Here is a 109,420-nt window from a genome sequence, read left to right as displayed (position 1 = left end):
TGAATTCACTCCTCTAAAAATATTTCTATCTGCCATCAGGCAAAAATAATAAATTGCGACCTAAACGCCTATACCTATAACTATAAGTAAAATAATCAGCTATGCTTTCTCTAATGTTAAAGGAAGTTAGATAAGTATCACTTAAAATCGGTTGATAAAGAGCCATCTTTATTTTTTTCTAAATTCCGTTTCAAGGATATTAATTTTTGTCTTGGCCCTATTAAATGCGTCAGTACCTAAAAATAATCGTATAGGCGGATTTTGACTTTCAGCAACTTTTATAATCATGCTGGCTGCCCCATTTGGGTCTCCAAATTGTTAACCATTGAAACCTGCATTTTTACTATGAGATGTTCTTATAGCGGAGTATTCTTCAATTGTATTAGCCGCATAAATAATAGATTCTTCATTTAAAAAGAAGTACGAGAAACTCCTGGCGCAATTGCAGTAACATGAATTCCAAATTCTTTAACATCTTCTGCGGCAACCTCTGAAAGACCCATTACAGCAAATCTGGTAGCAACATAAACGGACCAACCTGTGGAAACAGCAACCAACCAAAGGCAAGTGTATACCCATTTTGTACCCAGGTAAGCTCCGTAGTGGAGAAATTGAGTTCATGCTGAATCTTTGGGAACGCAGTTATGACGATAGAAATATCCAGTACAATCATCAGGTAACTCCCCAGGATGATGATGAGTATTGGCATACGTTTTAAAGAAGATGCATCCATATTGGCCGCTTTAATAAAAAAAGAGTGAAATTTAAATACCTATTTTTACGAATTTAGATGTGGCTAGAGTGGCGTGAAACCAATTTCCATTTTTTATTTTGTAGCACATACACTTCAGAATACATGACATTGTAAGTGACTTCGGTTGCATCTTTTGTTATAGTAAAAAGGCCTTTCCCAATTACAATAGCTGTTTTACCGAAGATTCTCGCAGATGCTTCTTTTATTTCAATGCTATTAAAAACGGGGGTTCCATTTTTTACATCGTCTAGATATTCTTTTTTAGATTTAATTGCCCCACTAGCTTGAATAATAGCCACATTATTGTCAAAAAGATTGGCCAAGGAATCAACCTTTGCTTCTACTTGCCAACGAAATTTTTCTTTTGATAAAGACAGAATTTCTGATTCTGCTTTTGATTGACCAAACACATTAGCCACAATAAAAAGAGTAAGGAGTGTGAAAATTTTTTTCATTTTGAAAGTATTTTAATTAAAGTTCAAAGATAATTATGCCGCAAAGCACAGAATAACGATAATCAAACAATACCTTACAAAAATCAAAGATTCCTGAATTTTAATGGACTTAACTGTAAATGTTTTTTAAAAAAGTTATTGAAATTAGTGACTTCTGTGAATCCTAATGCATAAGCAATCTCTGACACATTCCAATTACTGTGTTTTAATAAAATTTTAGATTCTTGCAAAACTCGTTCGGCAATAATTTGAGAGGTTGTTTTTTGAGTAGTTTCTTTTACTGCCTTATTCAAATGATTGACATGAATATTTAACTGGTTTGCAAAATCGGAAGCCGTTCTAAAATGGACTTTTTGATTGGTATCATCAATAGGAAATTGACGTTCTAAAAGTTCTAAAAATAAGGTAGAAATTCTTTGAGAAGCATTCAATTGTTGATTTTCAATATTGGCAGAAGGATCCATTTTCATGGCAAAATGCAATAATTCAAAAACAAGATTTCGTAATACATCGTATTTGTAAACATATTCTGAATTGATTTCTTCAAACATACGTTTATAAATGACCGCGATTTTTTCTACCTGTTCATCAGTCAATTCAAAAATATGTGTGCCGTTAGGTTGAAAAACCGAGTATTGATTCAGGTTCCCATATTGATGAAAAAAATGTTGATTGAAAATACAGAAAGAACCCTCGCTAATGTTATCAAGATGTTCCCACTTATAAGGTATCTGCGGATTAGAAAAAGATAATGCCTGTTTTTTAACTTCCACCACCTTGTCTGCATAGTGTACTTTGCTATTACCCTTCACCAACATGATTTTATAAAAATCACGGCGTTTATAGGGGACAGGTTGCGCTTTTTCGCCAACAAAAGGTTCTAAATTAAAAACATTGAAATGCCCAATTTCATTTTTAAAATTTTCGGGCATCCAATCGAATTTTGTCTTATAAAAATCTTCTATTGACTCTGTTTTTTCCATAAATAAGATAGCAATTTTAAATAAAGGTAATGCCTAATTACAGCCTGGTCAAATTTTTAACAAAAAATTGCAGGATTATTTAAAAAGCATAGGTTAGTGTTGCATTCCAAACGAAGTCTTTACTCGCCGCTATATTGGTATCAATCACTTTATTGAAGAATACTGAAACTGAGATTGGATTGTCAACTTTTGATACTGTAAACATAGTACTCGTATAAAAACCATCAGCATCATTCATTCGAAGGTAGTACACTTGCGGACTTATCTTCATTCGTAAACTATTAGATACTTCAATATTTGAGATACCAGTATTCACTGTAACAAAATGCGTGTTTTTAATAGTCCCTAAATCAAAACCATGAGAATATAAATAATACATCCCCAAGGTTAAGTCTTTAGAAATGTGGTAGGTAGGAACAACCTCTGTAGCCACATATCTTTGACTTACAATATAATCACTTGTAACACCATCTTTAGTTAAAGGGATTGTTTTAAATGCAAATGCAGGATGAGCTCCTATATTCAATGAAAATTTATCGCTTTTATATGCTTTATATCGCCCCCAAAAAATAAATGCCCATGGCTTTCCTTCTAATGAAAATCGCAATTCAGGCTCAAAAGTTAGTCTGCTTGTTCCAACCGACAGATTAACTATTGCCGCGGGTTTCCCTAAGGTAAATGTAGGTATAATAGAAATACCATTATTTGTGACACTAATAGCACCTTTAAACTTTAAATCATTCTTTGGACTATCTAATTGTTGAGAAAAGAGAACGGATGTTTTTATTAATACCAATGTTAATAAAAGACCTCTAAATACTGTTTTTTTAATATGGATCACTTGAAATCATGTTTTAATATTTTACAATAATTTTATATGCAAAGGAAATTTTTTTATGATTTTATTTATAATGAATTTCAAATCAATACTTATGAATTTCAAAGAATTGTTCTATTGCCTTTAAAATAAGTTTAATATACAAATAAATTCTTGTAATTGCTATAGAGATACAATTGTAATAATTACTTTGATTCTACACGTTCACTACATTCGCTCTATTATCATTTCTAGATTCAAAATCTGGCATATAGGCATAAAAAAGCCCGACATTGCTGTCAGGCTTTTAAAGCTTCCCCTATTGAACAAAGTTGAAAATTTTACTCAATTGTCGATATTTAACTGTCAGTAAAATAATAAGTTAATCTTCCTGAAAAATTACAGGAGGTCTTTTTCTCTTTCTCTGATTTAGGTGATTCTTCCACCATATTAGTTTCATCAAATTTTGTTTGATAATTTGTATAATCTTTCTTTTGATAATGCTCTTGTGGTCATAAAATATATTTTTTGTGAATAAAAGATATGCACACAAAACTATTTACAGAATCAACATAGGAAAGAACCTATATAAAAGACTATTTTGATTATAATCAATAAGAAATTGAATTTCTATTAAAGTGACTTTAAATAATCGACACTTTTTTTCAATGCTATTTCAGGTGATTGTACCATATCTTGTTCAACGAAGAAATGCTCAACGCCATTTTGTTTTGCGGCAGCAAGTATTGTAGGCAAATCTAGTACACCTTCACCACATGAAGTCATGTATGGGAAAAGGCTAATCCATTGTGATGCATCGCCGCCATCTCCTGCGAATCTTTTTGCTTCTTTCATGTCCTTTATATGTACCATTTTATATCGGCCTTTGTGTTTTTTGAATAATTCAACGGGATCTGCTCCACCAGCTATTGTCCAATAAAGATCCATTTCAAAATAAACCAAGCTAGGATCTGTTTGATCAAAAATGATGTCTAATGGCATAGTACCATTCACTATATTTAAACCATAGCCATGATTGTGATACGCAAAACAAATACCTTCTTTTTTCGCTGCAGCACCAATAGCATTGAATTTTTCTGCTACTTTTTTATAATCGTCCAAGGTTTTTCTTTCAGCATCAGGAATGGATGGAAGCACTACATATTTTGCACCGATTAAATTAGCGGCTTCCGCCAATGGACCCATATTGTTTGATAATGTATCCAAATCAGTATGCATTGCAGGAATACTAATGCCATTTGATTTTGCTGCTTTTAAAAAATCAGAAGCTGTTTTATTAAAGAAGCCACTTCCTTTGAATCCTAGTTGAGGTGTAACAGCATTCCACGAAGCTTTTGCTTTTTCAGTACTGAATTCATAGGGGCCAAAACATTCCACTTCTTTGTATCCCATTTTTGCCAGCATTGCAAAAGCAGCCTCAAAGTCATTCTCTAACATTTGTGGTATAGAGAATAAACCCAAACCCACTTTATTGACTAATGGAGTTCTGGCAAACAGTTCATTTGCATTTACTAAAGATGCTACAGAAAATAGGGCAGTGCTTTGAAGGAATTGACGACGTTTCATGGTAAATAATTTATGCCTCTAAGTTATTCAATTATTTGGAAATAAAAACCACTTAGCCAATTTTAAACTAAGTGGTAATGATATTCCAATTTGCAACCTTCAATAAGGGGTGGTGGTTTTAATAGAAAAGCGGAACCGTTTTTTCGAAATTTCAAGAAATTGAAAAACAAGTAATCACTAATTTTTAGACATAAAAAAAGCCCGACATTACTGGAGGGCACTGAAAAAGCATCTCTTTCTAGTAATTAGACATTTTAAGGCGATTAAGGAAAATTCGAGTTTTGCTTAAGTACTTCATTTTCAGGATAAAAAAAAGAGTAGAAAATCTTATTTTTCTACTCTTTTAATGAAATCTAATTCTTTAAGGACTTTTTCAGTGCCCTCCATTACTGTCAGGCTTTTTATCACTTGCTCTTCCTTAATTGACGGAAACGTAGCTTTAATGCGCTTAGGTGTTAGTCGTCCAAAAATTAAATAATTACTTTTTCGAAAAATTATCGGATTTAAGAATCAATCATTTCTTCGTTACTTTCAAATCCTTAAAATATCCTATTGTTCCAATTTCAACCCAAAGTGCAATACTACCTTTTTTAGAAGTCCCCAGCATTTTAGTAACGATAAATGAAGGCGATTTTTGGTTATTGATATATAAAACTGCCTTTTCATCCTGAAAATCAATACGTACATCAATCCATTCGTTTAATCCTATGTCGGCATAGGTCTCATACAAACCGTTCGCTTCTTTTCTAAGTCGGCTAAACGTATAGTCCGGATAGGAGAAATACTGAACGGTATGGTTGCGTCTTAATTGATCATCGGCTCTCCCATTACTCGGTCTAAGGTAGATGGCTTCGAAATTTCTATTCTCTTGATCCACACGATAGGCCAATCCTAAAAATCCCCGCGCAGCAGGAAAAGGTGAATTTTCCATGATTCGGCTTAACATTTTAACTTCAATCGTCCCGTTCTCCATGTCAACATTCGTTAATTTGACATAGGTAGGCCCATCTACTGAGGCCTCAATATTTTTCTCGTCAAAAGGCGAAGCAATTAAGTCACGCTCTACTTTTAAGACTTGAGCGCCGTCCATATTGACGATTTCTGCTTTGGTATTTACGGCTTCAAATTCCCGCTGATTCCAGGTGAATTTTTGAGCAAATGCACTCGTCATATTTAAAACAAGGAGGGAGGATAAAATTATTTTTTTCATGTTTAAATTATTTTATTTTTCGTCTATAAACGGAGCTATACTAGCCCAAGCAGCATTAAAATTCACAATAAAAGCAGGGTGACCAGCATTAGGGATAATCGCTAATTGGTGATTACGAATTAACAATGCGGCATTTAAAACATTTTGTACGGAGTTCCCCTCATCTCGGTCGCCAGCCATCAATAAAACCGGGCATTGAATAGAACCTAATAATGCTGCCCCTACGGTAAGTTGGTTGTAGCAATTGGAAACCTGTTTAAACACTTCTTCTAACCGATTCGGTTCTGGCATTAAGGCGCGTTGTTGTGCCCAAAATTCCGTATCCATTTCCATAGCTTGATTGAAGTTGAAATTAAAATCCCTTAATCCCGGATATAAAACACCCGCGCCTATCACGATCATTTTTTTAACTTTATCAGGATACATGGAGCCAAATTTATAGGCGGTAAATCCTCCATCACTAAATCCGAGAATCATTACTTTTTCTTTGGTTGCCTCATGGATTACTGCTAGGACATCATTGGCTCTTTGTTCTAATGTCAATGGTTCGACTCCGATTTCAGATTTCCCATGCCCACGAGTTGAAATCGCAATCACTTGGAAATCATTAGCAAGACTATCTATAATTCTTGCCATTTCTGTCGTTGAACCAAACAGTCCACCATGCAATACTACAATGGGTTGCCCTTTACCATATACTTCATAATAAATTTTGGCATCTTTTGATTGTACATAGTGCCCCGCCTGTGGATTATTTCCATAGGGAATGTTATTAATTACATTCGGAGGTTGCATAAAATGACGTAACGGTTTTTGACCAAACGCACTACAACAAAAAACTACATATACTATAAAAACTACTACTCCTTTTTTCATTTACTTTGCATTATAAAATAATCCAGCACCAATAGGAAGTACCTAATGTTCCTGGCTTCAATTGTAAATAATAACGGCTGGTTTGAATCCTTTCATTTACATAATTTGTCAGCAAGTGAGATTGTCCTTTTTAGATTGTCGGGACTGCTCCAATTTGCTGAAGCAATGCAAGAAAATCAGGTTGTCCATATTCTTCAACAATTTTTCCAGATGATAAACGGTAGAAATTCATAGCTTGAACTTTAATCGGCTTTCCTGTTGGTGGAATACCATTGAAAGAACCTTGATGTGTTCCAATCATAATAAAACGAGCAGCAACTTTATCATTTTCGACTATCATATCTTCCAATAACCATTGAATATCCGGGAAGCCACTTCTCATCATTCCAATGATTGCAAGATAGCCAGCAGGGCCTCTCATTGGTTCAGCCTGCCCAGGAACGAAGAATACCGCGTTCGGACTGATAAGTTCTTCTGAAAGTTTTTCACTAGCAGTATTAATGAACTCTACAAAGCTGTTCATTACGAGTTTATTTGTTTCTATTGTTGTTGTCATATTCTCCAGTTTCTATTGTTTCTTCTTGATCTTCAAATCTTTAAAATAACCTATCGTTCCAATATCCACCCATAAAGCTATAGCTCCTTTAGTGACATTCCCTTTCATTTTATAATTGCATATATTAAAATAATTTTTCAGCCGGAGGTATAGCACCCACTAATCTCAAATAAACGGTTGTTTGCGCTCGATGATGGGTTTGATGTTCAAAACACTTGTTTAACACTTGCGCTCTGCTCATATCAAATTGTCCGAACAGTTTAATAGACTCTGAAAGTTTTGCATTGGGATATTTTTTAATGGCATTGATGGCAAAATCATAGGCAGCCATTACTTTGCCGGTAACACTTGCTTTGTTTTCATCACCTGATTTTTCTGAATCCTCAAAACCTACTGGCGGTTTCTCATCGGTAGCAGAACCCACGAAACCATATATCGCATCACTCAAGTGTAAAACTTGACCTGAAAAAGAGCGCATTTCTTTTGTTGGTTTAAATGAATATCCACTTTCCGGCATTGCATCCAAATATTCTTTAGTATACGCTTTAGCTCTTTCCCAGTCCTTAACGATATCATCTGTTGCTGTTTGTGCATTCAAATTACCCATAGATAAAATTAATGTCAGAAGTAATAAAATCTTTTTCATGTTTCTTGTTTTTATAGTTTTTTACAAATTTACAACCATTAGTGTATATTTGTAACCAACAAATTAAATACTGGTAACCAATAGGTAACCACAAATTGTATGAGATATATTGAAAACCCTTATGATTGTCCCGTAACAAGAGCCATGTCAATTTTTGGCGGAAAATGGAAGCCTATAATATTAAATTGTATTGGTGAAAGTTCTTTGCGGTTCGGAAAACTAAACCAATTAATGCCTGCTATTTCAAACAAGGTGCTCTCTAATGAATTAAAAGAATTAGAAACGCTAGGATTAATTGAAAGAAAAGAGTTTAAAGAAAGCCTCCAAAGAGTAGAATATACTTTATCCGATTCGGGGAAAAGTTTGATGCCTGTTTTACATGAAATTGCAAGCTGGGGTAATTCAAATGAAGCAAAAAAGATTGTTAAGGAAATGGCTAAGTAGAAAACCCCATCCATAATTGCGTGAAACAAATTTTTTAAAATTTCAATCCCTGAAAAATCAGGAATCACTAATTTTTAGGCATAAAAAAAGCCCGACATTACTGTCAGGCTTTTAAAGCTTCCCCTATTGAATAAAGTTGAGAATTTTACTTAATTGTAGATTATTTAACTGTCAGTAAAAGAGTAAGTCAAATTTACTACAAAATTACCAGAGGTTATAATTTTGTTTATCGATTAGGATTATTTTAATATTATAAAATATAAACTACTCCAATTATAACCCCTTCTTTGCCTCAAGAGCAATAGGAACTGTATTTAGAAGTTCGAGAGATTTAACCATTTCCTTTGTAGTGCTCTTATATTTTTTAAAATGAGGTATTTCTCTATGAGCAGTGTAAGCATCCTCATTAGCATAAATCTCAAAAGTTGTAATGCTGGTAGGATTAGCTTTATCAGCCACGGCATATAAAGACAGAACTCCTGGCTCTACACGAACATAAGTCTCAATTTCCTCTTTCAATGCAACTTTATAGCTTTCCAGCTAAGCTGAATCAATTTGGAGTTTTACAATTCGTATAACTAATTTTTTATCTTGGGCAACCGCATTGCCACTAAAAACAGTTGTCAGCATAGTATAGTAAGAATTTGAAATAATACATTGTGCTTTATCATTGTTCCTGTTGTTTGGGAATAGATTGTTTTCATTCCTCGAAAAGATAGAAGGGCAGAAAGCCAGTTTTTTTTCATTTCCATTTTTTTTATATTTCAACAAAAGTTTTGCAACATGTTATTTTGATTATTCAGATCTAACTATTATATTCTTCATTTGAAAAGCCACTGCCTATTTAACTGGCAAATAATTCTTGTTGAAAGAATATATTAAACTCACATTCATGACGAAATCCTTGCTGGTTAAATCCGTTTTAATTGTTTTATTGATGAAGGATTGTAATGAAATGGGATATTTTTTATTTGCCAAGGTAAAACCTGAAGAAAAGTATACTCCGTCTTTACCGTCAATATTTAAATAATAAACTTGTGGATTGAACTTTAAAAAATAATCTTCTGTAAGTTTAATATTTGAAAAATTACTGTTCAAAGTTATGAAATGGGTATTATTGCTGGAGCTTTCCTTCATCCCTTTAGAATACAAATAATAAACTCCTACACTTACGTTTTTTCTGAGGATATAATTGGGAGAAATTTCAGTAGCAAAATATCGCTGACTAGTAATTATCTCCTTGTCAACTCCATTGACTGTATTGGTAATTGTCTTGAATATAAGAGCAGGATGCGCTCCTATATTTAAATTAAATCGATCAGTCTTTAGCAACTTGTACCTCCCCCAAAGAACGATAGACCATGGTTTTCCTTCCAAAGAAAATCGAAACTGTGGTTCAAATGTAAATTTTTTACCCATTGCCAATTCAATTATACCTGCAGGTTTCCCCAAGGAAAATGTAGGTATTATCGAAATACCATTATTCGTTATTGTGGCTGATGCGCTAAATTGACTAGGGGATTTTGTAGTATCGGCATTTTGAGCAAAGTTGTAATGGCTACTTAGAACGCATAAGGTAACCGTAACCCATAAACATAAGCATCTTCTTTTATTCAATACAGTCATATTTTTTGTTTTCTTATTAAAGAACAAAGTTAGATTGATTATTATGCTTGATGTTTAATAAAATCAAACCTTCCTTGTTCGAGTCGCTTGTAAAAAACCGCAAATCCGTCACCATCCCAATAAAGCAGTTTGATGTGGGTTTTAGATTTATTATTATTATTTCTTAACGCTGTATTTTTCAGTTCTGGCATCTCTGATTAGCCCTTTCCAGTTTAATCCGAAACCAAAATCATACCCATTTCCGTTAGTATCTACATAAGGAATCATGTCGTGAGGAACATCTTCCATTTGTTTTTCAACGGTAGACATGTTCAATGGCATTTGTAAAGGCAATAATCCAGAAGGCTCCGTTTTTCCAGAAACAATATCCATTAGAGCTTCTACTTGTACACCAAATTCACCCACTATTGCATCAACTTCTTTTTCAAATTCACCAAAAACCATTGGATTTGAAATGTTTATTGAAACAATTACCGGTTTCCCATTCATCGCTTTTTTAGTTTCAAGAATCGTATTTAAATCCGGATAGGAATTTGATTTAGACATTTTATTCAAATACGAGCGGTTTGTAATCGTTGGGTCAATCACAGGATCTCCAGCGGCTATACTTTGCGATCTGGCATCAACTGCCGTATAATCTTTTAATTGCAAACTGATCGGAACATATCCATTTCCACCGGCTTCCCTATCGGCTCTGCTGTATCCGCCGCTTATCGGACTTTTGATAAAGACGATGGCAAAATCAGCTTTAGCAGGATCATCCGTTACGGTATAATATTTTTTAATCAATTCTAAATTAATGGGATATTCAGTTTTTTCAGGAACCGGTTGACCAAAAAAGTTGATTCCTGCGGGAGTAACTCTTTTCGGGATATAGACGGTCTTTCCTTTTGCGATTGGCAAGGTGTTGTTTTGATTTTTAATCATCACAATAGACTTTAATTGTGTATCATAGCCTGCCTTCATAAATTCAGGTTGACCCACAATTGCTTTGGTCTCATCAGCATCTAAATAAGAATTTTCAAATAATCCCACTCTAAAAATATTCAAAAGTAAACGAACCGCTGATTGCTCAAAACGCTTACGCATAAAAGTTTCTCCATGTTCTTTAATTCCCATTTGGTACGCTTCAAGCACAGGCTTAATGTCATTATTTCCGCCAAATTGATCCACCCCGGCCATCATAACTTTATAATGTCTTTCGGCAACACTTAATTTTTCAACACCCCATGATTTACCTGCAAAGACATCAGGTGTAGCTCCTTCATTTGCTGTAATCAACCAGTCCGTACAAACCACGCCGTCATAACCGTATTTATTTCTTAATAAATCAGTAATGATATATTTACTAAATCCGTTTCCAACATTCTCACCGTATTTTTTATCCTGACCATACGAAATCGTATAATACGGCATAACTGCCGATGCTTTTTTAGTTTTTCCGTTCAACTTAAAAGCTCCTTCTATAAAGGTTTTTAAATGGGTGTCAAAGTTATTACCTGGATACACTGCAAATTTTCCATACGCAAAATGACCATCACGACCTCCTTCTTCCGGACCACCACTTGGCCAATGTTTTACCATTGCGTTGACACTTTGATTTCCCCATCCATCATAAACCTCAATTGATTTGGGTGATGTTTGAAATCCATCTACATAGGCTCTTGCCATGTCTGTCGCTAATTTTGGGTCTTCGCCAAAAGTACCCACAAAACGATTCCATCTTGGTTCTGTCGCTAAATCAATTTGTGGAGATAAGGCTGTAGTAATTCCCAGGGCTCTGTATTCCTTGGCAGCAATGGATCCAAATTTTTCCGTAATAGCGGGGTCAAAGGTGGCCGCCAATCCCAATTCCTCAGGCCATTGTGATATAGAGCCGCCTGATCCTGCATTGTATTCAGAATCTTTATTGGCTCCATTTCTTGGGTCAGAACTGTTATTGGATGGAATTCCCATTCCAATCCCTTCCACTAATGCTTGTATGTTGTTATTCCATTCTGCCGCAATTATCGGGCTTTGAACCGAAGTCATTAGCACATGGCGCAAATTATCGTTGGTTAAAAATGCAATTTGTTGATCGGATAAATCCGAAGGTTTTGCGCCACTTTTAGAAAATGGTTTTTCATTATACGTTCCGGTAAACATTCCTGCTTCCTGCGCTGGAATAGCTTGATGCCTGCTATATAACATCAATCCGGCCATTTGCTCCACCGTCATTTTGGCGGCAAGATCTCTGGCACGTTCTGCTACCGGTTTTCTCCAATCTTCATAAATATCTAACGTGCCATTTTTGTTCAAGTCTTTAAAAGCTAAACTGTTTACTTGTATGATTTTAACTCCTGATTTGGGTGAATACCCTAATGTTTGGCCTCCTTTATTTTGTACAATAGTGTAAGAACCTTTGGGGGTTTCCGTCCATTTTTTCTGGGCATAGGTTTGCGTTCCAGCAAGTAAAATTAACGCAGGTAATACTATTCTTCTTTTCATATTTTGGTTGTTGTATTTGGTATGTAAACAGGTAAATTTTCTTCGTTATGCAACGAAAACGTTTTCAAATATATAAAATAATGCGTCACAACAACACAATGAAATTAAAAAACATTTTCTAAGATACTAAAAATACGCATTTTACTTCGTGTAACCCTTTAGTTTTTTTCCAAAACCAAAATCCAAAAAATCCTAACCTTGCTGTCTAATTTTACAAAACACAGACTATTTCAATTGTAATTTCTTCTTTGCCTCGAGGGCAATAGGATCTGTGTTTAGGAGTTCCAGGGATTTAATCATTCCCATTGTAGTATTTTTATATCTCTTAAAATGAGTGGTTTGTATATGGGTATTGTAAGCGTCATCATTGGCATATATCTCAAATACGGTGATGCTGGCAGGGTTAGCTTTATCAGATACCGCATATAGTGAAAGGACTCCAGGCTCTACACGAACCGAAGTTTCCATTTCCTCTTTCAATATACTTTTATAGCTTTCCAGTTGGGCTACATCAATTTCGAGTTTTGCAATACGTACGACCAGATTCTTATTTTGAGCAAATGCACTGCCGCTTAAAAGGGTTGTCATCATTATCATTGCTATAATTTGATATAATACTTTTTTATTTTTCATTTTTTTTGATAGTAGAGTTTAAGTCTTCAGAAAAAAGACTAATAGTCTTTCTTTTTCACCCATTTTTTCATACTGGCTATTTTTTTATAAATTTTCGATTACTAATACTAAGCATCCGCGTGCTTCACTTTACTTCTTGATCTTTTTAAGTGTAAATGCTTCTCCAGGAACAAGCACATAAATGCGTTGTGGATTAACCACCAGTTTTTTTAATTTTTCAGGATCACCATTGAACGGTGCAAAATCAGGTGAATCCACTGATCCCCAATGATTAAGCAGTAGTGGCGTGTTTGGATACGCATTTGCAATTTTAACGGCACCTTCTAAAGTGAAATGCCACTCGCTATCTGAAAAATCAAACAAAATAGCATCTGGCGTAGGGAATTCAAGGTGTTCTTTCATCAATCGAGAATCGCCTGGAGCCCAAATAGTGCCATCAGGTGTTTCAATCCAAAACCCACATGCATCTTCATTTTTAAAGACACGTTTACTCATGCCCGGATAAGCATTTTGGTATGCATGATCAGCGGGAGTCAGTTTAATCTTTAGATGCCCTACTTTAAACTGATCTCCAATAGTGTGACCAAATGATTTGAAACCTTCATTTTTCATCAGTGAATCAACATATATTGTAGAATGATATTCTTTTGTTACACGCAATAGGTCGCGATTGGTAGGAATACTATAATGGTCATTATCGGCATGCGTAACCAATACAGCATCTAATCGAAGGACATCTTTTGGCGCTATGGGAAAATCTATTAAAAGTGGCATATCAAAACCTTCCAGCAGCGGATCAACCATCAAAATAGTACCGCGGCTATTGATAAAAAAGCCAGCCATACCCAGCCATCTTAGTGTGGTTTTATCAGATACTTCAAAAGCCTCTGCACCAAAATTTTGTGTTTTCCCCGGTCGAGCCTGATATTTCTTCTCTTTCTTTTCTGTTGCCGTACTTTGCTTACCGTTTGTAGGCGATTGTGCCTGGACAATTAGTATTGAAACTAAAAAAGTCGCTACTGTAAAAATCCAATTTTTTGCTTTCATAATTCTTCTTGTTAATTAGTAATTACTTGATATGCAAATTTCTTTCTATTTTGTATGATAAAATTATATAAATCACTGTATATCTTACCATTATTACTGATTAAAGATAAAAATAAAAAAGTAAAAAATATTTATATTAATTTTGAATGAATTGAATTTAAAAGTCATGAAAGAAATAGTAAAATTGGAAAGTATCGCACAATTTAATTCTGAGCGAGGACAAAAGACCTTACACCCCAAGGTAAGTGTTCTGGACCAATCACTGTCAAAACCCATAACAGCAACCCGTTTCGTTTCGGAACTTTATATCATTTTTTTTAAGGACTTGAAATGTGAGGAACTCAAATATGGGCGCACCCATTATGATTACCAAGAAGAAACATTGCTTTTCATTGCACCAGGTCAGGTTTTGGGATTTGAAAAGGATATTAAAATTATACAGCCAAATGGATGGGCATTAGCATTTCATCCTGATCTAATACGGGGAACTTCACTTGCTAAACGCATCAAAGACTATGATTTTTTCTCCTATGATGTAAATGAAGCGTTGCATGTCTCTGAAAGAGAGAAACAAATTGTTTTGGAATGTTTTAACAAAATAAAACATGAATTAGAATATCCAATTGACAAACACAGTAAATCTATAATTGTGAGCAATATTGAATTATTCTTAAATTATTGTGTTCGCTTTTATGACCGGCAGTTCATAACCAGAGAAAACATTAATAAAGATGCCTTAGTGAGGTTCGAAACCTTGTTGAACGACTATTTCCAATCGGGTAAACCACAAACGCTAGGATTACCTTCGGTACGGCATTTTGCTGAAGAACTTCACTTGTCAGTAAACTATTTTGGAGATTTGGTGAAGAAAGAAACCGGAAAACCAGCTCAGGAATACATACAGGAAAAAGTGATAGATCTTGCCAAAGAAAAACTTTTTGATATCAATAAATCAATTAGCGAGATTGCTTATGAAATAGGTTTCAAATACCCACAACATTTTACTAGATTATTTACACAACGGGTGGGTTATTCCCCTTACAAATACAGAACGATGAATTAAAAGCTACAATAGATCTATAGCATCAAAAAACACTCGAACTGGTGTTTTTAAATAATAAAAGTACTGTTTTAAAGCATGCTACAAACAAAAATTCTATTATTACAAAAAGTGGTAACAAAAAGGAGTATTTGAAAACCGGTATTCCGTTAAACTGGTTTTTTAGTTATTTTTACATCATTCTAATCAACCAAAAATGAATAAATTTTCAGCTTTACTTATCGCATTGATATTGCCCATTTTTCTTTTTGGTCAAGTTAAAAACGATTCGTTATTAAAAGAATTGGATAATACCGTCAATGAATATGAGTTGTATTTAAATCGAAAAGAGGCCGATATAAATAAACTTAAAGGGCTTTTACACTATACGTCTACCGACTTGCAAAAATTCGAAATTTATGGAAAATTGTATGTTCAATATAAAGCGTACCAGTCGGATTCAGCATTAATTTACGCTAGAAAGAGTTTGTTAATTTCCCAAAAATTAAAAAATACAGACAAAGTAAACGAAGCAAAATTAAACGTTGCCTCCATAATGGGAACTTTAGGAATGTATAAGGAATCCCTTGATATATTGGAAACAATAAACATCAATTTGACGCCAAATCTAAAGGGAACCTATTATTGGACGAACCGGATTATCTATGGTTATTTGAATGATTATGGCACTTCCAGTCAAGAAAAAAAGGAATATGATGCGTTGACGAAAAAATACAGAGATTCGGCAATGCTTTATTTTTCGCCAAAATCCATACAATTCGGTATTGCCAAATCAGACCAATTTTTGGAGCATGGGCATCCGGATCAAGCGATAGAATTGCTGCAGGTATTCTTTTCAAAAACAGCAAAACAAGATCCGGATAGAGCCGTTATCGCCTATATTATTTCGGAAGGGTACCGATTGAAAAAAGACAAAGAACAGGAAGAAAAGTGGTTGATTGTCTCTGCAATATCCGATTTGCAATTGGTAAAAAAAGAAAATATTTCTTTGCGTAAATTGGCTTTCATTTTATATGAACAAGGCGATATAGACCGGGCTTATAAATACACCAAAAGATCATTAGAAGACGCTCTTTTTTGTAATGCCAAATTGAGAACCTACGAAATATCAAAAATGCTGCCCATTATAAATGAGGCTTATGAAAATAAAAATGAAACCAACAGAACGCAGCTAATCATTTTTCTAATTTGTGCCAGTATCTTATCCTTGTTCTTATTAGTGGTTTTGGTACTGCTTTTTAAACAAATGAAAAAATTAGCAAATGCCCAAAAAGAAATAAGTTTAGCCAATACAAAACTTTCGGTATTGAACAAAGAATTAAATGAAATCAATGAAAGGTTGAATCAAACCAATGCAACACTTGCCGAAGCGAGTTTGTTGAAAGAAATTTATATTGGCCGCTACATGGATCAATGTTCGGATTATATTGCAAAATTAGAAGAATATAGACGAAAATTGAATGTAATGGCTACCGCAGGAAAAATGAATGAACTCGTAAAAGCAGTGAAGTCAAATACTCCTATTGAGAAGGAATTAAAAGAATTTTATACCAATTTTGACCAAACTTTTTTACAACTATTCCCCAGTTTTATTGATGAGTTTTCGAAATTGTTAGTAGACAAAGAAGAGCTTCATTTGAAACAAGGCGAACTTTTAAACACGGAGTTAAGAATCTTTGCATTAATTCGTTTGGGAATCAAAGACAGTACAAAAATAGCAGAATTTTTAAGGTATTCGGTATCGACGATTTACAATTACAGGTCGCAAATAAAAAATAAATCGTTAGGACCGAGGGAAGAATTTGAATCCAAAGTCCTATTGATTGGATCATCAGGTAAAAACTAAAACCATTTACTTCACCATTACTTGTTGAAAAGCATTCTTTATTGCCTTTTTATTTTATAATTCTGCCACTTTTTTTGAGGATAAATTAACTTTAAAATATTGATTTACAATTAATTATAAAAAATATAATTTACTTTTTTTCTACCTGTAAAATTTTAAGCAGGGAAAGAATCTACTTTTACTATATCGAAATTTTTGAAATATAAGGCAATACTCAAACGTGTTTAATAAATCGATTTCGTTCAAAAAACCATTAACTAAAAAATTTAAAATGAAAGTAGCATTATCAAAGGGAATGGCCATTGCATTATTTTGCTTTGGATTAGTATCAACAAACCCATCTGTAGCGCAAGAAAAAAAACCTACAGTTGACCGTAAATGGTGGAAAGAAGCCGTTGTATATCAAATTTATCCAAGAAGTTTCAAAGACACTGATGGAGATGGAGTAGGAGATTTGAAAGGGATTATTCAAAAATTAGATTACATCAAAAGTTTAGGAATAGATGTGGTTTGGTTGAATCCAATTTACGGTTCACCAAATGCGGATAACGGATACGATATTTCGGATTATCAATCTATTATGAAAGAATTTGGAACCATGGAAGATTTTGATGCATTATTGAAAGGAATGCATGAAAGAGGCATAAAATTAGTAATGGATTTAGTTGTCAATCACAGTAGCGATGAGCACAAATGGTTCCAAGAAAGCAGAAAATCCCGTGACAATCCCTACAGAGATTATTACCATTGGTGGCCAGCCGAAAAAGGAAAACCAGCTTTCCGCCCAGGTGCTTTTGAAGCAGATGGAAGTGGTTGGAGACATGATAAACAAACGGATTCTTATTATTTACATTACTTCAGCTATAAGCAACCTGATTTGAATTGGGAAAACCCAAAATTGCGTCAGGAAATTTATAGCATGATGAATTGGTGGTTCCAAAAAGGGATTGATGGATTCCGTATGGACGTGATTCCATTTATCGCAAAAGACACTACTTTTCCGGTGATCACTCAAGCCGATTTAGATAAAAATTACCAAGGACGTTGGGATGTTTTTATGGCCAGCGGACCTCATTTGCATGATTATTTGAAAGAAATGAATAAAGAAGTTTTGAGTAAATATGATGTAATGGCATTGGCAGAAGGTGCCGGAATGACGCTAAAATCAGCTCACGATTTTGTGGATGCCGATAGAAAAGAACTGGATATGGGATATCATTTTGAAGGCACCAACTTAGGATACATTCCGGGTTATTTCAAAAAAATGAATCCAAAATGGAGTTTAGTTGATTTCAAAAAAATCTATTCTGACTGGGATGCGGTTTACGACCAAAAAGGATGGGGAACCATTTATTTAGGGAACCACGATCAACCTAGAATGACTTCTCGTTGGGGAAATGACGCACCAGAATTCAGCGCTGTTTCATCAAAAATGTTGACTACTTTTTTACTTTCGATGAAAGGAACGCCCTATTATTATAATGGAGATGAAATAGGAATGGTGAATGCCAAATTCAATAAAATTGAAGATTATAGAGACATCGAAACGATTGCAGAATATGAAAAAGTAAAAATTGCCGGGGGTGATTTGAAACAATTCATCGAAGATCAAAAAACAGGTGGAGCCAGAGATAACGGGCGTACTCCTTTTCAGTGGGATAGTTCTAAAAATGGAGGTTTTTCAACAGCGGAACCTTGGTTAAAAGTAAATGACAATCACACTACTTTGAACGCAGCGGCTCAAGAAAAAGATCCAAATTCTGTATTGAATTATTTTAGAAAAATGACTAAACTTCGCAAATCGAATCCCGTTTTAGTTTATGGGAAATACACTCTTTTAGACAAAGAGAATCCAAATGTATATGCTTACACCAGAGAATTGGATGGTAAAAAAGTGTTGGTGTTATTAAATTTTTCTGCAAAAAATGCAGTAGCAAATACTGGAATTAATTTAAAAAACGCAAAAGTGTTGATTAATAATTATGCAACGGTATCAAAAAAAGCAACACTAAGACCTTATGAGGCCCTTGTTTTAGAGTTGAAATAAGCAACTATAATTTTACTAATAATTTACTATATTGTCTAAGTTTTACATTTAAAAAAAGGACGATATAGTAAATTGTTTTTTTAATAAAATAAAAAACTTCCTTTAAGTTAAGAGGAAGTAAATCCAAAACTTTGCTCAAATCTTGCGCATAAAAAAGGTTTCAAGAAATAAATCTTGAAACCCTATTTTAGTAGTGTTCTCACTTGAATTGGCAACAGCTCAACTTCTATACATCTATAGCATCATAAACAACTACTTTTTCCCATAAATGAGAACAGTTCTTTATAAAAGCCTGATGAAGTGGGTGGTCCTGGTATATTTTTTGCCCGGCTTCATCATCAAAAAACATGAGTTCTGAAACACTCCAAGAGGTGTCTACTACTTCACGCTTTTCCGTCGAAGCTAAAACGCCCACATGAATTTGGCGAATAGTTGGAATTGCCGCTAAGGTTTTCAAACCGGAAATCAATTGCTGTTTATCAGCTTCTGATTGGGGGTTTTTTAACCAAAAAAATACATGGTGCAACAAGGGTTTTTTCTTTGGACGCATTGCAAAGCCCATAATACCTGCAACTCCAAATAAAGCTGCAGAACCAATAAATCTTCTACGTATCATCAATTTTTTAATAGGTAAATATCGAAATTTAAAAAATAAAAAAAGACAAAATAACTCCTTTTATTTGTTGGAACAGCTTCGCTAAGAACAATTAATCCCTAAATGGAAGTTTTCCTTTAGGTATTTATAAAATCTTGTCTATAAAAAAAGGTTCCAAGATGCTATCTTGAAACCTTTTCGGGAGTTACTCCACTTCTTATTGTCTTATTTCATTGCAGGCATGCCTCCTTGGTTGTTTTGCTCTCCTTCTTTAAGGTCATCATTAGTAACCCCCTTCTTTTTAGCGCCAGTGAAATTCATTGAACCAAAATTATAACTGAATGTAATTCCAAAGGAACGGATTGGAAATTTAAAGGCACTGGTTTGACTGAATCCCTGTCCACTTGAATTCTGTTTAAATTCCAAATCCTTTTTGAATGGTGAAACCATGTTAACTCCCAATGATGCCGTTTTGTTCCAAAACTGTTTTTTGACTCCAAATACCATTAAATTAAAAGCGGGACTGGTGCCTTGCAGTGTTTTCTTGGAAGAATTTTGGATTACAAAAGCTTCAGCTGAAATGTCGTTTTTTAATTGAAGTGTCCCACTCACGAAAGCAGAATATTGAATTGATGTGCCATTCGTGGATTGTTCCAGGTTGTATACCCCGGTTGGATCTGGTTTGTAAGTAAAGGCATTAAAGTTTCCACGTAAGGTTAGTATCTTAAACGGATTTACGGAACCGAAGAAACTCATTCCAAAAGATTTATTGTTACCAATGTTTTGATAATTGGTGATCGTTCCTGTCTCGCCTGATAAAGGTGTTGCAATACCTTCAATCAGGTCTGATGTATATTTATAATACGCCGAAATATTCAGGCTGCGCTTTTGTGAAAATGTTGAATACCCAAACTCTACGGTTTGTGATACTTCGGGATCTAGGGTTGGATTTCCTTGTGTTTGTGCTTGGATATTTGATTTATTAATAAATGGGTTGAGGTAGGTAAAGCTTGGTCTTGAAATACGTTTGCTGTACGTCAATTTTAAAGAAGATGATTCTGACAATGCTTTCTGTAGTGTAAAGCTTGGAATAAATGTCCCATAGTCAATTTTGAATGGGCTTAAGTTTGTTTGCAGCGCATTCGTAGGATCACCTTTGATGGCTGTGTTTTCAAAACGAGCACCGGCCATTACAGTAAAACCTTTGGGTAAAGTTACCGTTCCTACAGTATAAAGGGATGCAACATCCTGATCATAATTGTATAAATTAGAACTAACAGGATCGAAAACAAATGCATTTTGTGCATCAGGAACATAATTTTGAAAATCACTCGAAATCTTTCTAATGATTGTTTTACCTCCAGCTTCCAGTTTGAATTTTTCGGTTACCGGCAAGGTATAATCCAATTGGAGCGTGTATTCATTATTGGTTCCGTCATTATTTGCTTTTTGATTGGTATAAAAACTGGAATACTTATTTTGATAATCTGTATTGACTATACTATGGCTCCATTGCGAGGAAAATGTAAGTTCGTGTCCCGCCTTTGCAAATTTATGGCTGTAGTTAAGATTCCAGTCAAATCCGCCAAAAGAATTTTTTGAACTGCTTTGTCCGGTATAAATGCTACTGTTTGCGTTATTCAGATAATCAGTAAACGTATTGTCACTCCTGCCAGTTCGCTCAAATCCTCCGTCATTATATCGGAAGGTTGTGCTTAAACTGTTGAAAGTATTAAAATCATATCCAGCTGTTACAGCTGCTACTACGCCACTACGTTGCACTTCGTTAGTACCTTTACTCGTTTGTAAACTGTTGGCGGTACTGTTGTTTAAAATTTGATTCGATTCGGAAGCTGACTCTTGTGGCCAGCCATTGTTGAATCCAACATTTGCCGAAAGGCTGAAACGGTTTTTATTATAATTAATGTTGGCATTAAAGTTATTTTGTCTCGTGCCAGTACCACCACTTACGGAGCCGCTTACTCCGGAAACATTTTTCTGTTTAGTGATAATGTTTATTATTCCTGCAGATCCTTCGGCATCGTATTTTGCAGATGGTGAAGTAACCACTTCGATGTTTTTGATTTGGTCGGCAGGTATTGTTTTCAACACATCCGAAAGGTTGGCGGAAGTTGCCCCCGACGGTTTTCCATTGATAAGCACACGCACATTTCCATCTCCACGGATGGATACTTTCCCGTCAATATCTACATTTACCATAGGAACTTTCTGCAATACGTCCGTGGCATTACCACCGCCGGCCGTCAAGTCTTTTTCCACGTTGTAAACAATTTTATCAATTTTGTTCGTCACTTGTTGCGTTTTGCCTACTACAACAACTTCTTTCAACGTATTTGTTTCAGGACTTAGAATCACTTTCCCGATCTCAAGATCCAATTTTGCATCCGTTGTGATTACTGATTTAATAGTTTTGTCATTGTAGCCAATAAACGAAATGGTAGCGGTATATGTCCCGGCTTGAATTTCATTCAATTTGAAATTTCCGGTAGCATCGGTCAAAACGCCTGTCAAGGGTTTAGTGGAGTTAATTTTGTAAAGGCTTACCGAAGCATAATCTACCGGTGCCTTAGTTATCGAATCGATTACGGTACCAGAAATTTTTCCTTTTAAGTTATTCGTTCCGGTAAAAGTTTGCGATTTTACGGATAAAACAGCAAACAGCAATAGGGTAAGGAGGACAATTTTTTTCATTTTAAGATATTTTAAGTTCTGAATCCATTAGAATTATTTAAAAAAATTCGTTTGGATTACGGTACAAAGCAACATCTTAACAGGAACATATACCAACACATTCGACAGAGAGGTCGAGAACGTCGACGGAAGTTTAAAAATTCAAAATTTTAAGCCCAGTCTTTGAAAAATTTCATAAAATTATCTTTGTATTGATCGGTGACAGCAATGGTGATTTTGTCGATCTGAACGGAATTTTTTGTAGCTGATTTTATTTTATCCAGAGATACAATATAAGACCTGTGAATTCGCATGAATTTATTTTCAGGAAGCTTTTCTTCAAGCGATTTCATACTTGTCAGCGACAATAGTGGCTTGTCTTCGCTGAGCCGGAATACTTTTACATAATCTTTCATGCTTTCTATATAAATGATATCATCGACTGCGATTCTAACGAGCTGATATTCAAATTTCAGATAAATGTAAGCTACTTCAGTTTCGGGAATTGGCGGATTAAATTTTTGTACTTCCTGTTCCGGGTTTCGGATGAGCTCGAAATAACCCAGTGCCTTTGCAACCGATTTACTGAAATCAACAAAACTAAAAGGTTTAAGGAGGTAATCAAGTGCATCTACCTTGTAGCTATCAAGCGCATACTGATCAAAAGCCGTTGTAAATATGATTCTTAAATTCCCTTTTACACGGTATTGTTCTACAATCTTAGCCAGTTCAATTCCATTTATGTCGGGCATTCGAATATCAAGAAAAATTAGGTCAATATCCTGTTCATGGATTGCTTTTAATGCTTCGATGGCATTCGAAAACTGTCCCACTAATGATAAGGATGGCGTTTGTTCGATATAAGAAACTATAATCTGTAGTGCCAGCGGTTCATCATCAACCGCGATACATTTTAATATCATGAGATTTGTAATTTTAAGATTACCGTGTATTCCATTTGAAGGGTATCTTCATTAGTGACTAATTCGTACTTGCCGGGATAAATCAAATCGAGTCTTCGGCGGGTATTGATTAAACCAATTCCGTTGCCTTCTTCTTTACTTATGGTTTGATTTTCAAATATAGAATTGCGGACTTCAATTTGTAGCAATTTTTCAGACTGCTCAATTCCGATATAAATATAGCTTGGATAAATACCGCTGATGCCGTGTTTATAGGCATTTTCGATAAAAGGTAAAAACAACATTGGTGCTACGGTTACATCCTTGATATTTGTCGGCTTTTCAAATATTACCTGCACTTTATCCGTTATTCTCAGTTCCATAAGTTTAAGATAATCGGCAACAAAACCTATTTCTTTACTTAGCGTTGTCAGATTGTTTTTGGTATCATAAAGAACATAGCGCATCATGTGCGACAAGGTATATATGGCTTCCCGTGCCGGTTGATTTTCTGTTCCTGCCAAGGCATAAATACTGTTCAGGATATTAAAAAAAAAGTGAGGGTTGATTTGCGATTTAAGGAATGATAATTCCGAAGTGATTTTTTCTTTTTCAAGATTTTGACGCACTTGGGTTTCCGCTTGCAGTTTTTTGGCAACACTTATGACAGTGCTGGCTCCCACCATTAATAAGGTTATTATGATTTCGCTTAAATTTGAAATCAAAGCACTATGCATATTGTCTTTTTTTGAAATTTTAAAATGTTTTCTTAGTATCGCATCAAGGTCTAAGAGTGTATTGAAAGCATTGCTAATGTATAGAACGGATAGTAGTAGAACGCATATCGCAATAATGAAAAAACCGTTCTTGCCTTGAAATAAAAGGGTAGGAACAATTATTTTATAGGTGAGATAGAACACTGCAATCCATAAAACATACATGAGACTTTGCTTTATCCAAAATTCCATAGGAAAGCTAAAATTCATATACAGTGGCATACTTTGGACTATAAGCAGTCCAAAAAAGAGTAAAGCTTTTGAAAAAATCGAAATATCTTTAACTGAAAATGGTTTCATCAGGTACAAATTAAAAATAAATGTACGGAATAAAAGAAGTCCTAAAATGAAAATCGACAGTTTCCTATAGAATGTCGATAGATAGCCCTAGTTCATCTGAGAAAAATTAAATGCATCTTATTAATTCGCTGATTGAGATGAATGTGTAAAAAATTATTTATAAGCTTTAGCAGGGAATTCTATTCGTTTTTAATCAGGTCAACGAATTTTTGGGAAATATAAGAACAGTTGCAAATTTTTAGGCATAAAAAAGCCCGACATTGCGGTCAGGCTTCAAAGTTCCTTCTCTAAGATAAGAACCTATATAAATTAAAGGGACTTTAAATAATCGATACTTTTTTTCAATGCTATTTCAGGGGATTGTACCATATCTTGTTCAACGAAGAAATGCTCAACACCATTTTGTTTTGCAGTAGTAAGTATTTTAGGCAAATCTAACACACCTTCACCACATGAAGTCATGTATGGAAAAAGGCTAATCCATTGTGATGAATCACCACCATCTCCTGCGAATCTTTTTACTTCTTTCATGTCTTTTATATGCACCATTTTATACCTGTCTTTGTGCTTTTTGAATAATTCAACGGGATCTGCTCCACCGGCTATTGTCCAATAAAGATCCATTTCAAAATAAACCAGGCTAGGGTCAGTTTGGTCAAAAATAATATCTAATGGCATAACGCCATTCACATTGTTTAAACCATAACCATGATTGTGATATGCAAAACGAATTCCTTCTTTCTTGGCTTCAGCACCAATCGAGTTGAATTTTTCTGCTACTCGTTTATAATCGTCCAAGGTTTTTCTTTCAGCATCCGGAATGGAAGGAAGTACCACATATTTTGCACCAATTAAATGAGCCGCTTCAGCTAATGAGCCCATTTTGGTTGATAATGTATCCAAATCGGTATGCATGGAAGGAATACTAATGCCATTTGATTTTGCGGCTTTAAAAAAATCAGCAGCTGTTTTGTTAAAGAAGCCACTTCCTTTGAATCCTAGTTGGAGTGTAACAGCATTCCATGAAGCTTTTGCTTTTTCAGTACTGAATTCATAAGGTCCAAAACATTCCACTTCTTTGTATCCCATTTTGGCTAACATAGCAAAAGCACCATCAAAGTCATTCTCTAACATTTTTGGTATAGAAAATAAACCCAAGCCCACTTTATTGATTAATGGAGTTTTGGCAAACAGTTCATTTGCGTTTACTAAAGATGCTACAGAAAATAGGGCTGTGCTTTGAAGAAATTGACGACGTTTCATAGTAAATAATTTAGAACCTCTAATTTATTCAATTATTTGGTAATAAAAATTATTTTATATAAAAGTGATGCCTTTTTTTCGAAATTTAAAAATCAGGAAGCGCTAATTTTTGGACATAAAAAAAGCCCGACATTGTGAAATAGATAAAAAAGCAACCCTTCTTAGACATAGAACCAAGGAGTATGACTAGCAGTAAAATCAATACTTTACGTTATTTTACTTTTTTTATGTTGCCGAATTGTATGCCTATTGTATTAATTTAATGTATTGTATACAAGGATAATAATGAATCACCCCCATAATTTATTAAATGCAGATTGTTTTCACCAAATTGTAAAATAATCATTTTGATAAACTGTATATTTGAATTCAGTAATTATTAAACTTTTTTTCTATTAATGGAGTTACAATTAGAAAGTCTTAAATATCAGGATATAGCCGTTCAATCTGTTGTGAAAATTTTTGAAGGGACAGAAAAAAACACATTCGATAACTCTTGTAAAGAGGGTATTCGTTCTAATAACAATACTCTTTCTTTGCATGAAGTTGAGAGTAATATTAAAAACATTCTTTTAGAAAACGGAATATCGGAAGAAGTAGCTAACCTTTCAAACGATAAAGATATTTGCGTTGAAATGGAAACAGGAACTGGTAAAACCCTTGTTTACGTAAAGACTATTTATGAATTATTTAAACATCACGGATTTACCAAATTTATCATTTTAGTGCCGTCGGTTGCCATTCGACAAAACATTATTGGTACATTCAAATCATTCAATAAGCAACTAGAAAGTATTTATGGGTTCAAACCTAATGCTTTTGAATATGACAGTAAGAAACTTCAAAAGGTTACCCAATTTATTGAAGACCAACATCCACAAGTGATGATTATGACTTTGGCTTCTTTCAATTCCGAAGACAAAATTTTGAATCAAGCACAAAGAGAAGATTTATTCAATAACAAACCCTTCATTGAAGCCATTGCCTATACCAATCCTATCATTATTATGGACGAGCCACAGGAAGGAATGGATACGGAAAATTCTATAAGACAAATTGCAAAACTGAATCCATTATATAAAATCAGGTATTCCGCAACTCACAAAGTGATGAAAAACTTGTTGTACAGATTAACGCCTTATGACAGCTATAAAGATGGTTTGGTAAAGAAGATAGAAGTCTTAACAGTTACTGAAAAGAATGATGAAGCAACACTTAAAATTGAGTTGGCGGAGATTCAATTTGGTAAAGGAGACCCAAAAGTCAAATTGAAAGCGTGGCATTTGAATAAATCGACCAATAAAATTGATTTTAAAGTAACTGGCTGGCTCAATCAAAATGATAATTTAGGAGACAAAACCAACAACCCAAGTTATTTGAATTATACTATTGCCAATATTAATAAGAGTTTAAAAACGGGTTTGACTACAGTAACATTTTCAAATGGTACTGAAATACTGGAAAAACAAATTTCAGGGGGTTTAGCCAATATTTGGGCTTTGCAAATAGAGTGGTTGATTCATCGACATTTTACGAAATCTCAAAAATTAGAATCGAAAGGGATTAAATGTTTGTCTCTTATTTTTATTGACAGAGTTTCAAATTATATGGGGGAAACCCCAATTATAAAAAACCTGTTTATAGAAAAATATAAAGGGATTTATCCTGAATATAATCAGGGAAAAGTTCCGTCAAATGAGCATATTCAAAGTATTCAAGGATATTATTTTGCGCAAAAAGCAAGTGGAGAATTTGCCGACAATGAAGGGGGCGTTAAAGAACAAAGCAAAATTTATGAATTGATTCTAAAAGGGAAAGAGGAATTACTTACACTCTCAAATCCCGTTCAATTTGTATTTTCCCATTCTGCTCTTGGTGTTGGTTGGGATAATCCGAATGTTTTTAATATTGCCACATTAAATAATTCGTATTCCGAAATTAAAAAACGTCAAGAAATTGGGCGTGGATTGCGTATTTGTGTCAATCAAGAAGGACAAAGAATTTATGATGCTTTGGATGTTGATGATAATGAACGTATCAATCAACTTACGGTTATTCCTAATGAAACTTACGAAACCTTTGTTACCCAATACCAAGAAGAAATCAAATCGGTTTTTGGTACGACAAATGCGGGTGCAGGAATGACTCATACACACAAAGGCGATGCTATGGACGCGGTTAAATTTAAAAGAAACAGTTCCGCAGAAATGGACAAAGCTTTTAGAGAATATTGGACAGCACTGGCAAAGAAAACAGAATACACAATCGCTTTTGATGAAGAAAATTTAATTACATCAGCCAGTGAATTTATTTCCAAAATAACAATTCCAGACTTTGTAATTGAAGCATCAAGCCATTTAATTCATAGTATTACCGAAGAGGGAAGAACCGAAACTTTTGGGGGAACTGATAAAGTAAAGCAAAAGTCCTATTTTACCCCTTTGGATTTGATTGAAGAGTTGAGCGAGAATACGGGTTTGAGTTATACCACGCTGTTTAGTATTGTAACGAGATTGACCAACTTAAATGAAATGGTAAAAAATCCACCTCGATTTATTCACGAAGCTTCAACAATAATTCGCAATGTAGAATTAGATGAAATGATTCGTGGATTGGATTATAATTTAACAGGAGAAAGTTATCCTTTTGATTTTGATGATTTTGTAAAGAATATGCCTACTACTCGTTTTGTTGAAACCCCAAATAAAGGTGTTTTTGACAAAATGATAATTGATAGCGATGTCGAACGCAATTTTTCATTAGGAGCAGATGCAGCTGCCGAAGTGATTTGTTTCCTTAAACTACCCAGTTGGTATAAAATAAGTACGCCAATAGGGAATTATGAGCCTGATTTTGGACTCGTAATGAAACGTAAAAACTTGAAAAACGGGAATGAAAAGGAATTCTATTTTGTAATAGAAACCAAAGGAACAAATGATATAAATGATAAAAAAGCATTGACCGAAAGCGAGATTTATAAAATACGATGCGCTATGAAGCACTTTGAAAAGCTTGGATTAGAGGTGCATTATAAAGCTCCAGTCAAAGAATTCACTTATTTTAAAACCGAAGCGGATAAAATTATAAACGCAATAATGTAATTGATTATCACTTTCCTGATGTCAGGAAAGTGATAATTATAGATAAAGAAATATAAGATGTCCGATATTTTCGGACATCTTAAAAATATAATAGTTATGGAAAAAGAAACAAGCATAAAACTATTCGAATCAAAACAAGTTCGTTCTGTTTGGAATGATGAAGAAGAAAAATGGTATTTCTCTATTGTTGATGTCATTGGAGTACTTTCGGAGAGTGAAAACCCTAACAATTACTGGAAAGTATTAAAAAACCGTCTTAAAAAAGAGGGAAGTCAGTTGGTTACAGATTGTAACCAACTGAAAATGCAATCTTCTGATGGTAAATTTTACAAAACCGATGTGGCTGATACTGAACAGCTTTTTCGTTTAATTCAATCTGTTCCTTCTCCAAAAGCGGAGCCTTTTAAACTTTGGTTGGCTAAAATGGGGCGTGAAAGAATGGATGAAATAGTAGATCCGGAAATTGGATTTGACCGTTTGATGGAAACCTATCTCAAAAAAGGATATTCTAAAGAATGGGTAAATCAACGTTTAAAAAGTATTGAAGTTCGCAAAGAACTAACAGACGAATGGGACAAGAGAGGTGTCAAAAAAGGGCAAGAATATGCCATACTTACGGATGAGATTACTAAAGCTTGGACAGGTATTTCGACCAAGCAGTACAAGGAATTAAAAGACCTTAAAAAAGAAAATCTTCGTGACCACATGACTAATCTTGAATTAGTGTTAAATATGTTAGCTGAGGCAACCACTACGGAAATTTCGAAAAAGAAAGAACCTAAAACGTTCAAAGAAAGTAAAGTAATTGCCAAACAAGGTGGAACAATTGCAGGAAATACAAGAAAACAAATTGAAGCCAAGATTGGAGACAAAATTGTAACCAGTAAAAACGCAAAAAGTTTAGAAAACAAGAAAAATAAAGAAATAGAATAATGGAAACTATCAACGATTATATGCCATTAAGTACCGATTGGAACAACGAGCGTTTACAGATTTTAAAACAACAATTTCCTGATTGGTTTACCAGTGAGGGAAGTCTCAATATTGAAGAAGTAAAAAAAGCGGTTAATCCTGATAGTGTATCCGAAACGGAACGCTATGAATTTCGTTGGTTTGGCAAAAGCCAAGCCAAGCGCAATGCTTTTACGGCAAGTAATGCTACATTGGTTTATGACGAGCATAGAAGCGTAAACCCAACGGAAAGCGAAAATATAATCATTGAAGGGGAAAATCTCGAAGTATTAAAACTATTGAGTGGCAGTTACCGTGAAAAAATAAAATGTATCTACATAGATCCACCCTACAACACAGGGAAGGATTTTGTGTATAGCGACAATTTTACCCAGGATAAAAAAGCCTATTGGCAGGATGCGGAAGTATTGGAAAATGGAGTGAAAATTGATACCAATGCCGAAACCGATGGACGCTATCACTCCAACTGGCTCAATATGATGTATAGCCGATTGCTTATTGCAAGACAGTTACTCAAAGAAGATGGGGTTATTTTTATCTCTATTGATGATAATGAGGTGCATCATTTGCGAAAATTATGTGATGAAGTTTTTGGGGAGGAGAATTTTGTAGCAAATTTTATATGGAAATCTAGGCAAAACAAAGATAATAGAACTATTACAGGAGCATCAATTGACCATGAATATATTATTTGTTACTCAAGAAATAACGAAAGTAAAGCTTTAAAAGGTAGTGAACGAAAAGTTGAACAATATACTAATCCTGATTTAGACCCAAGGGGTGACTGGGCAAGTGGAAATATGGTTGGGATTTTGCCAGAAAATCTTAGACCAAATTGTCATTATGATTTGACAAACCCTAATACTGGAATTAATTATGGGAAGCCTAAAATGGGTTGGAGATATGATATGAAAACTATGAGTAGGCTTATTGAAGAAGATAGGATTTTGTGGCCAAATTCTATTGAAGGAAGACCTAGAAGAAAAGTGTTTCTTGATGAATTATCTGATAGTTTTACTGGGTTTTCTTCGATTATTGGTAAAAATATTTTCACAAGAGATGGGACAAAGGAGGTTGATGATTTGTTTAATTATAAAGCATTTGATTTTCCAAAACCTCCGTCTCTAATTGAAGAATTGATTAGTCAAGTTACCGAAGAAGATGATGTTGTTTTAGATTTTTTTGGTGGTTCAGGCTCAACAGGACAAGCTGTGTTTGAATTAAATAAAGATAATGATAATCGCAAATTTATATTAATTCAAATTCCTGAAGTAATAGATAGTAAAAGTGAAGCATACAAAGCCGGTTACAAAAAGATAAGTGATATCACGATAGAACGTAATAAAAGAGTTATTGCCAAAATCATTACAGAAAAGGAAAGTCAACAACCTGATTTGTTTGCAGGAGATAAAAAGGAAGATAAATTAAAAGGATTGGGTTTTAAAGTTTTCAAACTGCAAAAATCTAATTTTCCAAGAGTTGATTTTGCACCAAATCCAGAATTTAATGAAACGGAAAACATAGAATTACTTAAAAAGTATATCGCTGAAAAAGAAAGTCAATTGGTAAATGCCTTCAATAAAGAAGAGCTGTTAACGGAGATTTTATTGAAAAATAATTTTACGCTTAATTATACCGTAACGGCACAAGAACAGTTTAAGAAAAATGAAATTTTACTTGCAACAGATGACAACAAGGAAACTTTGATTTGTCTTGATGTGAGTATAGAACCCGAGACGGTTGACTATTTTAAAGTTAATACAGGGCAAAAGTTCATTTGCTTGGAACGTGCGCTAGATACAACCAAGAAATACAATTTGAAGCATTATTTAGGCGATAAATTTAATGCGTTTTAAGGATGGAAAACACCGAAGCTAAAGAAGGTTTAGAAAAAATAGACAATGCTGAAGTTACTGTAGATTTACAGGTTACAAGTAATGCTAAAAACGAAGTAATTGATAAATGGAACTATCTATTAATCAATGGCAAGTACAAAACAGTTGAAGTACAAAATCCTAATTTCGAGAAAGGAGTTCTAAATTCTATTAAAGATTTAAGGCCTTTTAATAAGAAAGGAGAAGATGAAAAACCAATTACTCCAACTGTTCAGGATGCACTTAATCTTAAAAGAGATATTTATACTTCATTCTTTAGAAAGCCTTTCAAAAACTTCCTGATTCTTACAGGAGCAGGAGCTTCTATGGATGTAAAAGGTCCTTCGATGAAGGAATTATGGGACATAGCTAATAAAAAATATCTAATAACGGATTTACTTGATGGTAATACTGAAGAAAATGGATTTGAGATTATTTGCGGAAAAGTTAAACATAATTATACGGACACAAATTTAGAAACCCTGCTATCTAAAATTGAAGGAACTATTCATTTTAATGATGACATAGAAATTGAATTAGATAAAAAGAAAGTTAAATTATCCGATATAAAAAAGGAATTATTTGATATTATAAAAAACAAATGTTCGATTCCATGTCCCGAAGAGGCAGAAAAATTTCCTCATAAAGTTCTTTTAGAAAAATTATTACAGAGAAAAGTAACAAGTCCAAGAATTAAAGTCTTTACTTTAAATTACGACCTACTTTTTGAGTATGCATCTGAAAAAATTAATGCAATTATGATTGATGGATTTTCTTTTACTTTTCCTAGAACTTTTAGTGGTCGATACTTTGATTATGATATTGTACAAAGAGAAAATAGTAAAGTACAAGAGGAAGATAATTTTATTCAAAGAGTTTTTCATTTACACAAATTGCACGGTTCTGTAAATTGGGAAAGAAATGGAGACAAAACCATAATAAAAGAAAATGCAGTAAAACCTCTAATGGTTTATCCAAGAGAGGCTAAGTATGAAGATTCTTATGACCAACCATTCTTTGAAATGATGGCTCGCTTTCAACGTAATTTAAGAATTAACAATGATACGTTGTTATTGTGCATTGGATATAGTTTTAATGACAAACATATTAATTCTGCTATTGAAGAAGCTTTAAATCAAAACCCAAGTTTTCGTTTAGCGATTATAGATCCTGGATTTGATAATAAAAATATTGCAACATCTTTACAAGAAATTAAAAGATTAGCGCTCCAAACTGAGCGAATATTACTGGTCTCTGAAACATTTTCTGATTTTGCAGATTACTTTCCAGAAATCGGAACTTATGAAAATAATGATTTACCAACTATAAACCTGAGAAATGAGCGAACTAAAGATTAACCCATTTAGACATGAGTATTTTCTTGGTTACATCAATCAAGTATTTCCTCAATATGTAAAAGTTCATTTTCCTTCCTCAATATTACTAAATGGCTTTACTCATTTTGGAGAAGAATTTAATGGTGGATTAGTGGGTAGTTTTGTTATTATAGAAGGAGATAAAAATGGTTTTTTGGGTAGAATAACTGAACTATCTCTTCCTGAATCAGAAAGACTTTCCTTAAACGAAAAAGCTTTTCAAACAAGCGATTTTCATCCCACTGGTAAAATTGAAATTCTCTTGTCATTCGACCTTTACGAACCATTGAAAGTAAAGAAGGGCTTAACTTCTTATCCTAATATTGGTGCTAAAGTATTTGTTAGTTCTGGTGAACTTGTTCAAGAATATATGTCAAGATTTGGTGCGAAAGATGGTGAGAGTTCTATACCTATTAAATTGGGTCATCTAGTATCAAGTCCTTCAACTGTAGTTAAAGTAAATTTGCAATCTGTTTTTGGTCGTCATTGTGCTGTTGTAGGTACAACTGGAGGAGGGAAAAGTTATACTGTAAGCAAATTAATTGAATGCCTTATAGAAACTGGAAATAACGCAATTTTAATCGATGCGACTGGGGAATATAACGGTACTTATGACGGTCTAGAAACAATTGAAATTGGTGATGGAACGCACGTATTTCATTATTCTCAATTAACAATTGATGATTTATTTTATTTATTTAGACCATCAACAAAAGTTCAAGCTCCAAAACTAATGGAGGCCATACGTTCATTAAAGATTGTATCCTTAAACAAAGGAGTTAGTCTATTTAAAAAAGTTTCAACACCAAATACACTAAATGTTCAGACAAAAATAGAGAGCGATTTATTGAAAAAATCAGGTTCAGATAAAAGACCATATGAAGAATTTTACTTTAGAAATATTTCTAAAATTGAGAATGAGTTTTCAAATTTTAATATTGAAAAATTGACATATCAAATAACTGAAGAATGTGTTTGGGATACTGGAGCTAGAACAATTAGTGGCGTCCGAACAACTATACATGAAGAATGGGGAGGTAGAAACGACGGAGATGTTTCTCATTGTATAAGTTTAATTTCTAGAATTAATAATATTATTAATAACGCTACTTATCAAAATATTTTTGGTTTCAAAAAGGATCTAGACGAAAAAGATTTAACCAAAACTATTGATGATTTTATATTAAGTGAGAAAAAGATACTTAGATTGAATTTTGGAAATATCCCATTTGATTTTCAGGTTAGAGAAATTCTTGCAAATTCTATTGGTAAGTATCTGTTAAGCAAAGCCAGACAAGGGCAATTTAATCCTCAAAAAGATTCTATAAATAAGCCATTAGTTGTTTTAATTGATGAGGCTCATCAATTCTTAAATAAAACTGTTAAAGATGAGTATTTTGAAGTAAAGCCTCTTGATGCTTTTGATTCAATTGCTAAAGAATGTAGAAAACACGGTCTGTTTCTTTGTATCGCAACTCAAATGCCAAGGGATATTCCCCAAGGAACATTAAGTCAAATGGGAACTTTCATAGTGCATAGGTTAATTAATCATAATGATAAGGAAGCAATAGCTAATGCTTGTAGTTCAGCTAATAAAAACACATTAGAGTTTTTACCCATTTTAGGAGAAGGAGAAGCCATATTAACAGGTGTAGATTTTCCAATGCCAATTATTATGAAGTTTGACAAGCCCATTAATGAACCTAATTCTCAAACTCCTAGTTTAAACAAAAGAGTATAAAATATATAGATTATGCAATCCTACTTCGGACATATATTTCTACCAAAAGAAAATGACTTTAAAGAAATTGAGTAAATAAAAAAAGACTGCCCTCTCTTGAATCGCCATGAAGCACTGATTTCGCTAAAGCCTTAAAACAAAAAAGACCTTACATTGCTGTAAAGTCTTTTTAAAAAGCTCCCTCTCTTGGGCTCGAACCAAGGTGTGTGACAAGCAGTAAAACCAAGACTTTACGTTGTTTTACTTTTTTATGTTACCGAATTGTATGCCTTTTTTATTATTCCTATTTAAAGACTCTTACAAGATACACTAATAATAGTTATTCTTTTTGATGCTGGGTTACTTCTGTTATCATAGATATGTCTAATAGATTTACTAGGCAAACCCATAGTGCCATTTCCTGTATTTGTAGCATTTGATAATTTCCATTTATAAGAAACGGTATAATTATTAGATGAATCATTTGAAGCAAGTGTAGCTACGTATCCATTTAATGAAATTGTTATTATCTCAGCGCAAAATTTATCTTTTACAACGGTTGCTATAGAACTGTTTATTCTACTATTGGCTAAATAAATCAAATCCATTTTTACAAACATATTGTTTCCACTATTACCAACGGTTCCTATAAATTCTTCTACAGCTTTTACTTCCTTCTTTAATTGTACTAATTTTTTTTCTTCATACTCTGAGTTTTGATCATCATCAATTGTTTTTTGAATTTCATCAGACAAATAATATGCTTTTCTTTTCAGATCTTCACATTTATTTTTATCCATAATATTCGTTTTAAACTCATATACAATTTGAGTAAGTTGAGAATCATAGTCATTTGAATTTTTATTTTCTTTTGAAAATGAGAGCATTAAAAATGCTGAAATAAGTATATATAATTTCATTTTTTTTTATTTAATTAGTTTATTTTTTTTATGCCATAGCAGTATAGTAGTGCTTATTAAAAGCAGATTAAGATCTTATTCTGATTCTGAAAAACTTAAGAAATAATCTGAATTATCTATAATTGCTATATGGTATATTGTCTCAGTTGATTCGCTATCTTCATCTTTGCGATTTTTAATTGTAATCATAAATGTTGTGGTAGCTCCTTGATATGTTTTTTTGATTTCGCCATCAAAAACGCCACTGTCGATTAATTTACAACCAAATGATTTAATTCTCGTTAAATAGGAATTATATTTTGAAGTATTGAATATTTGTAAATTTATCCTTCTTACATCAGTAGAATCCGAACGGTAATAGTGGAAGAATGATTCTGCATCGTCGCTATATTCCTCTTTTTTATAGGCGAAGGCAACACCACTTGGACTCTCATTATCTCCCTCTTCACTTGATAAAAATGTCCAGCCTTTTAGCGAGAGATATTCTTCTACATTAGCAATGTCATTTTTCTAAGACTTATCAGTTCCTCTAAGCTGAGATTTTGAGAATAGTTTGTTAATGAAAAACAAAAGAGTAAAAAGATAAATATTCTTTTCATGTGGTGTGATTTTAATTAGGGACTGTTATTTTATTTTCTTTAGAACCTCTAATAAATCTGGAATTTTGCTGACTTGAGTTTCTGTCCAGAAATAATAGTTCAACTGTCCTTCTTTTTCATAATTATTCAAGCTAATGGAGATTTTCTTTTCTTTTTCATCAACCAGATATGAAAAGGTCATTTCTTTCGCTTTAAAAATGTACTCCGTTGATTTCTTTTTAAATTTCAAGTCTAAATTAGGTATTACATTGGTTTCAATAAAACTTATAAACTCATCTATTTCGTCTAATCCTACCCAAGCTGTCTTAAAAACTTCTGGTTTTTTAATATACATGTCTAATTGCAAAGCGTTTTCTTTTTCCTTCGTTTTCAAGTTAATCACTTCAATAGGATAAAACTTTACATACTCACCAATACCTGAGTTGAATTCTGCGATGGTACTCCAGTCTTTGCTGATTTGGGTGAATTGTGCCTTGTCTATGAATTTTCTTGTAGAAGATTCTTCATTTTGTGCAAAACAAAAGACAGAAATAAGTAGTAATAACAGTGTGTTGATTTTTTTCATAATAGTTTGATTTTGGTTTTAAACGATTAAAATAATACTTACAAATATATTTGAAGGAATTAGTATTACTTTACGGTTTCCCGTAAAGCGTAATTATAACAATACAAGTTATTAATTGAATACTACAATTGTAAAGGAACAAGTAAATTACTTTGATTGCAATACCCAGTTTTAGTGATATTAAATAAAAAAAGACGGTTTTTACACCGCCTTTAATTTTAGGAATATTTCCAAATAAATCCGCCGCTTTGATCTCTTTCTTTACGACAACATCTAGAGATGCAGGTTTTGCTTAATCCTGATTTTCTACTAGCCTCTGCTACGGAAATGTATTGAGCTAATAAATTACCATTTAGATTATATTGTAAAACCTCTTTTTTTCTATTATCAGAGTCTGGAATAAATTTTTCTTTATATTCATAACTCCATAAGTATCCTTTTAAAGTATGGTTTACATTCCAACAAGCTTTGCTTATAGACTTTTTTGTTGCATTTACTGATGTTGCTGCGGAAGTTAAATCTTTAAATGAATTAATTGGAGTGCCATCTAAATTATATTGATAAACTGTTTTTCTGAATCCTCCGCCGTGATCGGAATTGTAACCATCCTCAACAGCATTGTTCTCCAAAATATATTTAATTTCCTTGGCTGCTAATTCATCATTATTACAAGCGGTATCAATAGCTTCCCAAGTGAAAGCTTCGGGACCATAAGTCCCGATTGCTTCTTGAAAATAACTGCCAACTTTTTTATTAGCTTTTTGTATGTGGTCTTCTTTACGTTCCTCAATACTTTTGGTAGTTGCACCAATATAAACCTCGTCAGTAATTGTGTTTACTGCTTTGTAGATTATACTATATTTCATTTTGAATGGTATTGGAGTTTAAAATAAAAGTATATTTTCCGCCTGAAGAATTTGTTGAAAAATCAACTCCTTTTTTACTGGCATATATACTTAGCCATTTGTTGATTTTGTGTGGAGATGTTTCTTCCATTTCAGGATATAAAACCTTGAAATCGCTTTCAAATTGTCTTTTGTCTATTGACGTGTCATTTTGCACATAGGCATCGGCATAGGTTACAAACTGCTCATTCAATCCATCTAAGAATTTGTTGTTGGCTAAATTAATGTGTGGTACTTTGTATAACCCGTATTGCAAATATGATTGGCAACAACTCATCATAAAATGGTAAAATTTACTCCATTCATCTTCGTCCCATTGAGAACCAAAAAATCGATTTCCAAATTCCATTTCAGGAGTGAAATTTTGATTATAATAATTATTAACTTCAAATTCATGTCTACGTCTTTCATCAGAAGGACCTCCAGGACCTGAAACGTAGTAATTTGCGGTGATTAATAATTTAGGGGAGTTTTTGGAATCAATATGGAAAGCTTTTTCTCGTTTACGCTCCACTTCAATATCAGATGTAATCATTGGAAAGAAGTTTTCGAAACTATAATCCCGTTTTAAATCGTCATAGACTATCAGATCTGTGGTTAGCTCTACTCTTTGATTTTTAAACCAACTACCCTGTTTTATATCCTTTGCATCAAAAATTACTACTTCTCGACATTCTTTCAATGCCGTTGACAAAAGTGTTTTTCCAGTACCGCCGTGAGCTTGGTTATTTTGTCCCATTTTCTCATCGTAAAGGATAATTGCTTTAGGTTCCCCAACTTCTTTGTTACGATGCAATAAATACCCTAAAATGCTTTTTAAGGCTAATAACCTTTCGGTGTTTTTTCCTGTGATATTCTCACAGAATATCTCAAACTGTCCCTTCTCCGAAGGGTAAGTAAATGATTTTTGTTTAATTCTATCTTCCCAAATCGGATTTTCTAGAATTGAATAATCACAATAGAATATTCCATCTTTATTTATTTCGCAATAACAATTTTTAAAATAAAATCTCGAACTTTTCATATCGTCTCGATCATTTATGTTTTCAATTGAGGGAAGCAAATCCATTTTTTTAGATGTAATATAACTTCCAACCCCCTTAACGAATACTTCTAAAACCTCAAGTTTTTTATTTTCTAAAAGGTAGTTTTTAACTTCATTTGCCATTTGCCCTTCAGTTGCTAGACTTAACCTATTGTTAGTCATTTTAGCTAAGACATAGTTGTTTTCTTCGATTTCGACCCTAACATAGCCTCTTGAAGCTAGGAAGTCTAATAATCCCACTTGTAGTATCTTTGGAGCTTCGTTTTCTGTCCAAAAGATTTCTTTTTTTTCTTCTTTTTTATTCATATTTGTTTTTTAAACCTGCTCTTCTTAAAATAGTGGAGAAGAACTCGCCACAGTTGTTTGGAGTACATTTGCTCTAACAACGGTGTAAAGGTAAAAGCAACAAAAAGTTTTAACAGGGGCAATTATTTTGTACCAACTGTAAATCAATGAGTTATTGTTTTAATGTGTAGAGATCTTCGTCAGATAATAGGTTTTTAAGACTTTCAGCAGCAGTAGTTATTGATTTGTCTCCATTTTTAAAACTGGCTAACAGTTTATTTGCCAATTTAATTTCTTTGTAAGAATCATCATTTTCACTATAATATTCAAATGAATTTTCGATAAGTTTTCCTAATTCATTATCATACTTACTTTCGGTTAATCCCTTTTGTTTTAATAAAAAAAACAGACAAATAATTTCTGATCTAGATAATCTTAGTTTAATTTTATTAGAATGATTAATAACGTTATTCCATATTTCGTGACTGTAAATAAATTCAATTATTTTCTCATTTTCATTCAGAAGAAGCACCTTTAAATCTTCTTTTACAAATTCAGTTTTAGAAAGAATTAAATTTAGTTCCTTTAACACTTTTAGTTTTTCGTCCAAATATAATTTACATTCTGATGATTTATATTTAAATGATTTTTCTATTTCTAAATTAATATTTCTAATTTCTTGGTCAGCTATAAATGGAATTTTTTTGGGTAAAAAATCTTTGTAGAAATAAATAGTATGATATGTCTGATCCTCATAACTGGTCATTCGTTTATATATTATTTCAAAATCCGTTTGCTTTATACTTGACAATAATAATTCTGGTGTTAGACTTGGTGATCTTTCATCGTAATTTAAAAATCTGTTTTTTAGATCTAAAAAAGTATCTTCATTCTTAAAATCTAGTATGGAAGGGATAAAAATCATAGAAAAAAGTTGACGTCAACTTTGACAAGTTATTTATTAAAAAAAGGGTAACGCAATCTAATGATTTTAAGCTACCCATTTTAACTTAGCTAAATACTTTTTCAGTGGTTTTTTGTTAAAGCAGAACCGTCTCAAAAGTTTGATTATACAAAATACAGCATAACTGCTTGTTTAACTATACCAGTATCTCAAAATGATAATAGTAATACGCTTTAGTGTCAATTATAAACACCGTTTTCAACTCAATTGTGACTTTAATTTCATCTACAAACACAAATTGTCCTGTTTTGAGTGTACCGATGTCTTGTAAAACCTGTACTTCAAATGGACAATACAGTTTTATTAAGGTGTTTTTCCACGTAATAACATAGATTTCTTTTGGAGAACTGTATTTTAACAGCTCTGCCAGCTCTTTTTTTGTCATTTTTTAATGTAATTAACTCTATTTTTTAGACGTTATTTGGTGTAATAAATGCTACTAAAAGCTATGATATATTAATGGAGGAAGTAGTTCGGAATTTGATTTTCAATGGAATTCAGGAGGTTTTGTATAAACCCATATGCATTGACGTTCCGTTCTAAATTACTGTCGATATAATTTGACTTACAACTTTCAGTTGCCAAATTGTAAATGTTCCAGAAGTTGATAGTCCCATCTTTAGATTTAGAAAAATGAGCATCAGTATGGTAATCCCTTATGATAATATTCAACTGGGTATCATTTATCGCTAATGGAAATAACGTCTGTTTTTCTTCTTTACTTAAGTAAGGAAACAATTTCATCTTGCCAATCAAATGAGCAAACTGGATTTCTGTTAATGAATATTGAAACATTTTTTCCAAATTTATTAAATGCTCCTTCTTTTTATAGTTGTTAATCAGCTCGAAAATCTTGGCTTTTAATTCCAAAATAGAACTGACACGTAGATCTTCTTTGAGTCCATCAGTACTTATACAAAGATTAGTGCATACGGTATTTTGAAAGCCTACGAAAATTTTGAAACGTTCAAGCGATTTTTTACTGAAAAGGTTTTCTTGGTTGTAACTTCTCACTCCTCCAATGGTTAAATTGAGTCTGTTTCCATTGATAATTTCACTAATTTCAGGTATTTCAATTACAAAAGCCATACGTTCGTAATACAATGTCTTTTCGTGCTCTAACAATTCTTTTGCAGGCTTTGCAACAGCAGAAGGAATTCTACCTTTAATTTGATGACTTACCCTTATTTCAGGCTTTAAAACACCTTTATAGTCTAAAATTTCTTCGACAACTTCTTTAGTACTTTTGATAAATTCAAAATGGCTAATAGTTGATTCGTTGTCTTTAGCAAATACAGGAATAATGCATTCCGATTTGAGATGCTCTAAATCTACTTGTACAGTATTTGCTTCAATAAAGTTTCTTTTTGGAAATACTATGATTTCTTCCTCATCTATTACTTGATGGATTGGATTATTTAATACTAAATTCATTTTCTTGTGGATTAGGTTGTTGAATAATTTGTTCGTTTGAGATAATCTGATTGTTAAGACCTTCTAATGCTTCTTTACGTGCTACGATTATTGGATATAGTTCCTTACTTAAATGCGGATATTGAGCATAAATTATTTTTAAACTCTCGTCGGTTGTACAGGAATTGATTTCGTTTTTAATTTCATCTATAGAAATGCCGTCATTGCTCCATTCTATTAAACGTTTCCCAGTACTAGAGTTGATGATAAATTCTGGTTTTCCAGAAAATAATCCAGTTCTGTCTTTAGATGATTGCACAAGATGATTATCATTCAGGAATTCAAAGTTTACTGTAAGTTCATACTCGAATCCTTCTCTTGTAATCTCTTTCATTCCTAGTTTACTCACTTTGGTTTTACCATCAGAACCTTTATCGATGCTATAATCTACCTTTCTTCTGCTGGTAGTAATGATGTGGCATTTAGATAGAATAATGGCATCTATAAAAGCGTTATGTCTAGGAGTAACTTTAGCCCAGTCTTGGAATCTTCCGCCTAATTGTTCGTGTATTTCTAAACATCCTCCTTTTGATTGCCATTCGTGGCTGATACTGTCAATGATTATTACAGAAATGTCTGCTTCTTCACATACTTGGATGGCTTTAATATAGCGTTCAGGCATAAAAGGTTCCCCTAATGACAATACATTGAAATTTCCCAAATGAGAGTAAAGACTTGCGGAGTTGTTCTCTGTATCTATCAATGCAATCTTCTTCCAGTCGTTGGTCATTCCATACGCCATTAATAAGGCTGAATAGGTTTTACCAAACCCACTAGGACCAGATAATCCAATTCTTAATTTTACTTGATGTCTTTGAGCAATTTGTAATTTCATAATTTTTTATTATTAAGTATTAATTAAAAAGTTATATGACATACATTTTTAAAATAAAAAAAGGAACCCCATTGCTGAAGTTCCTTAATTATGTTGTCTAGTTTTGAGCTGTTTTAGTACACCTCTTCTGGTTTAACAACGTTATCATTAATGATAGCGTCTTCATCGGATAAATATTCATAACGATGAGTCATTTCTACAATTTCTCCTGTTGTACGATCAGTATAGTCGTAAGGGTCAACTTCTACTTTTCTAATCTGTCCAGGAAGTTGAGTGCCAATTAATGACTTACACGTAATTTCGTTAAATGTACACGCAAGATTTGTGGTTTTTGCAGTAAGATAAGTTCTTCCACTTTCTTTACTTTTAATAGCTTCAACTCCACCTTGAACAACAAGTGAATAAAATTTTTCTCCATTTTCTTTTTGGAATGCCTTGTAATCTACAATTGTAACCATAGTTTTAATAATTTATAGGATTAAACAAATGAATTAAAATCAGCAATAATTTGGATACAGTATTTTTAAATATCCAAATATCACTGGGCGGGTATATCCCAAAATTTGAATCAAGTGGGGCTGACCTATCTGTTAGTTCATTTATTCGATCCAAAAAAAAATTAAAAAAATTAAAAAAATTTGGAAATTATTTGTTGAACATTTTGCCTTAATAAGGCGGTAAAGTACTTTATCTTATAGTGAAGTTGATTTGCGGGTTAACAAAACATATAACTCCTAAAATCCAAGCTGTAATTCTTGCATTTAGGACAGTAGTTATTTACTTGATTCAATTTCAAATCAAAATTTTGAAAAATATATTTTCCTTCATTGTCTCCTTTGAGTTGTTCATCTGTGTAAAAAATGTAATCTGGATTATCTTTTTCTAACTTGTAATTTACACTTTCCAATTCTTCAGTAGTTTTGTCATACGCTGGTACGGGATTAAAAGTTTGAAAATCGAATCTCCCTCCTCCATATCTAAAACTTGTCTCGTAATTGCAAATTCTACAGTTCGCTTTTAGTATCTCTGCCATAGTATTGATTATTTTCTGAATTTTTAGTTCTATTAAATTTAAATTTGATTTGAGGAATTAGAATTTTTATAAGCTATTTATTTGCAATATTCTAAAAAGTAAATTTTACCAAATCACTATTTTATCGAAGTGCGGAAAGAGCCGTAAATAGTATCGTACAGACTACTATATTTCCTAATAAATTCATCAAATAATGTTTGACTATTTTATAGCTTATTAAAATATATTGTTTTTAGGAAATTATTTTTAACGTTGAAAACATATATTCAACTTCTTTTTGCATTTTCTCAAGCTTTACCCAGTGATAGGATTCGTAATTAGGGTGTAATATTAATAAATTCATTGAGCTTATTTTATAATTGTATTTTGTTTCTAAGATATGTCTGTAAATATTTTGCTGCAAAGCATATCGATAGTAACTGTCGTCCGTAAGGTGGCTTAATTCCCCAAATGCAAATTTGGTATAGAAATGTTCAGGGTCGGAAATTTTAGGTTTACCATCAGGATGTACTACTTTTTCGCTTCTTTTCCAATCAAAAACATAGAATGTCCCATCTTCTTTTTTGTATAGCATATCTATTGTTCCTGCAATCATATAATCTTCATCAAATATTCTCCATTCCGTTCGTTCTGGATTCATACTTGAAAAACGCTCTTTAAAATCCAAAAAATGACTGAACTCTTTTGTGTTTGAATTGTAGGTTTGATTTTTATAATAATTCTCTATTTGAAGATGTAAATGGGTTCCTAATTCGGCGGCTTCAATCCCTTTCTTTTTCCAAATAGAAATTATTTCGTCTGTGGGTAAACCATAGAGTTCGTGTTTTGGGTTTAAATTAGTTGCAGCTTTTAAAGCATCAAATTCAGGAAAGAATTTATCTATTAGTTGACTTACAGAGATGGTGTCGGGATTATTGTCTATGTAATACCTGTGATTTAAGGAGTCAAAAACAATTCTTTTGTCTCTTATATGCGATTGATTTCCGTTTAAAGGTTTGTTGTCATTTTTATCAAAAGCACTCAAATCGGTTTCAATAATTTTTGATTCAATAATTTTATCAAATTCGGAATTTGTAATTAAAAAGTCAATTTGTGAGGATGATTTTAGATTAAAATTTTCTATTTTTAAATACTTTTCTCTATACTTTTCTAATGACCATTTTTTTGCTTGGAGGGTATCCCATTGATTTTGTGACGAAATACTTGTTTTGAAATCCAATTCTTTATTTGAATAGTTTTCATCTATAGCTTTTATAACGTTTGCAATAAAAACACAACATTGTTTCGCTTCTTCAAATATCTGTTTTTCTGTAAATCGAATTACAATATAACCTCGGTTTGTAAAAAATAAATCTCTGTAAACATCTCGATTTATTTCGTGAGTAGGTATTCTTGAAATCCCATCATAAGGCTCGTCAATTTCGACATTTATAAAAATATTTTTGTTCTCTTTTTCATTAATTAACAAAAAATCAGGTTCGTAGGCATTGTTTCCGCTCTTGTGGGTAATGTGACGATTATTGTGTATTTTAAAATCTGATTTAAAATATTTGTTTAAGACTTCGAAAAAAGTGTTTTCAGTAATGCCTAATTTGTTTGAACGACCTAACCTTGGAAATTTAATGTATGAATTTTCCGTTGGCATTTTGACCATTGGATAACTGTACGGCTCATTTTGATTGAAAATAATTGAAGGTTTAAAGCCTATTTTTTTTAAATTTTTTTTATTTGAATCTAAATCGATTAAAGGATCTAGGATATCTCCTTGTAAAAGAGATTCTGGAATTGACTCCCTATTTGATGAATTGTCTTCAACTGTGGGAGCTCTATATGCATCGGGAGTTAATGTAATTGCAGTCTCTTTTGTTATTACAGGAGGAATAATTGTTTCTACTATTTCATTATTATCTCTTTTCCTAAATATAGCAAAAATGGAAATTATTATAATTAAAAACAAAATTCCCAATCCTATATTTCTATAACTTCCCCATTCCTCTTCCCATCTTGCATCTCTATATTTTTTTAAGGAACCTTCAATATCATTTTTATCAATATCTGCATCCCAATTAATATCTTTATCATATTTAGATTCTCCATAATCAGTATTAACACCTAATACACCTGATGTATTTCTACCAAACATTGTAGATGTTGAGTCTGGTTTAATTTGAGTATTTTTATTTTTAGCATCTCGATCTTTAAAATAATCATCGTATGTTTTTCTTCCGTTTGGCATATTAGGATTAGTAACAGGTGTTCTTATTGGGATATTTTGTTTTTGTGCATTAGTTAGCGAATTTGATTTGTTAAAATTTTGTTTAGAAATATTACTTTTTGCATTGCTTAATATTTCAAATTCTTTAACTAATACATCTCTATTTTCGGTTAGATTCAATGCAATAATTTCATCATTTATAGTAAAAGAAATCAGTTTTATTGAATTTGATTTGAGTTCGTTTATTTCTCTTTCTGTTAAATAGTACATAGATAGTGCTACTTCTCTACCATTCATAGTAACTAATCTATTGTAAGCTGGTTTTAAAGAAATCCCGTTTTTGCCAGTTGTTTGAATCAATAAATTTCCGTTTAATTCTTCAGCAACTGTATTCTTAAACAACACTGAAATTGCTACAAAATACTTGTTATTGTCTGGATTTTTATATAATGACAGTCCTGCTTCGTAGTTGTAAGCTCTGACTACTGGAATAGGATTAAAATATTTAAGGGTAATTCCGTCTGGTCTTTTTATGGTTTTAACTTCATATTGAGCTAACGCAGTAAAGCTTGAAACTATCAAGCAAATTAGTATTGATAGTTTTTTCATATTTAATATAGATTTGGTTGGAATGATTCTTTTCTGATTTTTTAGTTTTATTAAATTAAAATTTTTAAAGTACAAAACCATCTTTAAATTTAGCCTAATCCCGCAATATTGGCAAACGGCGGTTAGTTGCTGGTATTTAGCTTTATTCATCATTTTCTTTAAAAAACACTTTCGATAAAAATTTACCTAATAATACACCAACAATTACAATTATCGGATAAGCTCCATCTCCAAGTATGCTAATCACTGGCTGGCAAATTAGTATTGATACAGCCATACATACAATTATTAAAATACATCCTAAAGCATTCTTACTATTATTATTTTCACTCATTAGTTTCTATTATAAAATTAATTTAGACTGAAATATTCTTTCCACATTGTTATACAGTATCATTGAGTATTCACAATTCGCTAAATTTTTAAATGTTTTGTAAGCCGATAGAAATTGATTAAAATATTGTGTTTTAAATTTATCAGTATCAAACTTTACAATTTGATTAAAATTTAATTGGGCTAAAAGGGAATCAATAAATTTTTTCTGATTAGATGTAAAATTCATATTAGTTTCCTGTTATTTTTTAATATTATCTCTAACGGTTTGATCACAATAGGTTTTGGGATTAAAAATTCGAGTTTTCGCATCAACCACTAATTTTCAAATATAAGACCATAGTTAAATTCAGCTAAGTGCACCAATGTATGGTAACAGTTTCATAAATAGCCTTTTCATTATATAGATTCTGATTTCTAATCAGTACAAAATATATTACGACCTTTTAAAGTAAAGTAAAATTTACCTGAATCTATTCCTGAATTTGCCGCTGATTCAAAGATGTATAATAAATCACCTCCTTTTTTATCAAAGCATACTTTATAATTAAATTGCGGCACTTTATTATACTCATTTATGCCGTACAATTCTAAATAAAAAGTAGGTAACCACATTTCATAATAAAAACCACTATTATCAAAATCTGTAAGTTGTCTTTTTGAGGGGACTTTAATTGAAGTGTTATAATATGAATCGGTCCGGAATAAGGTATTATTATAAAAGGTGAATGCAAATTTCTCTTCACCACAATTTTTGGAAATATAACTTTTTGTGTAATCTGTTTTAAAATTTTGAGCACTTAATGAATAAATGCTTAGTGATAAAGCAAGTATGTTGATGATGATTTTCATATAATTATTTTTAAGGTTTATTTTATTTAGTATGAAGCGCTTGTGTAATCCCATTGTTTTAAATAACTATTGTACGTATAATAGCCTCTCATTTTACCAAAAGAATCATAAACCTCATATCGTTTTAAATATTCATTCCATTTTTTTGTTAACTGTTGTTGACCAGATTGATTGTATGTTTCGTTTTGATTTAAGTAAGAGTTATTCTTTTCATATCCTTGTTGTCTGCCAGAGGAATCGTAAGTTTCTGTTCTGTTTAAATATTGATTGTTTGTTTCATATTTAATAAGTTTGCCATAAGAATCATAATATTCTGTTCTGTTTAGATAAGTGTTTTCTTTAGCATATGCAACCATTTTCCCAGATGAATCATAAAATTCAGTTCGCTCTAAATAGCTATTGTATTTTTGAGTCAAATTTTGGCTAAAACTTGCAATTGTTGCCAATAAAAATGTTAGGGTAAAAATTATTTTTTTCATTTTATATAGATTTTGTTTTGCTTACTCTATTCAGTTTTCAGCGACTCTGTTTTTATGTTTTTTTGATTAGTTAAAACATTGATATAATCAAAAAGGAATACAAGTAACTCCCAAAACCGTAATTTTTTTTTGTGTTTGATTACTTCTATTGTTGTAAATGCTTCTCAATGTTTTTTCAGGGAGTCCCATTGTTCCATTGCCTTTTGAAGTTCCATTATTGTTTTTCCAATTATATTTTACTGTATAATTGATAGAAGTACTGTTTTTAGCCATATAAACAACGTAACTCCCTATTGTTACAGATATAAAATCTACACAAAATTTTCCTTGATTAACATAGGTAACGGATCCAAATACCATTTGATTTGCTATTTCAAATTCCTTAAAAGATGGAAACATAGCACTTGCACAACTTCCAACACCTCCAATATAAGATTGTAAAGCATCAGCTTTAGTTTTTAGCTCTCTTAGTTGGCTAATTTCATAGGAAGTGTACTTATTTGTTTCCTTTAATTCTTCTTCAATTTCATCAGAAATAGAACCTGCATTGTTCATTAATTTTTTACACTTATATTCGTCCATTATATCTTCTCTGAAATCTTTAACAATGTAATTTAGCTCATTTTCAAAGTCAGATGGCGATTTTTTAATTTCGTCTAATGGAATAAATAGAAACAAGAGGAAGAATAATTTCATAATAATTTAGTTAAATGGCTGATTAACTGTATTTTTTAATTTTGATATTCAATTGTATATTGTACCTTTTCAACATTAAAATATAGACCATTAATGTTTTTATCGTTTTTTTCCAATAAAATATACTCGTAAATTTCATCAATTGTCTCCGGATTTTTAGTGGCTTTTAGGTCCAATAAATTAATTAAGAACCACTCAAATTGTACATTATTAATGTAATAAGCCGTTTCTTTTGTTAATCCATCACCAGAATTCCTGACCACATTATGCATTATATCTAATTGATTAAAACAAATATTAATCTCATTTTGTCTTTTTAGTAAATCGAGGTTGTTTATTTTCCCCCATATATGATTAACATCAAATGGACTTTTTTCTAATATTTGATTTCTAAACTCTAATTGTTTTAAAATATTTTTAGAGTCTAATTTATCTTCATTTTTTTCATACTTTGCTATACTATCTGTCAATGACTTATACCGAAAATTTTTAAAATTATCTTGAAAAGCAAAACCATAATATAAGTGTTCACATTGTTTTAATGTCATTGATTTATCACCTTTTCTATATCTTTCCAATAAGGAAGTGTAATAATATTCAGAATTTTCATCTTTAATATTTTTTTCAATAAGTTCATAGTCGGGTTTCTGTTGAGAGAAAACAACTGTTGTGAAAAGAATAAAAAAAGCCTGTGCATATTGTTTTATCATATCGTTTTAAATATTTATTTTTTAAAAGTTTTTCAAATATAAGCAAATTTGCCTACTGTATAATTGGTTTATTCTACGAATTTTATTTCGTGAATAATCAAGATAAAAAAAGCATATTAATTACTTTTGGAGCTAATCTTCGTCAACTCCGTTTAGCAAAAGGGTTCACCCAAGAAAAACTTGCAAATGAACTCGGTGTTGAGATTTCTCAAATTAGTAGAATTGAAAGAGGCGTGATTAACACCTCTATTACAACCCTTTATTCAATTTCTAAAGTTTTAAATGTTGATATTTCTGAATTCTTTGTTTTTGATGCAAACTAATATTCTGAATTCTAGCCAAATTTAATTTATTGAATTTGATTTGTTTTACGGTTTACCGTAATCAAATATCTTTTATTTACAATCGTTTAAAATATTTTAATTCGTCATCATTGTATTGATTTACCACTACCAATTCATCTTTTGTCAGGGAAACAATTTTTTCAGAACCAGTTAATAGATCATATGCTTGTAAATACAGTTTCTTTAAGACGATTTTTATGTTGCTTTATTAGTGTTCAATTTAAATTTTTAATAATATTTACAAATTTTTTTGCTTTTCTGATTTTCAGAAGAAAAGCATTTTGAATAACTATTCTGAACAAACACCTTCAAATATTCCTGCCATTACAGAACCTGGAACTACTTTATTACCATAATTTTGACTCGTATCATTTTTAATTACATTTCCATTTCTATCATAAGAAATAGTTTGTTTCACATCGAATTCGTATTCTGAACAGTTTATAGACATAAACTGCAAAATCTCTTTACCTCCAGTTTTAATATATTTACCTTTTTTATTTTTTACAGTTTTCTCCGGTTCGATTTTTTTTATCCAAACTTCTTTGGAATTATAGTTTACTTTTTCAATATAAAAGTAATACTCTGATTCTTTATTATCTGAAACTGTACATAAGTATGTGAAATTATCATTTGATTGTGAAAATGAAAAAGTGGTCATAAAAAAAAACATTATTAAAAATAATTTTTTCATAAGTATTTCGATTTGTTTTGGTTACATTTTTTGGTTTTAGTTTAACTGTTACGTCCCGTTTTTTTTTTAGTTTCTAAGCTCCAATTTTATTTATTCAAAAGTAGGCAAATTTGCCTATTAACAAAATAACTTATTCAACGAATTTTATTTCGTGGATAATCTAGACAGAAATACTATTTTAATAAGCTTTGGAAAAAATCTCCGTTTAGCTAGATTAGCAAAGGGTTTTACTCAAGAACAGCTTGCAAATGAACTAGGTGTCGAAATTTCCCAAATCAGCAGAATTGAAAGAGGCGTTATTAATACTTCTGTTACAACCTTGTATGCTATTTCCAAAACCTTAAAAATCGATATTTCTCAATTATTCCTTTTTGACACTCCTTAAATTTTAAATTCAAAACAAACCTATACTACTTTCACGAGTGTCCATTGCTAACAAAGGAACGCGTATTACTTCCCATACACAATACCCACTTTTAGTGATTTGTTGGCAAAGCAATTTTTTTTCAAAATCATTTCATTACGGGTTTCCTCATTCTATAAAATAAAACACAGTTATCTTTTATGATAACCACATTAAACAAATATAGAACAAATTTTGACTTATCATAAATGATAATTTAGATTTGGGAAATTCTTTACAAATAAAGGTTGGTAAACGTATTCAGGAAATCAGGATTGAGAAAAATTTGTCTCAACAAGATTTGGCTGCCAAGTGCAACTTTGAGAAGAGTAATATGTCCAGATTAGAAGCAGGAAGAGCCAATGCAACGCTTTCGACCTTAGAAATAGTTTCCAAAGCTTTAGAAGTTGATGTAATAGAACTTTTTAAATAATCGACAATCTTCTAATAGAAATATCCTGACCAACAACAACTTTTGTTAAATCAGGATGTTATTCTATTTCAATTTGACAATAAGATTTTTTATTGCCTCACTCACTTTCTTCTGCACTACCTTCCCATAACTTTCCTGTGTAATAACCATGTTAGAATGACCCAGTAGTTCTGATACAATTTCCATTGGGACATCATTGTAAAGTAAGACAGTAGATGCAAACGTTTTCCTAGCAATGTGGTGCGTCAATCTTTTTTCAATTCCAGTTATAGCTGAAATTTCCTTGAGATAAGAGTTGAATTTTTGATTGCTTATTGGTGGGAATATGTGGTTACTATCGGTTGAGTATTTCTCAATGATTTCTTGTGCTTTTGGAAGAATTGGAATAGAGATTTGGCGTTGTGTTTTTTCACGTTTCATCTGAATCCAATTAATCCCGTCGAAACCTATTTGGATGTTCTGTTTCTCAAGATTAGCCATTTCATAATACGCCAAACCTGTGTAACAACAGAAAATGAATAGGTCTTGAATGGTGCTTAATCTTTTTTGTTGCAATACGGCTTCTTCAAGGGTTTTGAGTTCTTCTGTGCTAAGGAATATAACGGTTTTACGGACTGTTTTGGATTTGTGAAGTATAAATGGATCTCTATCTAAATAGCCTTCTGAAATGGCTTGTTTAATAGGTGCTCTAAGCCTTTGAATGGTTTTGTTGATGGTGATTTGCTCTTGTTTCTTCTCGGTCTTTAAATAGTAGTCAAAATCGTCAAGAAACTGTAGGCTCAATTCTTCTAGAGGAAAATCTGTTTTTTTAAATTTCCATTTGAGGAATGCTTCCAAATGGTTTCCCACGTAAACAAATTTATCATAGGTGTTGTCTTTAATTTCTAATCCTACGAGTTTTTTAATTTTGGAAAGATACTGTTTGTAATAGGAGAGGACATATTCCTTCTTTTTGATTTCTACGCCAATGTATTTATTATAGATGTTATCAAGAGTACAATCTGCACCTTGTAGTTGAAAAACTAATGCGATGTTGTTTATCTTGATTTGAATTTGCTCTATTTGAGCATTAATAAATTTGTAGTTGGCATCTTGAGTGTTGACTTTTTGAAGTTTATTCTCCCAGTAGTTTGGGTTTACAAAAAGTCCTGTAGTGAATTGTTTGCGTTCTTTGTTAAGAGTGATTCTACAATTAAGAGGGCATAATCCTTTTTGATTAGTCTTGTTTGCGCTAATTACAAACAGAATTGTGATTTTTTCTTGGTGCATGTTTCCAATTGATTTTGAGTTAAACAATTGGCATAACAATTCGGAATTTTAAAATGGGTACCTCGAGATTTTAGATGGGTACCGCAATGGGTACCTTTTTTTATCAAAAAACCTGTCAAAGTTGTCAAATGAGAAAATTTCCATTTTATAATAAAACATCGTGAAGTCCCGCTTTCACTATCGCTTTAAAACAAAAAAGACCTTACATCACTGTAAAGTCTTTTTAAAAAGCTCCCTCTCTTGGGCTCGAACCAAGGACCCTCTGATTAACAGTCAGATGCTCTAACCAACTGAGCTAAGAAGGAAACTGTATATTTTTATTCTGGTAAGGAATGAACGTTTTTGTGTGCTTATTAGTGAAGTGTGTTTCACTTGTAAAGCGGTGCAAAGATAGGGCTTAATTTGATTTCTGCAAGCAAAAATAAAACTTTTTTCAATTTTTTTTACTTCCCAAGAATTGCCTTGTAAATGTCGTTTCCATTAGCAAATAGTAACAGTGTTATAAGTAATACGAAACCAACCATTTGTGCATTCTCCAGGAATTTATCACTTGGTTTTTTACCGCTTACAATTTCATATAATAAAAACATTACATGGCCACCATCAAGTGCCGGAATAGGCAATAAGTTCATTACGCCAAGCATAATTGATAACAAAGCGGTGATCGTCCAGAAAACTTCCCAGCTCCAAGTATTGGGAAAAATGTCAAATATGGCTTTAAAACCACCTACTTGTTTGTAAGCACCGGTACTTGGACTGAAAATCATTTTCAGCTGTTTTCCGTACCCTACTAATTGGTCTTTTCCTTTTGCTAATCCTACAGGAATAGATTCTAAAAGTCCAAATTCCTGCTTGCTAATTTTGTAATAGCCTAGTTTTTCTAAAGATTCCATTCCTAAACCTCCAATTTGCACCCCTAGTTTACCATCTTTAGAAACGGTAACAGGAACTTGTACTTCTTTTTGATTTCTTAAAACAGTGGCGTTAATGGTTTTGTTTTTATTGTTTTCCAAAACTGTTTTGGCTTCGTCAAAATATTTTGTTTTTTGACCGTTAAGAGCAATAACGATATCTTTTGGTTGTAAAGCAGTATTTTTAGAATCTGCAGTAACAGCTCCAATAACAAATGGCATTCTGATAGATACTAATGGTGCTTTTTCAAATTTTGATAATTGATCCACAAAATCATTTGGCATTGTGATAGACTGCTCGATTCCATTTCTTTGAATAAGGATTTGTTTTCCCATTACTACTTTGGCGTTGATTCCATTATCAAAACGTGCTACTTTTTCGCCATCTATAGAAATGATTCTGTCACCCGTTTTGAAACCTGCATTTTGCATGGCTTTATTTTCGATCAAAAGACCGTCTTTCAAATCGGAGTTAGCAATGTAGGTATCGCCATAAGCAAATGCCATTCCGATGTAAATTAGGAATGCCAAAATGAAATTCACAGTAACACCACCAAGCATAATAATCAAACGTTGCCAAGCCGGTTTAGAACGAAATTCCCATGGCTGAGGTGGCAATGCCATTTGCTCTTTGTCCATACTCTCGTCAATCATTCCGGAAATTTTTACATAACCACCCAAAGGCAACCAACCGATACCGTATTCGGTTTCGCCAATTTTCTTTTTCAGAAGGGAGTATTTAACATCAAAAAAGAGGTAAAATTTTTCGACTCTGGTTTTAAACAATTTTGCAGGAATAAAATGTCCTAATTCGTGAAGTATAATAAGTAATGATAAGCTCAATAAAAATTGAGAAAGCTTGATAACTATTTCCATTTTTTAATTTTAGTTCTTTTACAACTCACAAAAGTAAGGTTTTCTATTTGTTTAATTTGTAATAATTCTTTGATACAGTTTTAAATGTTTGTTAATTAATTGAAATTTCAATTTTTACTTTCAGTTATGTCCCTTAACTTTACTTTTTCAGGAAATGTTATGAAACAGTAAAGTGTAATTTAAATCATATAAGAAATAGAAGTTCCTATAAGCCATAATGAAGCTAAAACTTTAAGGAACTTTTATTTCTTATGTGTTTAAAATTAAGGAGTATATGCTTTTACCAAAAGTATGCTGTTTATTATTTTCAAATAAATCCTGTCGGACTACTTTTTTAGAAAAATCATTTTACTTTTAAATTAAACTTCATACAAATGGCAGCACAGTTATTTTCACCACTTCAAATAAAAAACACCACCCTTAAAAACAGAATTGTTATTTCGCCCATGTGCCAATATTCGGCAATTGATGGTTTTGCCAATGACTGGCATTTGGTGCATTTAGGCAGTCGTGCCAGTGGAGGTGCAGGATTAATTATTCAGGAAGCGACTGCGGTTTCTCCCGAAGGCAGAATTTCACCCGGTGATTTGGGACTTTGGAAAGACGAACAAATCGAAAAGATGCAAGCGATTAATCGTTTTATTGGGAGTCAAAATTCAATTCCCGGAATCCAATTGGCGCATGCCGGGAGAAAAGCAAGTGCAGCTGCACCTTGGGAAGGCGGCAGGAAATTAGATGAAACCCAAGGCGGTTGGGATACGGTGGCGCCAAGTGCTGTCGCCTATCATGATAATGAAAAAGCACCAATCGCGTTAGATCAATCGGGAATTCAAAAAGTAATCTCCGATTTTAAAGCAACTGCTAAAAGAGCCGTTCAAGCGGGTTTTCAAGTACTGGAAATTCATGGGGCTCACGGGTATTTATTGCATCAGTTTCTTTCACCTTTGTCTAATTTTAGAACGGACGAATATGGGGGAAGTTTCGAAAACCGAATCCGTTTTACTTTGGATATTGTGGAAGCAGTGCAATCGGAATGGCCGGAAAATTTGCCCTTGTTTGTTAGAATTTCTGCTACGGATTGGGCGGATGGCGGTTGGAACATCAAAGAATCAGTTCAGCTTTCGAAAATACTAAAAGAAAAAGGAGTTGATTTAATTGATGTTTCTTCAGGAGGATTAGTGTCTCGCCAACAAATTCCGTTAGGACCTGGTTACCAAGTTCCTTTTGCAGAAAGAATAAAAAAAGAAACTGCAATAATGACAGGTGCCGTTGGATTAATTACAGCATCCGGTCAGGCAGAAGAAATAATTGCAACCGGAAAAGCGGATTTGGTTTTGTTCGCAAGAGAATCCCTTAGAAACCCCAATTTAGGATTGACATTCGCCCAGGAACTTCAAGCGGATATTCAATGGCCCAAACAATACGATAGAGCAAAAATTAAATAAAATGTAAACACGAATTTAAAGAAAGTGGTTGGACTTAGACAAAGAGTTGCTAACTCTGAAAATACGCAGTGATGAAATGGGTTTATCAAAGAGGACAATAAAAAATAAATTTTCTACTACATTAATCTGCTGAATCTGCAAAATCTGCGTGAAAATTTTTAGCACGCAGATTTTGCAGATTCAGCAGATTTTATAAACCATAATACTATTTCGAATTCTTAACCAAACAGTTGAAAAGAGTTATACCAAAGGAAAATATAATATAGTCCAACGACTCCCCTCTCCTTTGGAGAGGGGTTGGGGGTGAGGATAAATAATTGGTCTATATTATATTTGTCTTTGGTATTAGATAGAATTTCACGAATTAACACGAAATTATTTTTCACCAAATTTTCAAGCAAAAATTAATTAGCAATCATTCTGCCTATTTCTTCAATGAACTTACATTCCTTATATGGTTCAAAATTTAACCGCATAAGGAATATAAGTTCATGTGAGTTTTAAAATTAAAAGTTATAAATTCGTGTTCGACTTAAAAAAACAGTACATGCAAAAAATAAGAACTGCTTTACTTTCCTACGGAATGTCTGGAAAAGTATTCCACGCCCCGTTTATATCATTTCATAAAGGATTTGAACTGCTTGGTTCATGGGAAAGAAGTAAAAAATTGATACGAGAGGATTATCCTTCGGTTAAAAGTTATGCCACAATGGAGGCTTTACTCGAAGACGATGTCGATTTAGTGATTGTTAATACGCCAGTGGATACGCATTATGAATATGCCAAAAAAGTATTGCTTGCGGGAAAACACGCGATTGTCGAAAAGGCATTTACCACAACCGTTGCCCAAGCTCAGGAATTAGCCGCTTTGGCCAAAGAAAGAGGAGTGAAACTAGCCGTTTTCCAAAATAGAAGATGGGACAGCGATTTCAAAACTGTTCAGAAAATCATTTCAGATAAAGTGTTGGGTGAAATCGTGGAAGCCGAATTCCATTTTGACCGTTACAATCCACTTTTGAGTCCAAAGTCACACAAAGAAACTGCCAATTCCGGCGCAGGAATTCTAAAGGATTTAGGACCTCATTTAATTGATCAGGCGTTGTGTTTATTTGGTTTGCCCGAATCCGTTTTTGCTGATATTAGAATCACGCGAGAACATTCTTTGGTAGATGATTATATAGATATTTTGCTGTATTATCCTGATTTCCGTGTCCGATTGAAAGCGGGATTTTTTGTCAGGGAGGCCATTCCGTCTTATATGATTCATGGTAAAAAAGGTTCTTTCCTAAAACCGCGTGGCGATGTGCAGGAAGACGATTTAAAACTTGGAAAAAAACCAAATTTAGACACTTGGGGAAAAGAGCCTAAGAGTAAAGAAGGCACTTTACATACTGAAATCAAGAACGATATTTTTAATGCCAAAGTACCAACACTTCAAGGCAATTATTATGATTTTTTTGACGGGGTTTGGAATTCTATTTCAAATGATATATCAGAGCCGGTAACTGCTCAGGACGGAGTTCATGTCATGCAAATTATTGAAGCGGCGATTCAAAGTAGTGCCCAAAAGAAAGTGATTGATTTATAGTTCATTATGATTATCCTTTAAAATCCTTACCACGAATTACACGAAAAACACTAATTTCTTTAGTTTCTAACTAAAAATTCGTGTAAAATTTGTGAAATTCGTGGTGAATAAATCCTAAATACTAATGCTTTTTTAACCTAATTTATAAACAATAACGATGTATTTTTCGGTTTATAAAGTATTTACTAAAATGGAAAGATTGGATTTTGTATTTTTGAATAGCAAAATTTCAAAATCCAATTGTCTTGATAGATTTAAATTTTATAGGTAGGTTCAGAACCAAAGCAAAATATAAGAAAACGTATAAAGACGCTAAGATTTCTTATTTGAATAGAATTCGTTGGGCAGTTTCGATGTTTTATTTTGGTATGGGTTTGTGTTTTGCCACTTGGGCGAGCCGAATCCCGGATATCAAAACAGCATTGCATTTAAGTGATGGTCATTTAGGAACTATTCTATTTGCCTTGCCAATGGGACAATTGGTGATTATGCCTCTGTCCGGAAAATTAGTAACCAAATTCGGCAGTCACCGCATCCTTATATTCTCTCTATTATTTTATGTTTTTAGTTTAACTAATCTTGGACTGGCCACTCAGGCTTGGCAATTGTCACTGGGATTATTTGTATTTGGAATATTTGGGAATTTGGCAAACATATCCGTAAACACTCAGGGCGTTTATACCGAAGAACTTTTTAAGAAAACCATAATGTCGTCTTTTCATGGCATGTGGAGTTTGGCAGGATTCACGGGTGCTTTGGTAGGTTTGGGAATGTTAGCATTGGAACTTACTCCGTATCAACACTTTTTAATCGTTGCCTCAATTGTGCTTTTGATGATTGGTTTTAATTTCAAATTTTTAATAAAAGCCAAAGAAACCATCCAAACCGAAAAGAAAAAATTATTTACTAAACCAGATAGTGCTTTAATTTTCCTTGGTATAATTGGTTTTTGTTGCATGGCCAGTGAAGGTGTCATGTTCGACTGGAGCGGTGTTTATTTCAAAGATGTCATCAAAGCACCTGGGCCATTAGTGATTTTGGGATACACTTCGTTTATGATTATGATGGCAAGTGGTCGATTTTTTGGAGATGGCTTGAGTCATAAATTTGGACGAAAAAAAGTGATGCAAATTAGTGGTTGTATGATTTCGGTAGGGTTATTTACCGCTGTATTTTTTCCGTTCATAATTCCGTCAACCATTGCTTTTATGTTTGTAGGATTAGGAGTTTCAACTATTATACCAACCCTTTATAGCATCGCAGGGAAACATCCAACTATCCCAACAGGCGAAGCTTTAACCATCGTTTCAAGTGTAAGTTTCCTCGGATTTTTAATGGGACCACCCATAATTGGTTACATAGCCGAGGCATTTAGTTTGCGGTTTTCATTCGCTTTCATTGGTATTTTTGGATTCTTCATTGCACTAATGGTTACCAAAATCAAGGCAATTCAAGACTAGTTTTTTTAGAAGCACAACATCCCCGTTTTTATAAGAATACCCACACCCGCTGTACGCAGTATCTTTTTCTCGTAAAAAAACGAGAAAAAGGATACTTGCTGCCATCGGGGCTATTCATTGCGTTTTTAATTTCTTAGAATATTTCCAGATTATAGGAGTTAAAAAAAATTATAAGATTTTTTCTATAAAAAAGAACAACTTAATAGTTTTTTTCTTATTTTTAAACTAAATTTAAATAGTAAGCTATTTAAATTTAGTTTAAAATTCTAATACCACACTTTTCAGCAGAATTTTATTCGGTCTCAAAATACCACTTTCCAAAAACATTTTTTCCATTTTTCTGATTCTTTATTCTATTTAGGAATAATCTCTGCTGTTCAAAAAAAATCATCATTATCCGTAATGTTGATTCTCTAAGGACCGTATTTGATTAAGTCGAAATAGAATAAAGAATTTTTATTTATTGGCCCATTCTAATTCGCTCATAAAAGACATAATGTGCTTATGAAAAAAATTACCCTGATTCTCTTCTTTTTTGTTTCAATGCCTTTTGCTTTTGCACAACAAGAAACAGGCATTTCCGGAAAAGTTATCGATTCCAAAACACAACAACCGGTAGCATCTGTCGTAGTTACGATTCAAAATACAAATTTAATGCAGCTGACAACAGTTGATGGTGAATTTAGATTTGATAATGTTTCACAAGGAAACCAACTGGTTTTATTTCACAGTCAGGGGTATAAGGACGCATTATTTCCTGTTGAAATCATAGCAGGACAACTACTCGATTCAGACCTGATACTATTAGAAGAAGATCAAACTTCAGAACAACAAACCAGTTTAATAACGCTATACGAAAGTGATTTAAGCGATGACAACAGTGGCTCCGAAAGCACTTCGGGGCTTTTGCAATCCTCCAAAGATGCTTTTCAGCAAGCGGCGGCGTTCAATTGGGGACAGGCTCGTTTTAGAATTCGGGGATTGGATAGCGAACATTCCACGATGATGATTAATGGCGTTTCGATGAATAAATTATATGATGGCAGACCACAATGGGGTGATTGGGGAGGCTTGAACGATGCGCTGCGTAATCAGGAATTTTCAGTAGGAACAGCTCCTTCCGATTATACTTTTGGGGGAATATTGGGCACTCAGGAAATCAATACCCGAGCTTCCATTTATAGACCCGGCACCAGAATTTCATTTTCCGGGACCAATACCAATTACAGTTGGCGCATGATGGGAACCTATGCTTCCGGAATGAATACGCGAGGCTGGGCATTGGTGGTTTCGGCAGGAAAGCGATGGGCACAAGAAAGCTATTTCGAAGGAACGAATTATGATGCCAATTCAGGATTTATAAGTGTGGAGAAAAAAGTAAACGACAATCATTCGCTGAGCTTTACGGTATTTTACACGCCAAATTCTAGAGGGAAAAATTCCCCAAATACCACCGAAGTTACTCAATTAACAAACGGAAAATACAATTCCTATTGGGGATTTCAAGATGGGAATAAGAGAAATTCGAGAATGAAAACTATCGAAGAACCCATTTTGATGGGGAATCATTTTTTTAAAGTTAATGACAAGACAACTTTAAATTCTAGCTTGATGTATCAGTTTGGAAAAATTGGAAACAGCAACATCGATTATCAAAATGCCAATAGTCCGGATCCTACCTATTATAGAAAACTGCCAAGTTATTACAGTTCGCATTATGAATCAGATAACGGTGAATTTTCAGGTGAATTCACACCGGATTTAGAGAATGCGGAAAAAAGCAAAGTACTGTTTTTAGCCAATCAGCAAATCGATTGGAACGCGATGTACCAAGCCAATCAAAACCCAATTGCAGATATAAATGGAACAATTTCAGGTTACGAACCTTCCAAAAGCAAGTATGTTTTATATGAAGACCGCACGGATGATAAAACAATCGTGGCGACTTCTACATTTAATACACAGCTCACGGAAAATGTTATTTTGAATGCTGGGGGATCTTTTAAAAACTTGAAATCACACAATTACCAAAAGCTTTTAGATTTATTAGGTGGTGCTTTTTTTGAAGATATTGATGCTTTTTATAACGGAAACCAATCTCAATCTGACTTGAATAATCCAAACCGTCAAGTAGTTGTTGGGGATGAATACGGATACAATTATAATTATGTTGCCAATACACTTGATGCGTTTACACAATTCAAATTCTCGTACAACAAAGTCGATTTTTATCTGGCTCAAAGTTTTTCAAGCACCAATTATCAAAGGGAAGGATTGTACAAAAACGGAATTTACGAAACGAATTCCTTTGGAAAAAGTAAGAAAGCAACATTCGAAAATTTTGGATTCAAAGGTGGAGTAACGTACAAAATATCCGGAAAACAACTGTTGGTTTTTAACGCAGCGCATTTGACAAAAGCACCAACAATTAGAAATACTTTTCCAAATTCTCGCTTAAATAATAGGATTGTTGACGATTTGGAAAGTGAAAATAGCAGTAGTCTGGATGCCAGTTATATCCATCGTTCTCCAAGATTCAAAGCGCGATTAACCGCTTTTTATACGTTGATAAAAGACGCCACTCAAACTTCTTTCTTTTACGCCGAAGGAATTTTTGACGATGGGGCAGGGTATAACAACACCAGTGCATTTGTGAGTCAGACGCTAACGCATTTGAACAAGAGAAATCTGGGGACCGAGTTAAGTCTGGAATACCAGATAAACTCAACGTTGAAAACCACTTTTTCGGCAGCTTTTGGTGAATATACGTATGACAGCAATCCAAATGTAATGGTGACAAATGATGCCGAAGCTTCAATAGAAAATACGAATCCCGTTTTTGATTTTGGAACCGCAGCATTGAAAAACTACAAACAACCGGGCTCGCCACAACAAGCGTATTCGTTGGGAATTGAATACCGAGATCCTAAATTTTGGTGGATTGGTGTAAATATTAATTATTTAGCGAACAGCTATATTGATTTTTCTCCCATTGCCAGAACAGATCATTTTTATATTAATCCCGCCAGCGGATTTTCCTTTCCGGAAGCTACGGAAGAAAGAGCCAAGGAATTATTGCAACAGGAAAAGTTTGCTCCAACAACACTATTAAACTTGGTTGGCGGAAAATCATGGCGCATTTACGGTAAATATGTAGGTCTTTTTGCCAGCGTTAATAATGCATTGAATACTGTTTATAAAACTGGCGGTTACGAACAAGCCAGAAATGCCAATTTCAGGAAGCGCAATCAGGATGTTTCCAGCGGAACACCATCCTTTGGCAACAAATATTTTTACGGCTACGGAAGAACTTATTTCGTAAATATTTCAATCAATTTATAAATAAAAACGGATTACGCAATGAACGTAAACAATTAATATATTCTAAAATTCAGATGACCTTATATTTCTTATATGGTTCAAAAAACAACTAAAATGTTTTAACCATATAAGAAATATAAGGTCATATAAGTAGCAAATTTTAGACAAATCATTTTTAACAATAAATAGTCATCTATGAAACCAATTTTCAATTCCCTGTTTTTTTCTATAATAATCACAACACTTTTTACCAGTTGTGTAAACGATGAAGTAGCTATTCCAAAACTAAGTTGTACGCAACCGGATTTAATAGTAAATCGAACTGTTGCGGAAGTTCGGGAAAATGCCAATTCAATCGTGACACAATATACTTTTGATGATATAATTGAGGCTTATGTAGTTTCCAGCGATGAATCGGGAAATTTTTTTAAGTCCATTTCCTTTCAAACTTTGGCTACAGCCACAACGCCAGCCATAGGATTTAGTGTTCCTGTGGATGCTACAAATTTGTATATTGATTATAGAATGGGTAATAAAGTATATTTAAAACTAAAAGACCAATACACGGACATTTCGTTTGGTGGCATGCGCATAGGAAGTATTTTTGTAAATTCTTACAATGAAGGAGGAGTAGGGCGACTTTCGCAAAATGATTATAAAAAAGTACTGAATGCTTCTTGCACAACTGTACTGGAGGAACTTCTTGTAAAAACAATTTCAATGGAAGAGGTATTGAACGATTCCAATTTGAATACATTGATTGAATTATCCGATGTTCAGTTTACGGCTGCTGCTATTGGTCGTCATTATTTTGAGGAAACGAATAATGTAGGTGGCGCAACCAATTGGGGTTTGATGGATAAATTGGGGAATCAAGTGTATTTTAGAACCAGCAGTTTTTCCGATTTTTCCAGTAATTTAGTTCCCAATGGTAGCGGAAAAGTAAGAGGGATTTTAACAAAATATGGAACCGATTATCAACTATTACCGCGCTCCGAAAAAGATGTTGTTATGACAGGAAATAGAGTAGTTCCTTTTTTCTCTGAAGATTTTGAAACCGTGGTTGATAAATCGAACTTGAGCCTTCCGGGTTGGGCAAATAGTGTTCAAAAAGGAACACTTTTCTGGAAAGGAACAGTGTATTCAGGGAACGGTTATGCTGAATTCAATATTTCAGGTACAAAAGTTGCGTCCAATATTGCTTGGTTGATTTCGCCAAAAATAGATATGGATTCGCACACCAATGAAGTCTTGACTTTCAGAACTGCCCAACATCACTTAGATGTGGACTCCCAATTGAATTCTTTGGAAGTTTATCTTTCCACTAATTTTGACGGATTGAATGTTGCAACCGCAACTTGGATTCCGGTTTTGGCGAAATTACCAAAACAAGCCACCCCTTGGTATCAATTTATAGGAAGCGGCGGGATAGATTTATCTTCTTACAAAGGCAAAATAAATGTAGCTTTCAAATATACAGGTTCCGGAAAAAACCTGGCGTTGGACGGTGCTTTTCAAGTGGATGATGTGCAGATTTTTGGGGATAAGTAAATTTTTTAGTCTGTCTGTTAAAATTTGATTTCGGCACTTTTTAATGGAGTGTTCTATTATTCGAAAAAAAATTTGTAATATATTGATTATCAATTTGAATGTTTCAGAATGTAAATTTCAAACGGTAAAAATTTTATGCTCTGATTGGTTTTTGTATTTTGGCAATCCCAAATCAATATAAATACCATATGAAAACCTACATTATTGCCATTTTTATGGTGGCCTTCCCATGTTTGACCCAAAGTCAAGTCCAGGAAAATTCAATTAAATTGAAAAAAATTAATATTGTAAAAACAAATTTCCGAAATTTAAAAAGTGGTGAAATTGTAAACAAAACTATCTTATTTGAAGAAGGAAAACTTCAGTCGATTAAAACCTCGGAAGTCACCCAAAGTTTTTTTTATAATCTACAGGGATTATTAGATATGACCGTCAAAGGAAGAGAAGGAAGTAACTGGAAAGAGGTTGTAAACTACAGTTATGACAGACAACAGCGACTAGTTAAGTTTGTTAAAAAATACGAGGAAGGCGGTGAACTTGTTACTAAAACAGTTAGTATAGCGTATGAGGGGGCAAGGGCTAAAGCTATAACTAAAAAAAGTAACAGTCACCAAATTTTAATTGAAGACATTGAATATATTGTTGAGAATGGTCTCGTTGTCAGACGTTCTTCAAGAGACAGAAATCAACAAATTATTAATAAAATAGAGTATGTGTATGCCAAAGATAATATTGTTAGACACAAAGGATTGCTTGGTGATAAATCAATAAAGGATTATACCTTTGATGATAAAAATTCAGCTGATTTGTTAATAATAAAAAATATATTTGGTCAAAATTATAAAGTTATTGTGCCAATAGTTTCTTTTCATGAAGAAGAGTTTGATTTTCAATCGATATCTAATAATAATGAATTGAGCATTATATCTACTTCAGCAAATCACATTAGCGAAAATGGAAAATACAAATACAATAATTTAAATTATCCAATATCGTATTCTTTTTCACAAGAAAAAGGAATGTTAAAAACCGAAAAAACTTATTTTTATGAGTAGTTTATATACATCCTCAGAATATAGGTGCTCAATAAAAACGCCATTTATTATTGAGTTTTCTCTTTGAGAACTTCTGGATTATATAACTCAATTAATTATTTTTTCAAAAAACAAAAAGGCTGTCTTTTCGGACAGCCTTTTGTAATTAATTATTTTTTGGTTTCAACTACACTAATAGCATAACCTCCACCTGGAGCACTGAATTGCGCCAGTTTTGATTTGTTGGTCACCGCCATTTTACGAATAGTATACGCTTGTGGATTTGTTTTAAAATGTGCATCCTTAGCATCTGCATAAATGGTGGCCATGTATTTTTTCCCTTTTTCCAAGAAATCAAATTTGATAGTTGAAGTACGAGAATTTTCTCCGTTTACATTACCGATAAACCAGTTATTTGTCACTTTTGCTTTTCGGGCAACAGTAACGTATTGACCTGGTTCAGCTTCTAGGTATTTACTGTCTGTCCAATCCACTGCCACATCTTTAATAAACTGGAAAGCATCAGCAAATCGGTCATAATTTTCAGGTAAATCTGCTGCCATTTGCAACGGACTGTACATGGTTACGTACAAAGCCAACTGATTAGCCAATGTACTGTTAACATGCGAATTATTACTAGGATTAATTTTGCTTAAATCCATTTCAAAAATACCCGGAGTATAATCCATAGGTCCGCCCACTAAACGTGTAAAAGGTAATACCGTTACGTGGTTTGGTTTAGAACCTCCAAAAGACTGATATTCTGTTCCTCTTGCTGCTTCATTACCAATTAAATTTGGATAGGTTCTGCAAATACCCGTTGGACGGATAGCCTCGTGAGCATTGACCATAATTTTATACTCGGCTGCTTTTTCTACTGCATATTGATAATGATTTACAATCCATTGGCTGTAATGGTTTTCACCTCTTGGCAAAATATCACCTACATAACCACTTTTCACGGCATCATAACCATTGTCATTCATAAACTGATAGGCTTTATCCATGTGACGCTCGTAGTTACGAACGGAACCTGAAGTTTCATGGTGCATAATCATTTTAACTCCTTTTGATTTTGCATATTCATGTAACCCTTTAACATCAAAATCTGGGTAAGGAGTTAAAAAATCAAAAACATAATCTTTTGAGTGTCCAAACCAGTCTTCCCAACCTTCATTCCAACCTTCTACTAATACAGCATCAAAACCGTTTTTGGATGCAAAATCAATATATTTCTTCACATTAGTGTTATTCGCACCATGTTTGCCATTTGGTTTTGCTTTTGCAAAATCAGTAACGCCAAGTTGTACCGTAGGGAATTCATCGGTGTAAGCCCATGAGCTTTTTCCAGTAATCATTTCCCACCAAACACCTACATATTTAACTGGTTTTATCCATGAAGTATCTTCGATTTTACAAGGGTCATTCAAATTTAAAGTCATCTTTGAAGCAAGAATATCTCTGGCATCATCACTTACGATTATCGTACGCCAAGGCGAGTGGCTAGGAGCTTGAATATACCCTTTATCCCCTTTAGCATCTGGTGTCAACCAGGATTCGAATACCATGTTTTTATCATCCAGATTTAAATGCATACAAGAATAATTAATTAATGCTGCTTCATGTAAATTGATATACAATCCGTCAGCTGTTTTTAGCATAAGCGAAGTCTGAACTCCTGTTGTAGAAAAAGACTTTTGAGAAACATTTGCAGTAGTTGCTTTTTCGGTAAGTCCTCTAATTTCAGATAACTTGGAGGTAGTATAATCATATTCTTGGGTATCATAATCACCAGGAATCCAAAAAGCGGTATGATCTCCTGTCATTGCAAATTGGGTTCTTTCCTCTTTGATTACAAAATAAGTAAGGTTTTTTTGCGAAGGGAACTCATAACGGAATCCAAGACCATCGTCAAACAAACGAAAACGAATAACAATTTGTCTGTCGGTTTCTTTTTGGTTTAATGTTACTGCCAATTCGTTATAATGATTGCGAATTGAGGCAACTTCTCCCCAAACTGGTTTCCAGTTTTCATCAAAAGTGGATGTCTTAGTGTCAATAACAGTAAAATCATTTAACAATGATTTTTTATCATTTTTTAGCTCAAGACCTAATTTACTTGGTTTTACAACTGCTTTGCCTTTGTAATTTAAACTGTAACTAGGTGTTCCGTCATTTTGTAATGAAAAGGTCATTACAAATTTTTCATTGGGAGATTTTAACTGCTGTGCATTTGCAGTGTTAAAAAAAGCTAGCCAAAGTAAGGCTGTAAAAAGAAATTGCTTCATTTTTTAAATAGAATTTAATAATTAATTTTTCAGGTTTGGTAATAGAATGTGATTTTCACGAAATCGATTTATTGAAAAAGACAAAGTTTTAATCCCAATTCCGAATTTCGAGAAAGTAAAAGTAAACGCTTTATGCGCTACATATTTTTATCATTCTAAAAAAGTAGATTGTGTTTTTATTTTTAATATGTAATATGCTGAATAACTGTATTTTATGTAAATTTATTGCTTAAAAAAAGTGGTAGATTTATAATAAAAAAAAGGCCTTCAAGATTGTTTCAACCCTGAAGACCTCCTTGAGAAATAGATTTTTTCTATTTTAAATTAGTTCCTATTCGCATAACTTTTGCTTCAAATTCCTCTCGTGGACCCGCTGCTTTATTTTTGAGTTGCGAACGGTAATTGTAAATTGTGGATACCGAATACCGAAGGAATATTGAAATTTTTGCGCTATCCTTGATGCCCAAACGGATGAGTGCAAAGATTCTTAATTCAGTATTCAGCAGTTCTCCTTCCTTCAATTGTGTTACTTCGTCATCAATCAATAAAGCTCTGAATTCTTGTATGAAATTAGGGAAGAGTTGCAGGAAAGTCTTGTCGAAAGTAGTATAAAACGCTGCGAGCTCATTTTCGATAAACTGTTTCGATTTTACGGCACTTATCAGGTCGTTCATTTTTCCTGTAGTAGCCATTACATTCAATTTTCGGCGGTATTCGTCTAACTTGCCGATATAGTCTGAACACTGATCCATATAACGGCCAATGTATATTTCTTTTAAAAGGTTTGCTTCGGTCAGCGTATAATTGGTCTCATTCAATTTTTCATTGAATGTATTTAATTCGGTATTCAGTTCAGAAAGCTTGGTGTTGGCCAAACTTAAATCCTGTTTTGCTTTGGACAATTTCTTCATTTGCTTAAAAAGTAAAAAAAGCACCGCCAACAAAAACACCGATAGTATACTGGCACTTATCAAAAACAGAATTAATTGGAGTCGGTTGGTTTCATTTTGTTTTTGATACGCCTCGTTGATGATGGGCAGCATCTTAGATATTTCATACGTCCTTAAGCGTGCATTACAAAAAAGGGCATCTTCGAGGGAACGTTTTATATATTTATAAGCGCGGTCAATGTCTCCGTTTTCATACATTAGAAAAGCCAATGAACGCAACGAAATATATTCCTTTTTGGCCAACTGCAAATCAGAAATAGCAGAAATTGTCAACCATTTTTTCTCCTGCTTAGAATCTTTTTTTGCGCGATACGCCTGCGAAATAATATAGGCAATAACAGCTCTATCAGGGCTATTAGGAGCAATATTAGGAAAATAATTTAGCAATAAATGAAGCGTCTCATTGAGTTTTCCAGCGTCAATAAGCCTACTGGATTTAGCCATAATATAAGCACTTGATTGCGGTTTGTAGAAATTTAATGACGAATCATGGTACTTCTTGGTTACTAAGACATACTTTTCTTTTTCTTGAAGTGAAGCTGCATAATCAGACATATATCCATAAACCACACTATTTACAGTAAAATAATATCCTTTTAGGTCGGGAGTTGTATTGATGTTGATTTTATTAAGTATATCGGTCGCTTCCTTATACATTCCTAATGTTCCCATTATGGAAGCCAGATTTAATCGGGCGTCATTTAGCTTTCCGACATCATTTAATTTTTCGGCTATTTGAAAACTCCTTCTTGCGTAAATCAATGCCGAGTCGGACTGATACGATTTATATTCAGCATACAATTTTCCGTAAATGGCATATTTTTGAAGATCAGTAGAAGTATATTTCAGCAGTCCTTTGAGTTTATTTATTTCATTCTCTTTTTTATTTGAATAGGTCTGATAATTATTCACCGTTTTGTCCAATTGATCCAACAACGAGTCAAAATTATTTTGTCCAAAAAGGAGAACGGGAAATAGCAATACAAAAATTAATGTCAAAAATCTATTCATTGTTTGTTCTTTGAAAGAATTAGATATTTTCTGCCCCATTCCAAAAAAACGAGACGAAATGAAAAGCTTGGATGTTTTAGTGTTGCACTACATTAAACTGTCTTTCACAACCGTCAAGCTATCTTTTACAGCAGGATCAATAATGGCATTGTCCAAAGGTTTTGTAACTAATTTTGGGCTCGGTTTTATCTTCTGTTTGATAATTACTGCATCATTCAAAACAAATGGCGTGGGCATCATCCAGTTTTCTCTTTTTGCCATTCCAAATAAAGGATTGGTCATTAAATCAAAAGAACTTTCCATTAATTCCATGTCCAAAATTGTAGCAGCATTGACGCTAAATTGCATTTCCAAAGGCATATTGTCAACTACATAATAACTCAATATTTTCTTTCCGTTTCGCTCGTATTTAGAACCTTTTTGGCCTAATGAAGTTACGCCGTTAGCCCTAAAATTATTGATTGTCATTTTTTCATTGGCAAAAATATCATAACGGTTTACGTTTCGATTCGGTGAAATTTTTATTTTCAAATACCTTTGATTGCCCACAATTCGGTCTTCAAGAAATGCTATAGTTGGTTTTTCTAATACTTTTATGGGAGCATCAGCTTGATAAGTAAACTTGGAATTGTATTTGCTTGGCAATGGCGTGTCCTCCATGGCAGTAGCTTCTTTCGGGTTTTCACCTAAATAACCTTTGGTCCAGGAATCAAGATTGGTATCATAGGTTACCCAGTTGGCTTGGTTCGTATCGGCATTAAAGATGTACAACAAACTGTTTGATTTGGCTTTTCCAAATTCGTATCCTGATTCAGAATGTGCTTTCGCAAAAAAGCCTATGGCGAGTATAAAAAACACAAATGACCAGATTCCCTTTTTGGCGAAAGCCCCAAAAACGGGCAACAATAAACTGAAGGTCAATACGGTAAGAATGGCGCTTCCAAACAGCACTTTTAATCCCAAACCGATAGGGAACATTTGGATAAAAGGTGCTATGATGATTAAAGCAGGGATGCTACAAACAAGATTTAATGTTTTATTAGACCTTTGAGTCACAATAAAAACACCAAAAATAAATAGTCCAAAGTAAACCGGAATAATCAGGAATCCAGCTCCTCGTAAAACAAAAGCAAGAATTCCGTTAATTACAATCCATAAAAATAACGGTACTACGTAATGATTCATAGTGACTTTTTTAGCAGAAAAACGCTGGTAAAACGCTAAACTTATCGCTAAAGCCAAAAGCACAAAAGCAGGAATATAAGCGTGTCCATTATACGTAAATCCGTTGAGTAAATCATTGTATTGCGGGTACACTTTCAATAATGCTTTCCATCCCAAAAAAGTAATTAATCCGGTAACGGTTAGGGAACCTAAAAACGGAATAAATCCTTTTCCAATTTCCCTGAATGATAAAATGCGTTTGGCTTTTCCTAAAAATAACAGAAAAATAAACAACGCCAGTGCGACTATTACCATTGGCAAAATCCAACTGAATGGATAACTTATAAAAGTATACGGAATGGTGAAATAGACGTAATCTTCGCTGGCTTGTGTAGTTTTCAAATCAGCATTCGAAAAATAATTCAGTAAAGGGATCAAATAAGAACCTTGATGCGTTAAGGTATTTTTGCTCAAATGATTGATATCGTCCTGAGCGGTATGATAATTAAAATGATCGTCAATGAATGCAAAATTATACCCTTGAATATTCCCTTGTTCCCTGAAAACGGTCAAATCGGTATCATTGGGTAACATTTTATAAATGCTGTACATCAACGAATTAGAAACGGGAAAAGTCGCATTCGCAGCAGCAAATTCTTTCACCAATCCTGCATTTCCCTTGTTGGTTTCCATCAACATATAACTGGGTCCGGAAGAACCGCGCGCTTCAAAATTGAGCACCAAACCCACTTCTTTTGCCCATTGATGTTGGGTTACAAAAAGAGCTGCGCCATTTAATCCCAATTCCTCCGCATCCGAAAACAAAATAATAATATCGTTTTTATGTGGTGTTTTAGTATACAAAAAAGCACGAACACTTTCTAAGATCGTTGCTACGCCTGAGCCGGCATCACTTGCTCCAGGAGAGTAGGAATGAGGTGCGCTGTCATAATGTGAAAGTAACAACAAAGCTTTAGAACTATTGGTGCCTTTTATTCGAGCTAATATGTTTTTTGATTTTACTAAATTTTCCCAATCGCTCAAGGTATATCCTTCCTGAATTGAAGTTTCTAATCCAAGCTTGTTAAGTTCTTTTAGGAGATAATTAGCAACGATTTCATGATTTTCGGAACCTACATAATGGGGTTGTTTTGAAATGGCTTCCACTTGCTTCAAAGCTCTTTTTGTCGAAAATTCAGAAAGTGGGCCTTCATCATCCGAAGTCCAATGTGGCATCATCGTAAAGTAAATCAATCCCAGAATGACTAGGATAAATAAACTGGCAAAAATAGAGGAGTAATCTTTTTTCATGGTAGGTAGGTAGGTAGGTAGGTTGGGGGTTGTGGTATTAAATATCTTTTTTAACTAACATATAAAAATCATTTTCCAAGGGTAGGTAACCTTGGTCATACAGAAAATAGTAGGTATTTCCTGTTCTGGTTTGTAGAATATTAGTAAAAAACTCAAAATCGAAACCTTTGCTCAGGAGTTTTGCTCGGGTGGTTTTTGATTTTCCTTCGGTATTAAGTTCAGATAGAATGCGGTAATTTTTGCGCAACTTATTGTTGATGTTGCGCATAAAATTAGTACTGTCTTTATTTATTTTATTATTGTAGGCATTACGACAACCGTCACTGCAAAACTTTTTGTCTTCGCGGCCTACAATCTTTTCTCCACATTCTAAACAGGTTTTATTCATGGACTTTTTGTTTTTATGAGCGAATTAATAGTGCCTATTTGTTGATATTGTTCCTGCTGTCATTCCAATCTTTTTTTTCTCGAAAAAAGAGACAAAAAAGGATTTTCCCTTCCATCAGGGCTATTTAGGATTTATGGTTTTGTGTTTGTTTTGACAATGTGAATTTTTTACCTCCTTCTTCATAGATTAGTTGGTTTTGATTAGGTTTGAATTGTAATTGAATCCCTTCCCATATATTTTCAAACTGATCTTTTTCAGTTGGTTCAACGGAGAATGAAGACTGTCCTATAGATTGTATAGATAGTGTTGTGTTATTTTTTGTAATTGCTATTTTTGATGGATAATCAGGACTCGAATATTCACCTAAATAATCGTCCAATTCTTCTGTTTTTAGTACAATATTGTTAAATGTAGTTTTAAATGGTTTGTCGAAATAATTACTTAATATTGCCTTTATGATTTTTTTTGGTTCGTAAACCATTCCATTTGATGTAATTGCAATGGCTAATTTTTCTTTTGGAAAGAAACACAATACAGTTCTAAATTCATCGATTTTACCTCTATGTACAAATCCTTTTTTGCCGTAAAATGGAAGTTCAAAAATACCCATTCCAAATTTGTCTTGAATTTGCGTCATTTCTTTTAGACTTTTAAGAGTTATGATTTCTCCTTTAAATAGTTTTTCAATAAATATGGTCAAATCAGATGGATTTGAAACTATTCCTCCTGCACCTAATGGAACAGAGGTATTGCCTTCTGCTTCTTTTCCCCATTTATCTGAAAAATAATACGAATAACACTCATTATTCTGCAAATTTATTTTGCCTCCAAAATAAGTGTTTCTTAACTTTAATGGTTTTATGATTTGTTCATCTAATAGCTCTTGATATGATTTTGCATATATTTTTTCAAGAATTATGCTCAATAAATAATAATTTGAATTGCTGTAAACTGCTTTACTGTTGGGACTAAAATCACTTTTCAACTTACTGATAATGTCAATCATTTCTTCTTCTGATTTCGCTTCAGTATAGCCATTAGCAAAACCATCTGCTCCTAAAAAATCTGCTATTCCACTACGGTGCTTTAATAAATTTTCGATTGTTATTTTTTCTGAATTTTCAATAGTTGGAAAAAACTTGTCAATAGTTTGATTCAGTGTTATTCTGTTTTTTTCAATGGCTTTTAATACTAATGCAGAAGTGAACATTTTTGTAGTGGAGCCAATGCGATACTTTGTTTTAAGCGACAAGCTTTTATTAGTTGCTATATCTGCTTTACCAATAGATTTGGAGTAAATTAAGTTCCCGTTTTTCGAAACGGCAATACTTCCCATAAACATATTTTTTTCGTCTAAAGCTTTGAATAAACTGTCAAGTTTTGTTACATCAAGTTTTTGTGAATAAGTTGTGCTAAAAATCAAACTAAGAAGCATTGTAACTAAAGCTTTCTTTATCATTTTTTTAATGTTTTTAAAATAGCTACAGTACTATTCCTCCCAAATATATACAAATTTTTCCATTTACAAACGGTTACAAATAGTTACAACCGAAAGTAAATAGTTAGTAACCGAATAAATTTTGGAACCCGCCGCATCTTTGCCATGTTGATTTGAAAGAACACTTCAACAAAACATACACTAACATTTAAATAGTATACGCCATGAATGCATTAAGAAACAAAGTACAGTTAATTGGACACGTAGGGAATGATCCGGAAATCAAAACATTTGACGGAGGAAAAAAATTAGCCAATTTTACCTTAGCGACAAACGAAAGCTACAAAAATGACAAAGGAGAAAAAGTAGAAGAAACCCAATGGCACAAACTTGTAGCTTGGGGAAAAACTGCCGAAATTATTGAAAAATATGTAACTAAAGGAAAAGAAATTGCCATCGAAGGCAAATTAACCCATAGAAGCTACGATGATAAAAACGGTGAAAAACGCTATATTACGGAAGTCGTGGTTAACGATGTTCTTCTTCTGGGGAAATAGTATTCAGTAATCAGTCCCAGTTTACAGTTTATCATTCCTACATCATTTTGTCATTTCTCCCGAAGTTTCGGGAGAAGGAGAAATCTCCACTCAGTTTGCAGTTATTGTAATATTACAAACTGTGACTGAAAACCAAACAAAAAAACCATCGATTATCATCGGTGGTTTTTTAACTAAAGTGTGGACTGCGACTGAACACTTTTTATTTTTCTTTTTTTCCTAAATCAAATCTAGGGCAACGTTTGCAACGCTTGTCTTCCCCTTTTTTATAACTTTCACAACATTTTGACTTGAGTTTACCCTTAGCGACATCCTTTTTATGGAGCCCTTTTTTATCCTTTTTTTTATCCTTATTTTTCTTCTTTTTACTCAATTTTCAAAGAATTAAAATCAAGTTACATTATTCTAAAGATTGTTTGGCTATTTAGATTGTTTGGCTGTAGAACTATTTAAAGTCATTTGTTGAATATCTCTGTCAAACAAATACAAGCCACCTTTGTCATCACCAATCAGGTTTATTTTATCTAAAATAAGTTTAGCCTGAGCTTCTTCTTCAATTTGTTCGGCTACATACCATTGCAAAAAGTTGTGTGTGGCATAATCCTTTTCAGAAAACGAAATGTGAACCAGTTCATTAATTGAATCCGAAACAAAAATTTCGTGTTTGTAAAGTTCTTCAAACATTTCCTTGAATGTTCCGTAGCTAATTTTCGGAGCCTTTAATTCACTCACTTTAGCGTGACCGCCTCTTTCATTTATATACCGTACCAATTTAAGCATGTGTACCCGTTCTTCGTCAGATTGAGCATACATAAATTTTGAAATTCCTTCCAAGCCATGAGTTTCTGCCCAAGAAGCCATAGAAAGATAAGTTTGTGATGATTCAGCTTCAATACGAATCTGATGATTCAGCGCGAGTTCTATATTTTTTGATAACATGGTAGTAAGTTTTTAGTAAAGTTACAAAAAATACTTAATTTACTGATTCATAATCTCCTGAAAATAATTTACAAATTGCCCTACATGAAAACCGTCCATTAATCCGTGATGCACATGAATGGACATTGACATCGTTCTTTTGCCAGTTTCGGAAACCATCATTTTTCCAAAGGAAATCTTCGGGCAACTGTTCTGGGAAAGTATAACTTCGAGCATGTGATAATGAAGTAAAATTCAACCAAGGAATAGCCGAAAAATGGATTACATTATCATCTTCAAATGTTCGGGCAAAAAAGACCAGTCGTATTTTGTATCCGTTCTATTTCTTTTGAAGCGGTTTGTCTAAAAACAGCAAAATCAGGATTGTATGCTATCAAAGAAAATCCAAAACTGCTATCTTCACGATCAATGGTGGCAGAACCATTAATTTGATCACAACCATATATTTTGTCATCAGAAATCCTATAGCGAAAGGACTCGATTGTATTGACTGCAACCAATGTTTTGTCTAAGTAGTAGATAAAAAAGGAAGCATTCAGCGCTTTTGCAGTTTCATAGGCTTTGGTACAATCAATTTCGATTGTGGCGCCAAAAAATGGTTCTTCAAATTGTCTAAAAAAATGAAAATGTGCTGCCCTTGGCCAATTTTCTATATCTAAAAGTGTTTTCAAGATTGAATAACTTTATTTTGTTGTCAAAGGTACAGCTATTCTTAATCCTTAAATTCATTTTTTAGGGACTTTTATTGTGAACGGATAATAAAATTGATATGCTGTAATTCTTAAAACTGAAATTATTAGACATAAAAAAAGCCCTAAAAAGAAATTTCTTCTAGGGCTTTTTTGAGATAAAAAAAGTAGCTTATTTTACTGTGAAAGTAACTCTTCTAACTAATTTTCTTGCATTTTCTGAAGCTTTATCAACTGAAGTATCTTCACCAGCAGCAATTACATTCAATCTTGATGCATCAATATTAGCTTTTACTAAGGTGTTTTTTACATTAGTAGCTCTTGCATTAGATAATTTATCATTGTATGCAGATCTTCCTAATTCGTCAGCATGACCAATAATGTCAACTGAAGCAGAAGGATTGTTTCTCAAATACGTTAAGATAAAATCGATACCTTCAGTAGAAACATTAGTTGGTTTAGATTTATCGAAATCAAAATAAACAGCTACATAACCACCATTAATTAAACTTTTAATCAATTCGTTATCGTATACAGTAGTAGTATCATCAGTTTTACTAACATAATTTTTCAAGATGTAAGCTTCAGTTTCATCAGGAACGTTATTGTTGTTTTTATCAATTGATTTACCTTTAGTATCAACCATTGCACCTGCAGCAGTATTTGGCTCTTGATCCAAATAATCAGCTACTCCGTCATTGTCAGCATCAAGCATCTTTGTTTCGATAGCTGTAAGTCTATTGTCTATAACATTGAATCTATCTTCATTATCAAGAACCCAGTCAGCATGTTTTACATTTTTACCTAAGTAAACTGTTATACCTGCAGTACCGTTAAAAAGAATTCCACCGAAACCTCTAGTGCTTGATGAGCTAGCGCCATCAAAAGCAAGATTTTGTTTCGCATTAAGAATTGTTGTAAAATCTCCTGTTAATGCAATTCTGTCCGTTAATTTGATTTGACCAGTTAAACCAGCCATGAAGTTACCCATTCTGTCTTTTAAATAAGAAGGATCTTTTCTTTCCAATAATGACAAACCAAAACCAGCATGACCTAATAAACCAATTGATTGGGTCCAAGTTTCAAAATTCATGATTCTTCCTAAGTTAGCAACACCCTGTAAGTCTACCCTGTAGTACTTAGTGTCGAAATCAACAGATTCCTTTTTTCCTGTGAAACTGTTTAAACCAAGATCAGCTTTCAAACCGAATTTGTTGTTAAACATGTAACGAACTCCTAAATCAACAACGTAAGGGCTTATTAATGTTGTTGCATAACCTGAAGTCATTGGTCTTTGTGGTTTGTTAAAACCACCGGCTAATTCAACTGACCATTTGTTAAAGCCATCTTCTGTGCTTTTTACAGTTTCTGTTTGAGCACTCAAAGTGGTCATTGCAGAAGCAAATACTAAAGTAAGTATGATTTTTTTCATATTGTTTCAATTTTTATTTAATGCAAAAATACATCACAATATTTTATAAAAAAATTCAAACAGTTAATTATGTAAGAATTAATAATTATTCTATAATAATAAAAAGTAGTTTTTAAAATCAAGACGCTGTATATCAATATTTTAAAAATAACATAAGAAAATATTTATTTTTAAAAAAATTATCAAATAACAGAAAAACATGTGATTTCATACTTGAAATGTTGCTTATTTAAGCAATTATGGAGGTGTTTTTGGATTAAGAATGCCTTTTTAACACGTTCTCTAATCGCTTAACTCTAACCTACTTTAGCAATTATTTCCAAATGCGTTTCATTATTCCAATCTCTTTAAAACATCAGTTATATTTTCGAAAGCACTGAAATTCTCATGTTCTACTTTATGGTCAATTTTTTCGTGTGCCCAAGTCGTGTGAAACGGAATGTGAACGGCGTGTCCGCCAATGGCTAAAACCGGTAAGACATCCGATTTTAAAGAGTTTCCAATCATAAAAAATTCGGAAGGTTTTATTTCCAATCGTTTGATCAAATCCGAATAGTCAATTTCTTGCTTGTCTGACATCACCTCAATATGGTGAAAATAATGACCCAATCCTGAATTGTGCAGTTTTCGGCGTTGATCCAATAAGTCTCCTTTGGTGGCAACAACCAATTTGTATTTGCCTTTCAAAGCTTCCAGCGTTTCTTCAACACCATCCAATAAAACAATCGGTTTTTCGAGTAATTCTTTTCCGTATTGGATGATTTTCTCAATGATTTCGATAGGAATGGTATTGTTAGAAATTCTCATCGCCGCTTCAATCATCGAAAGGATATAGCCTTTTATGCCATAGCCATACAATTTCAAATTGTCGATTTCCACCTTGAAAAGTTCTTGGGAAATTCCTTGATGCGAAAGATAATCTTCCATCAATCCACAGAATTTTTTCTCGGTTTCATCAAAATAGGTTTCGTTGATCCATAAGGTATCATCGGCATCGAAGGCAATTACTTTTAGGCTCATTTTTATTTATTTTACCGCAGATTCACAGATTGATAAAAAATAATCAGCGAATCCGCGGTTATTTTTTTAATTTATCGTCTCCCCATTCGCAACGCCATCTGTATCCGGATTTACAAAAACCAGTTTTCCTTCGGCATTGGTAGTCATCAAAATCATTCCTTGACTTTCCACGCCGCGAAGGTTTCTTGGAGCCAAATTCACTAAAACAGTCACGCGTTTCCCTATGATTTCTTCCGGTGAAAAACTCTCGGCAATTCCTGAAATTATTGTGCGAACATCAATTCCGGTATCTACTTTCAAAATCAAAAGCTTGTTGGCTTTTGGCATTTTTTCGGCTTCCAGAATCGTTCCTACACGGATGTCCATTTTGGCAAAATCTTCAAATTGAATCGCCTCTTTTTGTGGTTCTGCTTTTTTGTTTTCGGCAGTATTGGCGGTTTTTGTAGCTTCCAATTTGTCTATTTGTTTCTGGATTTCCTCGTCTTCAATTTTGGCGAAAAGCAATTCAGCTTCACCAATTTGGTGTCCAGCCGGAATTAAATCAGAGATTTGAGCAATAGTATTCCAGTTTAATGGACTTTCTATTTTTAAAATTCTTGACAATTTTTTTGCTGTAAATGGTAGGAAAGGTTCGCAAAGTGAACTTAGTGCTGCGGCAATTTGCAAGGCCACATACATTTGCGTTTGCACGCGCTCCGGATTGTCTTTGATAACTTTCCAAGGCTCTTCGTCAGCCAAGTATTTATTTCCTAAACGAGCCACATTCATCAATTCACTCAACGCTTCACGGAATCTATAACGTTCCACAGAACTCGAAATCACCGCTGGATATGCTTTCAATTCCGTCAAAGTCGCTTCGTCCACTTCCGAAAGTTCGTTTGGTTGCGGTACAATTCCGTTGTAATATTTATTGGTCAACACCACCACGCGATTAATGAAATTCCCGTAAATCGCTACCAATTCATTATTGTTTCTCGCCTGAAAATCTTTCCAGGTAAAATCATTATCCTTCGTTTCCGGAGCATTTGATGTCAACGCATAACGCAAAACATCTTGCTGATTCGGGAATTCTTCCAGATATTCGTGCAACCAAACCGCCCAGTTTTTAGATGTCGACAATTTATTTCCTTCCAAGTTCAAAAACTCATTTGCAGGAACATTGTCCGGCAAAATATAACTTCCTTCGGCTTTCAACATCGCAGGAAAAATGATACAATGGAAAACAATATTGTCTTTCCCAATGAAGTGAACCAGTTTTGTGTCTTGATCTTTCCAGTACGGTTCCCAATCTTTTCCTTCACGCAAAGCCCATTCTTTCGTAGATGAAATGTAGCCAATTGGCGCATCAAACCACACGTATAATTTTTTTCCTTCGGCACCTTCAACCGGAACATCAATTCCCCAATCTAAATCACGAGTTACTGCACGAGGTTCTAGTCCACCGTCAATCCAAGATTTTACTTGTCCGTAAACATTCGGCTTCCAGTCATTTTTATGTCCAACGAGAATCCATTCTTTCAAGAAATCTTCATAACGATCCAAAGGCAAAAACCAGTGTTTCGTCGATTTCAAAATAGGAGTTTCTCCAGTTATTGTAGATTTTGGATTAATCAAATCCGTAGCATTCAATGTAGAACCACATTTTTCACATTGATCACCGTAGGCTTCTTCGTTGCCACATTTTGGGCAAGTCCCGACAACAAAGCGATCTGCCAAGAACTGATCTGCTTTTGCATCATACAATTGCTCAGTCACTTCCTCGATAAAATCACCTTTGTCATACAGTTTTCTAAAAAATTCCGAAGCCGTATCATGATGAATTTTAGCCGAAGTTCGGGAATAATTATCAAACGAAATTCCAAAATCAGAGAACGATTTGCGAATAATTCCATCGTATTTATCGATTACTTCCTGTGGCGTAATGCCTTCTTTTTTGGCTTTCATCGAAATCGCCACGCCGTGCTCGTCGCTTCCGCAAACAAACACGACATCTCTGCCTTGCAATCTTAAATATCTGGAATATATGTCCGAAGGCACGTAAACACCCGCCAAATGGCCAATGTGAATCGGTCCGTTCGTATAAGGCAATGCCGCTGTAATCGTATATCTTTTTGGATTCTGTATCATGATTCAATTTTATTGAGTGCAAAAATAAGATTTTTTATGATAGGGAAGAAGGGACAAGTCGCGACTTGTCCGTACTTAGGAGAAATTGTTCGTGTTTTTGGGAGGTTTTTTGGAGCTGTTTCCTGCTCTACGCTGTATCTTTTCTTGCTTAAAGAAAGCAAGAAAAGGATGCCGCTGCAATCAGGGCTAGGGATTTAGGTTATTAATGCCTTTTTTAGAAAACATCTCTATAAAAATCGATGCCTAAATTTATTTGTCCAGCATCTTCTCTTACTAGACTAAGAGCATTTATAATTTTTAATTTTAGCTCGTCACTGTAATCGATCTCGTTAATGACTGCTGCTATTATTTCCTGAAGTAAATCTTTTCCAATTAAATTATCAGCAACTGTTACAGCAATATTTTCCATTTCAATGATGAATTTATTTGTAAATACATCTAAACCTGAGTTCGATTAATGTTTTTGTATAAAAATTTGCACAAAAAGGCAAAATTTAGTATATTTAAAGTGCTGAATTTTAAATAATTAACCAAAAATTGCCTTATGATTTGTTTTGATAAAATTACTGAAATATTTTGTGTTACAGATGAGTTTTGTAAAAATTTCGAAAAAACGACAGAATCTTTTATTATTGGGAATAAACCAAAGAGAAAGCCTAGAATGACTACTGCGGAGGTTATTACGATATACTATTTGTTTCATTTAGGTGGTTTTCGTTGTTTTAAACATTTTTACATATTTTACGTACAAAAACATATGCAAGATGATTTTCCCCAAACCGTTTCATATAACAGATTTGTAGAACTTATGCAATCTGTTTTAATGCCGATGACTATGTTTGCAAAAACTTGTTGTTTAGGAAGTTGTACTGGAATTTCGTTTGTTGATTCTACTCCAATTAGAGTTTGCAAAAACAAAAGAATCAGTCGAAATAAGGTTTTTAAAGGAGTGGCTACAACAGGCAAATCTACAATGGGTTGGTTTCACGGATTTAAGCTATATATTATTATTAATGATAAAGGTGAATTATTGAGCTTTGCAGTAACCCAAGCAAACGTTGATGACAGGGAACCCTTGAAAAACGAAGGTTTTTTGAAAGAAATATTCGGAAAGCTATTTGCTGACAAAGGTTATATATCCGAAAAGTTGCAAAAACTACTTTTTGTAGATGGAATAGAACTTATAACAAGCATTCGTAATAACATGAAGAATAGTTTAATGAATATGAGTGACAAAATATTACTCAGGAAACGTTCTGTTATTGAGACTGTTAATGATGAACTTAAAAATATATGCCAAGTAGAACATTCAAGGCATCGTTCTGTTGTAAACTTTTTAACCAATATGATTGCGGGGATAATTGCGTATCATTTCCTTCCTAAAAAACCATCTATTAAATTTGAAACACTGGATTCTAAGCAGTTAGCTTTATATTAATAATCGAACTCAGGTTCTAAGCCATTTACTTCTAAAAAGAAAGCTCCCATTGCAATCGATGTACGTTTGTTTCCATCATTAAAAGCATGAAATTTATTAAAGGAAAATATTAAATGAGTTAGTTTTTCTTCAAATGTTGGATAGTAGTCATCATTTTGAATATGGTGAAGAGGACTATCAATATTGCCAAAATCCTTGATCCCCTCTCGACCTCCAGAAATTTCAATTATTTTGTCATGAATCTTTATTGCGTAATCTGAAGTGAAATAGATTAATCTCATCGTTAACGGTCTTTTAATCGTTTAAACACTTCTTTGTTTTCTTCTAACCGTTTTTCAAACTCCATACTTTTTTTGCCTAAAAATTTATAAAAATCTTCTGAACTTACTTCGTTTACATAATCTTTTAATTTTTCATGTAATGCGTCTCTAAAAACTAAGTCACGACTCGCCATTAAACTTCTAGCTTTCTCTTGTAAAGGACTTACAAATGCCTCCATTATTTGTTCAAATTCAGAGAAAATTAAATGAGTTTCTGAAAGAGAGAGTTTTTTATTTAAATTTTCTGATTTGTTTTTTAAATAGTTGGCAAATCCATTTTCATATGCTGAAATTAAATCTAGAACTTCTGAGTACATTGTACTTCTTACACTTTCTTTTGAATTTAGGTTTAGAATTTTTCTGTATTCTTTAGCATTTTCTTTGAAAATACTTTTGTAGATTTTGTCAGTAAGTTGGCTATATTTAAATTTATTTTCAACGATATAAAAATCTAATGAATTTGTAAATTCTTTACGATAATTATATTCTCTAATGACACTTGGTAAAAATTCTTCTTCTCTTTGATTTATATATTTTGTTTTTCCACCGAGCTTTTTATTTAATACATCAATAACAATGTCTAATATTGCGGTTCTTAATTTTTGAGCTTTTTCTGACCCAATGAGAAGCATTCCGATATTTAAAAAAGCTTTATAAGTGAATATTGTTAATTGAGGTGTTTTTGACAAGCTATCTAGTTCGCTTTCATTTAATTGAAGGATGTTCACGACATTAATGTCGTGAACATCCTTTTTATCTTTAGCATTTCTCACAAAATCAAACACTTGTTCTTTGTAAGCTTTTAGTTTAGAACCGGTATATAATTCATAACCACTAATTTCTAACTCTGTTTTATTGTTCTCCAATATTCGCTCAATAGTTCTTACATCTACATCAAAATATTGAGCGATTTGTTGTTTAGTGAAACGATATTTACCATCAAACTTAATTCCATAAAAGCCAAGTTCTTCATATACTCCTTGAATAGCAATATTATTATTTAATATGTTTTTTCTATCGAGGCTAGAATTAGTTAAATCTTTACTCATTATTTTTTTGTTTATCTACAAATATACTATATTTTGATTATACTCATTCTATTGCTATATTGCTGTGCATTATGTGTGGGCTTGTGTAATAATTTTAGAAGAAACTTTGTCTTATCCCTGTCAAGCATTTCCTTGAAATTTACTTTTTTTATGTAAAGAAATACAGAAGAGTTATAAAAATCAAGCGATGTTACAAATGGCTAATGTGAATCGGTCCGTTCGTATAAGGCAATGCCACTGTAATCGTATACCTTTTTGGATTCTGTATCATGATTCAATTTTATTGAGTGCAAAAATAAGATTTTTTATGATAGGGACGAAGGGATGATAGGGACAAGTCGCGACTTGTCCGTACTTATGAGAAATTGTTTGTGTTTTTTTGGAGGTTTTTCAGGAGCTATTTCCCGCTATTCGTTGCAATCTTTCTATTTTTAAAGAAAGAATAGAAAGGATTTTCACCGCTATCGGGGCCTAGGAATTCGGGTTTTCGATAAGTTTTCATCAATAATTTAATAGTGTTTTTTCAACAAAAGAAATTATAATTTTAAAACAAATACCAAAAATTGATTTATCGAGGTATTTTATTTTTTTATATGTTGTGTCTATATGTGTCGTTCCTACGGAACTTTATTCCTTTTATTTTATACTTGTCAACGGATTAAAATCCGTTGCTACAATATGAATCGTTCCTATGGAACTTTTACGCACTTATAAGAGCCGTAGGCTCGGCATATATTGTAGGGATGGATTTTAATCCGTCCACATTTGATGATATATCCATAAAGTGCCGTAGGTACGGACAATGTTTACAATCAAATTTGTAGGGAAATAACAGAATAAGGAACAACGTAAAAATTATTTTATTTGAAAATTGAGCAACTCTTTTGGCTATTTTGGCTCGATTTCTAGAGTGTTGGCAATTTTTACTAAAGTTCTAATGGTGGTGTTTATTTCTGCTCTTTCGATTCTGCCTACACCATTTTTGAAACCTTGCAGGAGAAAAAACCAAAAAAAGCACATTTTTTACCCAAATGTGGAAAACCGTAAAGCAGTGCGTTTTCTTCTCCATAAATTTGAGAAAATAATTAAAAACTAAAAGCATAAAATAAATTTTATGAATGAAGAAAAATTTAATTTGGAAAGAAAAGGAATTTGTTGTGATTTAGATATAATATATAATATGTAAGATTTTTTTCTATCTTTAGCATTCTTTATTAATTCTACATTTATTTAAAATCACTAGGTGCAAACAGTATAAAGAGAGAATGAATAAGTAGGCCTAATTAATGAAGTATAATTGAGTTTTAAAAATCACTTAAAATATTGTCATAAATGGAAATGGATTGGGATTGGATATTTATAAAAGTTATAGGAATACTATTTTTATTTGGAGCGTACATCTTCATTTTTGAATTTTTAGGGACATTTTCTATAAAATTTTTTAATAAAAAATGGGAAGATGTTATAAGATCAAAATTTTTAAGGTGCTTCATCATATCTATTTCAGTACCTCTAGTTGTTTTTATTCCTTTATTATTAGGAGGTTCCGGTATTTTTGAAATGTTAGCTATCCTAACATCAGATAAATCAAAAATCTTTGAAAATTTTGTTGTTTTAGTTATCGTAACTTATGTTTATTTCTTAATTAAATCACTCAAAATTGTATATTCTAAAAATGAATATGATAAAGATTCCGAAAGATTTTGAAATTAAAAAATACATCTATGGCAAAAATAGAATTAGGAGATTGGCAATATATTGAAGAAACTCCATTTAAATGGAATAATGGTATTCGGATTGAATTTAAGGAAAATATTCCAGAATACTTATACAAGTATTATCCTTCAAATGAAAATAGTTTTAATGCTATTTCAAATAATAATTTCTTTTGCTCACATCCTTTTCATTTTAATGATTTAACTGATAGCACACCTTTATCATATAATTTCAAAGATTTGTGTTTAGAAGATTTTAAAAATTATTATGAAGATTTGGTTGATGAAAATCAGTTATTATTAATGTACGAAGAAGATAAATTAAATTTGTTTAGAAGTTACTGTAATCACTATTATTCTGAATTAAATTCAATGTTAGGTTTTATTAGTTTGACTAAAAATAAAATGAACAATTTAATGTGGGGTCATTATTCAAGTGATTCAGGATTTAAAGTTAAGTTTAATACTCCAAAACTTGTAGAATCTATAAATAAAAACAATGAACAAAACTGTCTTTTTTTTCCGATAAATTATATCGAAAATAAATTGCATATAGACACCAGCGAATACGGTAATCGTCTTCCTTTATTAGTAGATATTTCAACAAAAGTCAATGATTGGAAATATGAAAATGAATGGAGGTTTATTATAACAAAATCCGCTATGTCAGTTCCTGAATCGTTAGTTTCGCTAAAGGAAGACTATAAAGGGGAAAATAATAGATTTGCATCTTATGATGCTGATTCAATAGAAGAAATTGTTTTAGGATTTAATTTTTTCAATGGTAAAAATTTTTCAAATAAAGTATTGAAAACAAGTGATGAATATCGGATTGATGCAAAAAGTCAAGATGTTACAAGTTTATTAAAATTCATTTGCAACAATAAAAATATTATAATCCGCCAAGCAGGTTTAAAAATCGATTCAGAAGAAAATATATTAATTCCAAATACAAATTCATTAAGAAGAAGTCTTGAAAGAATTGAAATAAAACATATTTCACATTTTACTTTTTCAGTTTTTAGAGTAAATAGAAATGAAATTGAAGAGTTCTAAAAACTAATACCACTACCCGCTGCGGACTTTGTTAAAGACTTCAATACGTCCATACTATCAGTTTTTATATATTTGTAAACGTAATTAAAGAAGCACATAAATTATGGCAAAAGGACCCGAAAAAAACACCAAAAATAAGGCTTTACATACCAAATTGCTCAATCGGAAAAAGGCTAAGCTTCAAGAAGAAAAAAAAGAAAAAGCTTTGCGTTTGAAAGCTTTAGTTACAAAAATGAATCAGAAAAAGAGTAGTAACGGATTTGATGTCATATAAATTACATTGTATTTCTTTTCTGTTTTAATTTAACGGAAATTTGCACCAAATATTCAAACACAAAACCTATGGAATTCGGTACAATAATTATTTCAGAAACCGCAATGAACAGTGAAAACCTCCAAGATGTAATTCACTCTAATATTTCGGTAATCAACTTAATGCGTGAGGAAGGCGTAAACGATGATTTGATTCACGAAGATGCTTTGATGAGTTATTATTTAGATTATTATGCGTCGCAATATACGGAGGGAAATTTTGCTCAATTTGTCTATAATTCAAGTTGGGATAAAGAGTTAAATGAATTGATAGAAGAAGGATTGGCATTAATTGGCGCCGAAAAGCATTTGGAATTGTTTCAACAACAATCCAAAAAAGTAAAATTAATGAGTAGTGTAAAGTTGAATAAGTTCCTGAAAGGGAAATTGGAAGGCGTAAATCCTATCCGAGATTTGCTTAACAACGACACGTTTTTTGAAATTGAAGAAAACCTGATTACGTTGAATGCTACTTTTTTAAAAACACACCCAGATTTCGAAGTCCTTCCGGTTGACGATATGTTTGCAACCTTAGAAGAATTTGTGGGTCATGAGATTAAAAGAGAGTAGGTAATATTAGGTAAAATTCATTTTGCATTTTTAACCACATAGAAACATAGATTTTATAAATTTTGAAAGTCGTTTTACTTTATTAGAGAAAATCATAGCTATGTAAACCCAAGAATTGGGCTATCCAACTCTTTTTTTCTATGTTTCTATGTGGTTAAAATTTTTAATCCGAAGTAAAAAAAGAGCTATAAGCTATATCAAAAAGGCTTACGGGTTTTCCCAAAAACTTTTGTCCCATTTCTATCAAACATTTCCTTAAATTTGCTTCCATTATATAAAAAGTAGAGTTATAAAAATCAACCTATGTTACAAATCGCATTTATTAGAGAGAATCAGGAGAAAGTAATCAAGGCTTTGGCAAAGAGAAACATCGATGCTACAAGTGTTGTTGAAGAAGTGGTACAACTGGATGAAAAACGTCGCGCTACGCAAGTGGAGCTAGACGGAATTTTATCCGAATCTAATAAATTATCCAAAGACATTGGCGAATTGATGAAAGGCGGAGAGAAATCTAAAGCCGCAATTCTAAAAGAAAAAACAGTTTTATTAAAAGAGAAAAGCAAGAAGTTGGCTGAAACTGCCGATGTACTTGCCGCTGAACTTTTAGAGAAATTATATACATTACCCAATCTTCCGGCAGATATTGTTCCTGTTGGGAAAACACCGGAGGAAAACCTGAACGTTTTTGAAGAAGGTGAAATTCCAGTTTTGCACGAAGGCGCACAACCGCATTGGGAATTGGTAAAAAAATACGACATCATCGATTTTGAACTTGGGGTAAAAATTACTGGCGCTGGATTTCCGGTTTATAAAGGAAAAGGAGCACGATTACAACGCGCCTTGATCAATTATTTCTTGGATAAAAATACTGCTGCCGGTTACAATGAAGTTCAGGTTCCGCACATGGTAAACGAAGCATCTGCTTACGGAACGGGACAATTGCCGGACAAAGAAGGACAAATGTACCACGATGCTACCGATGATTTATATTTAATTCCAACGGCGGAGGTTCCAGTAACCAATTTGTTTCGTGATGTAATCTTAAACGAAAATGAATTGCCCGTTTTAACAACGGCTTACACGCCTTGTTTCCGTCGTGAAGCAGGTTCTTATGGTGCGCATGTAAGAGGATTAAACCGTTTGCATCAATTTGACAAAGTGGAAATCGTTCGTGTAGAACATCCAGATAAATCGTATGAAGCTTTAGACGGAATGGTGGAACACGTTAAAAATATATTACAGGAATTGAAATTACCATATAGGATATTGCGTCTTTGTGGAGGCGATATGGGTTTTACATCAGCTTTGACGTATGATTTCGAAGTTTTTTCTACCGCGCAAGATCGTTGGTTGGAAATCAGTTCGGTTTCTAATTTTGAAACTTTTCAAGCGAATCGTTTGAAATTGCGTTTCAAAGATAAAGACGGAAAAAATCAATTGGCACATACCTTAAACGGAAGCTCATTGGCTTTGCCAAGAGTTTTGGCTGGAATTTTAGAAAATTACCAAACTCCGGAAGGAATCGTAATCCCTGAGGTTTTACGTCCGTATTGCGGATTTGATATTATAAATTAGTGGTCAGTGTTCAGTTTTTTAGTGATCAGATAGAAATATACCATAATAACACAATTGTTTAGAACCATTGGGGTTTGATTGTGATTTTTTTAGGTATTAAGAATTGAATATTTATTTTTTGAGTACGCTTGCTGAACACTGAATACTGAACACTTTTGAAATGAAACACTTATTTCTACATATTACCCTGTTTTTTTCATTAGTTTGTTTTTCTCAAAACGAACAATTGGCGCAGTATTATTACGATAAGGGCGATTTTGAAAAAGCCAAAATCAGTTATGAAGAGCTACTGGAAAACTTGCCTCAAAACACACAGTATTTTCTAAGAACAATCGACTGTTACCAACAATTACAGCAATTTTATGTTGCCGAAAAAGCGATACAAACGCGATTAGATAAATACAAACAAGGCAATCTTTTGGTAGAATTGGGATATAATTTTCAGTTGCAAAAAAATGATGCCAAAGCCAAAATTTACTACGAACAGGCATTAGACCGAATCAAAAAAAATCCAAATGAAGTGTACGGAATTTCAAACTCTTTTGAGAAAAAAGTGTTGCTGGAATATGCCTTGAAATCCTATCAAACGGCAACGGAATTAGAATCTAATTTTAATTTCAATTACCAAATTGGGTTGCTTTATGGTCAATTAGGCAATCAGGAAATGATGATTACTACCTTCCTTAATGAAGCTTATGCGAATCCCCAAAATTCGATGTTGATTCAAAATCAACTGGCTCGTTTTATGGTTGATGAGGGTGATGCCAACTTTAGTGAAACGCTACGCAAAGCATTAATCGTTAGGGCTCAAAAAAATCAAGATGTTTTTTGGAACCGTTATTTGAGTTGGTTTTATGTGCAGCAAAAAGAGTTCGAAAAAGCATTTATTCAGGAAAAAGCCATTTACAAACGCGACCCGGAATCTCTTTCTAATATTGTGAATTTAGGACAATTGGCTATTGAAGAAGACAATCAGGAAGCAGCTAAGGAAATTCTGGGTTTTGTATTGGAAAACACCAAAGACTTAGAACTGTTGATTCAGGCGAATTCCTATTTGATTAAAATGAAAATAGAAAAGGCCAAAGAAAAAGAGTATGCCGTTATCAATACGGAATTGGAAGGTTTATTGAAACAATATGAAATAAGTCCTTTTACCTTATCTTTGCAGCTGATTCAGGCGCATTTTGTAGCTTTTAATTTAAAAAAACCGGAGGAAGGAAGAGCCATAGTTAAGAAAGCACTCGAATTACAGTTAGACGATTATGAAGTGGCTCAGGCCAAAATGGAATTGGCGGATATTTTGCTTTACGAAGAAAAATTCAATCAGGCTTTAATCTATTATTCACAGATAGAATTGGACTTGAAAAATGATATAGTGGCACATGAAGCGAGTTTGAAAGCCGCTAAAACCAGTTATTTCAAAACCGATTTCGCTTGGGCATTGAAACAATTCAAGGAACTGAAATCTGCGAATACGCAATTGATTGCCAACGATGCTTTAGAATATTTTCTGTTAATCAATGATAATATGGTTGCCGATTCGACACAAACAGCTTTGAAGCAATTTGCAAAAGGAGATTACCTTTTGTATCAAAATAGAAATCAGGAAGCGGTAACGCAGTTTCAGACGATATTAAAAACCTATAAAGGCCAGGAAATAGAGGCGGTGACGTTGTTGCGTTTGGGTAAAATTTACGCAAAACTAGGTGATTTTACTTTGGCTTTAAGCCAATATCAAAACATAATAGACAAGCACAGCGACGGGATTTATATTGATGAAGCTTTATACTTCTCGGCAGAAATTTATAACAAAAAATTGCAGCAGCCCGAAAAGGCAAAACCATTATACGAAAAGATAATTTTCAGTCACGAAGACAGTATCTATTTTGTGGAAGCCCGGAAGAAATTCAGGCAATTGCGAGGGGATACGAATCTTTAAATTAGACTTGGAGATAATAGACGGATAGAAAATAGATTTTAAAATAAAATTCGATTTCAATAAGAAAATTAAGTTAATTATATTCTACTCTGGCTCCCTCTCCTTTGGAGAGGGTTGGGGTGAGGAAAAATCAAAAGAAATGATAATATACAACGTTACCACAAACATACATGAAAGCGTTCACGATCAATGGATGATTTGGATGCAACATAAACATATTCCTGAAATTCTGGCTACAGGGAAATTCTCATCGGCAAGAATGGTGCGAGTTTTAATTGAAGAAGAAATGGGAGGAGTAACCTATTCAGTTCAATATACCACAGATAGCAAAGAAACCTTGGAGAAATATTATCAGGAAGATGCACCAGCTTTTCGCGAAGAAGGATTGAAGTTGTTTGGAGACAAAATGCTTGCTTTTAGAACCGAGTTGGAATTGATTTCGGATCATTAGTTTTTTAGTGGTCAGTTGGGAAGTTATGACATCAGATAGGGATTAAAAAATAGTTGGAGGTCACAATTTGTGATCTCCAATTTAAAAAAATATATAAATACGCTTTGTGTCTTTGCGCCTTCGTGGCAAAACAAAATATATAAAAACACTTTGCGCCCTTGTGCCTTCGTGGCAAAAAAACAAACAAAATGGAAAAAGTAAAAGCCAAAAAACACCTCGGACAACATTTCTTGAAAGACGAAAGCATTGCAAAAGACATTGCTGACACCTTGAGCTTAGAAGGATATGATGATGTATTAGAAATAGGTCCTGGAATGGGTGTTTTGACAAAGTATTTATTGGACAAGTCAATCAATACGTACGTTATAGAAATCGATACAGAATCAGTAACGTATTTAGACGAAAATTATCCAAAATTGAGGGATAAGATTATCTCTAAAGATTTCCTGAAATACAATATCAACGAAATTTTCGAAGGAAAACAATTCGCTATCATTGGGAATTTTCCGTATAATATTTCAACCCAAATAGTCTTTCGCGCATTAGAATATCGCGATCAGATTCCTGAATTTGCAGGGATGTTCCAAAAAGAAGTGGCACAGCGTATTTGTGAAAAAAAGGGAACAAAGGCATATGGAATTCTTTCGGTTTTGGTTCAGGCTTTTTATGATGCCGAATACTTATTTACGGTAGATGAAAATGTTTTTATTCCGCCGCCAAAAGTAAAATCGGGTGTTTTACGTTTGCGCAGAAAGAAAGATTATAGCTTGCCTTGCGGCGAAAAATTGTTTTTTACTGTGGTTAAAACCGCTTTTCAACAACGTAGAAAGACGTTGCGTAACAGTTTAAAAACCTTAAATTTGTCCGATAGTTTAAGAGAAGATAAAGTTTTTGATCTTCGTCCGGAACAACTTAATGTAGAACAGTTCATAGAACTTACCCAAAAAATAGAAGCCGATGGAGTTTAAAATCAGCAAAGAACTAATCCAAGAATTAGAGCAACTCATTCAAAGTAAAAACGACCAACAGTTGGAAGTTTTATTGAATGATATGCACCATGCTGATATTGCCGAAATTCTCGACGAACTCGATTTTGACGAGGCAACCTATATTTTTAGAGTATTAGACAGTGATAAAACAGCAGAAATTCTTCTTGAATTGGAAGATGATTTGCGGGAGAATATATTAAGCAGGCTTTCGCCAAAAGAAATTGCGGAGGAATTAGACGAACTGGAAACCAATGATGCCGCTGATATTATTGCCGAACTTTCCCAAGATTTGAAAGCGGAAGTAATATCAGAATTGCAAGACGTTGAGCATGCCAAAGACATTGTAGATTTACTTCGTTATCAAGAAGATACTGCGGGTGGAATCATGCACAAGGAATTGGTTAAAGTCAATGAAAATTGGAACGTGCTTACCTGCGTAAAAGAAATGCGTATTCAGGCCGAAAATATTTCAAGAGTCCATTCCATTTATGTGGTGGATGATGAAGACCGATTGAAAGGACGATTGTCACTCAAGGATTTATTAACCACTTCGTCCAGAACTGCGATCAGCGATGTTTACATCCGAAAGCTGAATTCTGTAAAAGTAGATACTGAAGACGTTGAGGTTGCCCGAATCATGCAAAAATACGATTTAGAAGCCATTCCGGTGGTGGATGAATTAGGGCGTTTGGTGGGAAGAATAACCATCGATGATATCGTCGATGTAATCAAGGACGAAGCCGATCAGGATTACCAATTGGCGGCGGGTATCTCACAGGATGTCGAAGCCGATGATAGTATTATGGAATTGACCAAAGCGCGTTTGCCTTGGTTGGTTTTAGCACTTTTGGGAGGTTTTATAACCGTAAGAGTGCTTGGTTTGTTTGAAGGAGCCATGTTGGAACATGGGAATTTATTCTTTTTCACGCCACTTATTGCGGCCATGGCTGGAAATGTAGGGGTGCAATCTTCGGCAATTATTGTTCAGGGTTTGGCTAATAATACGTTGAGTGGATCCTTATTTAACCGATTGATAAAAGAAGTTTCGCTGAGTTTATTAAACGGAGTGATTCTGGCAACCATATTGTTTCTGGGAAGTCATTTTCTGTTGAATGTTGAAATCATCATTGGAATCATCGTTACCATAGCATTAGTTTCTGTAATCATTATCGCGTCGCTTATTGGGACCTTTATCCCATTATTGCTCGATAAATTCGGAATTGACCCTGCATTGGCAACGGGACCATTTATTACAACAAGCAATGATATTTGCGGAATTCTTATCTATTTTTCGATAGCAAAATTGATTTTAGGGTTTTAATAATGAGATGATTTTTGGAGTTAAAAGAATATAAAACCTTGTTGAGTACAAATATTAAAAACGTTATTTTAAGTGTTTTTGTGAAGTAAAACGGAACAAAAAATAGTTGAATGGACGAAAAACAATAAAAGCAAATTGGATTCAAATGCTTATAAAAGAATCTAAAATATATAATAATAACTAACACTTTCCATATCGACTCCCTCTCCTTTGGAGAGGGTCGGGGAGAGGAAAACCACAACCAGCATGAAAGTACACATTATTGGCGGAGGAAACTTGGGTGTTTCTATCGCATTGGGGATATCAAAATTTTCACAAGAAAATCAAGTTACCGTGACCAGAAGAAATACGACAAGTATTCTCTATTTGGAGAAATTAGGTATTACGGTTTCTACTGATAATACCCATCAGATTCAAGAAGCAGATGTAATTATTCTGACCATAAAACCGTATCAGGTAGATACTGTTTTATCCGAAATCCTTCCTGTGATTTCTAATAAAGTAATTGCTTCAGCGGTTAGTGGATTGTCAATAGAAAATTTACAAAAGAAGATAGGCGATTCCAATAGCGCTATCCGAATCATGCCAAATATCGCATCACAATTTGGTGCATCTGCTACTTGTATTGCGTTTCATGAAAAAGACAAAGACAAAGCACAAAATGTGGTAGCTCTTTTCCAGGATTTAGGAACCGCTCCTATTATAGACGAAAAACTGATGGATGCAGCAACCGTTCTTGCGGCTAGCGGAACTGCTTTTGCATTGCGTTATATTCGTGCATCGATGCAAGCCGGAATCGAAATAGGATTTGACTGGCAAACGGCACTAGCTATTTCTGCACAAACCGTAAAAGGTGCTGCCGAAATGCTGCTGGAAGAAAAAGGACATCCGGAACAATTAATTGACAGAGTGACAACACCACAAGGCTGTACGATTGCTGGATTGAACGAAATGGAAATGCACGGATTCAGTTCGTCATTGATACGAGGAATCAAAACTTCTTTGAAACAAATCAAGGGATAAACGTCATTTGGGCGTGCCCCCATTAAAAAAAGGGTCTTATCAGCGTTACTGTTGATAAGACCCTTTTTTTAATGGTGTCGGGCTATCCGCGCTACTTCGGTAGCTGGCTGCTATCCCTCACGCGGGCAGAATTGATTTTTGATCGCAGATTCTTGATTAACGATTTCAAATTTTGTCTGCGGAATCTAAGAGTGTTCATTTTTAGTGATTTATCTGCGTTTATTTATATCTAAAATCAAAAATCGTTAATCAAAAATCTACAATCATTCGCTATGCCTTGTTTATAAAATCATTTTATGAAAAAAATCTTACATTTGAAGAGATAAGGTTAAAAAAAATCAGACCAAAATGGTTCGTAAGGATGATTCTGTTAGTTTTATATTAAAGCCTTATCATTAACGGATCACGAACGTACCAATTCGAATCATATCGAATCAAAAAAATAGTTTTCGAATATTTATCGAATAAAATCGAATCATATCGTATCGTTTTGGATGCTAAGTCTTTTGCCAAATACAATCAGTATTGAAATTCTGTTAAAAAGTCAGGAGACTTTAAGGCGATTGCATTTAATAAGAGGATTGTAAAATGGCGCAAAGTCAGAGACATTTGCGCAGCTTTTCACAACATACTTTGTGTTAAACTTTAAGGCGTTTGTATTTAATAAGAGGATTGTAAAATAGCTTAAAATCAGACACATTTGCGCAGCTTTTGCTGACTTGTTTTTGGTAGCGGAGGAATTGAATAGTTTGATTGCTTCCCTGCAAATCCAACTCAAATAAATCGTATATTTCAAAAAAAAACCACAATGAAAAAGGTACTACTTATAACCCTTATTTTACTCTCAACGTACAGTATCGTAAATGCGCAACAAGGCAAACAAAAACAAGTGCTCAGGCATGTAGTTATGTTTGGATGGAAAGAAGGTACGGATGTCGCATATATCACTAAAGTAGTAACGGCTTTAAGTGATTTAAAGCATAAAATCCCAACAATCAAATCATTTGAATGGGGAACCAATAACAGTCCTGAGAACTTGAACAATGGTTTGACTCATTGTTTTATACTTACATTCAGTAGCGAAAGTGATAGAGATGCCTATCTAATTCATCCGGATCACAAAGCTTTTGTAGCGCTGTTAAATCCTATTCCTGATAAAATTACCGTATTCGATTATTGGGCTAATAAGTAATAGACTGTCCGTTACTAATACTAATGAATTTAATTTGTCATTTCGACGAAGGAGAAATCGCATTAGTTGCTCTCGTTATGAGATTTCTCCTTCGTCGAAATGACAAAACAACTAAATTTTATTCATAAGATGTAGCTTGGTACAAGTAAAGGACAGTCATAATAAGTAAAACTGACTTAGCTTATAAATAGCTTAATTATAATCATGATTTTCAATAAAAAAGGGTGTTTAGTTTTAAAACTAAACATCCTTTTTTATTGGAAGAATCAATTAAACTGTTGATTTAGTCTTTATTTTTTTAATTGGAGTTTTTAATGTGTTTTTCAACCACAAAAATCCAATCGTTCCAGCAATAAAAGAAGCAATTAGAATCGCAATTTTAGAATACGTAATTACTTCCTCACCATCATTTTTAAACGCAAGCAGTGTAATGAAAATAGACATTGTAAATCCTATTCCACCCAGCATTCCTGCTCCAAGAATAGTATTCCATTTTAAATCTCTAGGCAGGGTGCAAATTCCTAAACTAACGGCAAAAAATGAAAACAACCATATTCCTAATGGTTTCCCCACAACAAGACCCAGCATAATTCCAATCGTGTTGGGATGATTCAATCCTTCATGCCAATCTTGGCCAATAGCAATACAAGTATTCGCTACGGCAAATAAGGGAAGAATAAAAAAGGCCACCGGTTTGTGTAAAAAATGCTGTAATTTATAGGAAGAGGTGCTTTTGCCTCCGTCACCAAACGGGATTACAAAGGCCAACAATACGCCGGTAATAGTTGCATGCACACCGGAATTCAGCATAAAATACCACATGGCGGCTCCTCCAATCAGATAGGGGATAAGACGGTGTACCTTTCTTCGGTTAAGGATAAATAAGCCTCCCATAATAGCAAAAGCGATAAATAAATTGACAAAAGCAATCGTTTTTGTATAGAATATGGCAATGACAATAATGGCACCCAAATCATCAATCACGGCAAGTGCAGTCAGAAATATTTTTAGCGATGCCGGAACCCGATTTCCCAAAAGTGACAAAATACCAATCGCAAAAGCAATATCAGTTGCCATTGGAATCCCAGCTCCATTTTGTGTTATGGTTCCAAAATTCAACAATAAAAAGATTCCTGCAGGGACAATCATTCCGCCTAATGCTCCAAAAATTGGCAAAGCGGCATTTTTGATACTGGACAATTCTCCATTATAAATTTCCCGTTCCAATTCTAAACCTATTAAAAGAAAGAAAATGGACATTAAGCCATCATTAATCCAATGGGTAATGGAATGATGTCCAACATTGGTTTCCCAAAACTGTATGTATTCTGTCTGGATGGGTGAATTGGCAAGATAAAGGGATAAAATGGTAACAAAAAGCAAAAGAAGTCCTCCTGCTTTTTCGCTTTCAAAAAAGGTGTTAAATGTTCTTGTTAATCTCATTTTAGATTTTTAGTTATAAGAAGCGGCTGTAGTTTATCATGAAAAATAAGCAGAATGCTAATTTAGGCATTTTTGGGTGATTTTTTTTCTTAAAATAATAAACCGTATTTTTTTTGTTAATTTGATGTATCAAAAAAAGTATATTTTATGGATATCAAAATCCTTCATATCGATAGCAATCACCCTTTGCTTTGGGATCAATTGCAAAATTCTGGATTTATAAATCATAGCGATTATACATCATCAAAAGAAGAAATCGAAGCCAAAATTCAAGATTATCACGGAATTGTTATTCGAAGCCGATTCAAAATTGACAAGACTTTCTTGGATAAAGCGACTAATTTGCAATTTATAGCTCGCGTTGGAGCAGGATTGGAAAGTATTGATTGCGAGTATGCGTTGTCAAAAAACATTACACTTATCGCTGCACCCGAAGGCAATCGTAATGCTGTGGCCGAACATACCTTGGGAATGATTTTATCTCTTTTTAATAAATTAAACCAAGCGGATAGTGAGATACGATCGGGTCATTGGAACCGGGAAAGCAATCGCGGTTACGAATTGGATGGAAGAACAGTTGGCATAATTGGTTACGGAAATATGGGGAAATTATTCGCTAAAAAACTCCGTGGTTTTGATGTCGAAGTGTTGTGTTATGATATCCTGGAAAATCTGGGAGATGCCAATGCTAAGCAAGTTTCTTTGGAGGAATTTCAACAAAAAGTAGATGTTGTAAGTTTGCATATTCCGTGGACACCACAAACGGATAAAATGGTTGACAGTGATTTTATCAATGGGTTTGCAAAACCATTTTGGATTATAAATACCTCTCGTGGCAAGAATATCGTTACCGCTGATTTAGTGTCTGCCATGGAATCCGGGAAAATACTTGGAGCTGGTTTGGATGTTTTGGAATATGAGAAATTGTCTTTTGAAACGCTGTTTCAAGATAAAAATACGCCGGAGGCTTTTCAATATTTATTGCAAGCCAAGAATGTGATTTTGAGTCCACATATTGCTGGTTGGACATTCGAGAGCCACGAACGTTTGGCACAAGTAATAGTTGATAAAATTAAGGTAAAATATTTTGGTCAAGCCAAAGTTACAGAGCCGGAGAAACGAGTTACTGGAATTGGCGGTTTCTTCTTCAAGTCTAAAAATCCAAAAGAACTTGTGGCTTGGTACGGAAAGCATTTAGGTTTAAAAACCGACGAATATGGTTCTGCTTTTTGGTGGAAAGATAAAAATGGGAATGATTGTTCTACCCAATGGTCACCGTTTGCAGATGATACTACTTATTTTGCGCCAAGCGAAAAACAATTCATGCAAAACTTCAGAGTAGATGATCTAGAAAATTTATTACAAAAATTATCCGCTGAAGGTGTAACAATTGTAGGGGATGTGGAGACTTATGATTATGGGAAATTTGGTTGGATTTTAGACATCGAAGGAAATAAAATCGAACTTTGGGAACCAATTGATACAGCATTCCAATAATTTTTATATTTTTAATCACTGAAAAACAACCTTATAACAATCAATCTATGGAAAATTCGAAACATGAAGAATGGAATAATCCACAACCAGTTCAACAAGACAATAAAAAACTTGCAGCAGGACTGCTTGCTATTCTTTTGGGACCTTTCGGGATTCATAAATTCCTTTTAGGGTACACTACGGAAGGGATTATATGGTTGGTAATTAGTTTGTGTACTTGTGGAACAGTAACAGGTATATTAGGAATAATTGAGGGAATCATATATTTAACAAAATCAGACGAAGAGTTTTATCAAACGTATCAAGTAGGCAAAAAAGGTTGGTTTTAAAACATAAAAAATCCCGATTTTTTCGGGATTTTTTATATAATCTGAAATCTGAAATCAATCTTCCTTTTCACTTAGTTTTCGTTCCAGTTCTTTCTGAAACTCTTCCATAACGGGCTTCATCGTGCTTTCTGGAATGTCTGCAATTCGAATGTACATCAATCCGTCAACGGCATTGTTAAACAGCGGATCCACATTAAAAGCGACAACTTTTGCATTTTGTTTGATGTATTTTTTAATCAAAACAGGTAAACGCAAACTTCCTGGTTCCAATTCATCGATAATTTTATCAAACTTATTTAAATCTGATTCGGCTTCGTCAAAAATGAAATCCTTATCAGCATCTTTTAGTTTTACTTTATAGGCTTTCTTTGGGTGAATGTATTGCGCAATATACGGGTCATAATAATTCGATTTCATGAATTCAATCATCAGCGATTTTGAGAAATCTGAAAATTGATTACTGATACTCACGCCTCCCAGTAAATATTTATGCTCTGGATAACGCAACGTGGTGTGCATAATTCCTTTCCAAAGCAAGAAAAGGGGCATTGGTTTCTGTTGGTATTCTTTGATGATGAAAGCGCGGCCCATTTCTATGGATTTGTGCATCATATCATGTAATTCTGGTTCAAATCGGAAAAGATCGTTGAGGTAAAAACCATTTATTCCGTATTTCGGATAAATTTCTGATCCTAAACCCATTCGGTAAGCACCGGCAATTTTATTGGCATCGCTATCCCATAAAAACAGGTGATGATAATATTGATCATGCTTGTCCAAATCGATAGATTCGTTTGTTCCTTCGCCCACTTCTCGGAAGGTAATTTCTCGAAGGCGACCAATTTCATGCAAAATATTAGGAATTTTGGATGCTTTAGCAAAGAAAACTTCATAGTTTTTACTTTGTAACAGTCGGCAATCGGTACTTCGCAATGCATCAACTTCGGCAATCATTTTCTCACCATTGGCAGGAGTAACAATTTTCTTCGGACTTTTTGGAAGTTTTAAAGTTGGAGTTGGTAAAAAAGGACTCTCTTTTTCAAAAGGATTCGCAAGCATGTACGTTTTCTTTCTCAAAAATTCTGAATATTCCTCTAGTGTTGTGAACTCGTTTTGCTCACTTACCGAAATAGGTTTGCCAATACGCACTTTTATCACACGATGCTTTTGACTGAACACTTCCGAAGGCAGTTTTGCAGTTCTAAAAGTGCCGCTTATTTTAGAAAGTAAATAAAATAATCGGCTGTTTTTGGCATGAAAATAAATGGGAACAACAGGGACCTGAGCCTTTCTGATCACTTTGATAGCGCCTTCCTCCCAAGGTTTGTCCACCATTAATTTGCCGTCTTTATACGTAGAAACTTCTCCTGCAGGAAACATTCCCAACGGTTTTCCGTCACTTAAATGACGTAGTGTTTCTTTTATTCCTACCACGCTAGACTGGGTATCCTTATGATTTTCAAAAGGATTTACCGGCATGATGTATTTTTTGAGTGGTCTGATTCGGTGTAAAAGAAAATTGGCAATAATTTTGAAATTAGGTTCTCTGTCAAGCATTAATTTCAATAATAAAACACCGTCAATTCCTCCCAAAGGATGATTTGAAATCGTGATGTAAGCACCTTCTTTTGGTAGACGTTTTAAATCCTCTTCCGGAATTTCGAATTTTATTTGTAAATCATCTAATATTCCGTTCAGGAAGTCAACATCTTTTAAATGTTTGTTTCTATTGTAGACTTTGTTTAAGGTAGAAATCTTTAGCACCTTCATCAGCATCCATCCGGAAAAAGTACCCAGAACTCCGTACTTATCTACATTTATCGCTTTTGCAACTTCTTTGGCGGTTACTAAACCCATTTATTTATTGTTTTTAGAGCAAGTAACAAAGATAGCAAAAAACTCCATTTTCTCTATTTTTCTGAATCAAACTTCTACTTTTTTATTATATTTGAAACCCACAGATAAACAATATGATTTTTTCCGATAAAATAAAAAAGTGGGTTCCTGACAACTTTAGGCTAATATTAATTTATCGAATCAAACTCAAAAAAATACTTTAATGAGAATTATTTCATACAACGTCAACGGAATCAGAGCCGCCATTTCAAAAGGATTTATAGACTGGTTGCAACACGCAAACCCGGATATTATTTGTCTTCAGGAAATTAAAGCAACTAAAGACCAAATCCCAGTTGAAGACATTGTAAAAGCAGGTTATCCGTATCAATATTACTATTCAGCTACCAAAAAAGGATACAGCGGCGTGGCCATTCTCTCTAAAATAAAACCCAATAATGTTGTTCATGGAACCGGAATTCACCACATGGATTTCGAAGGAAGAAACCTTCGGGCTGATTTTGATGGGTTTTCTGTGATGAGTTTGTACTTGCCATCGGGGACAAATATCGAGCGATTAGACCATAAATTTATGTTCATGGATGATTTTAAGAATTACATTGACGAACTCAAAAAAGAAACGCCAAACCTGATTATCTGCGGTGATTACAACATTTGCCACGAGGCAATCGACATTCATGACCCAATCAGAAACAAGACCGTTTCTGGGTTTTTACCTCAAGAAAGAGCCTGGCTGGACGGATTCATGAAGTCCGGGTTTGTGGATAGTTTCCGCCATTTCAACAGTGAGCCACATCAATATTCGTGGTGGAGTTACCGTGCAGGAGCAAGGGCAAACAACAAGGGCTGGCGTATCGATTACAATTTAGTTAGCGATTCCCTAAAACATAAACTCAAAAGAGCCGTTATCCTTCCAGACGCAGTGCATTCAGATCATTGTCCGATTTTAGTAGAAATGGAGTAATCATCCTGAGCGGATCCCCAAATTTCGGGAGAAGGGAGGAGCTATTTCCCGCTATCCGTTGCAAATGAAATTCACTGAACACCGAAATAAAATATTAACTTGGTGAAGTAATCTTTTTAGTCCTGAACTTGTTTCAGGATCCTGAAACAAGTTCAGGACTAAAAAGGATTTTCACTTTTATCGGGGCTAGGGCATCCCAATATAATTGCGTTTTTGCTTTCAAAACAACAATAGAAATAACATTAAAATACCACGAAAAATGATAAAAAGAGTTTCCATCGGATTAGTAGTACTGGCACTTTCAACCTCATGTGTATCCAAGAAAATATACAATGATTTAGAAAGTAAGTTTGCCGATTTAAAAAAAGAAAACAGAAGCATTTCTGATGAGAATGCCGATTTACTAAAAGCTAAAAATCAGTTAGAACTAGATCGTGACGCTTTAAAAACAGATTTGAGTAAATCAAAATCAGAGCTGGATAAATTGAAAGCAGATTATGCGGCGGCTCAAAATAAATTCAAAGTCTTGCAGGATTCCTATGCCGCTTTAGAAAAAAACAGTAGTGATGCTTTGCAAAGCAACATGAAGAAAAACCGTGATTTGCTGGAGCAATTAGACGAGAAAGGGAAAGCTTTGGCATTAGAACAAGAACGTTTAAACAAAAGCGCACAGCGTTTAGATGAACTGGAATCTTTGATTGCTGCCAAAGAAGCCAGCATGAAAAAACTAAAAGAAACATTGTCAAAAGCCTTAAATAGTTTTGAAGGAAAAGGATTGACAGTCGAACAAAAAAACGGAAAAGTATATGTTTCTATGGAGAACAAACTACTTTTCAATTCTGGAAGCTGGGCAGTAGGTTCCGAAGGGAAAAAAGCAGTGATTGAAGTAGGAAAAGTTTTGGGAGACAATCCAGAAATTTCTGTTTTGATAGAAGGTCACACGGATGATGATGCATTTACGGCTTCAGGGCCAATTGCGGATAACTGGGATTTATCCACAAAAAGAGCCACAGCAATAGTTGCTATTTTGAGTGAAAACAAGAAAATCAATAAGGAAAACCTAACCGCTGCAGGTAGAGGAGAATTTTCGCCATTAGCTAGCAATTCAACTGCTGACGGAAAAGCTAAAAACCGTAGAATCGAAATTATTCTTACGCCAAGATTAGATGAAATCTCTAAAATGTTGAATGATATTAATTAAAAAAGGGTCAAAGGTTCAAAGATATAAAGGTTCAGAGTTTTTACTTTGAACCTTTTTCTTTTGAAACATACCTTTGTATCTTTGCGACTCTGTAACACTGAACCTTAAAAATGAAATATACTACTTTACCGAATACCGATATAAAAGTCAGCAAAATTTGCCTTGGAACCATGACTTTTGGACAACAAAATACAGAAGCTGATGGTCATGCCCAAATGGATTGTGCTTTAGAAAACGGAATCAATTTCTTTGATACCGCCGAAATGTATTCTGTTCCAGCACGTCAGGAAACCTATGGAAGTACGGAGAAAATCCTTGGAACCTGGTTTAAAAAAACAGGCAAAAGAGAAGAAGTAGTTCTGGCTTCAAAAATTGCGGGACCGAATCCTAATTTTACCTACATGCGCGAGAAAAATGATTTTTCGCCTACGAGTATCAAGTTTGCATTAGACCAAAGTTTGCAACGCTTACAAACCGATTATATTGATTTATACCAATTGCATTGGCCAGAACGTAAAACCAACTTTTTTGGGCAACGTGGTTTCAAAGTGCAGGAAGATGCTTGGGAAGATAACATTCACAACGTTTTGGAAACCTTAGACGGTTTTGTCAAAGAAGGAAAAATAAAACATATTGGACTTTCTAATGAAACGCCTTGGGGAATCATGCGTTTTCTGGAGGAAAGTAAATACCATAATTTACCAAAAATAAAAACCATTCAAAATCCGTATTCATTATTGAACAGACTTTTTGAAGCGGGTTCCGCTGAAATTTGCATGAGAGAAAATGTGGGTTTATTGGCGTATTCTCCAATGGCTTTTGGTGTTTTATCCGGTAAATTCCTGACCGGCCAAAGTCTTCCAAATGCGAGAATCAATTTATTTCCACAATTTTCAAGATACAACAGCGCACAATGTACCGAAGCTACTCGATTGTATCAGGAAATCGCCAAGAAAAATGGACTGACCTTAACGGAAATGTCTTTGGCATTCATAGAACAACAACCGTTTGTAACCAGTACCATTATTGGCGCCACAACATTGGAACAATTAAAAGAAAATATTGATACGATTCAAGTATCACTTTCGGATGAAATCTTAAAGGCGATTGATGAAGTTCAAGCTGTAATTCCGGATCCGGCACCGTGAATTAATAAACCATTTTTTTGTCATTGCTTCGCCAGTTCGGGGAAATCCCTCGTGTCCGACGAAGGAGGAATCCCATTACGTGAGATTCCTCCTTCGTCGGAATGACATTTCTTTTTACAATTTCCAATAATTAAAGATCAAATTCTTCATCTACGACTAATGAATCCACTTTTATTTGCATCGAATCTTGTACTTTAAATTTAATAAAAGATTTTGCAGGTCCGGAAATGAGTATGGGTAGCGACTTGTAAATAGTGTCGTCAGGACTCAAAAGCCCTCTTCGGAACATAATATTTGTTAAGAAAGACTCTTGTTTTATCGCAAAATCTTTCAACATGCCTTGGTCGTTGAACTGGTACATGAATTTTTTAGGACTTGGAATAATTCGGGCGAGGTACAAGCATTCATTAAGCGATAACTCCGAAGGTGCTTTCTGGAAATAAAATCGACTTGCTTCGCCAATTCCATATACATCTGGTCCCCATTCGATGATGTTAAAATACACTTCGAGCATGCGTTCCTTGCTTACGATTCGGTTGTTCTCCAGAATGTACACCAGTAAAATTTCTTCCAGTTTACGTGAAACTGTTTTTTCCCGACTCAGAAAAACATTTTTTACCAATTGCATACTAATAGTGCTGGCACCGCGTGAAAATTTTTTGGTTTTTATATTTTTTACGATGGATTGTTTGAATGCCTCGTTGATGAAACCACGATGTGAAAAGAAAGAAGGATCCTCTGTGGTCAAAACGCATTTTCTTAAATAAGGGGATATTTGGTATAAAGGTGTATAGTTCGGATTGACTGAACCAACTAATACCGGGCGTTGCAACACATTTTTTATAAGTGCCCGATAAACAAATTCTCCATTGAGTTTATTCAGATTGGCTTCGCCGTATTTTGTAATTTTTAGATTTTCTTTATTCAATTTGCTGTCAAAAACCAGTTGATTGGGTTTGTTTTTATTGAACATAAAATCTAATTTGTAATCGAAATTACCGTTGGCTTCCATTCCTTGAAAATGGGTGAATAAACCATCAGGAAGCGAAGAGATAAAGTCCTGCGCTTTCATTTTTGGGATGGCCACTTTGAGTTTGTAAATGGTATCTTCCTCGGTTTCGTAAGCCAGATAAGGATGAAATTTTATTTTATTGAACTGAACCGTCGAAGTACTGTCTATTGAAATAAAATCAGAACCCAATAAGAACCGGTAATCAAATTTGGCATTTTTTAGGATTACATCTTTGCTGGCAATTTTTTGATGATTGATTTTTAAATTGGTAATAGCCATAAAACCATCAATATGTAATTCATCGCCATCCTTATCTATGTTTTGAATATTCAACCGAATGGAATCAAAGCTCGATTTCAGATTGTAACGCTCGTCAAAATAAGGTACTTTGATAGCACCGGTATCAATATTTACGAAACGAATATCGGCTTTTTTATTTCTTGGATCTGCAAATCCTTTAATTTTCCAACGCTGTGTAAAGGTATTGGTTTGAACTTTTATCGAAGTTTCAAGTTGCTTATTGACCAATCGCAATTTTTGGAAATTGATGGTCGCTTTTTTTTCATTATCATTTAATCGAAAAGAAAGATTGTCCAAAACCATATCGGTTGGAACTAAATTTAGTGCTTTAGAGATGATTCTGTAGGTAAATTGAGCGTAGTCTCTTTTTTCGTTGTTTATTTCTGTTTGGTTGTCTTTTTTTAGAAAAGCATCAAAATTTCTCACTTTCCCTTTCTTTACTAATTGTATAAAACCATTCTTGATTTCTAAAGTTCCAAGTTGAAGATTGCCTACTGCTAATTGCCATAAATTGACACTTGTTTTCAATTTTTGTATTTTAAAAAGAGTATCTGCATTTTTGGGAACTAACACTATATCGGAAAGGTTTACACCTGAGATTCCGTCAAAAGAAGCTTTTTTTACTGAAAAAGTACTGTTGTAATCAATTTCCATTTCATTGGAAACTTTGGCAATAGTCTGCCGTAGAACCGCGTCACGGAATAGGTAAAAAGCAATAATTAGGGCCAAAAATAATACACTAAGTATTTTTGCCGCTAGAATTATTTTTTGTTTTCCGGTTTTCATAAACAGTTTGATAATTGATAAATTGGGATTGCAAACCTAAGATAAATTTGGTTTGCAATCGATATCTATAAAGAAAAGGAAAATATTCTTAACGGAAATAGTTTTATGTTTTCTTTAGAATTTCGATTAGATTTCATTCTCTTTTAAAGGCATAAAAAAACTACAACCTAAAAGCGTTGTAGTTTCTAAATTATTTTATGGCAGCTAAATTAGCTTTTTGGCTCTGGTTCTTTGTATTCAAATGGGTTATAGAATCTTCTGACTTTAGCCACAATCTCATTTAAGGTCATTTTATCGGCTGTTTCCACTGATTTCAGTTTTCCCGGTTCAATTAAATTTTCATCCATTAATTTTTGTTCCAATCTTGTTTTGGTTTGTGCCGGACCAAAAACAATGAGTTCGTCCGATTTTTTAACATAAGACAGAACTGATTTTATAAAATAATCCAGCTCTTGCTTTTTTCGGTCATCAAATTTTTTGTCGCTATCGCCATGATGACTTCCCGAAAAAGTCCCTTTATTGCCTTCTTTGTTATGATAAACGCTGTTTTCAACATCAGAATCTATTTCGGTAATTTTTTCTGTATCACCATCAAGAGCAACAATTATTGCTTTTGAGGAGTCTATCCAAATGCCAGTTTGTCTTTTCATGTCTTTGATTTTTTATGTTAAAGTAGATTGTTTTAAAACAGCTTTATTTTGATTCAACAACGGTAATAGTTTTAATCGTATTTTATTGTATCAGAATAGCACTTAGTTGACTTATAAAAACATGTTCTGATCTGTTTTTTTCTAAAAAAGAATTTGCAATGGTATTTGCCGTTTTTAAAATTAAGGTAATAACCTCTGGTGTAAACAAGTGCTGATGCTCTTTTCTGAAAATTTTAAAATCAGGAATCACTTGTTCAGTATCCCATTTGTTAGCCAAAAGCCAGTCAAAAACAATTTCGATTTCATAGGCTGTGTCGTCACCAAATTCATTAAAAGTATTTTCAAACGGAAGCCATTCTGTCTTTACAATTTCTTTGAGTTGCGCGATTTCTTCTTTACGAATGGTTTTGTCTATGGCCGCAATGCAGTAAAACACTTTTCCCAAGTGTTCATAGAGACGAGTCATAGTTTGGTGTGATGGTTTCATTTTTCAATCTTTAGATAAAAAACAACACATAAATTTACAACAAAATAATGAATCTCATTCCTGATTTTAATTTTTTATTAAGTAAGATTTTGATTTTATTGAATATAATCATTTGATTTTCAATTAAAATAAAAACAATTATTTTAATTAACTTGGAGTAATTATGGCTTTTCTTACTAATTATAAAAGTATAAAAAAAGAGAGGGTACCATATAAATGATACACTCTCTTTTATGGAAATAACAAATTACTATTTTTTTGAATATTCTTTTTCTAAAAATAAGTAGCGGGCATCATTTTCCGCTCTTTTTGATTTTGAATTGACATCAATAATCATGATTTCTGGATTTTCTTCATTTTTTGCCGTTGGCCAAACAGGAAGTTTATCACCGTTTGGATTTCCTGTTTTAATGAAGTTTGCAAAAAAGTTCATCATCGTATCAGAGACTTTGAAATCATCTTCTGTCCAAGCATAATTTGTATTGGTTGCTAAATTTCCCATCGCATATTCTATTTCAGCAGAGTGAACAGCTCCTTTTGGTTTAGGTGCTTTTGGAATATTTTTGTCTTTTTTAATGACGCCACCTGCAAGACCTGCTTCTAGTTCATTGTCGCGCATTTCTGGTCTGGGATGTGTGTAATAATAGCGATATACAGGTTGTGTGCTGTTTTTTCGATGTAAATCGAACCATTTCCAAGTGCTGTAGGCAATAAATCGGTCGCCGGCCAGATCTGTGGCGGATTGCTCCGTTACTTCGGGAGTTCCTGCGGGATATAATTTTAAGACTTCCTCGGCTTTATTGCCATATAATTCCTTGATTTTTTGCGTATAATTTTCATTGTTCAGATCTTTTTCCATCATTAAAGCACGGTAGTTCATCTCCTCTGAATTCCATCCCAATAGTAAAGGAATCATGGCTTGTTGTTTGGCTTCAAAAATTTCGGGTAAAGATTTTGGTAAAAAATAACCGTCAATAGTAGTTTTGAAAACACCTAAACTTGTTCCGGCTGATTTTTGATATAATTCAAAAGTAGACATAGTGCGAAGTTCTTTTAATGATGAAGCTCCGATTTTTTTAGCAAATTCAAGACCTGTTTTTTCGCCTTCGGCCAAAGGAACCGGAGATAAGGTAGGAAAAATGGAACCGCCACTTTCGCCAATAGCCCCTGCAATAAGACCTTTTGATAATGGAGAAGCCATTTGAGCGCTTACGGCAATAGAACCTGCCGATTCTCCTGCGATGGTTACGCGTTTTGGATCACCTCCAAATTTTGCAATATTGGCTTGTACCCATTTTAAGGCGGCATTTTGATCTAATAAACCATAATTTCCCGAAGCGTGATTAGGAGATTCTTTGGTCAGTTCCGGATGAGAGAAAAATCCCCAAATCCCTAATCTATAGTTTACGGTTAGCGTTACAATTCCTTTTTTTGCCATATTTTCGCCATCATAACGATTTTCTGAACCATCACCGGCGGCAAAACCACCACCGTAGAAATAAACTAAAACCGGGAGTTTTTCATTGGCAGATTTGGCGGGAGACCAAACATTAAGATATAGGCAATCTTCGCTTGTGCCATCACTTCTAAAACCCATATCGCCAAATATATTGGATTGGATTGCTCTCGGTCCAAATTTTTTGGTTTGTTTTATACCTGTCCAATTCGTTAAAGCTTGAGGAGCTTTCCAGCGTAAATTACCCACTGGTGGCTGTGCAAAGGGAATTCCTTTGAAGCTTTGAATATTCGTTTTTACATCAAATTCACCTTCAATAATTCCGTTTGAAATGGTTGTCTGAACAGGGAAAGCATTTTGATTTTCGGCATGTTGCGCTTTGGAAAAGAAAGGAATTGCCAGTAGCATTAGTCCAATGCATTTTATTTTTAGATTCATAATTTATTGGATTTTATCGTTTAATGTTATTAGTTTTCATAAAGGATAAATAGTTACAAGTAAAAACTAAATAATACATTCATTTCACTTATTTCCTGAATTCTGTTATAAATCTAGAATTCATTCGGGATTATAAAGTTGATTATGACAGTCCGCAATATGTTCCAAAGGATAAAATATGGCACACAGATAACACGGATTGAATGGATTTTGCACAGATTTAAATAACTGTTTGATTCACCAAGTAAAAAAATCCGTGTAAATCGGTATAATCTGTACAATCTGTGGGCTAATATTTATGCTTTATAAATGTACAAACGACGAAAATTGTATTCGAAATGATTTTAGTCCGCATTACGGATAGTCATAAAGTTGATTATGGAATGCTTTGGTCAATGTCTTTTTAAAGAGATAAATGCAATCCTACCCAAATAATTCGCTTGCAATGTCTTCAATCTTTGCGACTAATCGAATTTTAATTGCTGTATTTTTCAAGGCAATTTTATTGTATTTGGATACAAAAATGGTAGAAAACCCCAATTTTTCAGCTTCCTGAATGCGCTGGTCCACACGGTTTACAGGACGAATTTCACCAGAAAGTCCCACTTCTCCGGCAAAACAAAAATCTTTATTTACAGGAATATCTTCATTTGATGATAAAATAGCCGCTACAACAGCTAAATCAATTGCGGGGTCATCTACAGAAATTCCTCCAGTTACATTGAGAAAAACGTCCTTGGCTCCCAAGCGAAAACCTGCTCTTTTCTCTAAGACGGCCAAAATCATATTCAGTCTTTTGGCATTGTAACCCGTTGTGCTGCGCTGTGGTGTTCCGTAAACAGCTGTACTCACTAAAGATTGAATTTCAATCATCAGCGGGCGCATTCCTTCAAGTGTAGATGCAATCGCAGTTCCGGATAATTCTTCGTCCTTATGTGAGATTAATATTTCCGAAGGATTCGAAACTTCTCGCAAACCATTCCCTAGCATTTCATAAATACCAATTTCAGCAGTAGAACCAAAACGGTTTTTTAACGAACGTAAAATGCGGTACACGTGATTTCTGTCGCCTTCAAATTGTAAAACGGTGTCGACCA

General features: G+C 33.6%; 96 protein-coding genes, 1 tRNA gene and 2 pseudogenes (1 of these 99 running past the window's edge). 38 read left to right on the top strand and 61 right to left on the bottom strand.

Annotated features, from left to right (window positions below; genetic code table 11):
* Positions 1 to 410: 410 nt before the first annotated feature.
* From FNW38_RS04270 to FNW38_RS04230, 9 genes are all read right to left on the bottom strand, one after another.
* Complete coding sequence (locus FNW38_RS04270; protein WP_143387055.1) at positions 411 to 557, bottom strand: SDR family NAD(P)-dependent oxidoreductase; 147 nt, start codon at positions 555 to 557, stop codon at positions 411 to 413.
* Between the two features lie 229 nt (positions 558 to 786).
* Positions 787 to 1,209 carry a nuclear transport factor 2 family protein gene (locus FNW38_RS04265; protein WP_143387056.1) on the bottom strand — a complete coding sequence of 141 codons (423 nt, stop codon included), beginning with the start codon at positions 1,207 to 1,209 and terminating at the stop codon, positions 787 to 789.
* Between the two features lie 83 nt (positions 1,210 to 1,292).
* Positions 1,293 to 2,192 (bottom strand): helix-turn-helix domain-containing protein, encoded by a 900-nt coding sequence (locus FNW38_RS04260; protein ID WP_143387057.1) that lies wholly within the window; start codon positions 2,190 to 2,192, stop codon positions 1,293 to 1,295.
* A 79-nt stretch (positions 2,193 to 2,271) separates the two neighbouring features.
* On the bottom strand, positions 2,272 to 3,033 hold the full coding sequence (locus FNW38_RS04255; protein WP_144064512.1) for a hypothetical protein: 762 nt from the start codon (positions 3,031 to 3,033) through the stop codon (positions 2,272 to 2,274).
* A gap of 609 nt (positions 3,034 to 3,642) precedes the next feature.
* Entirely contained in the window at positions 3,643 to 4,596 is a 954-nt protein-coding gene (locus tag FNW38_RS04250) for a sugar phosphate isomerase/epimerase family protein (RefSeq protein ID WP_143387059.1), read from the bottom strand.
* A gap of 514 nt (positions 4,597 to 5,110) precedes the next feature.
* A complete protein-coding gene (locus tag FNW38_RS04245) occupies positions 5,111 to 5,806 on the bottom strand; it encodes a hypothetical protein (RefSeq protein WP_143387060.1) in 696 nt (231 codons plus the stop codon).
* 12 nt (positions 5,807 to 5,818) lie between these two features.
* Positions 5,819 to 6,682, bottom strand: a complete 864-nt coding sequence (locus tag FNW38_RS04240) for an alpha/beta fold hydrolase (protein ID WP_143387061.1) — start codon at positions 6,680 to 6,682, stop codon at positions 5,819 to 5,821.
* 130 nt (positions 6,683 to 6,812) lie between these two features.
* Positions 6,813 to 7,238 carry an ester cyclase gene (locus FNW38_RS04235; protein WP_143387062.1) on the bottom strand — a complete coding sequence of 142 codons (426 nt, stop codon included), beginning with the start codon at positions 7,236 to 7,238 and terminating at the stop codon, positions 6,813 to 6,815.
* A gap of 124 nt (positions 7,239 to 7,362) precedes the next feature.
* Positions 7,363 to 7,884 carry a DinB family protein gene (locus FNW38_RS04230; protein ID WP_143387063.1) on the bottom strand — a complete coding sequence of 174 codons (522 nt, stop codon included), beginning with the start codon at positions 7,882 to 7,884 and terminating at the stop codon, positions 7,363 to 7,365.
* A 99-nt stretch (positions 7,885 to 7,983) separates the two neighbouring features.
* On the opposite strand from FNW38_RS04230, the gene FNW38_RS04225 reads away from it, so the two are divergent.
* Positions 7,984 to 8,328, top strand: coding sequence for a winged helix-turn-helix transcriptional regulator (locus FNW38_RS04225; protein WP_143387064.1), 345 nt, complete (start codon positions 7,984 to 7,986; stop codon positions 8,326 to 8,328).
* A gap of 273 nt (positions 8,329 to 8,601) precedes the next feature.
* Here FNW38_RS04225 and FNW38_RS04220 read toward each other — a convergent pair whose 3' ends face one another.
* The 6 genes from FNW38_RS04220 to FNW38_RS04195 all read right to left on the bottom strand — a co-directional run bounded on the left by FNW38_RS04220 (position 8,602) and on the right by FNW38_RS04195 (position 14,121).
* Positions 8,602 to 8,847, bottom strand: coding sequence for a putative quinol monooxygenase (locus tag FNW38_RS04220; protein WP_218043819.1), 246 nt, complete (start codon positions 8,845 to 8,847; stop codon positions 8,602 to 8,604).
* A 321-nt stretch (positions 8,848 to 9,168) separates the two neighbouring features.
* Positions 9,169 to 9,954: a hypothetical protein gene (locus tag FNW38_RS04215; protein WP_143387065.1), complete on the bottom strand. Its 786-nt coding sequence runs from the start codon at positions 9,952 to 9,954 to the stop codon at positions 9,169 to 9,171.
* Between the two features lie 41 nt (positions 9,955 to 9,995).
* The gene (gene tnpB, locus FNW38_RS17965; protein WP_143387066.1) at positions 9,996 to 10,145 is read right to left on the bottom strand and encodes an IS66 family insertion sequence element accessory protein TnpB; all 150 of its coding nucleotides are present in this window, start codon (positions 10,143 to 10,145) and stop codon (positions 9,996 to 9,998) included.
* Entirely contained in the window at positions 10,111 to 12,441 is a 2,331-nt protein-coding gene (locus FNW38_RS04205) for a glycoside hydrolase family 3 protein (RefSeq protein ID WP_144064511.1), read from the bottom strand. Before FNW38_RS04205 ends, tnpB begins: the two co-directional genes overlap by 35 nt.
* 225 nt (positions 12,442 to 12,666) lie before the next feature.
* Positions 12,667 to 13,032, bottom strand: coding sequence for a putative quinol monooxygenase (locus FNW38_RS04200; RefSeq protein ID WP_218043820.1), 366 nt, complete (start codon positions 13,030 to 13,032; stop codon positions 12,667 to 12,669).
* A gap of 171 nt (positions 13,033 to 13,203) precedes the next feature.
* On the bottom strand, positions 13,204 to 14,121 hold the full coding sequence (locus FNW38_RS04195) for an MBL fold metallo-hydrolase (RefSeq protein ID WP_144064509.1): 918 nt from the start codon (positions 14,119 to 14,121) through the stop codon (positions 13,204 to 13,206).
* 166 nt (positions 14,122 to 14,287) lie between these two features.
* Between FNW38_RS04195 and FNW38_RS04190 the strand changes: the two genes are divergently transcribed.
* From FNW38_RS04190 to FNW38_RS04180, 3 genes are all read left to right on the top strand, one after another.
* Positions 14,288 to 15,184, top strand: a complete 897-nt coding sequence (locus FNW38_RS04190) for a helix-turn-helix domain-containing protein (RefSeq protein ID WP_143387070.1) — start codon at positions 14,288 to 14,290, stop codon at positions 15,182 to 15,184.
* Positions 15,185 to 15,377: 193 nt separating this feature from the next.
* Positions 15,378 to 17,027, top strand: coding sequence for a DUF6377 domain-containing protein (locus tag FNW38_RS04185; RefSeq protein WP_144064508.1), 1,650 nt, complete (start codon positions 15,378 to 15,380; stop codon positions 17,025 to 17,027).
* A gap of 271 nt (positions 17,028 to 17,298) precedes the next feature.
* Positions 17,299 to 19,074: a glycoside hydrolase family 13 protein gene (locus FNW38_RS04180; protein ID WP_143387072.1), complete on the top strand. Its 1,776-nt coding sequence runs from the start codon at positions 17,299 to 17,301 to the stop codon at positions 19,072 to 19,074.
* A 226-nt stretch (positions 19,075 to 19,300) separates the two neighbouring features.
* On the opposite strand, the gene FNW38_RS04175 is transcribed toward FNW38_RS04180, so the two are convergent.
* The 5 genes from FNW38_RS04175 to FNW38_RS04155 all read right to left on the bottom strand — a co-directional run bounded on the left by FNW38_RS04175 (position 19,301) and on the right by FNW38_RS04155 (position 25,601).
* A complete protein-coding gene (locus FNW38_RS04175; RefSeq protein ID WP_143387073.1) occupies positions 19,301 to 19,690 on the bottom strand; it encodes a Dabb family protein in 390 nt (129 codons plus the stop codon).
* Positions 19,691 to 19,894: 204 nt separating this feature from the next.
* Entirely contained in the window at positions 19,895 to 22,381 is a 2,487-nt protein-coding gene (locus FNW38_RS04170; protein ID WP_144064507.1) for a TonB-dependent receptor domain-containing protein, read from the bottom strand.
* Positions 22,382 to 22,530: 149 nt separating this feature from the next.
* On the bottom strand, positions 22,531 to 23,283 hold the full coding sequence (locus FNW38_RS04165) for a LytR/AlgR family response regulator transcription factor (RefSeq protein WP_144064506.1): 753 nt from the start codon (positions 23,281 to 23,283) through the stop codon (positions 22,531 to 22,533).
* Positions 23,280 to 24,338 (bottom strand): sensor histidine kinase, encoded by a 1,059-nt coding sequence (locus FNW38_RS04160; RefSeq protein ID WP_144064505.1) that lies wholly within the window; start codon positions 24,336 to 24,338, stop codon positions 23,280 to 23,282. The genes FNW38_RS04165 and FNW38_RS04160 overlap by 4 nt, the downstream gene beginning before the upstream one ends.
* A 309-nt stretch (positions 24,339 to 24,647) precedes the next feature.
* Positions 24,648 to 25,601 (bottom strand): sugar phosphate isomerase/epimerase family protein, encoded by a 954-nt coding sequence (locus FNW38_RS04155; protein WP_144064504.1) that lies wholly within the window; start codon positions 25,599 to 25,601, stop codon positions 24,648 to 24,650.
* A gap of 398 nt (positions 25,602 to 25,999) precedes the next feature.
* Between FNW38_RS04155 and FNW38_RS04150 the strand changes: the two genes are divergently transcribed.
* From FNW38_RS04150 to FNW38_RS04130, 5 genes are all read left to right on the top strand, one after another.
* Complete coding sequence (locus FNW38_RS04150; protein WP_144064503.1) at positions 26,000 to 28,702, top strand: restriction endonuclease; 2,703 nt, start codon at positions 26,000 to 26,002, stop codon at positions 28,700 to 28,702.
* A gap of 96 nt (positions 28,703 to 28,798) precedes the next feature.
* Positions 28,799 to 29,635 carry a BRO-N domain-containing protein gene (locus tag FNW38_RS04145; protein WP_144064502.1) on the top strand — a complete coding sequence of 279 codons (837 nt, stop codon included), beginning with the start codon at positions 28,799 to 28,801 and terminating at the stop codon, positions 29,633 to 29,635.
* Positions 29,635 to 31,530: a site-specific DNA-methyltransferase gene (locus FNW38_RS04140; RefSeq protein WP_218043821.1), complete on the top strand. Its 1,896-nt coding sequence runs from the start codon at positions 29,635 to 29,637 to the stop codon at positions 31,528 to 31,530. The genes FNW38_RS04145 and FNW38_RS04140 overlap by 1 nt, the downstream gene beginning before the upstream one ends.
* A 2-nt stretch (positions 31,531 to 31,532) precedes the next feature.
* Positions 31,533 to 32,906 carry an SIR2 family protein gene (locus tag FNW38_RS04135; RefSeq protein WP_144064501.1) on the top strand — a complete coding sequence of 458 codons (1,374 nt, stop codon included), beginning with the start codon at positions 31,533 to 31,535 and terminating at the stop codon, positions 32,904 to 32,906.
* Positions 32,887 to 34,665 (top strand): ATP-binding protein, encoded by a 1,779-nt coding sequence (locus FNW38_RS04130; protein ID WP_218043822.1) that lies wholly within the window; start codon positions 32,887 to 32,889, stop codon positions 34,663 to 34,665. Before FNW38_RS04135 ends, FNW38_RS04130 begins: the two co-directional genes overlap by 20 nt.
* Positions 34,666 to 34,952: 287 nt before the next feature.
* On the opposite strand, the gene FNW38_RS04125 is transcribed toward FNW38_RS04130, so the two are convergent.
* The 16 genes from FNW38_RS04125 to FNW38_RS04050 all read right to left on the bottom strand — a co-directional run bounded on the left by FNW38_RS04125 (position 34,953) and on the right by FNW38_RS04050 (position 49,162).
* Positions 34,953 to 35,564, bottom strand: coding sequence for a hypothetical protein (locus tag FNW38_RS04125; RefSeq protein WP_143387078.1), 612 nt, complete (start codon positions 35,562 to 35,564; stop codon positions 34,953 to 34,955).
* 624 nt (positions 35,565 to 36,188) lie between these two features.
* Entirely contained in the window at positions 36,189 to 36,728 is a 540-nt protein-coding gene (locus tag FNW38_RS04120) for a hypothetical protein (protein ID WP_143387080.1), read from the bottom strand.
* A gap of 218 nt (positions 36,729 to 36,946) precedes the next feature.
* The gene (locus FNW38_RS04115; protein ID WP_144064500.1) at positions 36,947 to 37,594 is read right to left on the bottom strand and encodes an NUMOD1 domain-containing DNA-binding protein; all 648 of its coding nucleotides are present in this window, start codon (positions 37,592 to 37,594) and stop codon (positions 36,947 to 36,949) included.
* Positions 37,584 to 38,984, bottom strand: a complete 1,401-nt coding sequence (locus FNW38_RS04110) for a primase-helicase family protein (RefSeq protein ID WP_144064499.1) — start codon at positions 38,982 to 38,984, stop codon at positions 37,584 to 37,586. Before FNW38_RS04110 ends, FNW38_RS04115 begins: the two co-directional genes overlap by 11 nt.
* 151 nt (positions 38,985 to 39,135) lie before the next feature.
* Positions 39,136 to 39,888, bottom strand: coding sequence for a hypothetical protein (locus FNW38_RS04105; protein WP_144064498.1), 753 nt, complete (start codon positions 39,886 to 39,888; stop codon positions 39,136 to 39,138).
* Between the two features lie 175 nt (positions 39,889 to 40,063).
* Complete coding sequence (locus FNW38_RS04100; RefSeq protein WP_185963077.1) at positions 40,064 to 40,312, bottom strand: hypothetical protein; 249 nt, start codon at positions 40,310 to 40,312, stop codon at positions 40,064 to 40,066.
* Positions 40,313 to 40,383: 71 nt separating this feature from the next.
* Positions 40,384 to 41,361: a DUF3871 family protein gene (locus FNW38_RS04095; protein WP_144064497.1), complete on the bottom strand. Its 978-nt coding sequence runs from the start codon at positions 41,359 to 41,361 to the stop codon at positions 40,384 to 40,386.
* On the bottom strand, positions 41,342 to 42,235 hold the full coding sequence (locus tag FNW38_RS04090; RefSeq protein ID WP_144064496.1) for an AAA family ATPase: 894 nt from the start codon (positions 42,233 to 42,235) through the stop codon (positions 41,342 to 41,344). Before FNW38_RS04090 ends, FNW38_RS04095 begins: the two co-directional genes overlap by 20 nt.
* Before the next feature lie 113 nt (positions 42,236 to 42,348).
* The gene (locus tag FNW38_RS04085; protein WP_144064495.1) at positions 42,349 to 42,693 is read right to left on the bottom strand and encodes a hypothetical protein; all 345 of its coding nucleotides are present in this window, start codon (positions 42,691 to 42,693) and stop codon (positions 42,349 to 42,351) included.
* A gap of 257 nt (positions 42,694 to 42,950) precedes the next feature.
* Positions 42,951 to 43,268 (bottom strand): hypothetical protein, encoded by a 318-nt coding sequence (locus FNW38_RS04080; protein WP_144064494.1) that lies wholly within the window; start codon positions 43,266 to 43,268, stop codon positions 42,951 to 42,953.
* 232 nt (positions 43,269 to 43,500) lie between these two features.
* Positions 43,501 to 46,092: a hypothetical protein gene (locus tag FNW38_RS04075; RefSeq protein WP_144064493.1), complete on the bottom strand. Its 2,592-nt coding sequence runs from the start codon at positions 46,090 to 46,092 to the stop codon at positions 43,501 to 43,503.
* A gap of 142 nt (positions 46,093 to 46,234) precedes the next feature.
* Positions 46,235 to 46,426 carry a hypothetical protein gene (locus FNW38_RS04070; RefSeq protein WP_144064492.1) on the bottom strand — a complete coding sequence of 64 codons (192 nt, stop codon included), beginning with the start codon at positions 46,424 to 46,426 and terminating at the stop codon, positions 46,235 to 46,237.
* Between the two features lie 416 nt (positions 46,427 to 46,842).
* Entirely contained in the window at positions 46,843 to 47,277 is a 435-nt protein-coding gene (locus FNW38_RS04065; RefSeq protein WP_144064491.1) for a hypothetical protein, read from the bottom strand.
* A 26-nt stretch (positions 47,278 to 47,303) separates the two neighbouring features.
* Positions 47,304 to 47,756, bottom strand: coding sequence for a hypothetical protein (locus FNW38_RS04060; protein ID WP_144064490.1), 453 nt, complete (start codon positions 47,754 to 47,756; stop codon positions 47,304 to 47,306).
* 87 nt (positions 47,757 to 47,843) lie between these two features.
* Positions 47,844 to 48,452 (bottom strand): hypothetical protein, encoded by a 609-nt coding sequence (locus FNW38_RS04055; protein ID WP_144064489.1) that lies wholly within the window; start codon positions 48,450 to 48,452, stop codon positions 47,844 to 47,846.
* A gap of 35 nt (positions 48,453 to 48,487) precedes the next feature.
* Complete coding sequence (locus FNW38_RS04050) at positions 48,488 to 49,162, bottom strand: DUF4919 domain-containing protein (RefSeq protein WP_144064488.1); 675 nt, start codon at positions 49,160 to 49,162, stop codon at positions 48,488 to 48,490.
* 89 nt (positions 49,163 to 49,251) lie between these two features.
* Between FNW38_RS04050 and FNW38_RS04045 the strand changes: the two genes are divergently transcribed.
* Positions 49,252 to 49,485 carry a helix-turn-helix domain-containing protein gene (locus FNW38_RS04045; RefSeq protein ID WP_144064487.1) on the top strand — a complete coding sequence of 78 codons (234 nt, stop codon included), beginning with the start codon at positions 49,252 to 49,254 and terminating at the stop codon, positions 49,483 to 49,485.
* A gap of 310 nt (positions 49,486 to 49,795) precedes the next feature.
* Here FNW38_RS04045 and FNW38_RS04040 read toward each other — a convergent pair whose 3' ends face one another.
* Complete coding sequence (locus FNW38_RS04040; protein ID WP_144064486.1) at positions 49,796 to 50,167, bottom strand: surface-adhesin E family protein; 372 nt, start codon at positions 50,165 to 50,167, stop codon at positions 49,796 to 49,798.
* A 184-nt stretch (positions 50,168 to 50,351) separates the two neighbouring features.
* On the opposite strand from FNW38_RS04040, the gene FNW38_RS04035 reads away from it, so the two are divergent.
* Together FNW38_RS04035 and FNW38_RS04030 are read left to right on the top strand one after the other, a co-directional pair.
* Positions 50,352 to 50,585, top strand: coding sequence for a helix-turn-helix domain-containing protein (locus FNW38_RS04035; RefSeq protein WP_218043823.1), 234 nt, complete (start codon positions 50,352 to 50,354; stop codon positions 50,583 to 50,585).
* A 241-nt stretch (positions 50,586 to 50,826) separates the two neighbouring features.
* Positions 50,827 to 51,036, top strand: coding sequence for a helix-turn-helix domain-containing protein (locus FNW38_RS04030; RefSeq protein ID WP_144064485.1), 210 nt, complete (start codon positions 50,827 to 50,829; stop codon positions 51,034 to 51,036).
* Between the two features lie 63 nt (positions 51,037 to 51,099).
* On the opposite strand, the gene FNW38_RS04025 is transcribed toward FNW38_RS04030, so the two are convergent.
* The 3 genes from FNW38_RS04025 to rseP all read right to left on the bottom strand — a co-directional run bounded on the left by FNW38_RS04025 (position 51,100) and on the right by rseP (position 54,092).
* Complete coding sequence (locus FNW38_RS04025; RefSeq protein ID WP_144064484.1) at positions 51,100 to 52,305, bottom strand: site-specific integrase; 1,206 nt, start codon at positions 52,303 to 52,305, stop codon at positions 51,100 to 51,102.
* Positions 52,306 to 52,536: 231 nt separating this feature from the next.
* Positions 52,537 to 52,610 (bottom strand) — tRNA-Asn (locus FNW38_RS04020).
* A gap of 138 nt (positions 52,611 to 52,748) precedes the next feature.
* Complete coding sequence (rseP, locus tag FNW38_RS04015) at positions 52,749 to 54,092, bottom strand: RIP metalloprotease RseP (protein ID WP_144064483.1); 1,344 nt, start codon at positions 54,090 to 54,092, stop codon at positions 52,749 to 52,751.
* Positions 54,093 to 54,466: 374 nt separating this feature from the next.
* On the opposite strand from rseP, the gene FNW38_RS04010 reads away from it, so the two are divergent.
* The 6 genes from FNW38_RS04010 (at position 54,467) to FNW38_RS03985 (ending at position 64,512) form a co-directional block, all read left to right on the top strand.
* Positions 54,467 to 55,537, top strand: a complete 1,071-nt coding sequence (locus tag FNW38_RS04010; RefSeq protein WP_144064482.1) for an NADH:flavin oxidoreductase/NADH oxidase — start codon at positions 54,467 to 54,469, stop codon at positions 55,535 to 55,537.
* Positions 55,538 to 56,084: 547 nt separating this feature from the next.
* Positions 56,085 to 57,125, top strand: a complete 1,041-nt coding sequence (locus tag FNW38_RS04005) for a Gfo/Idh/MocA family oxidoreductase (RefSeq protein ID WP_144064481.1) — start codon at positions 56,085 to 56,087, stop codon at positions 57,123 to 57,125.
* A 245-nt stretch (positions 57,126 to 57,370) separates the two neighbouring features.
* Positions 57,371 to 58,585 (top strand): MFS transporter, encoded by a 1,215-nt coding sequence (locus FNW38_RS04000; protein WP_143387100.1) that lies wholly within the window; start codon positions 57,371 to 57,373, stop codon positions 58,583 to 58,585.
* A 504-nt stretch (positions 58,586 to 59,089) separates the two neighbouring features.
* A complete protein-coding gene (locus FNW38_RS03995) occupies positions 59,090 to 61,927 on the top strand; it encodes a carboxypeptidase-like regulatory domain-containing protein (RefSeq protein ID WP_143387101.1) in 2,838 nt (945 codons plus the stop codon).
* Positions 61,928 to 62,101: 174 nt separating this feature from the next.
* Positions 62,102 to 63,457, top strand: coding sequence for a DUF5689 domain-containing protein (locus FNW38_RS03990; protein WP_143387102.1), 1,356 nt, complete (start codon positions 62,102 to 62,104; stop codon positions 63,455 to 63,457).
* Between the two features lie 269 nt (positions 63,458 to 63,726).
* A complete protein-coding gene (locus FNW38_RS03985) occupies positions 63,727 to 64,512 on the top strand; it encodes a hypothetical protein (RefSeq protein WP_235890141.1) in 786 nt (261 codons plus the stop codon).
* 149 nt (positions 64,513 to 64,661) lie between these two features.
* On the opposite strand, the gene FNW38_RS03980 is transcribed toward FNW38_RS03985, so the two are convergent.
* The 5 genes from FNW38_RS03980 to FNW38_RS03960 form a co-directional block, all read right to left on the bottom strand.
* Positions 64,662 to 66,779 (bottom strand): glycoside hydrolase family 97 protein, encoded by a 2,118-nt coding sequence (locus FNW38_RS03980; RefSeq protein WP_143387104.1) that lies wholly within the window; start codon positions 66,777 to 66,779, stop codon positions 64,662 to 64,664.
* A gap of 314 nt (positions 66,780 to 67,093) precedes the next feature.
* Positions 67,094 to 68,740, bottom strand: coding sequence for a DUF6377 domain-containing protein (locus FNW38_RS03975; RefSeq protein WP_143387105.1), 1,647 nt, complete (start codon positions 68,738 to 68,740; stop codon positions 67,094 to 67,096).
* Positions 68,741 to 68,827: 87 nt separating this feature from the next.
* Positions 68,828 to 71,143, bottom strand: coding sequence for a M28 family peptidase (locus tag FNW38_RS03970; RefSeq protein WP_143387165.1), 2,316 nt, complete (start codon positions 71,141 to 71,143; stop codon positions 68,828 to 68,830).
* A 109-nt stretch (positions 71,144 to 71,252) separates the two neighbouring features.
* Positions 71,253 to 71,603 carry a hypothetical protein gene (locus tag FNW38_RS03965; protein WP_143387106.1) on the bottom strand — a complete coding sequence of 117 codons (351 nt, stop codon included), beginning with the start codon at positions 71,601 to 71,603 and terminating at the stop codon, positions 71,253 to 71,255.
* Positions 71,604 to 71,727: 124 nt separating this feature from the next.
* Positions 71,728 to 73,062 (bottom strand): serine hydrolase domain-containing protein, encoded by a 1,335-nt coding sequence (locus FNW38_RS03960; RefSeq protein ID WP_143387107.1) that lies wholly within the window; start codon positions 73,060 to 73,062, stop codon positions 71,728 to 71,730.
* Positions 73,063 to 73,265: 203 nt separating this feature from the next.
* Between FNW38_RS03960 and FNW38_RS03955 the strand changes: the two genes are divergently transcribed.
* Positions 73,266 to 73,598 (top strand): single-stranded DNA-binding protein, encoded by a 333-nt coding sequence (locus FNW38_RS03955; protein ID WP_039108265.1) that lies wholly within the window; start codon positions 73,266 to 73,268, stop codon positions 73,596 to 73,598.
* 202 nt (positions 73,599 to 73,800) lie between these two features.
* Here the strand turns inward: FNW38_RS03955 and FNW38_RS17425 are convergent, their stop codons facing one another.
* The 6 genes and pseudogenes from FNW38_RS17425 to metG form a co-directional block, all read right to left on the bottom strand.
* Positions 73,801 to 73,971 carry a hypothetical protein gene (locus tag FNW38_RS17425; protein ID WP_185963076.1) on the bottom strand — a complete coding sequence of 57 codons (171 nt, stop codon included), beginning with the start codon at positions 73,969 to 73,971 and terminating at the stop codon, positions 73,801 to 73,803.
* A gap of 47 nt (positions 73,972 to 74,018) precedes the next feature.
* Positions 74,019 to 74,537 (bottom strand): ferritin, encoded by a 519-nt coding sequence (locus FNW38_RS03950; RefSeq protein ID WP_143387108.1) that lies wholly within the window; start codon positions 74,535 to 74,537, stop codon positions 74,019 to 74,021.
* A 39-nt stretch (positions 74,538 to 74,576) separates the two neighbouring features.
* A pseudogene (locus FNW38_RS03945) lies at positions 74,577 to 75,208 on the bottom strand (CatA-like O-acetyltransferase).
* Between the two features lie 190 nt (positions 75,209 to 75,398).
* Positions 75,399 to 76,658, bottom strand: a complete 1,260-nt coding sequence (locus tag FNW38_RS03940; RefSeq protein ID WP_143387109.1) for an OmpA family protein — start codon at positions 76,656 to 76,658, stop codon at positions 75,399 to 75,401.
* A gap of 333 nt (positions 76,659 to 76,991) precedes the next feature.
* The gene (locus FNW38_RS03935) at positions 76,992 to 77,678 is read right to left on the bottom strand and encodes an HAD family hydrolase (RefSeq protein ID WP_143387110.1); all 687 of its coding nucleotides are present in this window, start codon (positions 77,676 to 77,678) and stop codon (positions 76,992 to 76,994) included.
* A 66-nt stretch (positions 77,679 to 77,744) separates the two neighbouring features.
* Positions 77,745 to 79,805, bottom strand: coding sequence for a methionine--tRNA ligase (metG, locus tag FNW38_RS03930; RefSeq protein ID WP_143387111.1), 2,061 nt, complete (start codon positions 79,803 to 79,805; stop codon positions 77,745 to 77,747).
* Between the two features lie 36 nt (positions 79,806 to 79,841).
* Here metG and FNW38_RS17420 point away from each other — a divergent pair, with 36 nt between their 5' ends.
* Positions 79,842 to 80,003, top strand: coding sequence for a hypothetical protein (locus FNW38_RS17420; protein ID WP_185963075.1), 162 nt, complete (start codon positions 79,842 to 79,844; stop codon positions 80,001 to 80,003).
* Between the two features lie 16 nt (positions 80,004 to 80,019).
* On the opposite strand, the gene FNW38_RS03925 is transcribed toward FNW38_RS17420, so the two are convergent.
* Positions 80,020 to 80,214, bottom strand: coding sequence for a hypothetical protein (locus tag FNW38_RS03925; RefSeq protein WP_143387112.1), 195 nt, complete (start codon positions 80,212 to 80,214; stop codon positions 80,020 to 80,022).
* Between the two features lie 135 nt (positions 80,215 to 80,349).
* On the opposite strand from FNW38_RS03925, the gene FNW38_RS03920 reads away from it, so the two are divergent.
* Complete coding sequence (locus FNW38_RS03920) at positions 80,350 to 81,243, top strand: IS982 family transposase (protein WP_143387113.1); 894 nt, start codon at positions 80,350 to 80,352, stop codon at positions 81,241 to 81,243.
* On the opposite strand, the gene FNW38_RS03915 is transcribed toward FNW38_RS03920, so the two are convergent.
* Positions 81,240 to 81,524, bottom strand: coding sequence for a type II toxin-antitoxin system death-on-curing family toxin (locus tag FNW38_RS03915; RefSeq protein ID WP_143387114.1), 285 nt, complete (start codon positions 81,522 to 81,524; stop codon positions 81,240 to 81,242). The genes FNW38_RS03920 and FNW38_RS03915 overlap by 4 nt on opposite strands.
* 2 nt (positions 81,525 to 81,526) lie before the next feature.
* On the bottom strand, positions 81,527 to 82,612 hold the full coding sequence (locus FNW38_RS03910) for a DNA-binding protein (protein WP_143387115.1): 1,086 nt from the start codon (positions 82,610 to 82,612) through the stop codon (positions 81,527 to 81,529).
* Positions 82,613 to 83,944: 1,332 nt separating this feature from the next.
* On the opposite strand from FNW38_RS03910, the gene FNW38_RS03900 reads away from it, so the two are divergent.
* From FNW38_RS03900 to FNW38_RS03855, 11 genes are all read left to right on the top strand, one after another.
* Positions 83,945 to 84,319, top strand: coding sequence for a hypothetical protein (locus tag FNW38_RS03900; protein WP_143387117.1), 375 nt, complete (start codon positions 83,945 to 83,947; stop codon positions 84,317 to 84,319).
* 17 nt (positions 84,320 to 84,336) lie between these two features.
* Complete coding sequence (locus FNW38_RS03895) at positions 84,337 to 85,383, top strand: DUF2971 domain-containing protein (RefSeq protein WP_143387118.1); 1,047 nt, start codon at positions 84,337 to 84,339, stop codon at positions 85,381 to 85,383.
* Positions 85,384 to 85,486: 103 nt separating this feature from the next.
* Positions 85,487 to 85,657, top strand: coding sequence for a hypothetical protein (locus FNW38_RS17415; RefSeq protein ID WP_185963074.1), 171 nt, complete (start codon positions 85,487 to 85,489; stop codon positions 85,655 to 85,657).
* 68 nt (positions 85,658 to 85,725) lie between these two features.
* Positions 85,726 to 86,265, top strand: coding sequence for a DMP19 family protein (locus tag FNW38_RS03890; RefSeq protein WP_143387119.1), 540 nt, complete (start codon positions 85,726 to 85,728; stop codon positions 86,263 to 86,265).
* A gap of 303 nt (positions 86,266 to 86,568) precedes the next feature.
* Positions 86,569 to 87,840 (top strand): serine--tRNA ligase, encoded by a 1,272-nt coding sequence (gene serS, locus FNW38_RS03885; protein WP_143387120.1) that lies wholly within the window; start codon positions 86,569 to 86,571, stop codon positions 87,838 to 87,840.
* Between the two features lie 160 nt (positions 87,841 to 88,000).
* The gene (locus FNW38_RS03880; protein WP_143387121.1) at positions 88,001 to 89,779 is read left to right on the top strand and encodes a tetratricopeptide repeat protein; all 1,779 of its coding nucleotides are present in this window, start codon (positions 88,001 to 88,003) and stop codon (positions 89,777 to 89,779) included.
* A gap of 139 nt (positions 89,780 to 89,918) precedes the next feature.
* Positions 89,919 to 90,230, top strand: coding sequence for a DUF4286 family protein (locus tag FNW38_RS03875; RefSeq protein ID WP_143387122.1), 312 nt, complete (start codon positions 89,919 to 89,921; stop codon positions 90,228 to 90,230).
* 188 nt (positions 90,231 to 90,418) lie between these two features.
* Positions 90,419 to 91,198: a 16S rRNA (adenine(1518)-N(6)/adenine(1519)-N(6))-dimethyltransferase RsmA gene (rsmA, locus tag FNW38_RS03870; RefSeq protein ID WP_143387123.1), complete on the top strand. Its 780-nt coding sequence runs from the start codon at positions 90,419 to 90,421 to the stop codon at positions 91,196 to 91,198.
* Positions 91,188 to 92,540: a magnesium transporter gene (mgtE, locus tag FNW38_RS03865; RefSeq protein WP_143387124.1), complete on the top strand. Its 1,353-nt coding sequence runs from the start codon at positions 91,188 to 91,190 to the stop codon at positions 92,538 to 92,540. The genes rsmA and mgtE overlap by 11 nt, the downstream gene beginning before the upstream one ends.
* 246 nt (positions 92,541 to 92,786) lie before the next feature.
* The gene (gene proC / locus FNW38_RS03860) at positions 92,787 to 93,563 is read left to right on the top strand and encodes a pyrroline-5-carboxylate reductase (RefSeq protein ID WP_143387125.1); all 777 of its coding nucleotides are present in this window, start codon (positions 92,787 to 92,789) and stop codon (positions 93,561 to 93,563) included.
* Positions 93,564 to 94,371: 808 nt separating this feature from the next.
* On the top strand, positions 94,372 to 94,755 hold the full coding sequence (locus FNW38_RS03855) for a Dabb family protein (RefSeq protein ID WP_143387126.1): 384 nt from the start codon (positions 94,372 to 94,374) through the stop codon (positions 94,753 to 94,755).
* Positions 94,756 to 95,025: 270 nt separating this feature from the next.
* Here the strand turns inward: FNW38_RS03855 and nhaA are convergent, their stop codons facing one another.
* A complete protein-coding gene (nhaA, locus tag FNW38_RS03850; protein ID WP_144064480.1) occupies positions 95,026 to 96,198 on the bottom strand; it encodes a Na+/H+ antiporter NhaA in 1,173 nt (390 codons plus the stop codon).
* A 147-nt stretch (positions 96,199 to 96,345) separates the two neighbouring features.
* On the opposite strand from nhaA, the pseudogene FNW38_RS03845 reads away from it, so the two are divergent.
* The 3 genes and pseudogenes from FNW38_RS03845 to FNW38_RS03840 all read left to right on the top strand — a co-directional run.
* Positions 96,346 to 97,284: pseudogene (locus FNW38_RS03845) on the top strand (2-hydroxyacid dehydrogenase); the annotation flags it as partial.
* On the top strand, positions 97,258 to 97,695 hold the full coding sequence (locus FNW38_RS17960) for a VOC family protein (RefSeq protein WP_394344745.1): 438 nt from the start codon (positions 97,258 to 97,260) through the stop codon (positions 97,693 to 97,695). The pseudogene FNW38_RS03845 and the gene FNW38_RS17960, both read left to right, overlap by 27 nt.
* 47 nt (positions 97,696 to 97,742) lie before the next feature.
* Positions 97,743 to 98,024, top strand: coding sequence for a TM2 domain-containing protein (locus tag FNW38_RS03840; protein WP_143387128.1), 282 nt, complete (start codon positions 97,743 to 97,745; stop codon positions 98,022 to 98,024).
* Between the two features lie 54 nt (positions 98,025 to 98,078).
* Here FNW38_RS03840 and FNW38_RS03835 read toward each other — a convergent pair whose 3' ends face one another.
* Positions 98,079 to 99,881, bottom strand: coding sequence for a GNAT family N-acyltransferase (locus FNW38_RS03835; RefSeq protein ID WP_143387129.1), 1,803 nt, complete (start codon positions 99,879 to 99,881; stop codon positions 98,079 to 98,081).
* Between the two features lie 202 nt (positions 99,882 to 100,083).
* Between FNW38_RS03835 and FNW38_RS03830 the strand changes: the two genes are divergently transcribed.
* The 3 genes from FNW38_RS03830 to FNW38_RS03820 all read left to right on the top strand — a co-directional run bounded on the left by FNW38_RS03830 (position 100,084) and on the right by FNW38_RS03820 (position 103,194).
* Complete coding sequence (locus tag FNW38_RS03830; RefSeq protein ID WP_144064479.1) at positions 100,084 to 100,845, top strand: exodeoxyribonuclease III; 762 nt, start codon at positions 100,084 to 100,086, stop codon at positions 100,843 to 100,845.
* Positions 100,846 to 101,104: 259 nt separating this feature from the next.
* Entirely contained in the window at positions 101,105 to 102,046 is a 942-nt protein-coding gene (locus FNW38_RS03825; RefSeq protein WP_143387131.1) for an OmpA family protein, read from the top strand.
* Between the two features lie 110 nt (positions 102,047 to 102,156).
* A complete protein-coding gene (locus FNW38_RS03820) occupies positions 102,157 to 103,194 on the top strand; it encodes an aldo/keto reductase (RefSeq protein WP_143387133.1) in 1,038 nt (345 codons plus the stop codon).
* Positions 103,195 to 103,324: 130 nt separating this feature from the next.
* Here the strand turns inward: FNW38_RS03820 and FNW38_RS03815 are convergent, their stop codons facing one another.
* From FNW38_RS03815 to radA, 5 genes are all read right to left on the bottom strand, one after another.
* Positions 103,325 to 105,292 carry a transglycosylase domain-containing protein gene (locus FNW38_RS03815; RefSeq protein WP_143387134.1) on the bottom strand — a complete coding sequence of 656 codons (1,968 nt, stop codon included), beginning with the start codon at positions 105,290 to 105,292 and terminating at the stop codon, positions 103,325 to 103,327.
* A 209-nt stretch (positions 105,293 to 105,501) separates the two neighbouring features.
* Positions 105,502 to 105,942, bottom strand: coding sequence for a hypothetical protein (locus tag FNW38_RS03810; RefSeq protein ID WP_144064478.1), 441 nt, complete (start codon positions 105,940 to 105,942; stop codon positions 105,502 to 105,504).
* A gap of 82 nt (positions 105,943 to 106,024) precedes the next feature.
* Positions 106,025 to 106,429 (bottom strand): hypothetical protein, encoded by a 405-nt coding sequence (locus tag FNW38_RS03805; RefSeq protein WP_143387138.1) that lies wholly within the window; start codon positions 106,427 to 106,429, stop codon positions 106,025 to 106,027.
* 250 nt (positions 106,430 to 106,679) lie between these two features.
* Positions 106,680 to 108,323, bottom strand: coding sequence for a carboxylesterase/lipase family protein (locus FNW38_RS03800; RefSeq protein ID WP_143387140.1), 1,644 nt, complete (start codon positions 108,321 to 108,323; stop codon positions 106,680 to 106,682).
* Positions 108,324 to 108,746: 423 nt separating this feature from the next.
* A protein-coding gene (gene radA, locus FNW38_RS03795; RefSeq protein WP_143387142.1) for a DNA repair protein RadA crosses the window boundary here: on the bottom strand, positions 108,747 to 109,420 show its 3' end. It continues 688 nt past the right edge of the window; the window shows 674 of its 1,362 coding nt (coding positions 689–1,362); the start codon falls outside the window, past its right edge; it ends in the stop codon at positions 108,747 to 108,749.

Source organism: Flavobacterium gawalongense (assembly GCF_007097265.1).
GTDB classification, from domain to species: Bacteria; Bacteroidota; Bacteroidia; order Flavobacteriales; family Flavobacteriaceae; genus Flavobacterium; species Flavobacterium gawalongense.
This window is presented reverse-complemented; position numbering and strand designations above follow the sequence as displayed.

Bases quoted from the DNA above. Each gene is read 5' to 3' on its own strand.
- FNW38_RS04025 (WP_144064484.1), bottom strand. From the start codon at position 52,305: ATGCACCAAGAAAAAATCACAATTCTGTTTGTAATTAGCGCAAACAAG.
- FNW38_RS04100 (WP_185963077.1), bottom strand. From the start codon at position 40,312: ATGACAAAAAAAGAGCTGGCAGAGCTGTTAAAATACAGTTCTCCAAAA.
- FNW38_RS04005 (WP_144064481.1), top strand. From the start codon at position 56,085: ATGCAAAAAATAAGAACTGCTTTACTTTCCTACGGAATGTCTGGAAAA.
- FNW38_RS03975 (WP_143387105.1), bottom strand. From the start codon at position 68,740: ATGAATAGATTTTTGACATTAATTTTTGTATTGCTATTTCCCGTTCTC.
- FNW38_RS03890 (WP_143387119.1), top strand. From the start codon at position 85,726: ATGGAATTCGGTACAATAATTATTTCAGAAACCGCAATGAACAGTGAA.
- FNW38_RS04055 (WP_144064489.1), bottom strand. From the start codon at position 48,452: ATGAAATTATTCTTCCTCTTGTTTCTATTTATTCCATTAGACGAAATT.
- FNW38_RS03880 (WP_143387121.1), top strand. From the start codon at position 88,001: ATGAAACACTTATTTCTACATATTACCCTGTTTTTTTCATTAGTTTGT.
- FNW38_RS04230 (WP_143387063.1), bottom strand. From the start codon at position 7,884: ATGAAAAAGATTTTATTACTTCTGACATTAATTTTATCTATGGGTAAT.
- FNW38_RS17415 (WP_185963074.1), top strand. From the start codon at position 85,487: ATGGCAAAAGGACCCGAAAAAAACACCAAAAATAAGGCTTTACATACC.
- FNW38_RS04200 (WP_218043820.1), bottom strand. From the start codon at position 13,032: ATGATGACAACCCTTTTAAGCGGCAGTGCATTTGCTCAAAATAAGAAT.
- nhaA (WP_144064480.1), bottom strand. From the start codon at position 96,198: ATGAGATTAACAAGAACATTTAACACCTTTTTTGAAAGCGAAAAAGCA.
- FNW38_RS03895 (WP_143387118.1), top strand. From the start codon at position 84,337: ATGGCAAAAATAGAATTAGGAGATTGGCAATATATTGAAGAAACTCCA.
- FNW38_RS04070 (WP_144064492.1), bottom strand. From the start codon at position 46,426: ATGAGTGAAAATAATAATAGTAAGAATGCTTTAGGATGTATTTTAATA.
- FNW38_RS03820 (WP_143387133.1), top strand. From the start codon at position 102,157: ATGAAATATACTACTTTACCGAATACCGATATAAAAGTCAGCAAAATT.
- FNW38_RS03995 (WP_143387101.1), top strand. From the start codon at position 59,090: ATGAAAAAAATTACCCTGATTCTCTTCTTTTTTGTTTCAATGCCTTTT.
- FNW38_RS03805 (WP_143387138.1), bottom strand. From the start codon at position 106,429: ATGAAACCATCACACCAAACTATGACTCGTCTCTATGAACACTTGGGA.
- FNW38_RS04130 (WP_218043822.1), top strand. From the start codon at position 32,887: ATGAGCGAACTAAAGATTAACCCATTTAGACATGAGTATTTTCTTGGT.
- FNW38_RS04215 (WP_143387065.1), bottom strand. From the start codon at position 9,954: ATGACTGTATTGAATAAAAGAAGATGCTTATGTTTATGGGTTACGGTT.
- FNW38_RS04060 (WP_144064490.1), bottom strand. From the start codon at position 47,756: ATGAAAAAAATAATTTTTACCCTAACATTTTTATTGGCAACAATTGCA.
- FNW38_RS03990 (WP_143387102.1), top strand. From the start codon at position 62,102: ATGAAACCAATTTTCAATTCCCTGTTTTTTTCTATAATAATCACAACA.
- FNW38_RS04140 (WP_218043821.1), top strand. From the start codon at position 29,635: ATGGAAACTATCAACGATTATATGCCATTAAGTACCGATTGGAACAAC.
- FNW38_RS03815 (WP_143387134.1), bottom strand. From the start codon at position 105,292: ATGAAAACCGGAAAACAAAAAATAATTCTAGCGGCAAAAATACTTAGT.
- FNW38_RS04095 (WP_144064497.1), bottom strand. From the start codon at position 41,361: ATGAATTTAGTATTAAATAATCCAATCCATCAAGTAATAGATGAGGAA.
- FNW38_RS04190 (WP_143387070.1), top strand. From the start codon at position 14,288: ATGAAAGAAATAGTAAAATTGGAAAGTATCGCACAATTTAATTCTGAG.
- FNW38_RS03915 (WP_143387114.1), bottom strand. From the start codon at position 81,524: ATGAGATTAATCTATTTCACTTCAGATTACGCAATAAAGATTCATGAC.
- FNW38_RS03830 (WP_144064479.1), top strand. From the start codon at position 100,084: ATGAGAATTATTTCATACAACGTCAACGGAATCAGAGCCGCCATTTCA.
- FNW38_RS04110 (WP_144064499.1), bottom strand. From the start codon at position 38,984: ATGAATAAAAAAGAAGAAAAAAAAGAAATCTTTTGGACAGAAAACGAA.
- FNW38_RS03955 (WP_039108265.1), top strand. From the start codon at position 73,266: ATGAATGCATTAAGAAACAAAGTACAGTTAATTGGACACGTAGGGAAT.
- FNW38_RS04105 (WP_144064498.1), bottom strand. From the start codon at position 39,888: ATGATTTTTATCCCTTCCATACTAGATTTTAAGAATGAAGATACTTTT.
- FNW38_RS03800 (WP_143387140.1), bottom strand. From the start codon at position 108,323: ATGAATCTAAAAATAAAATGCATTGGACTAATGCTACTGGCAATTCCT.
- FNW38_RS04150 (WP_144064503.1), top strand. From the start codon at position 26,000: ATGGAGTTACAATTAGAAAGTCTTAAATATCAGGATATAGCCGTTCAA.
- FNW38_RS04195 (WP_144064509.1), bottom strand. From the start codon at position 14,121: ATGAAAGCAAAAAATTGGATTTTTACAGTAGCGACTTTTTTAGTTTCA.
- FNW38_RS04235 (WP_143387062.1), bottom strand. From the start codon at position 7,238: ATGACAACAACAATAGAAACAAATAAACTCGTAATGAACAGCTTTGTA.
- FNW38_RS04120 (WP_143387080.1), bottom strand. From the start codon at position 36,728: ATGAAAAAAATCAACACACTGTTATTACTACTTATTTCTGTCTTTTGT.
- FNW38_RS03900 (WP_143387117.1), top strand. From the start codon at position 83,945: ATGGAAATGGATTGGGATTGGATATTTATAAAAGTTATAGGAATACTA.
- FNW38_RS04250 (WP_143387059.1), bottom strand. From the start codon at position 4,596: ATGAAACGTCGTCAATTCCTTCAAAGCACTGCCCTATTTTCTGTAGCA.
- FNW38_RS03970 (WP_143387165.1), bottom strand. From the start codon at position 71,143: ATGATGCCACATTGGACTTCGGATGATGAAGGCCCACTTTCTGAATTT.
- FNW38_RS03965 (WP_143387106.1), bottom strand. From the start codon at position 71,603: ATGAATAAAACCTGTTTAGAATGTGGAGAAAAGATTGTAGGCCGCGAA.
- FNW38_RS03910 (WP_143387115.1), bottom strand. From the start codon at position 82,612: ATGAGTAAAGATTTAACTAATTCTAGCCTCGATAGAAAAAACATATTA.
- FNW38_RS04090 (WP_144064496.1), bottom strand. From the start codon at position 42,235: ATGAAATTACAAATTGCTCAAAGACATCAAGTAAAATTAAGAATTGGA.
- rseP (WP_144064483.1), bottom strand. From the start codon at position 54,092: ATGGAAATAGTTATCAAGCTTTCTCAATTTTTATTGAGCTTATCATTA.
- FNW38_RS04225 (WP_143387064.1), top strand. From the start codon at position 7,984: ATGAGATATATTGAAAACCCTTATGATTGTCCCGTAACAAGAGCCATG.
- FNW38_RS04240 (WP_143387061.1), bottom strand. From the start codon at position 6,682: ATGAAAAAAGGAGTAGTAGTTTTTATAGTATATGTAGTTTTTTGTTGT.
- mgtE (WP_143387124.1), top strand. From the start codon at position 91,188: ATGGAGTTTAAAATCAGCAAAGAACTAATCCAAGAATTAGAGCAACTC.
- FNW38_RS04165 (WP_144064506.1), bottom strand. From the start codon at position 23,283: ATGATATTAAAATGTATCGCGGTTGATGATGAACCGCTGGCACTACAG.
- FNW38_RS04115 (WP_144064500.1), bottom strand. From the start codon at position 37,594: ATGAAATATAGTATAATCTACAAAGCAGTAAACACAATTACTGACGAG.
- FNW38_RS04010 (WP_144064482.1), top strand. From the start codon at position 54,467: ATGGCAGCACAGTTATTTTCACCACTTCAAATAAAAAACACCACCCTT.
- metG (WP_143387111.1), bottom strand. From the start codon at position 79,805: ATGATACAGAATCCAAAAAGATATACGATTACAGCGGCATTGCCTTAT.
- FNW38_RS04065 (WP_144064491.1), bottom strand. From the start codon at position 47,277: ATGAAAATCATCATCAACATACTTGCTTTATCACTAAGCATTTATTCA.
- FNW38_RS03920 (WP_143387113.1), top strand. From the start codon at position 80,350: ATGATTTGTTTTGATAAAATTACTGAAATATTTTGTGTTACAGATGAG.
- FNW38_RS04260 (WP_143387057.1), bottom strand. From the start codon at position 2,192: ATGGAAAAAACAGAGTCAATAGAAGATTTTTATAAGACAAAATTCGAT.
- FNW38_RS03835 (WP_143387129.1), bottom strand. From the start codon at position 99,881: ATGGGTTTAGTAACCGCCAAAGAAGTTGCAAAAGCGATAAATGTAGAT.
- FNW38_RS03940 (WP_143387109.1), bottom strand. From the start codon at position 76,658: ATGAAAAAAATCATACTTACTTTAGTATTTGCTTCTGCAATGACCACT.
- FNW38_RS04245 (WP_143387060.1), bottom strand. From the start codon at position 5,806: ATGAAAAAAATAATTTTATCCTCCCTCCTTGTTTTAAATATGACGAGT.
- FNW38_RS03960 (WP_143387107.1), bottom strand. From the start codon at position 73,062: ATGATAAAGAAAGCTTTAGTTACAATGCTTCTTAGTTTGATTTTTAGC.
- tnpB (WP_143387066.1), bottom strand. From the start codon at position 10,145: ATGCCAGAACTGAAAAATACAGCGTTAAGAAATAATAATAATAAATCT.
- FNW38_RS04265 (WP_143387056.1), bottom strand. From the start codon at position 1,209: ATGAAAAAAATTTTCACACTCCTTACTCTTTTTATTGTGGCTAATGTG.
- FNW38_RS04080 (WP_144064494.1), bottom strand. From the start codon at position 43,268: ATGGCAGAGATACTAAAAGCGAACTGTAGAATTTGCAATTACGAGACA.
- FNW38_RS04125 (WP_143387078.1), bottom strand. From the start codon at position 35,564: ATGAAATTATATATACTTATTTCAGCATTTTTAATGCTCTCATTTTCA.
- FNW38_RS03825 (WP_143387131.1), top strand. From the start codon at position 101,105: ATGATAAAAAGAGTTTCCATCGGATTAGTAGTACTGGCACTTTCAACC.
- FNW38_RS04175 (WP_143387073.1), bottom strand. From the start codon at position 19,690: ATGATACGTAGAAGATTTATTGGTTCTGCAGCTTTATTTGGAGTTGCA.
- FNW38_RS04050 (WP_144064488.1), bottom strand. From the start codon at position 49,162: ATGATAAAACAATATGCACAGGCTTTTTTTATTCTTTTCACAACAGTT.
- proC (WP_143387125.1), top strand. From the start codon at position 92,787: ATGAAAGTACACATTATTGGCGGAGGAAACTTGGGTGTTTCTATCGCA.
- FNW38_RS04135 (WP_144064501.1), top strand. From the start codon at position 31,533: ATGGAAAACACCGAAGCTAAAGAAGGTTTAGAAAAAATAGACAATGCT.
- serS (WP_143387120.1), top strand. From the start codon at position 86,569: ATGTTACAAATCGCATTTATTAGAGAGAATCAGGAGAAAGTAATCAAG.
- FNW38_RS04170 (WP_144064507.1), bottom strand. From the start codon at position 22,381: ATGAAAAAAATTGTCCTCCTTACCCTATTGCTGTTTGCTGTTTTATCC.
- FNW38_RS03950 (WP_143387108.1), bottom strand. From the start codon at position 74,537: ATGTTATCAAAAAATATAGAACTCGCGCTGAATCATCAGATTCGTATT.
- FNW38_RS04205 (WP_144064511.1), bottom strand. From the start codon at position 12,441: ATGAAAAGAAGAATAGTATTACCTGCGTTAATTTTACTTGCTGGAACG.
- rsmA (WP_143387123.1), top strand. From the start codon at position 90,419: ATGGAAAAAGTAAAAGCCAAAAAACACCTCGGACAACATTTCTTGAAA.
- FNW38_RS04040 (WP_144064486.1), bottom strand. From the start codon at position 50,167: ATGACCACTTTTTCATTTTCACAATCAAATGATAATTTCACATACTTA.
- FNW38_RS04185 (WP_144064508.1), top strand. From the start codon at position 15,378: ATGAATAAATTTTCAGCTTTACTTATCGCATTGATATTGCCCATTTTT.
- FNW38_RS03810 (WP_144064478.1), bottom strand. From the start codon at position 105,942: ATGAAAAGACAAACTGGCATTTGGATAGACTCCTCAAAAGCAATAATT.
- FNW38_RS03980 (WP_143387104.1), bottom strand. From the start codon at position 66,779: ATGAAGCAATTTCTTTTTACAGCCTTACTTTGGCTAGCTTTTTTTAAC.
- FNW38_RS04180 (WP_143387072.1), top strand. From the start codon at position 17,299: ATGAAAGTAGCATTATCAAAGGGAATGGCCATTGCATTATTTTGCTTT.
- FNW38_RS17420 (WP_185963075.1), top strand. From the start codon at position 79,842: ATGATAGGGAAGAAGGGACAAGTCGCGACTTGTCCGTACTTAGGAGAA.
- FNW38_RS03840 (WP_143387128.1), top strand. From the start codon at position 97,743: ATGGAAAATTCGAAACATGAAGAATGGAATAATCCACAACCAGTTCAA.
- FNW38_RS04145 (WP_144064502.1), top strand. From the start codon at position 28,799: ATGGAAAAAGAAACAAGCATAAAACTATTCGAATCAAAACAAGTTCGT.
- FNW38_RS04085 (WP_144064495.1), bottom strand. From the start codon at position 42,693: ATGGTTACAATTGTAGATTACAAGGCATTCCAAAAAGAAAATGGAGAA.
- FNW38_RS04075 (WP_144064493.1), bottom strand. From the start codon at position 46,092: ATGAAAAAACTATCAATACTAATTTGCTTGATAGTTTCAAGCTTTACT.
- FNW38_RS03875 (WP_143387122.1), top strand. From the start codon at position 89,919: ATGATAATATACAACGTTACCACAAACATACATGAAAGCGTTCACGAT.
- FNW38_RS03925 (WP_143387112.1), bottom strand. From the start codon at position 80,214: ATGGAAAATATTGCTGTAACAGTTGCTGATAATTTAATTGGAAAAGAT.
- FNW38_RS03935 (WP_143387110.1), bottom strand. From the start codon at position 77,678: ATGAGCCTAAAAGTAATTGCCTTCGATGCCGATGATACCTTATGGATC.
- FNW38_RS03855 (WP_143387126.1), top strand. From the start codon at position 94,372: ATGAAAAAGGTACTACTTATAACCCTTATTTTACTCTCAACGTACAGT.
- FNW38_RS04160 (WP_144064505.1), bottom strand. From the start codon at position 24,338: ATGAAACCATTTTCAGTTAAAGATATTTCGATTTTTTCAAAAGCTTTA.
- FNW38_RS04155 (WP_144064504.1), bottom strand. From the start codon at position 25,601: ATGAAACGTCGTCAATTTCTTCAAAGCACAGCCCTATTTTCTGTAGCA.